This is a genomic window from Citrobacter sp. Cb028, assembly GCF_030336705.1.
Taxonomy (GTDB): Bacteria; Pseudomonadota; Gammaproteobacteria; order Enterobacterales; family Enterobacteriaceae; genus Citrobacter; species Citrobacter braakii.
Genome location: NZ_JAOWCZ010000013.1, coordinates 1 through 115,343 on the forward strand (window position 1 = coordinate 1; position 115,343 = coordinate 115,343).

Genomic DNA, 115,343 nt, shown 5'->3' on the forward strand with positions numbered 1-115,343 from the left:
TATCCAGCCCATACTGTTGTAACCGGTGTGTTGGCCTGAGAAGCGCAGCACACCAGGCTCTCCCGGCAGCACATTGCCTGTTACGCGAACGACGAATAGCATTCTCCTTTTTTCTTTACTGCACTAATCTACAGCAAGGAGCCGTGAAACTTTCTCAACTTGAGGATGCAGGCTCGACATTCGCATGATTCCTGGGTATCTTCAGCTATCTGGATGTCTAAACGTTTAAACGTATGTAGTGAGGTTATCAGGTTATGCCAATTCGCGTGCAGGACGAGCTACCCGCCGTCAATTTCTTGCGTGAGGAAAACGTCTTTGTGATGACGTCATCTCGCGCTTCCGGTCAGGAAATTCGTCCACTGAAGGTGCTCATCCTCAACCTGATGCCCAAGAAGATTGAAACGGAAAACCAGTTCCTGCGTTTACTCTCTAACTCACCGCTGCAGGTAGATGTTCAGCTATTGCGCATTGATGCCCGCGAGTCACGCAACACCCCTACGGAGCATCTGAATAACTTTTACTGTAATTTCGAGGATATCTGCGATCAGAACTTTGACGGACTGATCGTGACCGGCGCGCCGTTGGGTCTGGTTGAATTTAATGACGTGGCTTACTGGCCGCAGATTAAACAAGTGCTTGAATGGGCGAAAGATCATGTTACATCGACGCTCTTTGTCTGTTGGGCGGTGCAAGCCGCATTGAATATCCTGTACGGAATTCCCAAGCAAACCCGTACGGACAAACTCTCAGGCGTCTATGAGCACCATATTCTTCATCCTCATGCGCTGCTGACGCGTGGATTTGATGATGCGTTCCTGGCCCCGCATTCGCGCTATGCCGATTTTCCTGCTGCCCTTATCAGGGACTACACCGATCTCGAGATTTTTGCCGAAACAGAAGAGGGAGATGCCTACCTGTTTGCCAGCAAAGATAAACGTATCGCCTTCGTAACGGGCCATCCTGAATATGACGCCCATACACTCGGCAGTGAATATTTTCGTGACGTCGAAGCGGGCTTAACGCCGGAAGTGCCCTATAACTACTTCCCAAAAGATGACCCGCAAAATAAACCGCGGGCAACCTGGCGTAGCCACGGCAATCTGTTGTTTACCAACTGGCTCAACTATTACGTTTACCAGATCACGCCATATGATCTGCGTCACATGAATCCAACGCTGGATTAATCTTCTGTAACAGACGATCCTTAAGCGTTTCAGCATGTTGAATCAGGCACCTTCGGGTGCCTTTTTTATTTCCGAAACGCACCTCACTGTGTAATTAAATTTTATTTATATTGTTATCAATAGGTTAATTGATAATTAAATTAAAAATGGAAATTGTTTTTGATTTTGAAATTTAAATGAGTAGTCTTAGTTGTGCTGAACGAAAACCGCACAACGATCCTTCGTTCGCATTGGGGATGTGTTTGGATCAATGACGAGGAACTACGCAATGAATCAACAGGCAACGACAACCGATGAACTGATCTTCACCAGGCCGCGTGGCGAACAGGAACAGCAGATTCTGACCGCTGAAGCGGTGGAGTTTCTGACCGAGCTGGTGACAAGATTTACGCCAAAGCGGAATAAACTTCTGGCTGCACGTATCCAGCAGCAGCAGGATATTGATGACGGTAAGTTGCCTGACTTTATTTCGGAAACAGCTTCCATTCGAGAAGGTAACTGGAAAATTCGCGGTATTCCTGATGATTTACTGGATCGCCGTGTAGAGATTACCGGACCGGTTGAGCGCAAGATGGTTATCAACGCGCTGAACGCGAACGTCAAAGTCTTTATGGCTGATTTTGAAGATTCGCTGGCTCCTGAGTGGAGCAAAGTTATCGACGGGCAGATCAACTTGCGCGATGCAGTCAATGGCACCATTAGCTACACCAACGAAGCCGGTAAAATTTATCAACTCAAACCCAATCCGGCCCTGTTAGTGTGCCGCGTTCGCGGTCTGCACCTGCCGGAAAAACACGTCACCTGGCGTGGCGAATCGATCCCGGGCAGCCTGTTCGACTTTGCCCTCTATTTCTTCCACAACTACAAAACGTTGCTGGCAAAAGGCAGTGGCCCTTATTTCTATCTACCCAAAACGCAGGCCTGGCAAGAAGCGGCATGGTGGAGTGAAGTGTTCAGCTATGCAGAGGATCGCTTTAATCTGCCGCGCGGCACAATTAAAGCGACCCTGCTGATTGAAACGCTGCCAGCCGTTTTCCAGATGGACGAAATTCTGCACGCGCTGCGTGACCACATTGTGGGCCTGAACTGCGGTCGCTGGGACTACATTTTCAGCTATATCAAAACCCTGAAGAACCACCCGGATCGCGTGTTGCCGGACCGTCAGGTGGTGACGATGGATAAGCCATTCCTCAGTGCGTATTCGCGTCTGCTGATTAAAACCTGTCATAAACGCGGCGCGTTCGCGATGGGCGGCATGGCCGCGTTCATTCCCAGCAAAGATGCGGAACGTAACAACCAGGTTCTGACCAAGGTAAAAGCGGACAAAGCGCTGGAAGCCAATAACGGTCATGACGGCACATGGATTGCCCATCCAGGACTGGCAGATACCGCAATGGCGGTGTTCAACGACGTACTCGGTGAAAACAAAAATCAGCTGTTCGTGACCCGTGAAGAAGATGCGCCGATTACGGCAGAACAATTGCTGGCACCCTGTGAAGGTGAGCGTACTGAAGAAGGCATGCGTGCCAACATTCGTGTCGCGGTGCAGTACATCGAAGCGTGGATCTCCGGTAATGGCTGCGTACCGATTTATGGTCTGATGGAAGATGCGGCCACCGCCGAAATCTCTCGTACTTCCATCTGGCAGTGGATCCACCACCAGAAAACGCTCAGCAACGGCAAACCGGTTACCAAACCGTTGTTCCGCCAGATGCTGGCCGAAGAGATGTTGGTGATTCAGGACGAACTGGGGGAACACCGCTACAGCAGCGGGCGTTTTGACGATGCCGCGCGCCTGATGGAGCAAATCACCACTTCCGACGAGTTAATTGACTTCCTGACGTTACCGGGCTACCGCCTGTTGGCCTAATTTACCCACAATTTATCCTAATGGAGCATCTGCACATGAAAACCCGTACTCAACAAATCGAAGAATTACAGAAAGAATGGACTCAACCGCGCTGGGAAGGCATCACCCGCCCCTATAGCGCGGAGGAAGTGGTGAAATTACGTGGCTCGGTCAACCCGGAATGCACGCTGGCGCAGCTTGGCGCGGCGAAAATGTGGCGTCTGCTACACGGCGAATCGAAGAAAGGTTATATCAACAGCCTCGGTGCGCTGACTGGTGGTCAGGCGCTGCAGCAAGCGAAAGCTGGTATTGAAGCGGTCTACCTTTCAGGCTGGCAGGTGGCGGCAGATGCCAACCTGGCGTCCAGCATGTATCCGGATCAATCGTTGTATCCAGCGAACTCCGTTCCGGCGGTGGTGGACAGGATCAACAACACATTCCGTCGTGCCGATCAGATCCAATGGTCAACTGGTATTGAGCCGAACGATCCGCGCTATGTGGATTACTTCCTGCCGATCGTTGCCGATGCGGAAGCGGGTTTTGGCGGGGTACTGAACGCGTTTGAACTGATGAAATCGATGATTGAGGCTGGTGCAGCGGCCGTTCACTTCGAAGATCAGCTCGCATCGGTAAAAAAATGTGGTCACATGGGCGGCAAAGTCCTGGTGCCGACTCAGGAAGCTATCCAGAAACTGGTGGCAGCCCGTCTGGCTGCAGACGTTATGGGCGTTCCGACGCTGGTGATTGCGCGTACCGATGCTGACGCAGCCGATCTGATTACGTCTGATTGCGACCCATACGATAGCGAGTTCATCACTGGCGAGCGTACCAGCGAAGGGTTCTACCGTACGCATGCGGGCATTGAGCAGGCGATCAGCCGTGGTCTGGCTTACGCACCGTATGCGGATCTGGTGTGGTGTGAAACCTCCACGCCGGACCTCGAACTGGCGAAGCGCTTTGCCGATGCTATTCATGCGAAATTCCCAGGCAAACTGCTGGCCTACAACTGTTCGCCATCGTTTAACTGGCAGAAAAACCTGGATGACAAAACCATTGCCAGCTTCCAGCAACAGCTGTCCGATATGGGTTACAAATACCAGTTCATTACGCTGGCGGGTATTCACAGCATGTGGTTCAACATGTTCGACCTCGCGCATTCCTATGCGCAGGGTGAGGGCATGCGCCACTACGTTGAGAAGGTTCAGCAGCCGGAATTTGCGGCGGCTAAAGATGGTTACACCTTCGTGTCCCATCAGCAGGAAGTAGGGACAGGCTACTTCGACAAAGTAACCACCATCATTCAGGGCGGCACTTCTTCAGTGACCGCGCTGACCGGCTCGACTGAAGAATCGCAGTTTTGATCAATGCCCGGTGGCGCTGCGCTTACCGGGCCTACGAAGGGATGTAGGCCGGATAAGCGAATGCGCCATCCGGCATGACATTGTGCCGGATGGGAGAAATTGATGACGCGTGGCCTGGAATTACTGATTGCTCAGACGATTTTGCAAGGTTTCGACGCCCAGTACGGGCGTTTTCTGGAAGTGACCTCCGGCGCGCAGCAGCGTTTTGAACATGCCGACTGGCACGCGGTTCAGCAGGCGATGAAAAGCCGTATCCACCTTTACGATCATCATGTGGGTCTGGTGGTGGAGCAACTGCGCTGCATTACTGATGGCAAAAGTACCGACGCGGATTTTTTACTTCGCGTGAAAGAGCATTACACCCGGCTATTGCCAGATTATCCACGCTTCGAGATTGCGGAGAGTTTCTTTAACTCCGTCTATTGCCGGTTATTTGACCACCGCTCGCTGACTCCCGAGCGACTGTTTATTTTCAGCTCTCAGCCAGAGCGTCGTTTTCGCACGATCCCACGCCCGTTGGCGAAAGACTTTTTTCCCGATACCGGCTGGGAGTGGCTGCTTACGCGCGTCCTCAGCGATCTGCCCTTGCGTCTGCCGTGGCAGAACAGACATCGGGATATCCACTACATCATCGAACACCTGACCGAAACGCTGGGGGCGGATGTGTTGCAGCGCAGTCATTTGCAGGTGGCGAACGAACTGTTTTATCGCAACAAGGCCGCCTGGCTGGTCGGTAAGTTGATTACCCCTTCCGGGACGCTGCCGTTTTTACTGCCAATTCACCGTACTGACGAGGGCGAACTGTTTGTCGATACCTGCCTGACCACGACGGCGGAAGCCAGTATCGTGTTTGGCTTCGCCCGCTCGTATTTTATGGTTTACGCCCCGCTGCCCGCCGCGTTAGTGGAGTGGCTGCGCGAGATCCTGCCCGGTAAAACCACCGCTGAATTGTATATGGCGATTGGCTGTCAGAAACACGCGAAGACCGAAAGTTACCGCGAATATCTGCTCTATCTTGCCCATTGCGATGAGCAATTTATCGAAGCGCCGGGGATCCGCGGCATGGTGATGCTGGTATTTACCCTGCCAGGCTTCGACCGCGTCTTTAAAGTCATCAAAGACAAATTTGCGCCGCAAAAAGAGATGTCGGCCGCCCACGTCCGCGCCTGTTATCAACTGGTCAAGGAGCACGATCGTGTCGGGCGGATGGCTGATACTCAGGAGTTCGAGAACTTTGTGCTGGATAAACGGCAAATCGATCCGTCGCTGATGGCGCTGTTGCTACAGGAAGCCCCGGAAAAAATTACCGATCTCGGCGAGCAGATTGTCATTCGCCATTTGTATATCGAACGACGGATGGTGCCGCTGAATATCTGGCTGGAGCAGGTCGAAGGCCAGCAACTGCGCGATGCTATTGAAGAGTACGGCAATGCCATTCGTCAGCTGGCCGCCGCCAATATTTTCCCCGGCGATATGCTGTTTAAGAACTTCGGCGTGACTCGCCACGGGCGCGTGGTGTTCTACGACTACGATGAAATTTGCTACATGACGGAGGTGAATTTCCGTCATATCCCGCCGCCGCGTTACCCGGAAGATGAGATGAGCGCTGAACCGTGGTATAGCGTATCGCCGGGGGATGTCTTCCCGGAAGAGTTTCGTCACTGGCTATGCGCTGACCCGCGTATCGGGCCGCTATTTGAAGAGATGCATGCTGACCTGTTCAGTGCCGACTACTGGAGAGGTCTGCAAACGCGGATCCGTGAAGGACACGTGGAAGATGTTTACGCCTACCGGCGCAAACAGCGGTTTTGCATCAGATTTTCGGCTTGACGCCCGGCAACCCTTTCTTAACGAAATCCGCCGTATGCCAGCGTGACTTCTTTCGCCGCTTTGATCGCCATGGCGCCAAACTCGGTCACTCGATCGTCGGTAATGCGCGAAATGGGTCCGGAGATGGAAATAGCGGCAAACGGTTCGCGGTGTTCATCATAAATGCACGACGCCACGCAGCGCAGACCCAGCGCATGCTCCTCATCATCAAAGGAGTAGCCGCGCTTGCGCGTCTGGGCTAAATCCTCTTTCAGATGCACCGGCGACACCAGCGTGGCGTGGGTGTATGCGTGCAGCCCTTTACGGTGCAGCAGGCCAGTCACCTGTTCTTCACTCAGTTGGGATAAAAACGCCTTACCCGCACCGGAGGCGTGCATCGGCAGTTTGCCGCCGATAGGCGCGGACATGCGCATCAGCTGGGTACACTGCACCTGGTCGATAATAATGGCCTGATGGTCGCTTTGATCCAGCACGGCCAGGTTTACCGTCTCACCGGAGTCTTCCATCAGCTTGCGCAGGATCGGGTGGACAATCGCCAGCAAATTACGGCTTTGTAAAAAGCTGCTGCCGACGATAAACGCATGCGCACCCACGGCCCAGTGGCCTAATTCACCCACCTGACGGACAAATCCTTGCTGCTGCATGGTGGTCAACAAACGGTGAGTCGTGGAGTTTGGCAAGCCGGCCTGCTGTGCCAGCTCGGTTAGCGCCACGCTGCCGTTGGATTCTGCAATCCACTCCAGTAGCTTCAGGCCGCGGGTCAGAGACTGAACCTGCCCGGTTGCAGGCGTAGTAGCAGCGGCGGGTTTTCTACCGCGTTTCGCGGGGATTGTGGCAACCATGGCGGACTCCTTTTCTGTATCGTGGAAATCATTTTCGTTTTATTCAATTATAATGCAAGAATTCCTGTACTGATCGGATGAGTGAAGCTGAACATGTCTCATGTTGGCCGTTGTTCTCTTTTCCACCTCTCAGGTTTGTGCCAGTATGGTCTGTTGAGTTTTTTTCGGTCTGGTTGAGCGTTGTCGGGAGCGAGTGTGAGCAGCAAAGTTGAACAATTACGTCAGCAGTTAAATGAACGTATTCTGGTGCTGGACGGCGGTATGGGCACCATGATCCAGGGATATCGTCTGAGCGAAGAGGATTTCCGCGGTGAACGCTTTGCCGACTGGCCGTGCGATCTGAAAGGCAACAACGACCTGTTGGTGCTCAGCAAACCTGAGGTGATCGCCGCCATCCATAACGCCTATTTTGAGGCGGGCGCGGATATCATCGAAACCAACACCTTTAACTCCACGACGATCGCCATGGCGGATTACCAGATGGAATCCCTGTCGGCGGAAATCAACTTTGCAGCAGCCAAACTGGCGCGCGCAGCGGCAGACGAATGGACGGCACGCACACCGGAAAAACCGCGCTATGTCGCGGGTGTGCTTGGTCCAACCAACCGTACGGCGTCTATCTCGCCTGACGTCAACGACCCGGCTTACCGCAATATTACCTTTGATCAGCTGGTGGCCGCCTACCGTGAATCCACCAAAGCGCTGGTGGAAGGTGGCAGCGACCTGATCCTGATTGAAACCGTCTTCGATACCCTGAACGCCAAAGCCGCTATTTTCGCGGTTAAAACCGAGTTCGAAGCGCTGGGCGTTGAGTTGCCGATTATGCTCTCCGGCACTATCACCGATGCTTCCGGGCGTACGCTCTCCGGTCAGACAACCGAAGCGTTCTATAACTCACTGCGCCACGCCGATGCGCTGACCTTCGGTCTGAACTGCGCCTTAGGCCCGGACGAGTTGCGCCAGTACGTGCAGGAGCTGTCGCGCATTGCCGAATGCTACGTTACCGCGCACCCGAACGCCGGGTTGCCGAACGCCTTTGGCGAATACGATCTCGATGCCGACACCATGGCGGCGCAAATACGCGAGTGGGCGCAAGCGGGCTTCCTCAACGTGGTCGGCGGCTGCTGCGGCACCACGCCGGAACACATCGCCGCGATGAGCCGCGCAGTGGAAGGCTTGCCGCCGCGCCGCTTGCCGGAAATCCCGGTAGCCTGCCGTCTGTCTGGCCTTGAACCGTTGAATATTGGCGACGATAGCCTGTTTGTGAACGTCGGCGAGCGTACCAACGTCACCGGTTCGGCGAAATTTAAGCGACTGATCAAAGAAGAGAAATACAACGAAGCGCTGGATGTCGCCCGTCAGCAGGTGGAAAGCGGCGCACAGATTATCGATATCAACATGGATGAGGGGATGCTCGACGCCGAAGCGGCGATGGTGCGTTTTCTCAACCTTATCGCCGGTGAGCCGGATATCGCCCGCGTGCCGATTATGATCGACTCCTCGAAATGGGACGTCATCGAAAAAGGGCTGAAGTGCATTCAGGGTAAAGGCATCGTTAACTCCATCTCGATGAAAGAGGGGGTTGAGACCTTTATCCACCACGCGAAGTTGCTGCGACGCTACGGTGCCGCAGTGGTGGTGATGGCCTTTGACGAGCAGGGGCAGGCTGACACCCGCGCGCGTAAAATTGAGATTTGCCGTCGGGCGTACAACATTCTTACCGAAGAGGTAGGCTTCCCGCCGGAAGATATCATCTTCGACCCGAACATCTTTGCGGTCGCGACCGGGATTGATGAGCACAATAACTACGCCCAGGACTTTATCGGTGCCTGTGAGGACATCAAACGCGAACTACCGCACGCGCTGATCTCCGGCGGCGTCTCCAACGTGTCGTTCTCCTTCCGTGGTAACGACCCGGTTCGTGAAGCCATTCACGCGGTATTCCTTTACTACGCCATTCGCAACGGCATGGACATGGGGATCGTCAACGCCGGACAACTGGCGATCTACGACGACCTGCCCGCCGAGCTGCGCGATGCGGTTGAAGATGTGATCCTCAACCGTCGTGACGATGGCACCGAGCGTCTGCTGGAGCTGGCTGAGAAATATCGCGGTAGCAAAACTGATGACACTGCCAATGCCCAGATGGCGGAATGGCGCAGTTGGGACGTGAAAAAGCGCCTCGAATATTCGCTGGTGAAAGGTATTACCGAATTTATTGAGCAGGATACTGAAGAAGCTCGCCAGCAGGCCGCGCGTCCGATCGAGGTGATTGAAGGGCCGCTGATGGACGGGATGAACGTGGTTGGCGATCTGTTTGGCGAGGGCAAAATGTTCCTGCCGCAGGTGGTGAAATCCGCCCGCGTGATGAAGCAGGCGGTGGCCTACCTCGAACCGTACATTGAGGCCAGCAAAGAGAAAGGCTCCAGCAACGGCAAGATGGTCATTGCTACCGTGAAAGGCGATGTGCACGATATCGGCAAAAACATCGTTGGTGTGGTGCTGCAATGTAACAACTACGAAATCGTCGATCTTGGCGTGATGGTGCCAGCGGAGAAAATCCTCAGAACGGCACGTGAAGTGAATGCCGATCTGATTGGTCTTTCCGGGCTGATTACCCCGTCGCTGGACGAAATGGTCAACGTGGCGAAAGAGATGGAGCGTCAGGGGTTCACTATTCCATTGCTGATTGGCGGCGCGACCACCTCAAAAGCGCACACGGCGGTGAAAATCGAGCAGAACTACAGTGGCCCGACGGTTTATGTGCAGAACGCCTCGCGTACCGTTGGCGTAGTCGCCGCACTCCTCTCTGACACTCAGCGCGATGACTTTGTCGCCCGTACGCGTAAAGAGTACGAAACCGTGCGTATCCAGCATGCGCGTAAGAAACCGCGGACCCCACCAGTAACGTTACAGGCTGCCCGCGACAACGATCTGGCCTTCGACTGGGAAAACTATACGCCGCCGGTGGCGCACCGCCTCGGCGTACAGAGTGTTGAAGCCAGCATCGAAACGCTGCGCAACTACATCGACTGGACGCCGTTCTTTATGACCTGGTCGCTGGCCGGGAAATACCCGCGCATCCTCGAAGATGAGGTGGTGGGAGAAGAGGCGAAACGTCTGTTCAAAGACGCCAATGACATGCTGGATAAACTCAGCGCTGAGAAGACACTGAATCCGCGCGGCGTGGTGGGCTTGTTCCCGGCTAACCGCGTGGGGGACGACATCGAGATTTACCGTGACGAGACGCGTACGCACGTCATCAACGTCAGTCATCACCTGCGCCAGCAGACGGAAAAAGTCGGTTTCGCCAACTACTGCCTGTCTGACTTTGTTGCGCCGAAACTGAGTGGCAAAGCGGATTACATCGGTGCTTTCGCAGTTACCGGCGGTCTGGAGGAAGATGCACTGGCGGACGCCTTCGAAGCCCAGCATGACGACTACAACAAGATCATGGTGAAAGCGATTGCCGACCGCCTGGCGGAAGCGTTCGCGGAATATCTGCACGAGCGCGTGCGTAAAGTCTACTGGGGCTATGCGGCGAATGAGAACCTCAGTAACGAGGAGCTGATCCGCGAAAACTACCAGGGAATTCGCCCGGCGCCGGGCTATCCGGCGTGTCCGGAACACACCGAAAAGGCCACCATCTGGGAACTGCTGGATGTAGAAGTGCACACCGGGATGAAGCTCACCGAATCCTTCGCGATGTGGCCAGGTGCGTCGGTTTCCGGCTGGTATTTCAGTCATCCAGACAGCAAGTACTACGCCGTGGCGCAAATCCAGCGCGATCAGGTTGAAGATTACGCCTTCCGTAAAGGCATGAGCGTGGCGGAAGTCGAACGTTGGTTAGCGCCTAATCTGGGCTATGACGCTGACTGATTCACAAAACTGTCATCTTTATTTACAACAAACAAGGCACTCAATGAGTGCCTTGTCTCTTTATTACGTTTAAACCCTTATACTGAAAGAACGTTCATCGGTAGTGCTTGCCGGATGGCACATTTTTGTCGGCCTGATAAGCGTGGCGTCATCAGGTGTTATGTCATCACTATGAACCTCAGGAACATATAACGATAAGGAGAACCTGATTCCGTGCTAACTCTGTTACACCTGCTTTCTGCTGTCTCTATGCTGGTTTGGGGTACTCATATTGTGCGCACCGGCGTGATGCGCGTCTTCGGCGCCCGCTTGCGTACCGTACTCAGCCGTAGTGTTGAAAAGAAGCCGCTCGCCTTTTGTGCGGGTATCGGCGTGACGGCGCTGGTGCAAAGCAGCAACGCCACCACCATGCTGGTGACCTCGTTTGTCGCGCAGGACCTCGTCGCGCTCACCCCTGCGCTGGTGATTGTACTCGGCGCCGACGTCGGGACCGCGCTGATGGCGCGTATCCTGACCTTCGATCTCTCCTGGCTGTCGCCACTGCTGATTTTTATCGGCGTGATCTTCTTTCTCGGACGTAAGCAGTCCCGTGTGGGGCAACTGGGGCGGGTGGGTATTGGACTGGGGTTGATTTTACTGGCGCTGGAACTGATTGTGCAGGCGGTAACACCAATCACCCAGGCTAACGGCGTACAGGTTATTTTCGCCTCGCTCACCGGCGATATTATGCTGGATGCGCTGATCGGCGCTATGTTCGCGATTATCAGTTACTCCAGCCTTGCGGCGGTGCTGCTAACGGCAACGCTGACCGCGGCAGGCATTATCTCGTTCCCGGTGGCGTTGTGTCTGGTGATTGGCGCCAACCTCGGCTCTGGCCTGCTGGCGATGCTTAATAACAGCGCCGCTAACGCCGCCGCCCGCCGTGTGGCGCTCGGTAGCCTGCTGTTTAAGCTGGTGGGTAGCCTGATTATCCTGCCGTTTGTTCATCCGTTGGCAAATCTGATGGATGAACTGCCGCTGCCGAAATCTGAACTGGTTATTTACTTCCATGTCTTCTACAACCTGGTGCGCTGCGTGGCGATGGTGCCGTTTGCAGAACCGATGGCGCGTTTTTGTAAGCGCATCATCCGCGATGAGCCGGAGCTGGATGCGCATTTGAAGCCCAAGCATCTGGACGTCAGTGCGCTGGATACGCCGACGCTGGCCCTGGCCAATGCCGCTCGTGAAGCTCTGCGCATCGGCGACGCGATGGAGCAGATGATGGACGGGCTGAAGAAGGTGATGCACGGCGAGCCGCGTGAAGAGAAAGAGCTGCGCAGGATGGCGGACGACATTAACGTGCTATACACGGCAATCAAGCTCTATCTGGCGCGGATGCCAAAGGATGAACTGGCGGAAGAGGAATCACGCCGTTGGGCGGAGATTATCGAAATGTCGCTTAACCTCGAGCAGGCTTCCGATATTGTCGAACGTATGGGCAGTGAGATAGCGGATAAGTCGCTGGCTGCCCGTCGCGCATTCTCCGTGGAAGGATTGAAAGAGCTGGATGCGCTCTTCGATCAGCTGCTCAGCAATCTGCAGCTGGCGATGTCGGTGTTCTTCTCTGGTGACGTGACCAGCGCCCGACGTCTGCGCCGTAGCAAGCACCGTTTCCGTATTCTCAACCGTCGGTATTCGCATGCGCACGTTGACCGTCTGCATCAGCAGAACGTGCAGAGCATCGAGACCAGCTCCTTGCACCTGGCGCTGCTGGGCGATATGCAGCGTCTGAACTCGCTGTTTTGTTCCGTGGCCTATAGCGTGCTGGAACAGCCGGATGAGGACGATGAGCGCGACGATTATTGAGTGAGGTGGACCGGGTGGCCGGATAAGGCATTTATGCCGTTATCCGGCAACGTCGGTTAGAAGCAGTGACCTGCTTCGAGGGCAACCGCGTCTTCACCCGCTTTAAAGACGTAAGTGGTGTTCGGACCGCCAAGAACCGCCTGGCCGTTACTCACCTTAATCCAGTTTCCTTCCGGCAAACCAATTACCGTCAGCTCTGGTGCCACAACCAGCAGCTCGCGAATACGCTGTTCACGCGTTTCGCCTTTGTGGCCTTCCGGAAGCGCATTGGTGAAATGTGGGTTAATCTGCAGCGGGAACAGACCCAGGGCATCAAAACCTTTTGGATCGACAATCGGCATGTCGTTGGTGGTGCGGATGGTCTGGCAGGCGAGGTTAGAACCTGCGCTCCAGCCGATGTACAGCGCACCGCGTTTGACGACATCCACTATCGGCGCCAGCAGTCCGCGCTCGCGGCTCTCTTTCAGTAACTGGAAGGTGTTACCCCCGCCGACAATCACCAGCTCTGCGTTTTCAATGGCAGCGATCGGATCGGCAACGGTATGAATGCCAGTAACGTTGACGCCCATTGGCGCAAAGATGGCTGCCGTTTTCGCCGTGTATTCATCCCAGGTTTGCGTCACGCCAGCGAACGGAATAAACACCGCCGTACGGCGACCATTCAGCTGCTCAGCAATCAGTGGTAGCGCATGTTCCATCCAGCCTTTGCCCGGCAGCGTCGAGTTACTCAATAAAAGCAGTTCCATCATTTCTCCCTGTAATCAGAAAATTACAAACCGCGCTAATGCTACCACTATCAGCGTAACGCCTTACTGATATGGCTCACGATGTTGGAAGGGGGGAAAGCCGAACGGGTTAACCACAACCTCCTGTTGGAAAAGCCCGTTCAGACTTAACAACGATCAATCTATTGAAACAGCGTCCTTTTGCGTAGTGGCAAACGCCAGGCCTTCGTCCTCCCAGCCCTTAATACCACCAATCATTATTTTCACCGGTCGACCTAGCTGCGCCAACTTCAGCGCCGCGCGATCGGCCCCGTTACAGTGTGGGCCAGCGCAATAGACGACAAACAGTGTGTCCTGTGGCCATTTTTTCAAGGATTCCGTATTTATCTGTCGATGGGGAAGATGAATCGCGCCAGGGATATGACAACGGGAAAAACTCTCTGCACTCCCCACCACATGTAAAAGCACAAAATCTTTGTCGTCAGCAGCCATCGCGGAATGAACGTCAGAACAATCCGTCTCCATATTCAGACGTTGCTGGAAATGGGCGATAGCTTGTGCAGATGAAGCGGCTGGAATATCAGTTACGGTACTCATATTGTTGTTTTCTCTTGTGGTGAAATCAGCTGTTGTGTTACCTCTTATCTCATCAAAAAATTAACCTCGAAACACCCTCTGACCATGACAGATTCCGCCAGGATCATGACAACATCTTCTCGCCCGTTGGTCGTTGCACTCGCTTATGACGGGCTATGTACTTTCGAGTTTGGCGTCGCAGTGGAAGTTTTTGGGCTTCCGCGACCTGAGCTGGGAGAGGGCTGGTATCGTTTTGCCGTGGCTTCGGTTGATCAAGGTGAATTAAGGGCAACTGGCGGGGTTCGTATCGTGGTGGACGGTGGATATGAATTGCTGCAGGAAGCGGACACTATTGTCATTCCTGGCTGGCGTGACGTGAGCTCACCGGTCCCGGAAGCATTATGCGATGCGCTTCGTGAAGCACATCAACGCGGTTGTCGAGTCATCTCTATCTGTTCTGGTGTATTTGTTCTGGCTGCGGCAGGTTTGCTGGATGACCGTAAGGCGACGACGCACTGGCGTTACGTCAGTGAACTCCAGCGACGCTTTCCCGCCATCAACGTTGTGGAAGATGTCCTGTATGTCGGTGACCACGACGTGCTCACTTCGGCAGGTAGTGCGGCAGGGATTGATTTATGTTTGCATGTGGTGCGCACTGATTTTGGACTTGAGATTGCCAATAACGTGGCCCGTCGCCTGGTGCTGCAGCCCCACAGGGATGGCAGCCAGACTCAGCAACAATTGCGTCCTGTCGCCCGCAGTCGGGAAAGCCAGCGTTTTGGTCTTTTGCTTGACTGGTTACATAACAATATCGCGCAGAAGCATACTCTTGACGCTCTGGCCAGCCAGGTCGGTATGAGTCCCCGAACGTTGATGCGGCGATTTCAGGAGTCAACGGGGCTTACTCCCGCACGTTGGCTGATGAATGAACGGCTAAACCGTGCGCAGCAGGCGCTCAATACATCCCATATCAGTATTGAGCAGATCGCGCAGCAAACCGGGTTCGGCAGCGCAAACTCTTTGCGTTACCACTTTCAAAAACGATTTGGTATCAGCCCGCAGGCATTACGTAATCAGATGCGATAGCACATTTTCACGCTCTGCTTTTTTATCCCCCGCAAGGTAGGGTATATTTCGCTGTCAAAGGAGAAATTATGCTGCCCGACTCATCCATCCGATTAAATAAATACATCAGTGAAAGCGGAATCTGCTCGCGCCGCGAGGCGGATCGCTTTATCGAACAAGGGAATGTCTTCCTGAATGGTAAACGCGCCACCATTGGCGATCAGGTGATGCCTGGCGACGTCGTAAAAGTGAATGGTCGGTTGATTGAGCCGCGTGAAGCGGAAGATCTGGTTTTTATCGCGCTGAACAAGCCGGTAGGGATTGTCAGCACCACTGAAGACAGCGAACGCGACAACATTGTTGATTTCGTTAACCACAGCAAGCGCGTGTTCCCAATCGGTCGTCTGGACAAAGATTCCCAGGGACTTATCTTTCTGACTAACCACGGCGACCTGGTGAATAAAATCCTGCGTGCCGGTAACGATCACGAAAAAGAGTATCTGGTGACGGTAGATAAGCCGGTCACTGATGACTTTATCCGTGGGATGAGTGCCGGTGTGCCAATCCTTGGCACCGTCACCAAGAAATGTAAGGTCAAGAAAGAAGCGCCGTTTGTGTTTCGTATCACGCTGATTCAGGGGCTGAACCGCCAGATCCGTCGTATGTGCGAGCACTTTGGCTATGAAGTTACTAAGCTTGAGCGTACACGTATCATGAACGTTGGTCTGTCCGGCCTGCCGCTGGGTGAATGGCGTGACCTGACGGATGACGAACTGATCGACCTGTTCAAGCTGATTGAGAACTCGTCCTCAGAAGCCAAACCGAAGGCGAAAGCGAAGCCAAAAACCGCAGGCATTAAGCGCCCGGTGGTGAAAATCGAAAAATCGGCAGAGAAAGAGAAATCGCGCCCGGCGGCAAACGGGAAGCGTTTTACCTCGCCGGGGCGTAAGAAGAAAGGGCGTTAACGTCTGCCGCGCGTTGGCGTATTCGCTGACCAGGAAAATGATGCTTCCGCATCCGGTTTATAAGCCTGCTTTTTCTTCAACTGGCGGGCTTTTTTAGCTTCTGCTTCGCGCAAGGCCATCAGTTTATCGATGTACTCTTTCTTGATGCTGTTGGTCTCAGCGTTGGTCAGCAGTCGACCATGCGCAATGCGCGCGCGGTCGAGCAGCGTTTTCAGTTCACGCTGTTCGCGCTCGGTCATCTCTTTTTGGGTAATGCGGGGGAGTGCCATAAGGGTGCCCTCTGTTAGCCGATATCCGCAGTGTACGGCAAAGTGCAGAGGCTGGGTAGGCCGGATAAGGTGTTAGCCGCTATCCGGCCTGCCGCCGTCAATTAGCGGCGTTCTTTTTCTTTAATCGGTTTACCGGACCAGTAACCTGCCAGCAGCGAACCGGAAAGGTTATGCCAGACCGAGAACAACGCGCCGGGCAGCGCCGCAAGCGGGCCAAAGTAGATTTTGCCCAGCGCAGCGGCAAGCCCTGAATTCTGCATGCCCACTTCAATAGCCAACGTACGACAGGTTGACTCGTCGAAACCAAACAGTTTTCCGCCCCAGTAGCCGCCGAGCAAGCCAATGGTGTTATGCAGGATCACGGCGATAATCACCACAAAGCCGACAGACGCAATGTGCGAGGCGGAACCCGCTACGACGGCGCTGATGATCGCCAGGATGCACACCATCGAAAACGCCGGCAGATACGGTTCCACGGCTTTTACGACGCGTGGGAACAGATGGTGAATGACCAGCCCCAAAGCAATCGGAATGACCACGATCTGCAGAATACTCAGCAGCATACCCATCACATCCACCTGGATATGCGCGTCGACATACAGCCGTGTCAGCAGCGGCGTGGCGACAACGCCGACCAGCGTTGAAACCGATGAAATAGTCACGGAGAGCGCCACATCACCTTTTGCCAGATAGATCATGACGTTCGATGCGGTTCCGCTGGCGACGCTGCCGACCAGCACCATCCCTGCCGACAGTTCCGGCGGCATATTAAATGCCAGCGCCAAAATCCATGCGGCGAGCGGCATCACCAGATAGTGCAGGAAAATACCCGCCGCGACAGGTGCGGGGCGTGAGAGTACGCGTTTAAAGTCGTCCACCTTCAGGTGAACGCCCATGCCGAACATGATCAGCATCAGCAACGACGGCACGAATGGCCCGACAGGCGTAAAGGTGGAGGGGGTGTAATACGCAATAACAGAGAGCAGCAGCGCCCATAACGGGAACAGCCGCGTGAGAGTAGCGAGCATGTTATCTTCCTTGCGATTGAAATGTGTTGTGTTGTTATAAAAAAGCCGGGTTCGAGCCCGGCTATAGTTATTGTTTATCGCGTGATGAAATATTATTCAAACAAATTATGATGCAGCTTCTGTACCACCTGTTCGGCTTCGCTACCGGGCACCAGGAAGCACAGGTTATGGCTGGACGCGCCGTAGCAAATCATGCGGATGTTGAACGGCTCCAGTACACCAAACACCTCTTTACCCACGCCGCAGGCTTTGGACAGGTCGTTGCCAATCAACGCCACCAGCGCCAGGCCTTCTTCGACTTCAACCCGGCACAGGGCAGACAGTTCCATCAGCAGAGACTGCGTTAACAGCGTATCGCCGGTGGAGGTTGAACCGGTGGTATCCAGCGTCAGCGCTACGCTGACTTCAGATGTGGTAATTAAATCTACCGAGATATTGTGGCGTGCAAGGATGCCGAACACTTCTGCTAAAAAGCCGCGAGAGTGCAGCATATTCAGGCTATGCAGCGTCAGCAGCGTCTGCTTACGGCGTAGCGCCAGCGCACGGAACAGCGGTGGATTCGCGGTTTTATTGCAGACCAGCGTACCGCCTGCTTTTGGATCCTTGCTGGAGCCAACAAATACCGGGATATCGCTACGTACGGCCGGCAACAGGGTTGCCGGGTGCAGCACTTTCGCGCCAAAGGTCGCCATTTCCGCGGCCTCTTCAAAGGCGATTTCATCAATACGCTGCGCTGCAGGAACAACGCGCGGATCGGTAGTGTAAATGCCTGGAACATCGGTCCAGATATCGACGCGCGTTGCGTGCAGCGCTTCGGCCAGCAGGGCGGCTGTATAATCGCTACCGCCGCGCCCCAACGTGGTGGTGCGGCCTTTGCCTTCGCTGCCGATAAAACCCTGAGTGATTACCAGACCTTCGCTCAGACGCGGGGCCAACTGAAGCGTTGCCAGTTCAGCCAGCGCCGCGACGTCGGGTTCTGCGCGACCAAAACGATCGTTGGTGCGCATCACTTTACGCACGTCAAACCACTGCGCTTGCACGTTGCGTTCACGCAGGATTTCGACGAACAACAGGGTAGACATCAGTTCACCGTGGCTGACCAGTTCGTCGGTCAGGGCGGTTGAGGTCGCCAGTGACGCCGCTTCTGCCAGCGTGGTGATGTTTTCCAGCAGACGTTCAATCTCTTCACGAATTACGTTTGGATAACGCAGGCGTTCCAGAATATTGAACTGAATTTGACGAATGGCGTCGAGTTTTTCGAAGCGCTCGGTTGGCTCCAGCCCTTCAGCCAGTGCGACCAGCAGGTTGGTAATTCCAGCGGAAGCGGAAAGTACCACTACACGGACGTTAGCATCAGAAAGTACCACATCAGCGCTGCGATTCATGGCATCAAAATCCGCCACGCTGGTACCGCCAAACTTGGAGACAACTACATCAGTCATAACTACCTCGTGTCAGGGAATGAATAGAGCGACCATGGCACATAAGGCAGAACGAAAACCGGTGCAGGCGCAAATGCAAATACCGTATTTATAAATAAAATGTGTAGCTTGCACTGTCAACGCTGGGATTATGCGGATTTTTCATGCTGCGTTTCCGTTCAGTAACAGCGCTTATAACATCTATACTTTTTACCCTGGTTCGATGGATACAAGGGCGATGGCATTAAAACAATCACACTTTTCTGTGACTGGCGTTACAATCGATCTCAGTCACAATTCTCAAAATCAGAAGAGTATTGCTAATGAAAAACATCAATCCAACGCAGACCTCAGCCTGGCAGGCACTACAAAAACACTTTGAAGAGATGAAAGACGTTACTATCGCGGATCTGTTCGCGAAAGATAGCGATCGTTTCGCTAAATTTTCCGCGACGTTTGACGATCTGATGCTGGTGGATTTCTCCAAAAACCGCATCACTGAAGAGACGCTGGCTAAACTGCAGGATCTGGCGAAAGAGACCGATTTGGCAGGCGCCATCAAGTCCATGTTCTCCGGTGAGAAAATTAACCGCACTGAAGACCGTGCCGTGCTGCACGTGGCGTTGCGCAACCGTAGCAACACTCCAATCATCGTTGACGGCAAAGATGTGATGCCGGAAGTGAACGCGGTGCTTGAGAAGATGAAATCCTTCTCTGAAGCGATTATCTCCGGAAGCTGGAAAGGCTATACCGGTAAAGCCATTACTGATGTCGTGAACATCGGTATCGGCGGTTCAGACCTCGGCCCGTTCATGGTGACCGAAGCGCTGCGCCCGTACAAAAATCACCTGAACATGCACTTTGTGTCTAACGTCGATGGTACGCACATTGCCGAAGTGCTGAAGAAAGTGAATCCGGAGACTACGCTGTTCCTGGTCGCTTCCAAAACCTTCACCACTCAGGAAACCATGACTAACGCCCACAGCGCGCGCGACTGGTTCCTGGCGACCGCTGGCGACAACAAGCACGTTGCCAAGCACTTCGCAGCGCTCTCCACTAACGGTAAAGCGGTTGGCGAGTTCGGTATTGATACCGCCAATATGTTCGAGTTCTGGGACTGGGTTGGCGGTCGTTACTCCCTGTGGTCTGCAATCGGTCTGTCCATCATCCTTTCTGTGGGCTTCGACAACTTTGTTGAGCTGCTTTCTGGCGCGCACGCCATGGACAAACACTTCTCCACCACTCCGGCGGAGAAAAACTTGCCGGTGCTGCTGGCGCTGATCGGTATCTGGTACAACAATTTCTTCGGTGCTGAAACCGAAGCGATTCTGCCGTACGACCAGTATATGCACCGTTTCGCGGCCTACTTCCAGCAGGGCAATATGGAATCCAACGGTAAATACGTTGACCGTAACGGCAATGCGGTGGATTACCAGACTGGCCCAATCATCTGGGGTGAGCCGGGTACTAACGGTCAGCATGCGTTCTACCAGCTGATTCACCAGGGTACCAAAATGGTTCCGTGCGATTTCATCGCTCCGGCAATCACCCACAACCCGCTGTCGGATCACCATCCGAAACTGCTGTCTAACTTCTTCGCTCAGACCGAAGCGCTGGCTTTTGGTAAATCTCGTGAAGTGGTTGAGCAGGAATACCGCGACCAGGGTAAAGATCCGGCAACGCTTGACCACGTTGTGCCGTTCAAAGTGTTCGAAGGTAACCGTCCAACTAACTCCATCCTGCTGCGCGAAATCACACCGTTCAGCCTGGGTGCGCTGATTGCGCTGTACGAGCACAAAATCTTCACTCAGGGCGCGATCCTGAATATCTTCACCTTTGACCAGTGGGGCGTTGAGCTGGGCAAACAGCTGGCGAATCGCATTCTGCCAGAGCTGAATGATGATAAAGAAATCACCAGCCATGATTGCTCAACTAACGGTTTGATTAACCGTTATAAGTCCTGGCGTTAATCTGCTTCTTCCTTCGAGCCGCAGCGCTGTTGGCTGCGTTCGTTAACCCCGGTCACATAGCTATCTATGCTCCCGGGGATTAACGATCTTGCCGCCTTGTTGCAATTCGAATGAATTTGCAGATTACTTATAAAAAAAGCCGATATTAATATCGGCTTTTTTTATAATCTGGCTCCCGAATATCTACGCTTTTGCTTTACACCTTTATTGAGCTTAATCCTAAAATAATTCATTCAACGTTATCGTGTTTCTGGTTTTTTCAGAATTACCGGATGTTGTGTTTTTGTTTTTATATTTTAACTTAATGATTGTATTGATTTAATTATCTGCCGTTAATCATTTTATTTCTTGCTATCTAATTATCCTAAATTCCCGCCTGGCGTAATTTGCGCACTTTGGCTTGTGTATACTCGATCTCGCCCGAAATTCTTTTGGGTAAATCTCCATTCATACAATGAAGGGAATTTGTGATGAAAAAAGTTCTGTATGGCCTTTGGGCTATATCTGCGCTTGCGGCGACTTCTGTCTATGCTGCCCCCGTTCAGGTGGGTGAGGCTGCAGGGTCGGCTGCCGCGTCGGTTTCGGCAGGAAGTTCCTCCGCAACCAGCGTGAGCACCGTAAGTTCTGCGGTGGGGGTTGCTCTTGCGGCAACCGGTGGCGGCGATGGTTCTAACACCGGAACCACAACCACCACAACCACCAGTACCCAGTAATACCGGTACGTTTAATTCTAACCACACTTCGGTGTGGTTATTTTGCCGCTGCGGAGAAATGTCGTGAAGCGACCAGCGCTGATAATGGTTTGCCTGTTATTACAGGCGTGCTCAGCCACCACCGAAGGGCTGGGTCATTCGCTATGGGATAGCGTGTTTGGTACTCCCGGCGTACAGATGACGGACGATGAAATCAAAAACATGCCCTACGCCAGCCAGTACATGCAGCTCAACGGCGGCCCACAACTGTTTGTGGTACTCGCGTTCGCGGAAAACGGACAGCAGAAATGGGTGACTCAGGATCGGGCCATTCTCGTCACGCAGTCTGGGCGCATGGTGAAAACGCATCTCGGCGGGGACAACCTGATCGAGGTGAATAATCTGGCGGCAGATCCGCTCATCAAACCAAACCAGATAGTCGATGGGGCAACGTGGACCCGCACGATGGGCTGGACCGAGCATCAGCAGGTGCGCTATGCCACTGCCCGCTCGGTTTTCGAATGGGATGGCACTGACACCATTAAGGTGGGTAGCGAAGATACGCCAGTACGAATCCTTGACGAAGAAGTCACCACCGATCAAACGCGCTGGCATAACCGCTACTGGATCGACAGCGAAGGGCAGATTCGCCAATCGGAACAGTATCTTGGCGCACGTTACTTCCCGGTGAAAACCACGCTGATTAAGGCGGCAAAATCATGATGAAACGAGCCGTTGTGGCGCTGCTATTGAGCCTGAGCGCAGCGTCAGTTTTTGCTGCGGGTAGCGTTAAGGTCTTTACCTCCGCCAGCGAAGAGCCAAAAACGTTGACCGGGGCCGAACATCTGCTCGACCTGGTTGGGCAGCCGCGGTTGAGTAATAGCTGGTGGCCAGGAGCGGTTATCAGCGAAGAGCGGGCAACGACGGAGGCAGAGCGTCAGCAGCAGGCATTACTGGCTCGTTTGGCGATGCTCAGCGCTGAAGAAAGTGGTGACGATGCCGCAGCTATCAACGCATTACGCCAGCAAATTCAGGCGCTGAAGGTGACCGGCAGACAGAAGATTAATCTCGACCCGGATGTTGTGCGCGTCAGTGAGCGAGGCAACCCGCCGTTGCAGGGCAATTACACGCTGTGGGTCGGACCGCAGCCAACGGATATAACGCTGTTTGGCCTGCTAAGTCATCCGGGTAAACAACCGTTTATACCCGGGCGCGATATCGCCAGCTATCTCGATGGGCAACGTCGGCTCAGCGGCGCAGATCGTAGCTATGCCTGGGTCATCTATCCCGACGGACGCACGCAAAAAGTCCCGGTCGCATACTGGAACAAACGTCACGTTGAGCCGATGCCCGGCAGCATCATTTTTGTCGGACTCTCTGATGCTGTCTGGCGCAGCACCCCGGATGAAATCAATGCCGACATTCTTCGCACCCTGACCCAGCGGATACCCGAATAATGAGAAAAACTTATCTGCTCAGCTTACTGGCGCTGGGCGTAAGCGTTGCCTGCCACGGTGAAACCTGGCCCGCGCCCATTGGACCTTCCCAGTCGGATTTTGGTGGCGTGGGACTGCTGCAAACCCCAACCGCACGCATGGCGCGTGAAGGCGAAATGAGCCTTAACTACCGCGATAACGATCAATACCGTTACTACTCTGCGTCGGTACAACTCTTCCCCTGGCTGGAAACCACCCTGCGCTATACCGATGTGCGTACCAAAAAATACAGCGGCGTGGAGTCGTTTTCTGGCGATCAGACTTATAAAGATAAGGCTTTTGATCTCAAACTTCGCCTGTGGGAAGAGAGCTACTGGATGCCGCAGGTGGCGGTTGGCGCGCGGGATATCGGCGGAACCGGCCTGTTTGATGCGGAGTATGTGGTGGCGAACAAAGCCTGGGGCCCGTTTGATTTCTCTCTCGGCCTTGGTTGGGGATATCTCGGGACCAGCGGCAACGTTAGCAATCCGTTTTGCTCATACAGTGATAAATTCTGCCATCGCGATAACAGCTACAAGCAGGCCGGTTCTATTGACGGTAGCCAGATGTTCCACGGCCCGGCGTCGCTGTTTGGCGGCGTAGAGTATCAGACTCCCTGGCAGCCGCTGCGCCTGAAACTGGAGTATGAAGGTAATAATTACCAGCAGGATTATGCCGGCAAGTTGGATCAGAAGAGCAAGTTTAACGTCGGCGCTATTTATCGCGTCACCGATTGGGCCGACGTTAACCTCAGCTATGAGCGCGGGAACACCTTGATGTTTGGGGTCACGCTGCGGACTAACTTTAACGATCTGCGACCAAACTATAACGACAATACCCGCCCGAAATATCAACCACAGCCGCAGGATGCCATCCTGCAACATTCGGTGGTGGCGAATCAGTTAACGCTGCTGAAATATAATGCCGGGCTGGCGGATCCTAAAATTCAGGTGCAGGGCGATACGCTGTATGTGACGGGTGAACAGGTCAAATACCGTGATTCGCGCGAAGGGATCGAGCGTGCTAACCGGATCGTGATGAACGATCTTCCCGATGGGATCCGCACGATCCGCATTACGGAAAATCGCCTTAACTTGCCGCAGGTGACGACCGAAACGGAGGTTTCCAGCCTCAAGCGCCATCTGGAAGGCGAGCCGTTGGGCCATGAAACTCAACTGGCACAAAAACGCGTCGAACCCGAGATACCGAAAATGACCGAGCAGGGCTGGTATATTGATAAGTCACGCTTCAATTTCCACATCGATCCGGTGCTAAATCAGTCGGTGGGCGGCCCGGAAAACTTCTATATGTATCAGTTGGGCGTGATGGGAACGGCGGATTTGTGGGTTACCGATCATCTGCTGACCACCGGGAGTTTGTTCGCCAACCTCGCCAATAACTATGACAAGTTTAACTACACCAACCCGCCGCAGGATTCGCATTTACCACGCGTGCGTACCCATGTGCGTGAGTATGTGCAAAACGATGTCTACGTGAATAACCTGCAGGCCAACTACTTCCAGTCACTCGGAAATGGGTTCTACGGACAGGTTTACGGGGGCTATCTGGAAACTATGTACGGCGGAGCGGGGGCAGAAGTGCTGTATCGCCCGCTGGACAGCAACTGGGCGTTTGGTGTTGACGCCAACTACGTGAAACAGCGTGACTGGCGTAGCGCGCAGGACATGATGAAGTTCACCGACTACAGCGTGAAGACCGGGCATTTGACGGCTTACTGGAATCCTTCGTTCGCCCAGGATGTACTGGTGAAAGCCAGCGTGGGGCAGTATCTGGCGGGGGATAAGGGCGGAACGCTGGAAGTGGCGAAACGCTTTGACAGCGGCGTAGTGGTGGGGGGCTATGCGACCATCACCGACGCCTCGCCGGATGAGTACGGAGAGGGTGATTTTACCAAAGGGGTGTACGTTTCTGTGCCGCTGGATCTGTTCTCGTCAGGCCCAACCCGCAGTCGTGCGGCGATTGGCTGGACGCCGTTAACACGCGATGGCGGCCAGCAGCTTGGACGTAAGTTTGGTCTGTACGACATGACCAGCGACAGGAGTGAAAACTTCCGCTGATAGATGGCCGGATGGGACCTGCGCTTATCCGGCTCTATAAACGACGTAATAATTTTGCCGGATTTCCCGCATACACGCCTTTCTCGGTGATCGATTTGGTCACCACGCTCCCCGAGCCGACGACCACGCCATCACAGATAGTGACCGCCAGAATGGTCGCTCCGCTGCCGATCGAGACATCGTCGCCAATCGTAATACGTCCCCAACTGTTGCGGTCGGCATTGGGTTTTCCTTCGCGAAACATATCGTTGGCGAACATCACGCCGTGACCGATAAAACAGCGAGCGCCGAGGGTGACATATTCGCAGATGAAGGTGTGCGACTGAATTTTGCTGTCTGCGCCAATCTGCGTATTACCCTGGATTTCAACAAATGGTCCGACAAAAACGTTGTCACCCAATGTGCAGTCGTAGAGATTTGCGGGTTCATAGATCACCACGTTCTCACCGCAGGTAACGTTGCGAACAGCGGATTGTCTGAGCTGCATAATTCATCCTGTGAAATGTGTCGTGACACTCATCATTCCCTGCTGACCTTTCTTGCACAAAATATAAACAAAAAATGTAGATCTCTGTCACATTTTTGCGTTATACAGGAACCTTGCCACTGAGTAAGAGGTGCTGTTATGACGTCGCTATCTCGTCCGCGCGTGGAGTTTATCTCCACTATTTTACAGACCGTGTTGAATCTGGGGTTGCTGAGTCTGGGCCTGATCCTGGTCGTATTCCTCGGGAAAGAAACGCTGCATCTGGCGGATGTGCTGTTCGCGCCGGAACAAACCAGCAAGTATGAACTGGTGGAAGGGCTGGTGGTTTACTTTCTCTACTTTGAATTTATCGCGCTGATTGTGAAGTACTTTCAGTCAGGTTTTCACTTTCCGCTGCGCTACTTTGTCTATATCGGGATCACTGCGATTGTGCGGCTGATCATTGTCGATCATAAAGCGCCGATGGATGTGCTGATCTATTCTGCGGCGATCCTGCTGCTGGTGATCACCCTGTGGCTGTGTAATTCCAAACGGCTGAAGCGAGAGTAAAAGACAACACGCCGCAATTGGGCTGCGGCGTGTTTTGGGTAAGAATTACTGCGCAGAGGCCGGCTGGGTTTTCTCCGCCGCGGGTTCCCACAGTTCTTCAAATTTATCCACCGTCATGATCGCTAATACGGTAAAGCTTAGGTTGATAACGCCTGCGCCAAACTAATTCTGTTTAATTTTCGAATTTCAGGCGAAAAATTGATTTGCAGTGATGGGGGGCACGAAAGGAAATAATCGTAAGCGTAATGCAAAATAACATAAAAAAAGGGCGCTCCGTAGAGCGCCGAATAACAGTCACAGGTTGGGATAACATAAGTTGAGGGTTGCAGTGGCATTGCCCGTTGCCGGGCAGTTACTTCGGTAAAACTTAACCTTTCACACCACCCGCCGTCAGTCCGTTGACCAGCCAGCGCTGTGCCAGCAGGAACACCAGAGTGATCGGAATGGCTGAAAGTACAGCTGCGGCGGCAAAGTCGCCCCACAAATAGTTCTGTGGATTGAGGTACTGCTGCATACCTACCGCAAGGGTATAGCTGTTCACATCACGCAGCAGCAGTGATGCGACCGGTACTTCGGTAATTGCGGCAATGAAAGACAGAATAAACACGACCGCCAGAATCGGAACGGAAAGCGGCAGCAACACCAGGCGGAATGCCTGCCATGGCGTTGCGCCATCCAGCGCGGCCGCTTCTTCCAGCGAACCGTCGATGGTTTCGAAATAGCCCTTAATCGTCCACACATGCAGCGCAATACCGCCAAGATAGGCGAAGATCACGCCACCGTGAGTGTTCAGACCAATAAACGGAATGTACTGGCCCAGGCGGTCAAACAAAGCATACAACGCGACCAGAGACAGCACCGCCGGGAACATCTGGAATATCAGCATCCCTTTCAGCAGGGTTGCTTTGCCCGGGAAGCGCATACGGGCAAAGGCGTAAGCGCAGGTGGTGGAAAGCGTCACGATACCGATCGCGGTAATGGTGGCTACTTTCACCGAGTTCCACAGCCATAACAGCACCGGGAACGGCGGCGGCGTCACGCGGCCATCCGCATGCTCAACGCTAAAGCCCAACGCCAGTTTCCAGTGTTCCCAGGAGATGTTTTCCGGGATCAGGCTGCCGGTGGCAAAGTTACCTTCACGCAGCGAGATAGCGATAACCATCAGCAGCGGGAACATGATCGCTGCAATGAAAATCAGCAGCAGCAAGTGCGTTGTTAAGAGACGCAGTTTCTGAGATTTGGGTTGTACCATAGCCATGTTCGTTGTCTCCCTTAATCAAACTTCATACGCGTGGCTTTCAGGTTCACGATGGCCAGCGCACCGACCAGCAGGAAGATCAGCGTGGCAATCGCCGCCGCCAGACCGAAGTCCTGACCACCGCCACCTTCGAAGGCGATACGGTAGGTGTAGCTCACGAGCAGGTCGGTATAGCCTGCTGGCGTGGTGGTACCAAGACGGTCTGGACCACCGTTGGTCAACAGTTGAATCAGCACGAAGTTGTTAAAGTTAAAGGCGAAGCTGGCGATCATCAGCGGCGTCAGCGGCTTAATCAGCAGTGGCAACGTAATCTTAAAGAAGTTCTGGAACGGACCTGCACCATCCATCGCCGACGCTTCATACAGGTCGTCAGGGATCGCTTTAAGCAGACCCATGCACAGGATCATCATGTACGGGTAACCAAGCCAGGTGTTGACGATAATAATCATCGAACGCGCGGTGGTTGGGTCGCTGAACCAGGCCGGTTTGATGCCAAACAGCGCGCTCAGCATCATGTTGATTTCACCGAAGCTCTGGTTGAACAGCCCTTTGAAAATCAGAATCGAAATAAACGACGGTACGGCATACGGCAGAATCAGCAGGACACGGTAAATCGCTTTGCCTTTGAGAGACTCCCACTGTACGAGACAGGCCAGTACCATCCCCACGGCCACGGTGAGGATCACGGTCAGAACGGAGAAGACCACCGTCCAGACAAAGATGGCGAAGAACGGTTTCTGAATGCCTTCGTCGGTAAATACGCGGGCGAAGTTGTCCCAACCGATGGCAACGGTATAGCCTGGGCTGAGTTTTTCGTTACCCCAGCTACCGTCAGCGTTAATTGCCTGATAATAACCAATATCGTTGTTGGCGCGGTATTTTACGCCGCTTTGGCTGTTGGTGAGCGTGCCGTCATCAGCGAGCGTATAGAGTGGCTGCGTGCCGGAAAACTGGCGCAGTGAACTCATAATCACTTTGCTTTCATCTGGCAGGATGGCGGTGAGTTGGGTTAACGCCTGGCGATTTTGCGTGATAATACGCAGCGTCGCACGTTCGCCCGCTGGCAGCGCCTCGGCTTCTTTCAACTGCAGTTTCTGTTCGCCGCTAAATTTAAAGGCGTCGGAGAGATAATTCTTGCCAGTTTCACCGTCGGTGAGGGCCAGTTGCCACTCCGTACCCGCCGGATACAGGCCGAAGTTGTAGGTTTTCCCCGCCTGATAAGAACGGTCCATCAAGACTTCCTGGGCACGTTCAAAGGTCAGTTGGTTGGTGCTGCTGTAGTTGGTAAAGGCAATTGCGATAGTACAAATTAGCGGAAACAGGACAAACAGCCCCATCCCTGCAACGCCTGGGTAAACATAGCGCCAGGCGTAGGCTTTACGGTTAGCAAAAATATACAGGCCAGCAGAGCTTAAAATCAGCGTCATGATGGCAAACAGGTACTCCCCCTGAGCATACATCAAAACAACAAGGTAACCGACCAGCAGCCCAAGCAGACCCATCACTGACCATTTCAGTCGGTCGCTTTGCCACCAGTGTTTCTTTTTAATGACATCCATGGGGATCAATCCTCTTTACGCTTTATCCTTCGCACTACCTCTTTGTTGGCTGCGGAAGCTCACCCCAGTCACTTACTTATGTAAGCTCCTGGGGATTTGCCTCCTTGCCGCCTCGATGTAGCGCGAATGATTTCGCGTAACAACGTATTCAATAAACCTGATTCCCTAAGAAATAAGGGAAACCGTATTACTTGGTGATACGACCTTGTGCATCTTTCAGCGCGGCATCGACGGTCTGACGGCCGCTGGCTGCGTTGATCACTGCGGTACGAACGGCATACCAGAATGCGGACATCTGCGGGATGTTCGGCATGATCTCGCCTTTCTGGGCGTTATCCATGGTGGCCGCGATACGCGGGTCTTTCGCTAACTGATCCTGGAAGGATTTCAGTGCAACCGCGCCCAGCGGTTTGTCCTTATTCACTTCATCCAGACCCTGATCGGTCAGCAGGTAGTTTTCGAGGAACTCTTTTGCCAGTTCTTTGTTCGGGCTGGCAGCGTTGATACCTGCGCTCAGAACGCCCACGAACGGTTTGGACGGTTTACCCTTGAAGGTTGGCAGCAGGGCAACGCCGTAATTCACCTTGCTCTTATCGATGTTGGACCACGCCCACGGACCGTTGATGGTCATCGCGGTGTCACCTTTGTTAAAGGCCGCTTCGGCGATGGAGTAATCGGTATCCGCGTTCATGTGTTTGTTCTTGATCAGATCAACCAGGAAGGTCAGACCCGCTTTTGCGCCCGCGTTGTCCACGCCCACGTCTTTCACGTCGTACTTGCCGTTTTCAAACTTGAACGCGTAACCGCCGTCGGCGGCAATCAGCGGCCAGGTGAAGTACGGTTCTTGCAGGTTGAACATCAGCGCGGATTTCCCTTTCGCCTTCAGTTCTTTATCCAGCGCAGGAATTTCTTCCCAGGTTTTTGGCGGGTTCGGAACGAGGTCTTTGTTGTAAATCAGCGACAGCGCTTCAACCGCGATCGGGTAGGCAATCAGTTTGCCGTTATAGCGTACGGCATCCCAGGTGAACGGATAGAGTTTGTCCTGGAACGCTTTATCTGGGGTGATTTCAGCCAGCAGGCCAGACTGAGCGTAGCCGCCAAAACGGTCATGTGCCCAGAAGATGATGTCCGGGCCATCGCCAGTCGCGGCAACCTGTGGGAACTTCTCTTCCAGTTTGTCCGGGTGCTCAATGGTGACTTTGATACCGGTGTCTTTCTCGAATTTTTTGCCCACTTCAGCGAGGCCGTTATAGCCTTTGTCGCCGTTAATCCAGATAACCAGCTTACCTTCTTCAATCTTGGCGAGAGCCGAGGCGGAAAACATCATCGTCGTTAATGCAGACAATGCGAGGATGCGTGCGCCAGTTTTGATTTTCATAGTTCCCATCCTGTTTGGTGATTTTGCAGAGGTGGCTTAACGGTTACTAGTTTCTTTATACGACAACCTCTTTCCATCCTCCTTACCCCTACGCCCCACCCGCTCTTTATGTGATCTGTGTTACATAAATGTGAGTATTGCGTACTGGCGCACATAAAAACCCACTGATTTTTGCAGGCTGCATCACGAAATTCCTCCGCGGCGTACGGCCCGGGTCTCAGACGCTGTTCTCTCATCCTCCCGCCTCCTCCCCCATAAAAAAGCCGGGGGTGGAGGATTCACGCAGTCAAGGGATCACGCATAGTCAGCCCATCATGAATGTTGCTGTCGATGACAGGTTGTAACGAAGGGAGAAGGGCATGGCGAGCGTACAGCTGCGAAATGTAACGAAAGCCTGGGGTGACGTGGTGGTATCGAAAGATATCAATCTCGACATTCACGAAGGGGAATTCGTGGTGTTTGTCGGACCGTCAGGCTGCGGTAAGTCGACCTTGCTGCGTATGATCGCCGGACTTGAAACCATCACCAGTGGCGACCTGTTTATCGGGGAGACCCGGATGAACGACATTCCCCCCGCCGAACGCGGCGTAGGCATGGTCTTTCAGTCCTACGCGTTGTATCCCCATTTATCCGTCGCAGAAAATATGTCGTTTGGCCTCAAACTGGCTGGTGCAAAAAAAGAGGTGATGAATCAGCGCGTGAATCAGGTCGCGGAAGTTCTGCAACTGGCGCACCTGCTGGAGCGTAAACCGAAAGCGCTTTCCGGCGGACAACGTCAGCGTGTGGCGATTGGCCGAACGCTGGTTGCCGAGCCGCGCGTATTCCTGCTGGATGAACCGCTGTCGAACCTCGACGCCGCTCTGCGTGTGCAAATGCGTATTGAAATCTCCCGCCTGCATAAACGTCTTGGCCGCACGATGATTTACGTCACCCACGATCAGGTCGAAGCGATGACGCTGGCCGACAAAATTGTGGTGCTGGATGCTGGTCGCGTGGCGCAGGTCGGCAAACCGCTGGAGCTATACCACTATCCGGCTGACCGCTTTGTGGCGGGCTTTATTGGTTCGCCGAAGATGAACTTCCTGCCGGTGAAAGTCACCGGGACGGCCATCGATCAGGTGCAGGTTGAACTGCCCAACCGCCAACAAATATGGCTACCAGTGGACAGCCATGCGGTACAGGTTGGTGCCAACATGTCTTTAGGTATCCGCCCGGAACATCTGCTGCCCAGCGATATCGCCGATGTCACCCTCGAAGGTGAAGTGCAGGTGGTCGAGCAGCTTGGTCACGAAACTCAAATTCATATCCAGATCCCCGCCATCCGTCAAAACCTGGTTTACCGCCAGAACGACGTGGTGTTGGTAGAAGAGGGTGCCACATTCGCTATCGGCCTGCCGCCAGAGCGTTGCCATCTGTTCCGTGAGGATGGCACTGCATGTCGTCGGTTGCATCAAGAGCCGGGCGTTTAAGGTCCCCATAAAAAACGAAACGCAAAGCCATTCGAAGCTACATCGAGGCGGCAAGTAAATGAATCCCCGGGAGTGTACAAAGAGTACGCGACTGGGGTGAAAGAACGCAGCCAACAAAGAGGCAGCCCGAAGGGGGACGCGTTTAAAGAAAAGCAATGATCTCAGGAGATAGAACGATGATTACTCTGCGCAAACTCCCTCTGGCGGTTGCTGTAGCAGCAGGCATTATGTCTGTTCAGGCAATGGCTGTAGATTTCCACGGTTACGCTCGTTCCGGTATTGGCTGGACAGGGAGTGGCGGTGAACAACAGTGTTTCCAGGCAACCGGTGCACAAAGTAAATACCGTCTCGGTAACGAATGTGAAACCTATGCGGAAATCAAATTAGGTCAGGAAGTGTGGAAAGAAGGCGATAAGAGCTTCTACTTCGACACCAACGTTGCTTACTCCGTCGCACAGCAGAATGACTGGGAAGGCACAGACCCGGCATTCCGTGAAGCAAACGTGCAGGGTAAAAACCTGATCGAATGGCTGCCAGGCTCCACTATCTGGGCCGGTAAGCGCTTCTACCAGCGTCATGACGTACACATGATCGACTTCTACTACTGGGATATTTCAGGTCCTGGCGCCGGTATTGAAAACATCGATCTGGGCTTCGGTAAACTGTCTTTGGCAGCGAGCCGTTCACAGGAAGCGGGTGGTTCATACGCTTTCAGCAGCCAGAATATCTATGATCGTACCAAAGACACCGCGAACGATGTATTTGACGTTCGTTTAGCGCAGTTGGCAACTAACCCGGATGGGATGTTGGAACTGGGCGTTGACTATGGTCGCGCGAATACCACCGATGATTACAGGCTGGCGGACGGCGCATCTAAAGATGGTTGGATGTTCACCGCTGAACATACCCAGAGCATGCTGAAGGGCTACAACAAGTTTGTCGTTCAGTACGCCACAGATTCCATGACCACCCAGGGCAAAGGCCTGAACCAGGGTTCTTATGGTTCTTCCACTACGACCATTGAAGATCCCGTTACTGGCGTTAAAACCAACTATGCCAACAACGTTGTGAATAACAACGGTAGCCTGTTCCGCGTGCTGGACCACGGTGCAATCTCCCTGGGCGACAAGTGGGACCTGATGTACGTCGGTATGTACCAGAACCTCGACATGGATAACGACCTGGGGACCGAATGGTACACCGTTGGTATTCGCCCGATGTATAAATGGACGCCAATCATGAGCACCCTGCTGGAAGTCGGTTACGACAACGTCAAATCTCAGCAGACCAGCGATCGCAACAGCCAGTACAAAATCACCCTGGCCCAACAATGGCAGGCGGGTGACAGCATCTGGTCTCGTCCGGCAATCCGCGTCTTCGCAACCTATGCAAAATGGGATGAAGAGTGGGGTTACATCAAAAATGGTAACGACGTAACCAAATTCGCAGCGGCAACGAACTCTGGTCTCAGCACAACCAGCCGTGGCGACAACGATGAGTGGTCCTTCGGTGCCCAGATGGAAATCTGGTGGTAATTCAGCACTAACCTGACGTAAAGACCGAAAGAGGGGCGCAAGCCCCTCTTGATTACGGTTTAGCGCGCTATTGCCTGGCCACCGCTGAACCCATGCTATCTGAGGTGATAACAATGAAAATGAAGAAAAGTCTCGTTGCCCTTTGTTTATCTGCAGGGTTATTTGCCAGCGCTCCTGGCATCAGCCTGGCCGATGTGAATATTGTTCCGCAGAACACCACCGCGGCCCCATCTATTCCCACTGCGGCGCTGCAGCAGTTAACCTGGACGCCTGTTGATCAATCCAAAACCCAGTCTTCGCCGCTTGCGACAGCGGGTCAGCGTCTGGATGTCGCCGGTATTACCGGCCCGGTCGCTGCGTATAGCGTCCCGGCGAATATTGGCGAGCTCACCCTGACGCTGTCCAGTGAAGTGAATAAACAAACCAGCGTATTTGCGCCAAACGTATTAATTCTTGACCAAAACATGACGCCATCTGCGTTCTTCCCCAGCAGCTATTTTACTTACCAGGAGCCCGGCGTGATGAGTGCCGATCGTCTGGAAGGGGTAATGCGTCTGACGCCAGCGCTGGGTCAGCAAAAACTCTATGTTTTGGTCTTTACCACTGATAAAGATCTCCAGCAGACCACAACCCTGCTTGACCCGGCAAAAGCCTATGCCAAGGGCGTAGGTAACGCTATTCCGGATATTCCAGACCCGATCGCCCGTCATACCACCGACGGTTTACTGAAACTGAAAGTCAAAACCAGCTCCTCCTCCAGTGTTCTGGTCGGGCCGCTGTTTGGCTCATCCGGCCCTGGTCCTGTCACGGTGGGCAATACCGCCGCGCCTGCGGTGACCTATGCGGCTCCGGCAGCAGCCGTTGCTGCTCCAGCGCCACAACCGGTGAAGAAAAGTGAGCCGATGCTGAACGACACGGAAAGTTATTTTAACCAGGGCATTAAGGATGCCGTTGCGAAAGGCGATGTCGATAAAGCGCTGAAGCTGCTTGATGAAGCTGAGCGTCTGGGATCCAAATCTGCCCGATCCACCTTTATCAGCAGTGTAAAAGGCAAGGGGTAAACATCGCCCCGCATTGTTGATTTTGCAACAACTGGTGCGTCTCCTGGCGCACCTTTTTTTATCCTTCGGTGCTAATTGTTACACTTATGTTGCTCTGGCGATCACTTAATTGTGTTTGCTCACCCCGTAATGCATTTTCTGCGATACAATGCCTTCAAGTTATAAATCGGAGAGTAAGGCATGCCACACCCTGCGTTAACGCAACTGCGTGCGCTGCGTTATTTTGATGCGATCCCGGCGCTGGACGCCCAACTGCTCGACTGGTTGTTACTGGAAGATTCCATGACTAAACGTTTTGAGCAGCAGGGAAAACAGGTCACCGTAACGTTGATTCGCGAAGCATTCGTTGGGCAAAATGAGGTGCCTGAAGAGCTGCCGCTGCTGCCTAAAGAGTCCCGTTATTGGTTACGTGAGATCCTGTTATGCGCGGATGGTGAACCCTGGCTTGCCGGGCGGACCGTGGTGCCTGAATCAACCTTGTGCGGCCCTGAGCTGGCCTTACAAAATCTGGGAAAAACCCCGCTCGGACGTTACCTGTTTACATCATCGACATTGACCCGAGATTTTATTGAGATTGGCCGCGATGCAGCGCTGTGGGGGCGCCGTTCCCGCCTGCGGCTGAGCGGTAAGCCGCTGATGCTTACCGAGCTTTTTCTACCTGCATCGCCGTTGTACTGAGAGGAAGATAAAGATGGAGTGGAGTCTGACGCAGAATAAGCTGCTGGCATTTCACCGCTTGATGCGTACGGATAAGCCAATCGGTGCCTTACTGCTGCTCTGGCCTACGCTGTGGGCATTGTGGGTGGCAACCCCAGGCATGCCACAATTGTGGATCCTGGCGGTTTTTGTCGCTGGCGTTTGGTTAATGCGCGCTGCTGGCTGCGTGGTGAATGATTATGCCGACAGGAAATTTGACGGACACGTTAAACGCACCGCAAATCGACCGCTGCCAAGCGGGGCCGTCACTGAAAAAGAGGCCCGAACGCTGTTCGTCGTATTGGTACTGCTGGCCTTCCTGCTGGTTTTGACGCTCAACACGATGACCATTTTGTTGTCCGTTGCGGCGTTAGCGCTGGCGTGGGTTTACCCGTTCATGAAACGCTATACGCACCTGCCGCAGGTGGTGCTGGGGGCGGCGTTTGGCTGGTCGATCCCGATGGCGTTCGCCGCCGTGAGCGAGTCCGTACCGCTGAGCTGCTGGCTGATGTTCCTCGCCAATATTCTCTGGGCGGTGGCCTACGACACGCAGTATGCGATGGTTGACCGCGATGATGACCTGAAGATCGGCATTAAATCGACCGCGATTCTGTTCGGTCAAAACGACAAGCTGATCATTGGTATCCTGCAGGTGGGCGTACTGGTGCTGATGGCGCTGGTGGGTTGGCTAAATGGGCTGGGACTGGGTTATTACTGGTCTCTGCTGGTGGCTGGCGCGCTATTTGTATATCAGCAGAAACTGATCGTCAATCGCGAGCGTGATGCCTGTTTTAAAGCGTTTATGAACAATAACTACGTCGGTCTGGTGCTGTTCTTAGGGCTGGCGATGAGCTACTGGCAGCCTTAATTGCTTGTACTCATCATCATTTATGCTGCAAAAGCAGCGAAGAAGAGCCAACGTTGTAAAGAGATTTTGGCTCTTCTTTGCTTCTAATGATACCTTTCTCGTGATAGCTATCTTTTACTCACTATAAAACGTCATTTTTTTTGTCAATCAGCTTTACAGAGCTGAAATTTATTATTCATTAAATTTATATATTATTTAAATGTTTTATGATTATACATATTATTAATTTATTTAATTTTGATAAATAAATCAATAATCCGTTTTTTCAATGAGTTTGCATGTGATGAAAAACGGTGTTTATCACTATACTTTAAGAATTTGCTTATGTTTCCATTTGTTTCATTTTGTGTGTGTATGTATGTAGATTGACTGAATACTTTATTAAATTTATCTAATTTAATAAAGTAAATCCTTAATGGTAAGTTTTTATCTGTAATAAGGACTAGAGAGAAATATTACACTCAAATAGTTTTATTCATTCTTATCTAAGAATCACCTCTAATGATATTAAATTATCAGTTGGAGGGTGGCTAGGTATTATTATTGTAAAGGATTATATAAAATGTTCAAAAAAACACTATTAGCTGTAATCGCTGCTTCTGCTTTTTCTGGCGCTGTTTTCAATGCCTCTGCTGCTGACCAGGGCCACGGGAAAATTACGTTCCAGGGCATCGTTATTACCGCGCCTTGCTCTATCGTTCCAGGCGATGAAGATCAGACAATTAATCTGGGCCAGGTCGCTGATAAAGTCCTGAATGGCGATAGCAAATCAAGACCGGTTGACGTCAATATCCGTCTGCAAGATTGTGTTCTGACGACGGGTGGCACAACTATCGATAAAGTAAAAGTGACTTTCTCATCTGCTAATGCGGATAGCAGCACTAACCTGCTGAAAAACACTGAAGACGGTCTCTACGGCTCAGCGACGGGCGTGGGCGTTCGTCTCCTGACCCAGAGTGGTGCAAACGTAGTAATGGGCACTGAACAGCTCGTGAATTTTGTTGCGGACAACTCTAATCAGGTTCTGACTTTCAAAGCCCGTATGGAAGCTGTGGCAACGCCGGGTGCTGTAACCCCGGGTAACGTTAAATCCGACGTCAATTACGTTCTGGCTTACAACTAATCGCTTCGCGATTGATTATTCTGTAGTCAAAGTCGGTGAGGGAATCACCGACTTTTCAATGTTTTATTAAAAGAAACGAATTTTATGGAAAATAAAAAAAAGGTCGCTTTAAGCAAATTATTTGTTTTAATAAAACAGTCTCTGTACCCAGTGATCATCACTGCGGCAACACTTACACCTGCCTGGGCGGTTCAGTTCAATACTGGTATGCTCGATCTTGAAGATAAAGAAAATATTGACCTCAGCCAATTTGAAAAAAAAGGATTTATTCCGGCGGGGCAATATATTGCCAATGTTGATATCAATAAAAGGCGCTTCCCGAATACATGGTCATTTGAGTGGATCAAAGCCGATAACGAAAGTGGTTCGCTTCTTTGTCTGACCAATGAAGACTTAACAGCGTTTGGTTTCGCGGATGAATTCATCCAGCAGTTGCACCCCATCAACCCACAGGGGTGTTTAGATGTCGTCAACAAACCTGAACTTGTCGTCAGACTGGACAAAGCCGATATGGTCGTCACCCTTATTGCGCCCCAGGCGTGGATGAAATATCAGGCCAAAAACTGGACGCCACCGGAGTTTTGGGATGATGGTATTGCCGGACTCATACTGGATTACAACGTGTATGCCAGCCAGTATGATCCTGATGAGGGTGATAAGAGCCAGAGTCTCAGCTCCTATGGCACGCTGGGTTTTAACCTTGGCGCATGGCGTTTGCGCTCGGATTATCAGTACGACAAATCGTACGTAGATGGCCATTCAACCAGCAGCAATAGCGGAATGGATCGTACCTATCTGTTTCGTCCCATTCCCTCTATTGCCTCGAAACTGACTCTGGGTCAGTACGATCTGAATTCAGATTTATACGATACGTTCCATTTTACCGGTGCGTCGCTGGAAAGTGACGACAATATGCTGCCGCCTGACTTGCAGGGATACGCGCCGCAAATTACCGGTATTGCGCAGACTAACGCTAAAATTACCGTCACCCAGAACGGACGAATGGTTTACCAAACGACGGTTTCCCCAGGGCCGTTTAATATCACGGATATCGGTGATACTTTCCAGGGGCAGCTTGATGTGACCGTGGAAGAAGAGGATGGACGCAAAAATACCTTCCAGGTCGGCGCATCTTCAATCCCTTTCCTGACCCGTAAAGGTCAGGTACGTTACAAAGCTTCAACCGGTAAACCTACCTCTGTGGGTCATACCGATGTAAATAACCCCATGTTCTGGACCGGCGAATTTTCCTGGGGATGGGCGGGGAATACCTCACTTTATGGCGGGGCGTTACTGACAGCTGACGACTACCAGGCCGCCACCGCAGGTATGGGTTTTAACCTGAACAGCTTTGGCTCTCTCTCATTTGATGTGACGCGGGCGCAGGCAAATTTGCGCACCGGGAATAAGCAGGATGACGAGAAACAGCGTGGCTATAGCTACCGTATGAACTATGCCAAACGGTTTGAATCGACTGGCAGTCAAGTGACGTTTGCAGGCTATCGTTTCTCCGACAAAGAATACGTTACCATGAGTGAATACCTCACGGCACGAAGCGGTGACAACTCGAATTACAACGAGAAAGAGAGCTATGTCCTTTCTTTTAACCAGTATATTGATGCGTTAGCGGTTAATACCTATCTCAACCTGTCACGAAATACGTATTGGGATGAGTCTGCCAGCACTAACTATACGCTGTCTGTTAGCCGAAATTTTGATATTGGCAGCTTCAGGGGGATCTCCTCCTCAATGTCGATCGGTCGTTCGGAATGGGATGGCACAGAACAAACGCAATATTATCTGACGTTCTCAGTTCCACTGGAGCAAAACAAAAGACTTTCCTGGAGTATGCAGAAAAATGGTAGCGGCGGTATGTCCCATACGGCTTCTTACTATGATTCTTCCGACCTCAACAATTCATGGAACATTTCGGCAGCGGGCGACGAAAGTGATTTCCGCAAGGCAGAGCCTACCCTCCGTGCGGGCTACCAGCACTACTCGCCTTATGGACGTTTAAACGTAAACGGCAGCGTTCAGCCCAACGCTTATAACTCCATTATGGCGGGCTGGAACGGATCGTTCACTTCTACGCGTCATGGAATGGCGCTTCATGATAACAGCAACGGCAATAATGCCCGCATGATGGTCGACAGCGATGGTATTAGCGGTGTTCCGTTAAGTGATAAACGCACTGTGACCAACATGATGGGTATTGCTGTTACCAACTCGGTCAGTAATTACATGACTTCCTCTGTTCGTGTGGACAGCGATAAATTACCGGATGGCGTAGATATCAATAATTCAGTCATTAGCACGACGCTCACCGAAGGGGCAATTGGCTATGCGAAGCTGAATGCAACAAAAGGTAATCAGATATTCGGTGTTATCAGACAGGAAGATGGCCGCTATCCACCGCTGGGTGTGACCATCGTGGATATTACCAGCGGTAAAGATGTCGGTCTGGTTGCTGATGAGGGTTATGCCTATCTCAGTGGGCTTCAGGAAGACAGTAAATTACGTCTTCAGTGGGGAGATAATACCTGTGAAATCACGCCTCCAGACGAAAGTAATACTAGCGGTCAGGTACTAATTTTACCGTGTAAAAAAGTAAATTAATTCAGGATGAATAAAATGAAACCCACATACATTGTTAAAGGACTAATCGGTTTATTAAGCGTTTGCTCTGTTGCAAATGCCGCGGTCTCTCCGGACAGAACGCGCATTATCTTTAATGAGACGGATAAAAGCGTCTCTATCAGATTAACCAACCAGAGCAAAGCCTTGCCTTATTTGGCTCAGTCGTGGGTTGAAGATAAAGACAGTAAAAAAACGCGGCAGTTTATCTCACCTTTGCCGCCTCTGCTGCGTATTGAAGCCAATGAACAAAGCCAGGTGCGTCTGATGGGGCAACCCGCGTTGAAGCAACTCCCGGCAGACAGAGAATCCCTCTTTTACTACAACATACGAGAAATTCCGCCGCGTACAGAACAACAAAACGTCATGCAAATGGCCATGCAGAGTCGGCTGAAATTATTCTGGCGTCCCAAAGCTATCGTTCTGAAAGAGGGTCAGGCGGTACCCATGGAAAAGGTGGACGTCTCGCGCACGGTATCGGGAATTACCGTTAAAAATGGTACGCCTTACCACATGACCATCGGTTATATCGGTGTTGATGGTAAAACGCTTTTGCCGGGAACAAAGAGTTTTATGGTTAGTCCTTTTGATCAGGCCACTTCAGAGATCAAAAATCTGCCCGCTAAATTCCAGATTGGTTATATCGGTGACTATGGCGGTTTAAACATGTTTAGCGTGAACTGTACAGCGGTGCAACCTGTTTGTCATAGCGAACCCGTGCAGAGGGGGAAATAATGAAAACGATGATTAAGCTGTTTTGTGCATTGCTTTTCCTTGCCTCATCATCATCATGGGCGGTTGATTGCTATCAGGGGCAACGTGGCGGAAATACAAGCGCCACGGTTCGTTTGAATCCATTTAAAGTGCCTTCAAATGCAATACCGGGTAGTAAAATATGGGAAAGTTCGGACATCAACGTCACCGTGTATTGCGATAATTCGGTGGGGTGGACGGAGAATGATCCGACGGAAGAACTGTTCGCTTGGGTTAAATTATCAGCGAAAAATGACATGTCCGCCTTAGAGAGTGACTATTTTATCGTTGGCGTAAACTATAACGGTCAGGATTACGATGGGGTTGATGTACCAGTTCCCACCAATGCTTGTCTGGATAAAATCAGCCTCGAGAACGGTTATGTTGAATATCATTGGCCGTCTGCGTGTCCTGGTGCTGGGGGGGCCCCAGTGCAAAATACTACTTTTAACGCTCGCTTTCGTTTGTATGTGAAGTTAAAAGCCTTTCCTGCTGACCCTGATGCTGTCTATAACTTCGGCGCTATTAATGTGTTGCAGTTTGATGGTGATGGCGGTGCGAATTTACAGTCCAATGCGAAAAACTTTAATTTCAATATCACTGGGTTGGATAACATTGAGTTCCTGGACTGTAATGTCGATATCAAAGTTTTCCCGGAAAGCCAAATCGTCGATTTCGGGGCATTTACAATGGATGATTCTACTGTGGTCGAAAGGCCATTTTCGGTTTCAACGATCAGGGATGCGACTGCAGAATGCTCAGAAAAGTTTGATGTTACCCTAAGTTTCAATACTGACGATCTCTATGGCACGAGCCACGCGGATATGAAGAATGGTTTATTAATGCAAATAAGGGATGAAACTGAAGGAGAAGACCTTGAGTTGAATCGCTATTATCCCTTTGCGACTTACAATCCAGGTGATGCAAGTACGGTGACCCATAACTATAAAGCGAAGCTAACGAAAAATCCGCAGAGAGAGGTTGAATTCGGTCCTTTCAGCAAGGATTTGATCCTCAAGCTCAACTATGAGTAGCCAGAGCTAAAAAAGCGGGCCACATTATGTGGCCCGCTTTTTGTTTAGATGCTCGTTATACTTCAAACCATATCTGCCGCATATTTATTCGTCCTGAGCTGCACTTTCAATGGTCAGACGCACATCTGACGTGACCAGTTCGGCCAACATCTGATAGATCTTCATCGTCTCTTCCGGTTCGGCATCTCCGGTATCGCTGATGAATCCCTCGTCACGCAGCGTCAGCACCAGAGAGCTGAACACGGCTTTATCGAAGAATTCCGGCGCGTTAATGCCGTGCAGTACGGAGAGGCGTTGCGCTACGGTGCGGCTCTCTTTCTCCAGCGTGCCACGGTTGATAGACGGGTTCGCGCTCAGCAGCCAGAAGGTAATGGCGTAGCGTTGCAACGTCTCGCGAGCACCCGCCGCCAACAGCTGTAGCGTACGAGAGCGGGCCGGATTGATATGCAGTTCGTCATCATTCAGGGCGATCAGTCCCTGGCGCTGCATTTCGCTGGCCAGTTCGTCAATCACTCCGGCGAGTTCATCACGCTCCCAACGTAAGAACAGCTCTGCTTTCAGCATCGGGTACAGCGCATCAATATGCTGCTGTAGCGCGGCGCGAGAAATACGACGATGCTGAGTCACAATGGCTGCCATTAACGAAGGCAGAACCAGCATATGCGCAATGTTGTTGCGGTAATACGTCATCAATACCGCCTGCTCGCGCGGCAGAATGATGATGTCACCGATGGTGTCTTTCTCGACCTCAAACTTATTCATCTGTAAGGCATGGTCGATCAATTCACTGGCGCTCTGCGCAGGAACCGTAGCATCCGCCGCGTACGGCACGTTGCGCAGCAGACTCAGATAGCAGTCGAGCTGTTCAGTCAGTTGCTCACGGGTCAGAGAGCGCTGGCGGGAGGCCAACAGCGCGGTACAGCACAGGTTCATGGCATTGGCCGCGCCTGCGTTGTTAATGCGCACCATCAGATCGGCGGCAATGTTATTCACCGTCGGCGTCAGCCAGGCCGGGCGGATGGACTCGATAGGATCGATCGATTCACGCCACTCCGGTACATGCTGGTTGAGGTAAGTCATCAATGGCATCGGTTCGCCAAAGTTGACATAACCCTGGCCCAGATTACGCAGCTTGCTCAAGCCACGCAGCATTTGCGGCAAACTCTCTTTCTCTTTCGTCGCGCCACGCAGCTCTTTCGCGTACGTGCCTACTTCCATTACGTGCTCGTAGCCGATGTAGATGGGTACGAGGGTAATCGGACGCGTACCGCCGCGCAGCATCGCCTGAATGGTCATCGACAGCGTGCCGGTTTTCGGGTCGAGCAGACGCCCGGTACGTGAACGGCCTCCTTCGACAAAGTATTCAACCGAGTAGCCGCGGCTGAACAACTCGCCCAGGTATTCGCGGAAAACGGTGGAATAGAGCTTGTTGCCCTTGAAGGTACGACGAATAAAGAACGCGCCCAGACGACGGAAAATCGGACCTGCTGGCCAGAAGTTCAGGTTGATACCGGCAGCGATGTGCGGCGGAACCAGCCCCTGGTGGTACAGAACGTACGACAGCAGCATATAGTCCATATGGCTGCGGTGGCACGGAACATAGACGATTTCGTGCCCATCGTGCGCCAACTGACGTACACGCTCCGCATTGTGAACGTTAATCCCCTGATACAGACGGTTCCAGGTAAAGCCCAGAATACGGTCTGTCAGACGAATCATCTCGTAGGAGAAGTTGGCGGCAATCTCTTCCATCAGCGCAATGGCATTTTGCTGCGCTTTTTCGTGGGAGATTTTTTTACTGCGCGCTTCATCTTCTACCGCGCGAGCGATAGCTTTTGAGGCCAGCAGCTTATTAAACAGGTCCTGGCGGGCAGGGAGGCGCGGGCCGACTGCGGCCAGACGCTGACGAGCAAAGTGCATGCGCGCCACGCGAGCCAGCTTCTGAGCGATGATTTTATCTGTACCGTGTTCGTCCGCCATGCGACGCAGGGAGACCGACGGGGAGAAGCGGACAAAACTGTCGCGACCCAGCCAGGACACAGCAAAGAATTTCTGTACGCCGTTCAGCATGCGCAGCGGCGGATTGACCTCGCCTTTTTCACGCCCAGGCGCACGGCCAAACATCACCGAAACTGGCACCATTTGCACATCCAGGTCTGGATTGCTGCGGTGCAAGTCGAGATAGTTATGGAACAGCTTAATGGACTCTTCTTTCGGCGTGTAATAGGTGAACACGCGCGGGCCGCCGTGAATAAACACGTAGCGCGGCAGCAGAGTTCCGTCTATCTCCAGCGGTTCCAGGGGATCTGGGAGATCGTGCACCAGACATTGGGCACGCAGCGTCAGCAAGTCTGCTTTTGAATTGTACGGTAGGACGTACATAATGGGACGCGAAGTATCGAGCCCCAATTCCGGGGCAGGTTCTGCCGGAATAGACTTGCTTTTTACCAGGACGCTTAATGGTAAATTCAGTAATTTGTAGTAAATTCGTGGCCAGCCGGACATAAACGATGTAAAGCCTCTGGTTAATAATGCAAATGCGCTGCAAGGATATCAGAAAGTTTAGTGAATTTCTGGTGTATCCGGTCATACTTCGCGCTGCTTTGCCACACCCTGAAACAAACGGGGTAACGTTACAATGACATTGACGCTAATAATGTAAAAAGGTTCTTTTTGATGGCCAATAATACCACTGGATTCACCCGAATTATCAAAGCTGCAGGCTATTCCTGGAAAGGTTTTCGCGCCGCATGGATCAATGAGGCGGCATTCCGCCAGGAAAGCGTTGCCGTACTGTTGGGCGTAGCCATCGCCTGCTGGCTGGACGTCGACGCCATTACCCGCGTGCTGTTGATTGGTTCCGTGATGCTGGTGATGATCGTTGAAATCCTCAACAGTGCGATTGAGGCGGTGGTTGACCGTATTGGCTCTGAGTATCACGAACTTTCCGGTCGGGCGAAAGATATGGGCTCGGCAGCGGTATTGCTGTCTATTTTTGTCGCTCTGATCACCTGGGGCATCCTGTTGTGGTCGCATTTGCGATAAAGATTCCACAACTGCATAAATCTCCTTTTTTTTGTGCAGTTTGCGGTTCCAAAATCACCTTTAGCTGTATATACTCACAGCATAACTGTATATACACCCAGGGGGCGGAATGAAAGCGTTAACGGCCAGGCAGCAAGAGGTGTTTGATCTCATTAGGGATCACATCAGCCAGACAGGTATGCCACCGACGCGTGCGGAGATCGCGCAGCGTTTGGGGTTCCGTTCCCCAAACGCCGCTGAAGAACACCTGAAAGCGCTTGCGCGTAAAGGCGTCCTTGAAATTGTATCCGGCGCATCGCGCGGTATTCGACTGCTGCAGGAAGAAGAAGAAGGGTTACCGCTTGTCGGACGCGTAGCGGCAGGCGAGCCACTGCTGGCGCAGCAGCACATCGAAGGCCATTATCAGGTCGATCCTTCACTGTTCAAACCGAACGCCGATTTTCTGCTGCGCGTTAGCGGTATGTCGATGAAAGACATCGGTATTATGGACGGTGATTTACTGGCTGTGCATAAAACTCAGGATGTGCGTAACGGTCAGGTTGTTGTTGCCCGTATCGACGACGAAGTCACCGTTAAGCGCCTGAAAAAGCAGGGCAACAAGGTTGAGCTCCTGCCAGAAAACAGCGAATTTAAACCTATTGTTGTCGACCTGCGCGAGCAAAACTTCACTATTGAAGGGTTGGCGGTAGGCGTCATTCGTAACGGTGAATGGTTGTAATTTTCTGTTGATTCCCTGTAGGCCGGATAAGACGTTTATATCGCTATCCGGCAACTTGCCCGGTGGCGCTACGCTTACCGGGCCTACACTGCATCTTTTTTCAGTACATCTAACTTCTTCTCAGGCTCTCCTGTATGCCTTTCTTTACCTCTTCTGATAAAGCACTCTGGCACCTCGCCTTACCGATGATCTTCTCCAATATCACCGTTCCCCTGTTGGGACTGGTGGACACCGCGGTGATTGGTCATCTGGACAGTCCGGTCTATCTTGGCGGCGTTGCTGTTGGCGCCACGGCGACCAGCTTTCTCTTTATGCTGCTGCTTTTTTTGCGCATGAGTACCACCGGCCTTACCGCGCAGGCATTTGGCGCGAAAAATCCGCAGGCGCTGGCGCGCGCGTTGGTGCAGCCGCTATTGCTGGCGCTGGGCGCGGGGCTGCTTATCGCACTGTTTCGTACGCCGATTATCGATCTGGCTCTGCATATTGTCGGCGGAAGTGAGGCGGTACTGGAGCAGGCCCGACGCTTCCTGGAAATCCGCTGGTTAAGCGCACCTGCGTCGCTGGCGAATCTGGTGCTGCTCGGCTGGTTGCTTGGCGTTCAGTATGCGCGCGCGCCAGTTATCCTGTTGATTGTCGGCAATATTCTCAACATTGTGCTCGATTTATGGCTGGTAATGGGCTTGCATATGAACGTGCAGGGGGCGGCGTTGGCGACGGTGATTGCCGAATATGCCACGCTGCTGATTGGCCTGATGATGGTACGCAAAGTCCTGCATATGCGTGGAATTTCGCTGGCAATGTTGAAGCTAGCGTGGCGTGGCAACTTCCGTCGTTTGCTGGCGCTCAACCGCGACATCATGCTGCGTTCGCTGCTGCTACAGCTCTGCTTTGGGGCCATTACGGTTCTTGGCGCGCGTTTGGGAGGCGACATCATCGCGGTTAACGCCGTTCTGATGACTCTGCTGACGTTTACCGCCTACGCGCTGGATGGATTTGCCTATGCCGTGGAAGCGCATTCGGGTCAGGCCTATGGGGCGAGGGATGGCAGCCAGTTGCTTGATGTCTGGCGGGCGGCCTGTCGACAGTCCGGTATTGTGGCTATTCTGTTTTCGCTGGTTTATGCCCTGTTTGGCGAGCAGATTGTTGCGCTGCTGACCTCGCTGCCGCAAATCCAACTGTTGGCCGATCGCTATCTTTTTTGGCAGGTGGTTTTGCCGCTGGTGGGGGTATGGTGTTATCTGCTCGACGGTATGTTTATTGGAGCGACACGGGCTGCAGAAATGCGCAACAGTATGGCCGTTGCCGCAGCAGGATTCGCATTAACGCTACTGGCTTTACCGTTGCTGGGAAATCATGGTTTGTGGCTGGCGTTAACCGTTTTTCTCGCGCTGCGTGGGCTTTCCCTGGCCTTTATCTGGCGGCGTCACTGGCGTAATGGAACCTGGTTTGCCTGAGCGGATGGTTAAAAATTCCGAATAGTAAATAAAACCCAGAATCCCTGACTACACTTATTCTCACGTCCAGCAAAAACAGCATGTGTCTGGACATGGCACTCTCGCTATTCACAACCTAACGATGAGGACTTGATGATGAATAAAGACGAAGTCGGCGGTAACTGGAAGCAGTTTAAAGGTAAAGTGAAAGAGCAATGGGGCAAACTGACCGATGATGATATGACGGTCATTGAAGGTAAACGTGACCAACTGGTCGGTAAAGTCCAGGAGCGTTACGGTTACGCGAAAGATCAGGCGGAGAAAGAAGTGACCGATTGGGAAAAACGTAATGATTACCGCTGGTAATTAACCCTTCCCTCCTGAGAGTACAAGGATGTACGCTCTCCCACCCGCTTAACGCCCAACTTTCTTCTTCACCTGAATCGTATGGTCATGCTGGCATTCGCCAGGGTGACGACATGACTCAACCTCCACACAGGCCGGGCACAGTCCATGGGCTTCAATAACGTTATGTCGCAGGGCAAAACCCATTTTTGCTGCCAGCGTATGCATGATGTCTTCCACGCCTTCCGCGCACTCTTCTTTTACCACACCACAGCGGTCGCAAATGAACATTGCGGAACTGTGAGTTGGCTGATCGAACAGATGGCAAAGCACATAGCTGTTGGTGGATTCCACCTTGTGCACAAACCCTTGTTCCAGCAGAAAATCGAGCGCACGATACACGGTCGGCGGCTTGGCCTGCGGCTCGGTTTCTCGCAACAGGTCAAGTAGGTCGTAAGCGCTGATTGCGCCTTCCTGCAGGCTCATCAGGCGCAGCACTTCGAGGCGTTGTGGCGTAAGACGTACGTTGCGTTGCGCACAGAGTTTTTCAGCTTGAGTCAATAACTCCTGCGTGGTGGTTTTGTCCATTTGGCGCCTCGATTTGCGTGCAAGGTTAATCCCTTACTTTAACATGTTCTGTTTAAAACACCGAGATCCACCACGGTGTGCTATACCTGACCCATCGCAATACTGGAAAATAATCATGAAAAGACCCGATTGTATTCGTCACTGGCGTGAAGTTGAGGGGGCTGATGACTCCATCTATCCCGACAGCGATGAGCTGTTTTCCATAGGTGCGCCGCTTGCCCGCAAGCTGGGGTTAGGGCGACTCGGCATTCATCATGAGCGCCTGCCGCCGGGCCGACGCACCTCGTATCCGCACGCTGAAAGCGATGAGGAAGAGTTTATCTATGTGCTGGAAGGATATCCTGAGGCCTGGATTAACGGTTATTTATGGAAGCTGGAACCGGGCGACAGCGTCGGTTTCCCGGCGGGCACCGGCGTGTGTCACACCTTTATCAATAACACCAGTGAAGAGGTACGTCTGCTGGTCGTGGGTGAGGCGAACAAAAAATACAATCGTATTTATTATCCGCTTAATCCGGTTTATGCCGCCACGCGTGAGGATCGTTGGGTCGACCATCCGCCGCAGTTTTTTGGATCTCACGACGGAAAACCGGGGCGTAAATAGCGCTTGTCGGGGAGCAGGGAGGGGGAACCGCGAGGATGTGGCTCACTATCGTAACGGTCTATGCTATAGTAGCGCCCCTTTTTTAACCGGATGCTTGAATATTCGCCATGCTGCCTGAATCTCAGTCTACCGCTTTTCCCGCTCATCGTTTTTCTATCGCGCCGATGCTCGACTGGACGGACAGACATTGCCGCTACTTTTTGCGCTTACTGTCCAGCCAGACGCTGCTCTACACGGAGATGGTAACCACCGGCGCGATCATTCATGGTAAAGGCGATTATCTGGCGTATAGCGAAGAAGAACATCCGGTCGCTTTGCAACTGGGCGGGAGCGATCCGGCTGCGCTGGCGCAGTGCGCAAAGCTTGCTGAACAACGGGGCTATGACGAAATTAACCTCAACGTGGGTTGCCCTTCCGATCGTGTACAGAATGGAATGTTTGGTGCCTGTCTGATGGGGAATGCGCAACTGGTCGCTGATTGCGTCAAAGCGATGCGCGATGTGGTATCGATTCCGGTAACGGTGAAAACCCGTATCGGTATTGATGACCAGGACAGCTACGAATTCCTGTGCGATTTCATCAACACGGTCTCCGGTAACGGTGAATGTGAGATGTTTATCATCCACGCCCGCAAGGCCTGGTTGTCCGGGCTAAGCCCGAAAGAAAACCGCGAAATCCCACCGCTGGATTATGACCGTGTTTACCAGCTTAAGCGCGATTTTCCGCATCTGACGATGTCGATCAACGGTGGCATAAAATCGGTGGAAGAAGCGAAAATGCATCTGCAATATATGGATGGCGTGATGGTGGGGCGCGAAGCTTATCAAAACCCAGGCATTCTGGCGTCCGTTGACCGCGAGATTTTTGCTCTCACCAGCGAAGATGCCGATCCGGTCGCCGTAGTGCGTGCGATGTATCCGTATATTGAGCGTGAACTGAGTAAAGGAACCTATTTGGGGCATGTCACGCGCCATATGCTGGGACTGTTTCAGGGGATTCCTGGGGCACGGCAGTGGCGTCGCTATCTGAGCGAAAATGCGCATAAAGCCGGGGCAGATATTGAGGTCCTGGAACATGCGCTGAAGCTGGTGGCAGACAAACGTTAAGTTTTCGCCAAAAGTTAGTGAATTTCACCACGCCCTGCGCTTTGTCGCGGGGCGTTTGCTATATAAATCAATATATTAATTTTGGCATGTTTCTTGTAAAGCTGTGGAGAGTATTTCATTTCGGGAGAGAGCCATGCTGGAACTACTTTTTGTGATTGGATTTTTTATCATGTTGATGGTCACCGGCGTATCTTTGCTGGGAGTGCTGGCCGCATTGGTGGTAGCCACTGTGGTGATGTTTTTGGGCGGACTATTTGCGTTGATGATTAAACTGTTGCCCTGGCTGTTATTGGCCGTTGCCGTGGTGTGGGTTATCAAGGCGATAAAAGCGCCAAAAGTCCCACAGTATCAGCGCAATAACCGCCGATTTTACTAAGGTATTGAGCGGTGTGTCACAACCTGCAACATTGCCTTTAGAAGCAAATAGGAATTGATTATCAAATCTGTCACTATTGCCAGGTTAACGAATTCATCGAGCTGTACCCTACATACAGCCGAACTAAAAAAAGAAAGGGCTTCCTACGGGAAGCCCTAATTCTTTCTTCCCCCTTCATAATTCAAACCGCAGGTTTGTTGGCGGCTTGAATTATTTAGCGGAAATGAGGGCGTTACGGGATCAGCAAACTCGACCCCTGTGTGGCCCGGCTTTCCAGCACTTCATGAGCACGCTGCGCGTCGTGCAGTGCGAACGTCTGGCCCGGTGCGACATCCACTTTGATCACTCCGCTGGCAATCAGCGAGAAAAGCTCATTGCTGGCTTCGGTTAATTCATGGTGGTTGGTGATGTAACCCTGGAGTGAAGGGCGAGTCACGTACAGCGAACCTTTCTGATTCAGAATGCCTAAGTTAACGCCAGTCACCGGTCCGGAAGCATTACCAAAGCTGACCATGAGCCCCCGGCGCTGCAGGCAATCCAGTGAGGCTTCCCAGGTATCTTTCCCCACCGAGTCATACACCACCCGCACTTTTTTACCGCCAGTGATCTCTTTTACACGTTCTACAATGCTCTCTTCACGATAGTTAATGACCTGCCATGCGCCGGCCTGCAGCGCAATTTGCGCTTTTTGCGCATTACCGACAGTGCCAATCAGCTTCGCACCCAATGCTTTTGCCCACTGGCAGGCAATCATACCGACGCCGCCTGCTGCCGCATGGAATAAAAATGGTTCATCGGGCTGAATTTCATAGGTCTTACGCAACAGATAAAAAACGGTGAGCCCTTTAAGAAATGAGGCGGCAGCTTGTTCAAACGAGATAGCGTTGGGCAAAATAGCGGTTTTATCAGCCGGGACGTTATGCACTGAGCTGTAGGCGCCCAGGGGAGACTGAGCGTAAACCACGCGATCGCCGGCTTTAATGTGCGTCACTTTGCTACCGACTTTACTGACCACGCCTGCGGCTTCGGTACCCAGACCGCTGGGCAGAGAAGGCGGTGGATAAAGACCACTGCGGATATAGGTGTCGATATAGTTGATCCCAATCGCTTTGTTCTCGACCTGGATTTCATTTTCCGCCGGGTCTACAGGCGTAAACTCCACAGCCTTGAGTACATCAGGGCCACCATGCTTGTGAAATTCAATACGTGTTGCCATGCTTCCTCCAAAAGAAATGTGGTAATCTTTCGACCCAATCATTATCTCGGTAACTCCATTCACTATGGCAGGAAATAAACCCTTCAACAAACAACAGACTGATGCTCGTGAGCGCGATCCCCAGGTCGCCGGGCTGAAAGTACCGCCGCACTCGATTGAAGCGGAACAGTCGGTGTTGGGCGGTTTAATGCTGGATAACGAACGCTGGGACGATGTGGCCGAGCGTGTGGTGGCGGAAGATTTTTATACCCGACCGCACCGGCACATCTTCACCGAAATGCATCGCCTGCAGGAGATGGGAAAACCCATCGATCTGATCACGCTTGCAGAATCGCTGGAAGTTCAGGGGCAACTGGACAGCGTCGGCGGTTTTGCTTACCTGGCTGAGTTATCTAAAAATACGCCAAGTGCGGCGAACATTAGTGCCTATGCGGATATTGTCCGCGAACGTGCCGTTGTTCGTGACATGATTTCGGTGGCGAACGAGATCGCGGAAGCCGGGTTTGATCCGCAAGGCCGTTCCAGTGAAGATCTGCTGGACCTCGCGGAATCCCGCGTCTTTAAAATTGCTGAAAGTCGCGCCAATAAAGACGAAGGTCCGAAAAATATTACCGATGTGCTCGACGCTACCGTCGCGCGTATCGAACAGCTGTTCCAGCAGCCACACGATGGTGTCACCGGGGTCAACACCGGTTATGACGACCTCAATAAAAAGACTGCTGGTTTGCAGCCGTCAGACTTAATTATCGTCGCCGCGCGTCCGTCGATGGGTAAAACGACATTTGCAATGAACCTCGTCGAAAATGCGGCGATGCTGCAAGATAAGCCGGTTCTTATCTTTAGTCTTGAAATGCCCTCAGAACAGATCATGATGCGTTCCCTGGCCTCACTCTCACGTGTAGACCAAACCAAAATCCGTACCGGTCAACTGGATGATGAAGACTGGGCGCGAATTTCCGGAACAATGGGTATTTTGCTGGAGAAACGAAACATCTATATTGATGACTCCTCCGGCCTGACGCCAACGGAAGTGCGCTCACGTGCCCGTCGTATCGCCCGCGAACACGGTGGTATCGGACTTATCATGATCGACTACCTGCAGTTGATGCGCGTGCCGTCGCTCTCCGACAACCGTACGCTGGAAATTGCTGAAATTTCCCGCTCGCTGAAAGCGTTAGCGAAAGAACTGCATGTGCCGGTGGTGGCGCTGTCGCAGCTTAACCGCTCTCTGGAACAACGCGCCGATAAGCGTCCGGTCAACTCGGATCTGCGTGAGTCCGGCTCCATCGAGCAGGATGCCGACTTAATCATGTTTATCTATCGTGATGAGGTTTATCACGAAAACAGCGACTTGAAAGGCATCGCCGAGATCATTATCGGTAAACAGCGTAACGGCCCGATCGGTACGGTGCGCCTGACGTTTAACGGTCAGTGGTCGCGCTTCGATAACTATGCTGGCCCGCAGTACGACGACGAATAACAACACTGAATCAGGTTACTCAAGCAAATACTTATCAAGGAATACAAATGCAAGCGGCAACTGTAGTCATTAACCGCCGCGCTCTGCGACACAACCTGCAACGTCTGCGTGAACTGGCTCCAGCCAGTAAACTGGTTGCGGTCGTGAAAGCGAACGCTTACGGCCATGGTCTGTTAGAGACCGCGCGAACGCTCCCCGATGCGGACGCTTTTGGTGTCGCTCGTCTTGAAGAAGCCCTGCGGTTGCGAGCGGGAGGGATCACGCAGCCCATCCTGCTGCTGGAAGGATTTTTTGATGCTTCCGATCTGCCGACTATCTCCGCGCAGCGTCTGCATACTGCCGTCCACAACCAAGAGCAGCTTGAAGCTCTGGAAGCCGCGGTACTGGCTGAACCGGTCACCGTCTGGATGAAGCTCGACACGGGAATGCACCGCCTGGGCGTGCGTCCGGAGCAGGCCGAGGCGTTTTATCAGCGCTTGACGCAATGCGAAAACGTGCGCCAGCCGGTCAATATCGTCAGCCACTTTGCGCGCGCGGACGAGCCTGAGTGCGGCGCGACCGAAAAGCAGCTCGATATCTTCAATAGCTTTTGCGCAGGTAAACCGGGTCAGCGTTCGATCGCCGCGTCGGGTGGTATTCTGCTGTGGCCGCAGTCTCACTTCGACTGGGCGCGTCCGGGGCTGATTCTGTATGGCGTATCGCCGTTGGAAAACCACTCTATCGGTGCCGATTTTGGCTGCCAGCCGGTGATGTCGCTCACTTCCAGCCTGATTGCGGTGCGTGAACACAAAGCGGGAGAGCCGGTTGGCTATGGTGGAACCTGGCTGAGCGAGCGCGACACGCGTCTGGGCGTGGTGGCGATGGGCTATGGTGATGGTTATCCGCGCGCAGCGCCGTCTGGGACACCGGTACTGGTCAATGGCCGTGAAGTGCCGATCGTCGGTCGCGTCGCGATGGATATGATTTGCGTCGATTTAGGTCCCGAGGCGCAGGACAAAGCCGGCGATTCGGTTATCCTGTGGGGTGAAGGTCTGCCCGTTGAACGCATTGCTGAAATGACGAAAGTAAGTGCTTACGAACTTATCACGCGCCTGACCTCAAGGGTGGCAATGAAGTATATCGATTAAGTTCATGATGTGCCGGATAAGGCGGTTACGCCGCCATCCGGCAATATTCCTCTCAACATCCTCTCGATCTTCTCCCGCTTCCGGTTTATTGTGTTCTTAACCCCTGCCTGTAAACCTGGAGAACCACACGTGTTTCAAAAAGTTGACGCCTACGCCGGCGACCCGATTTTATCGCTCATGGAGCGTTTCAAAGAAGATTCACGTAGCGACAAAGTGAACCTCAGCATCGGTCTGTACTACAACGAAGACGGCATTATTCCTCAGCTTAAAGCGGTGGCAGAAGCGGAAGCCCGACTGAATGCCAAACCGCATGGCGCTTCGCTGTATCTGCCGATGGAAGGCCTGAACACTTATCGCCATACTATTGCGCCGCTGTTGTTTGGCGCAGATCATCCGGTTCTCCAGCAGCAGCGCGTCGCAACGATTCAGACGCTGGGCGGCTCCGGTGCGCTAAAGGTTGGCGCAGACTTCCTGAAACGCTATTTCCCTGATTCTGGCGTGTGGGTCAGCGATCCGACCTGGGAAAACCACATCGCGATTTTTGAAGGTGCTGGATTCGAAGTAAGTACTTACCCCTGGTATGACGACACCACCAATGGCGTGCGTGTCAACGACCTGCTGGCCACGCTGAACACCTTACCGGCGCGCAGCATCGTACTGTTGCATCCATGCTGCCATAACCCGACGGGTGCGGATTTAACCCCCGCGCAGTGGGATGGTGTCATTGAGATCCTGAAAGCTCGCGATCTGATCCCGTTCCTGGATATTGCTTACCAGGGTTTTGGCGGTGGAATGGAAGACGATGCCTATGCGATCCGCGCCATTGCCAGCGCCGGATTGCCTGCACTGGTCAGCAATTCATTCTCGAAGATTTTCTCTTTGTACGGCGAGCGTGTCGGCGGACTTTCAGTGGTCTGTGAAGACGCTGATGCCGCCAGCCGCGTTCTGGGGCAGCTAAAAGCGACGGTGCGTCGTAACTATTCCAGCCCGCCAAACTTTGGTGCGCAGGTTGTGGCCGCAGTGTTGGGTGATGACGCGCTGAAAGCCAGCTGGCTGGCGGAAGTCGAAGAGATGCGTACCCGTATTCTGGCGATGCGCCAGGCGCTGGTTAACGTATTGAATGCGGAGATCCCTGGTCGTAACTTTGATTACCTGCTGCAACAGCGCGGGATGTTCAGCTATACCGGACTCAGCGCTGCTCAGGTCGATCGCCTGCGCGATGAGTTCGGTGTGTACCTGATAGCCAGCGGTCGTATGTGCGTGGCCGGGTTAAATCACGGTAACGTGCAACGGGTGGCGAAGGCATTTGCCGCCGTCATGTAACCGGGTTTTTAGGCCTGATAAGCGTCGCGCCATCAGGCATTGTATTGCCGGATAGAGGTGTAATCACCTTATCCGGCCTACTTTCTTTCACCGTGCTATTGGTCTGTTTTCCAATGTGATCATGCTCTTTTTCCAGGACAAAACCAGAGAAAATCCTTCCTTTCCCTCCCCCTAAGGGGTAAGGTCAGATAGTTTTTTGACCAGTTGTTAATAAAAAAATGATAACTAACTGACTACTTAGGGAAAAAATATGCGCAAGTTTACGTTGGCACTGAGTGCCGTTTGTTTATTGTTCACGCTAAATCAGCCGGCCCAGGCGTTAGTTTCTTCTCCCTCTCAGCTTAATCCAGGCACCAACGTTGCAAAACTCGCTGAGCAGGCACCCATTCACTGGGTCTCCGTGGCACAAATTGAAAACAGCCTGACCGGACGCCCGCCGATGGCCGTCGGGTTTGATATCGATGACACCGTCCTCTTTTCCAGCCCAGGCTTCTGGCGCGGTCAAAAAACGTATTCTCCGAACAGTGAGGATTACCTGAAAAATCCGGCCTTCTGGGAAAAAATGAACAATGGCTGGGACGAATTCAGCATTCCGAAAGAAGTGGCGCGTCAGCTGATTGATATGCACGTGCGTCGCGGCGACAGCATCTTTTTCGTAACCGGGCGTAGCCAGACGAAGACCGAAACGGTGTCGAAAACGCTGTCCGATAACTTTCACATCCCGGCCGGCAATATGAACCCGGTCATTTTTGCCGGTGATAAGCCGGGCCAGAATACGAAAACGCAGTGGCTGCAGGATAAAAATATCCGTATGTTCTACGGCGACTCTGATAATGACATTACCGCCGCCCGAGATGTGGGTATTCGCGGCATTCGTATTTTACGCGCTTCTAACTCCACTTATAAACCGTTGCCACAGGCCGGCGCGTTTGGTGAAGAGGTGATCGTCAACTCGGAGTATTGAGGACGTTGCTTGCGGTTGTTGTTTTTTTAAACAAATTTGCGTTACCTGCTTTTACCTTTTGCGGACTTGCTGCACACTGAATAAAAGATGTTCTCATTAGGCAATATGCTGGTAAGGGGAATTAAGATGACGAATTCGGAGTTGCTGCAATACTGCATGGCAAAAATGGGCGCCGAGCAGAGCGTACACAGTGACTGGAAGGCCACACAAATCAAAGTCGAAGATGTGCTTTTTGCCATGGTAAAAGAGGTGGAAGAACGCCCGGCGGTGTCACTGAAAACCAGCCCGGAACTGGCAGAGTTGTTACGTCAGCAGCATAGCGATGTACGGCCAAGCCGGCATCTCAATAAGGCGCACTGGAGTACGGTGTATCTGGACGGCTCGCTGCCGGATTCACAAATCTACTACCTGGTAGACGCCTCTTATCAGCAGGCCGTAAACACGCTGCCGGAAGATAAACGCCGGATACTGGCGCAGTCCTGATCTGTTTTCCGAAATGAGGCGCTAGCGCCTTATCCGGCCTACAAGCAATTATGCATATTTTGTAGGCCTGATAAGCGTAGCGCCATCGGCATGATTACAACAGTGGTTTGAGGAAACGGGCCGTGTGTGAGGCTTCACACTCAGCGACCGTTTCTGGTGTGCCTGAAACCAGAATTTCCCCGCCGCCGCTGCCGCCTTCCGGACCGAGATCGACAATCCAGTCAGCGGTTTTTATCACGTCCAGATTGTGCTCAATCACTACGATGGTGTTGCCCTGATCCCGGAGCTGATGCAGCACGTCCAGCAGTTGCTGAATATCCGCAAAATGCAGACCGGTGGTCGGTTCATCGAGAATATACAGCGTTTGACCGGTACCGCGTTTGGACAGTTCACGCGCCAGCTTTACGCGCTGCGCTTCACCGCCCGAGAGCGTGGTGGCGGACTGACCCAGTCGGATGTACGTCAGACCCACGTCCATCAGCGTTTGCAGCTTACGCGCCAGCGCCGGAACGGCATCGAAGAACTCACGCGCCTCTTCAATCGTCATATCCAGCACTTCGTGGATAGTCTTGCCCTTGTACTTAATCTCCAGTGTTTCGCGGTTATAGCGCTTGCCTTTACACTGATCGCACGGCACGTAGATATCCGGTAAGAAGTGCATTTCGACTTTGATCACGCCGTCGCCCTGACAAGCTTCACAGCGTCCGCCGCGGACGTTAAAGCTGAAACGACCCGGAGTATAACCGCGCGCACGCGACTCCGGCACGCCGGCAAACAGTTCGCGCACTGGCGTAAACACGCCGGTGTAGGTTGCCGGGTTAGAGCGCGGCGTACGGCCAATCGGGCTTTGGTCAATGTCGATCACTTTGTCGAAATGTTCCAGGCCCTGAACATCACGATATGGCGCGGGTTCAGCCAGCGTGGCGCCGTTCAGCGCCGTCTGCGCAATCGGGAACAGCGTGTCGTTAATTAGCGTCGATTTACCCGAACCGGAAACACCGGTAATGCAGGTAAATAAACCAACCGGCAGCGTCAGCGTGACATCTTTCAGGTTGTTACCGCGCGCGCCGGTCAGCTTCAACACTTTTTCCGGGTCTGCCGCCACGCGCTGTTTCGGCACTTCAATCTTGCGCTTACCGCTCATGTACTGGCCGGTCAGCGACTCAGGCACGGCCATGATATCTTTTAGCGTACCTTCGGCAACCACCTGGCCGCCGTGAACGCCCGCGCCGGGGCCGATGTCGATGACGTGGTCAGCGGCGCGAATCGCGTCTTCATCGTGCTCAACCACAATGACGGTATTGCCCAGATTACGCAGGTGGATAAGCGTACCCAACAGACGCTCGTTATCGCGCTGATGCAGACCGATAGACGGTTCATCCAGCACGTACATTACGCCGACCAGACCTGCGCCGATCTGGCTTGCCAGACGAATACGCTGGGCTTCGCCGCCGGAGAGCGTTTCTGCTGAACGCGACAGCGTCAGATAGTTGAGGCCGACGTTGACCAGGAACTTCAGACGATCGCCAATCTCTTTGAGAATTTTCTCTGCAATCTTCGCTCGCTGACCCGCAAGCTTCAGGTTGTTGAAGAAATCCATGGCGTGACCGATGCTCATGTCGGAAATCGCGGGCAGCGGCGTATTTTCGACAAATACGTGGCGGGCTTCCCGGCGTAAACGCGTCCCCTCACAGCTGGCGCACGGTCGGTTGCTAATGAACTTGGCTAATTCTTCACGTACCGCGCTGGATTCCGTCTCTTTATAACGGCGCTCCATATTGTGCAATACGCCTTCGAACGGATGGCGGCGTACGGACGTATCGCCGCGATCGTTCATGTATTTAAATTCGATATTCTCTTTACCGGAACCGTACAGCACCACTTTATGCACGGCAGGGTTCAGGCTGGCCCATGGGGCTTCAACGTCGAATTTATAGTGTTCCGCCAGTGACTTAAGCATCTGGAAGTAATAGAAGTTACGGCGATCCCAGCCGCGGATAGCACCACCGGCCAGCGACAGTTCCGGATTTTGGATCACCCGGTCAGGATCGAAATACTGCTGCACGCCGAGACCGTCACAGGTCGGGCATGCACCCGCTGGGTTATTGAACGAGAACAGACGTGGTTCCAGCTCCCGCATGCTGTAGCCGCAGATCGGGCAGGCGAAGTTGGCGGAGAACAGCAACTCTTCCGCTTTCGGATCGTCCATATCGGCGACCACCGCCGTACCACCGGACAGTTCCAGCGCGGTTTCAAAGGATTCTGCCAGTCGCTGGGTGAGATCGTCGCGGACTTTAAAGCGGTCAATCACCACTTCAATAGTGTGTTTCTTTTGCAGTTCAAGCTTGGGCGGATCGGAAAGGTCGCACACTTCACCGTCGATACGGGCGCGGATATAGCCCTGGCCTGCCAGGTTTTCCAGCGTTTTAGTATGCTCGCCTTTACGCTCCTTAATCACCGGCGCCAGCAGCATCAGACGTTTGCCTTCCGGCTGCGACAGAACGTTGTCCACCATCTGGCTAACGGTCTGGGCCGCCAGGGGAACGTCGTGATCCGGGCAGCGCGGTTCGCCAACGCGGGCAAACAGCAGACGCAGATAGTCGTGAATTTCGGTAATCGTACCTACCGTGGATCGCGGGTTGTGGGATGTCGATTTTTGTTCAATTGAGATGGCGGGAGACAGCCCCTCAATGTGGTCGACATCCGGCTTTTCCATCAGCGACAGAAACTGACGCGCGTACGCGGAAAGGGATTCAACGTAACGACGCTGCCCTTCGGCATACAAGGTGTCGAAAGCGAGCGAAGATTTGCCTGAGCCCGAAAGCCCGGTGACGACAATCAGCTTGTCGCGCGGGATGACGAGGTTGATGTTTTTGAGATTATGGGTGCGGGCGCCCCGAACTTCGATCTTATCCATTCATCTTTCCCGGATTAAACGCTTTTTTGCCTGGCTGCATGGTGCTACCGGCGATCACAAACGGTTAATTATGACACAACCTGACCTGAATGGATATACAGTATTGGAATGCAAAACGCAGATGCCTGTGCAACAATGTCTGTCTGGGGTTGTTTACTGGAATCGATCTCGCAACGTAGTAAAAGCGCTATTGGAAATGCTACAATCCCGCGCTTACACTTATTCAGTAACGTTTTTCAGGAGACACGATCATGGCCAGCAGAGGCGTAAACAAGGTGATTCTCGTCGGTAATCTGGGCCAGGACCCGGAAGTACGCTATATGCCGAATGGTGGCGCAGTTGCCAACATTACGCTGGCTACTTCCGAATCCTGGCGTGATAAAGCGACCGGCGAAATGAAAGAGCAGACTGAATGGCACCGTGTGGTGCTGTTCGGCAAACTGGCGGAAGTTGCCAGCGAATATCTGCGTAAAGGTTCCCAGGTCTATATCGAAGGTCAGCTGCGTACCCGCAAATGGACCGATCAATCCGGCGTAGAAAAGTACACCACTGAAGTTGTGGTTAACGTTGGCGGCACCATGCAAATGCTGGGCGGTCGTCAGGGTGGTGGTGCTCCGGCAGGTGGCGGCCAGCAGCAGGGTGGTTGGGGTCAGCCTCAGCAGCCGCAAGGTGGCAATCAGTTCAGCGGCGGCGCGCAGTCTCGCCCGCAGCAGCAGTCGGCTCCGGCAGCGCCGTCTAATGAGCCGCCGATGGATTTCGACGACGATATTCCGTTCTAATCCTTCTGCTTTTCGCTGAAAATTATGGCTACCTCAGAACTGGGGTAGCCATATGCAATTCTGTTATCAGTTCAACACCATCGGCCAGTCTGGCGGTGTATGGCTCATCACTTCAACCATTACGGTTTCAATGTTCTTCCAGATTGCGGACATATCCACCAGGGTTATGCCGAGTAATCCGGTCGCAAACCAGCAGGCAAAAACCAGCCCTAAACCGCTGCTAATGACGGCCAGGCCAATATAATCTGATTTACGAAAACGGATATTGAGCGTACTGGCTAAAAACATCAGCACTGCACTGAGTAATTGCCACCGCAGAAGAACCACGCCAGTTGTTATCGTTGCCATGAAAAACGTCCTCAGAAAGTCTGGATGCCCAGGACAGCGCGGGGGTGTTCACCGAGGGTGTAGTACTCTGGCTATCGACGGGCAATAACATGAATGAAACATCGTTTCTGTTACATGATTTTTGTGAACTATATCACACATGCTCGTTTGTTCACCAGTGTTGGGCGTATTTTTTGCAGGATGATAACCATGTTAAATATGTGGTTATATTTAAGGAAGCAATGATACTAAATAATCAATCTTAAAGATGCATTTTTGTTACCTGTTTTATTTATCCTAAATTCATCGTTAAAAAAATCTAATGAATTTCTTAAATAAAGCCAGGATAGTGCTTATAAAAAATTACTCCTTGGGGATAATAACGTTATGAAATAAGCATAACTTTAAGTTTGCCTTACGGAAAAATAATATCATCATCAACTATTATCAGACTTTTACATAGAGAAGTCTGTTGCTAATACTGATAGATTCATGCAACTTAATCAGTCGGTGTTTATAGCATCTTGCCTTAATGGGTTCTGGCATATACGAAACAGGGAAACAGGGCTGACATGAATCACAGTGCGCGACGCAAGATACTGAAGTTCCTCGGAACATTCATGGTGGTATTGCTCCCCGTGGTGCTGGCGTTATGGTTTGCTCAAATCCGGGCAATGTCCGAAACCCGTAATCAACTTCGCTCTTTTGCGCAACTGGTGTTAAATAAAACTGAATTGGTGATCCAACAAGCCGATTTAGCGCGAGATATGGCCCTGTTGTATCAAGGTAAGATGTGTACCCCGGCACATCAGAAAAATATGCTAGATATTATTCGTGGTCGTTTATATATCAGCGAGCTAATTTATGCGCAGGGCGATCATTTTTTGTGCTCTGCGTCGATGGCGCCGCCAGTCGCCTATATTATGCCGACCGCCGACTATAAACGTACGCCGGACATCTCCATCTATTACTATCGCGATACCCCCTTTTTCGCTGGCTACAGAATGACGTATATGCAACGTGGAAACTACGTTGTCGTCATCAACCCATTATCTTACAGCGAAGTTATGTCAGATGACCCGGACCTGTCCTGGGGCGTGTATGACACGGTAACGGGTACTTTTTTCTCTGCCAGCGAAGGGGCGCCTATTGCGCAGTTATTGCCGTTGGTGCACGGTGAAGCCTCAACCTTCCAGTTGGACGATCGCTTCTACACCAAAGTGCATTCAGAAAAACGCCCGATTGCGATTATTGTGTCGACCTCGGATAAACGCATACATTCGATTTTCTATCATGAGGCTGCCTTAACGATTCCTTTCGGGATTATCTGCAGCATCCTGATGCTGTTAATGTGGTGGCGCACGCGTCAGGAATACTTATCTCCCCGCCGCTTGTTAAAACGCGCAATCAAAAAACGTCAACTGTGTCTGCACTACCAGCCGATCATTGATATCGAAAACGGTCAGTGCGTAGGGGCTGAGGCTCTGCTGCGCTGGCCGGGCTGTGATGGTGAAGTAATGAGCCCAACCGAGTTTATTCCGCTGGCTGAAAAAGAGGGAATGATTGAGCGGATCACGGATTACGTGATTGAAGAGGTATTCAACGATTTAGGATATTTTCTTTCGGCGCATCCTCAGCTTTATATCTCGATAAACCTCTCTGCTTCTGACTTTCATTCATCCCGACTTATTGCCCTGATTACCGACAAAAACCGTGAGTACTCTGTGGCGGCCCAGCAAATTAAAGTCGAGGTGACCGAGCGCGGGTTTATTGATGTAGATAAAATGACCGCGGTAATCCAGGCGTTTCGTCAGGCGGGTTATGAAGTGGCGTTTGATGATTTTGGGACGGGATATTCCAATCTACACAATTTATCCGCGTTGAATATCGATATCCTGAAGATCGACAAATCATTTATTAGTACGTTGTCCACCAACAGCACCAGTCACCTGATTGCCGAACATATCATCGAAATGGCGCAAAGCTTACACCTGAAGATGATTGCGGAAGGGGTAGAGACGGTTGAGCAAATCGAGTGGCTGCGCGAACGTGGCGTACAGTATTGTCAGGGCTGGTATTTTGCGAAGGCGCTGCCGCCACAGGAGTTCATGCACTGGATACAACGGTCGCCCGCCATACTGACGCAGAGCGGGCAATAATCTTACAGGCGGTGGCGGTAATCGCTGGGGGTACGATCAAACTCGCGGCGAAACACGCGTGAGAAGGTTTGTTGTGATACATAACCAAGATCCATCGCGATATCGAAAATAGGTCGCTCGGTCGTCCGCAGTTCAACAGCAGCCAGCAGGAGTCGACGCTGGCGGATATAGTCACCCAACGTCTGGCGCATCACCGTGCGGAACATTCTCTGTAAATACCACTTCGAGTAACCTGATTTTTTCGCCACCGCCTCAATGTTCAGCGGCTGATCGATATGGTCGTCAATCCATTCAATAAGGGTCTGAATAATCTGCTGATGGGACATAGGGCTGCCTCTTTTTCAGTATTCGATTCGTCGTTTTGTCTGTGGGCGAGTATAATTCCTCAAGTTAACTTGAGGTAAAGCGATTTATGGAAAAGAAATTACCCCGAATAAAAGCGCTGCTCACGCCAGGTGAAGTTGCAAAGCGTAGCGGCGTGGCGGTATCAACCCTGCATTTCTATGAAAGCAAAGGGTTAATCAGCAGTATGCGCAACAGCGGCAATCAGCGCCGATACAGACGTGATGTGTTACGTTACGTGGCGATTATCAAGATTGCTCAACGCATCGGGATCCCGTTGGCAACGATTGGTGACGCGCTCGGCGTATTACCTGAAGGACATTCGCTCAGTGCTAAAGAGTGGAAGCAGCTCTCTTCGCAATGGCGTGAAGAGCTGGATCGACGCATTCATACTTTAGTGGCGCTACGCGATGAACTGGATGGGTGTATTGGTTGCGGTTGTTTGTCGCGCAGCGATTGCCCGTTGCGTAACCCAGGCGATCAGCTTGGCGAGAAGGGGACCGGGGCGCGTCTGCTGGAAGATGATTGATGTGAAATATCTGATGGATTGACGGATATAAAACTAAAGCGCCACAGAGGGCGCTTTAGTTTGGTTCCGGTCTTTGTCTTTCACTCTATCCCGCTGGTTCACGGGAGGGTTTCCCCCGACATCAACACCCCTCAGTCGAGCACATTAGGTGAGGTTCCGGTCTGTGTTGATAATGTAATTGTAAGCCACCTCTCTCCATTTACCAGTGAAATGGTGATTTTTTAGCCAAAAAATTTTCCGCATCTTCACCGGTTTTCTTGCGCAAGTTTGCGTGAAAAAGGCACACCGATGTTGTAATAACTCCGCAAAATTTGTTGCGAGACTGCGCATTGACGATAACGTTTGCGCATCGACTGATTATTTATTGCGCGTTATAAGAAGAAATGAGTAAAAAGCGGCAAAGTTCAGTTGAAAACCAGCGTATGATCGCTGGATAATCGGTTGCTTTTTTTTACCACCCGTTTTTTATGCGCGGAGCTAAACGTTTGCTTTTTTGCGACACCCCTATTGACGCAAACCTGGCACATGGAGAAAACGTTTAGCAGGCAGTGGATTGTCCAGCACGCATAATGACGAAAAAATAAACTCTCAGGGGATGTTTTCTATGTCTACGCCTTCAGCGCGTACCGGCGGTTCACTCGACGCCTGGTTTAAAATTTCGCTCCGCGGCAGTACCGTTCGTCAGGAAGTCGTTGCCGGATTAACGACGTTCCTGGCCATGGTCTACTCCGTTATCGTGGTTCCGGGGATGCTGGGTAAAGCCGGATTCCCGCCTGCCGCTGTATTTGTGGCAACCTGTCTGGTCGCGGGCGTCGGTTCTATTGTGATGGGCCTGTGGGCAAACCTGCCGCTGGCGATTGGTTGCGCCATTTCTTTGACGGCGTTTACCGCATTCAGCCTGGTACTGGGACAACATATCAGCGTGCCTGTTGCGCTGGGTGCGGTGTTCCTGATGGGTGTCCTGTTTACCATCATTTCCGCGACCGGTATTCGTAGCTGGATCCTGCGCAATCTACCGCAGGGTGTTGCGCACGGTACGGGGATTGGTATCGGCCTGTTCCTGCTGCTGATTGCGGCAAACGGCGTGGGTCTGGTTATTAAAAACCCGCTGGACGGCCTGCCGGTTGCGCTGGGCGATTTCGATACCTTCCCGGTGATTATGTCGCTGGTAGGTCTGGCGGTGATTATTGGCCTCGAAAAACTGAAAGTACCGGGCGGCATCCTGCTGACTATTATCGGTATTTCCGTAGTGGGTCTGATTTTCGACCCGGCCGTACATTTCTCCGGTATTTTTGCCATGCCGTCTCTGAGCGACGAAAACGGCAACTCGCTGATCGGTAGCCTGGATATTATGGGCGCACTAAACCCAATCGTACTGCCGAGCGTGCTGGCGCTGGTCATGACCGCTGTCTTCGATGCGACCGGAACCATCCGTGCGGTAGCCGGACAGGCGAATCTGCTGGATAAAGACGGACAGATTATTGACGGCGGCAAAGCGCTGACCACCGACTCCCTGAGCAGCGTGTTCTCTGGCCTGGTGGGCGCTGCACCGGCGGCGGTTTATATTGAATCCGCAGCGGGTACGGCGGCAGGCGGCAAAACCGGCCTGACGGCGATCACCGTTGGCGTACTGTTCCTGCTGATCCTGTTCCTCTCTCCGCTCTCTTATCTTGTACCAGTATATGCAACGGCACCTGCGCTGATGTATGTGGGCCTGCTGATGTTGAGCAACGTAGCGAAAATCGACTTTGCTGACTTTGTCGACGCTATGGCGGGGCTGGTAACGGCCGTATTTATCGTGCTGACCTGTAACATCGTGACCGGCATTATGATTGGCTTTGCTACCCTGGTGATTGGCCGTATCGTCTCTGGCGAATGGCGCAAACTGAACATCGGCACAGTGGTCATCGCCATCGCGCTGGTGGCCTTCTACGCTGGTGGTTGGGCTATCTAATCCTCATTTGATGAAGATTCTGAAAACGGGTGGCTTTGGCCGCCCGTTTTTATTTTCACAACACTCTCGTTGTCTTTTGCGTTACTCTCAAGTAGATAGAATTGAGGCACGACGCCTCTCATCACTGATCATAAGAAACATCGCAAACAGGGAACGCATGGAAATCTTTTTCACCATACTCATCATGACCCTTGTGGTCTCGCTGTCGGGGGTTTTTACTCGCGTATTGCCATTCCAACTCCCTTTACCCCTTATGCAGATCGCCATCGGCGCCTTGCTGGCGTGGCCGACGTTTGGTTTGCATGTGGAATTCGATCCTGAGCTTTTTCTGGTTCTGTTCATCCCGCCGCTGCTCTTCGCTGATGGCTGGAAGACGCCAACCCGTGAGTTTCTGGAGCACGGGCGAGAGATCTTCGGCCTTGCGCTGGCGCTGGTTCTGGTCACGGTGGTCGGGATTGGCTTTATGATTTACTGGCTGGTGCCGGGGATCCCTCTCATCCCAGCCTTTGCGCTGGCCGCTGTCCTGTCGCCAACCGATGCCGTTGCGCTTTCCGGCATAGTGGGCGAGGGACGCATACCGAAGAAAATCATGGGTATCCTGCAGGGCGAAGCGTTGATGAACGACGCCTCCGGTCTGGTATCACTGAAATTTGCCGTCGCCGTGGCGATGGGCACGATGGTGTTTACGGTTGGTGGCGCAACGCTTGAATTCTTCAAGGTAGCGATTGGCGGTATCCTGGCCGGTTTTGTCGTCAGTTGGCTGTACGGGCGCTCCCTGCGTTTTCTCAGCCGCTGGGGTGGTGATGAACCGGCAACGCAAATCGTTCTGCTGTTCCTGCTGCCGTTTGCGTCTTACCTGATTGCGGAACACATCGGTGTTTCCGGCATCCTCGCGGCGGTCGCAGCCGGGATGACGATCACCCGTTCCGGGGTAATGCGCCGGGCGCCGCTGGCGATGCGTTTACGTGCTAACAGTACCTGGGCGATGCTGGAGTTTGTGTTTAACGGCATGGTTTTCTTGCTGTTAGGACTGCAGTTGCCGGGGATTCTGGAGTCTTCTTTGGCGGCGGCAGAAGCCGATCCGAATGTTGAAATCTGGATGCTGTTTACCGATATCGTGCTGATTTACGTGGCGCTGATGCTGGTACGTTTTGGCTGGCTGTGGACGATGAAGAAGTTTAGCCTGCGTTTTCTGAAGAAAAAACCGATGGAGTTTGGTTCCTGGACGACGCGTGAAATCATGATCGCCTCCTTTGCGGGCGTGCGTGGGGCCATTACTCTTGCCGGTGTGCTCTCTATTCCGTTGCTGTTACCGGATGGTAGCGGCTTCCCGGCGCGATATGAGCTGATCTTCCTTGCCGCGGGCGTGATTCTGTTCTCGCTGTTTGTTGGCGTGGTGATGCTGCCGCTTCTGCTGCAACACCTGGAAGTGGCAGACCACTCGCAGCAGCAGAAAGAGGAACGAATTGCCCGCGCTGCCACGGCGGAAGTGGCGATTGTCGCCATCCAGAAAATGGAGGAGCGTCTGGCCGCAGATACCGAAGAGAACATCGACAATCAGTTGCTCACCGAGGTGAGTTCACGCGTCATCGGTAACCTGCGTCGACGCGCCGACGGACGCAACGACGTGGAAAGCTCGATGCAGGAAGAAAACCTCGAGCGGCGTTTCCGTCTGGCGGCCCTGCGCTCCGAGCGCGCGGAACTTTATCACCTGCGCGCCACGCGGGAAATCAGCAATGAGACGCTGCAAAAACTGCTGCACGATCTGGATTTGCTGGAAGCGCTGTTGATCGAGAACGAATAAACGGTTGTGCCTGATGGCGCTACGCTTATCAGGCCTACGGAATCCAATTGTAGGTCTGATAAGCGTTAAGCCGCATCCGGCATGTTACGACTCTTGCGTTAGCCAGAACCCTTCACAGCATTTGAGCCACGCCTGGGCGCTGTGCGACAGATACACACCTTCGCGCCAAATCATGCCCAACTGCCAGCGTAAATCACTCTCCAAAGGGATCCAGCGCAGCGTCTGCTTATCCAACCGCTGGCAAATCGGCTCCGGTAAAATGGCGATCCCGACTCCGGCTTGCACCATCGCCGCCAGAAAATCCCACTGCCCACTGCGTACCGCGATGCGGGGTTTGACGTTGTGCTGGTTAAACAGCTCAAGCAGCTGACGGCTCAACGCGAAATCTTCGTTATAGATAAGCAGGGGATGCTCCGCTAACGCCTCGGGGGAAATGGATTCACACGTTGTCCACTGACCGGAACGAGGGACCAGCACGCAGAGCGGATGGCTAAAAAGCGGTAAGGTCGCCAGGCCGCTCTCTTCTTCAACCGGCAGCGCCGTCATCGCGACATCCAGCTCGCCATTCATCACCGCCTGCTGGACGGTTAAGCCTCCAAATTCAGATACCTTCAGCTCCACGCCGGGATAGCGCTGGCGAAACAGGCTGATAGGCCCGGCCATCAACATACCGACCATGGGCGGGATGCCGAGGCGCAGCACTCCCTTGTTGAGGTGATTAATGTCGCTGAGTTCTGCTTCGAGCTGGCGAAACTCGGCGAGGATCGCCAGGCCGCGTTCGAAAACAACCTGTCCGGTGTCGGTTAACAGCAGTCGCCGACCGTCGCGGATTAACAGCGTGCAGTTAAGCTCGTCTTCAAGGTTCTTCAACATCTTGCTGATGGTGGGCTGGGTGACAAAAAGCTTCTCCGCTGCGCGGGTAAAGCTCTGCTGACGAACCACCTCAACAAAATAGCGCAGCGTTCTGATATCCATGATTATTCCTTAAGACTATGCCTGCAATGAGTTTAATTCATTTCAGTCCTGGACGGGGGCTCTCTATACTGGCGCTCTCTATTTTTTAAGGACATACCCTCATGGCTGTGGCGATAAGCCGCGTGACGCCTGCCGTTATTCATCGACTCCAGATCCCCGTTCAGGTTCTGTTGTACGCAGGTCTATTTGTATTTGCTCAATATCTTGTCTCCTGGCTGCATCTGCCGCTTCCTGCCAACCTGGTTGGGATGGTGCTGATGTTGGCGCTGATTGTCTGCCGGGTTATCCCGTTGAACTGGATTCGCGCAGGCGCTCGCTGGTTACTGGCTGAAATGCTGCTGTTTTTTGTTCCGGCGGTGGTGGCTGTAGTCAACTATACGCAGCTGTTGTTGGTCGATGGTTGGCGCATATTTGCTGTCATTGCGCTAAGTACGTTGATGGTGCTTGGCGCAACGGCGTGGGTCGTGGATAAAGTGTATCGCTATGAAATGAGCAGGCTAAACCGTGAGTAATTTCCAGCTAAGCGTGCTGTGTCTGGTGATTACGCTGGGCATCTATTTTGCCAACAAGCGCCTGTATCGCCGTTTTCGTAAATTACCGCTGATGCCGTTAGTGTTCACTCCGGCGCTGCTGGTCCTGATGCTGGTCTTCGGGCATATCTCCTGGCAAAACTATATTGGTGAATCGCACTGGTTGCTGTGGCTGTTAGGCCCTGCGACCATCGCTTTTGCCGTTCCGGTTTATGACAACCTTGCCGTGATTAAGCGGCACTGGATGTCACTGACGGCGGGCGTGGTGACGGCAACGCTGGTGGCCGTTACCAGTTCCGTGTGGCTGGCGCGTCTGTTTATGTTGCCTGATGAAATCCAGCGTAGCCTGGCGGTGCGCTCCGTCACCACGCCGTTTGCGCTGGCAGCAGCAGAGCCGTTGGGTGGGCAACCAGACCTGGTGGCATTGTTCGTGGTAGTGACCGGTGTATTTGGTATGGCGGTTGGCGATGTACTGTTTTTACGGCTTTCTATTCGGGAAGGGATGGCGAAAGGCGCAGGATTTGGCGCAGCCTCGCATGGTGCGGGCACGGCGCGCTCTTATGAGCTCGGCCAGCAGGAGGGCGTGGTCGCCAGCCTGGTGATGATGCTTTCAGGCGTGGTGATGGTGCTGGTAGCGCCGCTGGTCGCGATGGTGATGTTCTGAAAAAATGCCCCGGTCGTTCAGACCGGGGATGAGGAGGAGTGGTTAGTGCGCGCGACCTTGTTCTACGCCGTACCCGGTCTGGGAACGGATGAACTGGGCACGGAACTGCTCGCGTTCGCGATTACCTTCTTCTGAGTTATCGGTAGCAGAGAAGAACCAGATCCCGAGGAACGCTACGCTGATGGAGAACAGCGCCGGATATTCATACGGGAAAATGGCTTTTTCGTGACCAAGGATCTGGACCCAAATCGTCGGGCCAAGCACCATCAGCACCACCGCCGTCAGCAGACCTAACCAGCCGCCCAACATCGCGCCACGCGTGGTCAGTCTTGACCAGTACATGGAGAGCAGAATGATCGGGAAGTTGCAGCTGGCTGCGATAGCAAACGCCAGACCTACCATGAAGGCGATATTCTGGTTCTCAAACAGCACGCCGAGCAGGATGGCAATCACCCCCAGCACCAGTACGGTGATTTTCGACACCTTCAGTTCTTCACGTTCGGTTGCGCCTTTACGGAACACGTTGGCATACAGGTCGTGAGAAACGGCCGATGCGCCCGCCAGCGTCAGGCCTGCAACCACCGCCAGGATGGTGGCAAACGCCACGGCTGAGATGAAGCCCAGGAACAGGTTGCCGCCCACTGCATTCGCCAGGTGAACCGCCGCCATGTTGTTACCGCCGATCAGCGCGCCAGCAGCGTCTTTATACGCCGGATTAGCGCCCACCAGCATGATCGCACCAAAGCCGATGATAAAGGTCAGGATGTAGAAATAACCCATAAAACCGGTGGCATAGAACACGCTCTTACGCGCTTCGCGGGCATCGCTGACCGTGAAGAAGCGCATCAGGATGTGCGGCAAGCCTGCCGTACCAAACATCAGGCCGAGACCTAACGACAGGGCGGAGATCGGATCTTTTACCAGTCCGCCCGGGCTCATAATGGCTGAACCTTTCGGGTGTACCGCCATTGCTTCGGTGAACAGGTTGTTGAAGCTAAAGCCGACGTGCTTCATCACCATAAAGGCCATAAAGCTGGCGCCGAACAGCAGCAGAACGGCTTTGATGATCTGTACCCAGGTGGTCGCCAGCATGCCGCCAAACAGGACGTACATCATCATCAGCACGCCAACCAGTACGACGGCGATGTGATAGTTCAGACCAAACAACAGCTCAATCAGCTTACCTGCGCCGACCATCTGGGCGATCAGATACAGCGCGACCACCACCAGAGAACCACAGGCCGACAGAATACGGATTGGTCCTTGCTTCAGACGATAAGAAGCAACATCTGCAAAGGTGTAACGACCCAGGTTACGCAGACGCTCAGCAATCAGGAACAGGATAATTGGCCAGCCGACCAGGAAGCCGAGTGAATAGATCAGCCCGTCATAACCGGAGGTAAACACCAGCGCGGAAATCCCGAGAAACGATGCCGCCGACATATAGTCGCCCGCAATCGCCAGCCCGTTCTGGAAACCAGTGATGTTACCGCCGGCGGTGTAGTAGTCATTACGCGAACGTACGCGCTTAGACGCCCAGTAAGTAATACCGAGCGTAAAGATGACGAAAATCAGGAACATGACAATCGCCTGCCAGTTGGTTGGCTGGCGTTGGACTGCACCGCTAATAGCATCCGCCGCGTTTGCGGCGAAGGGCAGCGTGGCGGCAAGCGCCGTCAGGACTCTCTTCATGATGCTTTAACCTCGTGCAGAACCGCATTGTTCAGGCGGTCGAATTCACCGTTTGCCCGCCAGATATAGATCCCGGTCAGGATGAAGGAGATGAGGATCACACCGACCCCAATCGGAATACCCCGGGTGACGCTGGTTCCCGCGTGTAGCGGCGTACCCAGCCAGCCAGGCGCAAAGGCAATCAGTAAAATAAAGCTGATGTAAACTGCCAGCATGATGATGGACAGAATGGTGGCAAACCGTTGCCTTTTTTCAACTAACTCCCTGAAACGCGCACTGTCTTCTATCCGCTGATAAATAGAGTCATTCATCACAGAGTTCTCCAGAGGCCCCCTTCGTCTTTCACGTTGCAAGTGTGTTGGCCGCACTCGCCCACCTCAGTCACATAGTGAACTATGCTCCTGGGGATGCGCTCGCTTGCCGCCTTCCTGCAACGCGAAATCCTTTGGGGTGGGTTATTATATTTTCCCTCCCGGTCAGGGGAGGGGTAGGGGTAGGATTTGTAGGCCCGATAAGCCGCGCACCATCGGGCATTTCACGGTTATGGTTATGATGGCATCGCGATGGCCTGCTTCTCTTCGAGCAGTTTCTCTACCACGCCAGGATCGGCGAGGGTCGAGGTATCGCCCAGATTGCTGGTATCGCCCGCCGCGATTTTACGCAGAATACGGCGCATGATTTTGCCGGAGCGGGTTTTCGGCAGTGAGTCGGTCCAGTGCAGCACGTCTGGCGTTGCCAGCGGACCAATTTCTTTACGTACCCAGTTGCGCACTTCGGCGTACAGCTCAGGTGATGGCTCTTCGCCGTGATTCAGCGTGACGTAGGCGTAGATCGCCTGGCCTTTAATATTATGCGGAATACCCACCACCGCGGCCTCGGCAATCTTCGGATGTGACACCAGCGCCGATTCGATTTCTGCCGTTCCCAGACGGTGGCCAGAGACGTTCAGCACATCGTCCACACGACCGGTGATCCAGTAATAGCCATCTTCGTCACGACGCGCGCCGTCGCCGCTGAAGTACATATTCTTGAAGGTAGAAAAGTAGGTCTGCTCAAAGCGTTCGTGATCGCCAAACAGCGTTCTCGCCTGGCCCGGCCACGAGTCGGTAATCACCAGGTTGCCTTCGGTCGCGCCTTCCAGCGGATTACCCTCGTTATCGACAATCGCAGGCTGTACGCCAAAGAACGGACGGGTTGCGGAACCCGCTTTCAGCTCGGTGGCGCCCGGCAGCGGGGTGATCATGAATCCACCGGTTTCGGTCTGCCACCAGGTATCGACGACCGGGCATTTTTCGTTGCCGATCTTCTTCCAGTACCACTCCCATGCTTCCGGGTTAATCGGCTCGCCAACGGAACCCAGGATACGCAGCGAGGAGCGGTCAGTGCCTTCAATCGCTTTATCACCTTCTGCCATCAGGGCGCGGATGGCGGTCGGCGCGGTATACAGAATATTGACCTGGTGCTTGTCCACAACCTGCGACATACGCGCCGGGGTTGGCCAGTTTGGCACGCCTTCGAACATCAGCGTGGTTGCGCCGCAGGCCAGCGGACCATACAGCAGGTAGCTGTGCCCGGTTACCCAACCCACGTCAGCGGTACACCAATAAATATCGCCCTGATGGTAGTCAAACACGTACTTAAAGGTGGTTGCGGCATAGACCAGATATCCGCCGGTGGTATGCAGTACGCCTTTTGGCTTGCCGGTTGAACCGGAGGTATAGAGGATAAACAGCGGATCTTCCGCGTTCATTTCTTCTGGCTGATGTTCTGGGCTGGCTTTCTCGATAAGATCGGACCACCACAGGTCACGGCCTTCCTGCCATTCCGTTTTTCCACCGGTACGTTTGAGGACGACCACATGTTCCACGGTTTTCACGTTCGGGTTTTTCAGCGCATCATCGACGTTCTTTTTCAGCGGGATGGCGCGGCCGGCGCGCACGCCTTCGTCGGCGGTGATCACCAGACGTGAATTGGAGTCGATGATACGTCCGGCGACCGCCTCTGGTGAAAAACCACCGAAGATGACCGAATGCACCGCGCCAATGCGGGCGCAAGCCAGCATAGCAACCGCCGCTTCCGGCACCATCGGCATATAAATGGCCACCACGTCGCCTTTTTTAATGCCTAAATCCAGTAGCGTATTGGCGAAACGGCAAACATCGCGATGCAGTTCGCGATAAGTAATGTTTTTGCTTTGGGTGGCGTCATCGCCTTCCCAGATGATGGCGGTGCGATCGCCATTTGCCTGTAAATGACGGTCAAGGCAGTTTGCGGCCAGGTTCAGGGTGCCGTCTTCGTACCATTTAATCGACACGTTGCCTGGTGCGAAGGAGGTGTTCTTCACCTGGCTGTACGGCTTGATCCAATCAAGTATCTTTCCCTGCTCGCCCCAAAATGTGTCGGGTTCGTTAACGGATTGCTGGTATTTCTCTTCGTACTGCTCCGGGTTTATCAGGCAACGATCCGCAATGTTTGCGGGAATAGCGTGTTTATGTATTTGGCTCATGGCTTTTGTTCTCCTTGTAGGATGTTAATAATATGTCTCATAAACGTTAAATGTAGGGGCTTTGAGAGTTTTGTTTAGTATTTGCGCGGCAGATCACGCAATAAACGAATTGTGCAAATTAGCGGCAAACTTAATTTTGAAGGGAGCTAGCAAAAATTGATTAAATCTCGCGATAACATGTAGTTATCTAAAGGATTATTGAAAAGGTGATCTATCTCTGAATTAGACAAAAGAGTGAGGAGTTAGAGGGGGGTTATAACTCTAAAGTGGTATTTTACATACACTTACAATTGATTAAAGACAACATTTTCAGTGTGGTTTCTTGTTACAAATAGGGTGGAGCAATGTCATGACAGTATTCGTGTGGTTGCTGTTATGGAAAACAATAAAAGAACCGCCATTGCAGATAATGGCGTCATCTGGATGAGACCCCTATGGCAAGGATAAAATCACGCGTACGCCGTTTCTTCAGCCTGTTATTACCTTTATTATTTATTTCTGTTGTTCACGCTGAACAAACTCCTGTACCCGCAAAAACCGTCACCGTTGAAGCGAAGAATGAAACCTTCGCTCCTCAGCATCCCGATCAATATCTCTCCTGGAAAGCCACGTCTGAGCAATCAGCCCGTGAAGATGCGCTGGCAGAAGATCCGCGTCTGGTGATCCTGTGGGCGGGATATCCATTCTCGCGCGATTACAACAAACCGCGTGGACACGCCTATGCCGTGACCGATGTACGTGAAACCTTACGTACCGGCGCACCAAAAACGGCTGAAGACGGCCCGCTGCCGATGGCCTGCTGGAGCTGTAAAAGCCCGGACGTAGCGCGTCTGATCCAGAAAGACGGTGAAGATGGCTACTTCCACGGTAAATGGGCGCGCGGCGGTCCGGAAATTGTTAACAATCTCGGCTGTGCAGATTGCCATAACACTGCGTCACCAGACTTCGCCAAAGGCAAGCCAGAGCTGACGCTGTCGCGTCCTTATGCAGAACGCGCGATGGAAGCAATCGGCAAACCGTTTGAGAAAGCCGGTCGCTTTGATCAGCAATCCATGGTCTGCGGTCAGTGCCACGTGGAATACTACTTCGACGGTAAAAACAAAGCCGTTAAGTTCCCGTGGGACGAGGGCATGAAAGTCGAGAACATGGAGAAATACTACGACACCATCGCCTTCTCTGACTGGACCAACTCCCTGTCGAAAACGCCGATGCTGAAAGCGCAGCACCCGGAATATGAAACCTGGAGCGCGGGCATTCACGGCAAGAACAACGTGACCTGTATCGACTGTCACATGCCGAAAGTGCAAAACGCGGAAGGCAAGATCTACACCGACCATAAAATTGGTAACCCGTTCGATAACTTTGCTCAGACCTGTGCGAACTGCCACACCCAGGATAAAGCGTCCCTGCAAAAAGTGGTCGCCGAGCGTAAACAGGCTATTCATGACCTGAAAATCAAGGTCGAAGATCAGCTGGTTCATGCGCACTTCGAAGCGAAAGCCGCATGGGATGCGGGTGCGACTGAAGCGGAAATGAAGCCGATTCTGGATGATATCCGTCACGCACAATGGCGCTGGGACCTGTCTATCGCCTCACACGGTATTCACATGCACGCTCCGGAAGAGGGTCTGCGGATGCTGGGTAGCGCGATGGATAAAGCCGCCGATGCGCGTACCAAACTGGTCCGTCTGCTGGCGACTAAAGGCATCACCCATGAAATCCCGTTACCGGATATCTCTACCAAAGAGAAAGCCCAGGCGGCGATTGGTCTGAACATGCAGCAAATCAATGCTGAGAAGCAGGACTTCATCAAAACGGTGATTCCGCAGTGGGAAGATCAGGCGCGTAAAAACGGTCTGTTAAGCCAATAACCCCATTTCGCCCCGTCAGGGGCGGATAACTCAACGGAGTGAATATGAGCGTATTACGTTCGTTATTAACTGCTGGGGTGCTGGCGTCAGGCTTGTTCTGGAGCCTGAGTGGAATCACTGCCACGCCAACGCCGCAGGAGTCGGATCAACGCTGGACGGTTACCCAACAGCGTAATCCGGATGCCGCCTGTCTGGATTGTCACAAGCCAGATACCGAAGGCATGCATGGTAAGCATGCAGAAGTCATCAACCCGAATAACAAACTGCCGGTCACCTGCACCAACTGTCACGGCCAGCCGTCACCGAACCACCGTGAAGGGGTGAAGGATGTGATGCGCTTTAACGAGCCGATGTACAACGTTGAACAGCAGAACAGCGTCTGTATGTCCTGCCACCTGCCTGAGCAGCTACAAAAAGCGTTCTGGCCACACGATGTTCACGTAACCAAAGTGGCGTGTGCCAGCTGTCACTCACTGCATCCGAAGCAAGACACGATGCAGACGCTAAGTGATAAAGGACGGATCAAGATTTGCGTCGATTGCCACAGCGATCAGCGTAACAATCCGAACTTTAACCCGGCGTCGGTTCCGTTGCTTAAGGAGCATCCATGAGTTGCTCTCGTCGCCAGTTTATCACCCGCGTCGGCGCGCTGGTGGCAGTGAGCGGGACGGCGGGACGCGTTGTGGCGAAGACGCTGAACATCAACGGCGTACGTTACGGTATGGTACATGATGAGTCACTATGCATCGGCTGTACGGCCTGCATGGATGCTTGTCGGGAAGTAAACAACGTGCCGGAAGGGGTATCGCGTCTGACGATTATTCGCAGCGAGCCGCAGGGGACGTTTCCTGATGTGAAGTATCGCTTCTTCCGTCATTCGTGCCAGCATTGCGACCATGCCCCCTGCGTTGACGTCTGCCCGACGGGGGCATCGTATCGCGATGCCGCCAGCGGTATTGTGGATGTGAACCCGGACCTTTGCGTTGGCTGCCAGTACTGTATCGCCGCGTGTCCTTATCGCGTGCGCTTTATTCATCCGGTTAGCAAAACGGCGGATAAATGCGATTTCTGTCGGAAAACCAATCTGAAAGCGGGCAAGCAGCCCGCCTGCGTTGAGTCGTGTCCGACGAAGGCGCTGACGTTTGGTAATCTGGACGATCCCAACAGCGATATCTCCCGCTTGTTGCTGCAGAAAACCACCTACCGTTACAAGCTGGCGTTGGGCACAAAACCGAAGGTCTACCGCGTTCCCTTTAAATTTGGGGAGGTGAGCCAATGACATCCGCTTCTGCATTTCATTTTGAATCACTGGTGTGGGACTGGCCCATTGCCATTTATCTGTTCCTGATTGGCATCTCCGCCGGACTGGTCACGCTGGCGATTCTGCTGCGTCGTTTCCATCCGGAGGCGGGCGGTTCTGACAGCACGCTGCTACGCACTACGCTGGTGTTAGGGCCGGGGGCGATTATCTTCGGTCTGCTGATTCTGGTGTTCCACCTGACGCGTCCATGGACCTTCTGGAAACTGATGTTCCACTACAGCTTCACTTCGGTGATGTCGATGGGAGTCATGTTGTTCCAGTTGTACATGGTGGTGCTGGTGCTGTGGCTGGCAAAAATCTTTGAAAAAGAGGTGATTGCTCTGCAACAGAGCTGGCTGCCGCGATTAGGGATCGTACAGAAAATGCTGACGTTGATTGCGCCGTTTCATCGCGCGCTGGAGACGTTAATGCTGGTGCTGGCGGTCCTGCTCGGGGCGTACACCGGCTTTCTGCTGTCGGCGCTGAAATCCTACCCGTTCCTGAATAACCCGATCCTGCCGGTGCTGTTTCTGTTCTCCGGGATCTCCTCCGGCGCGGCGGTGGCGCTGATCGCCATGGCGTTACGTCATCGTAGCAATCCGCACAGTACCGAAGCGCACTTTGTGCATCGCATGGAAGTCCCGGTGGTATGGCTGGAGATCTTCCTGCTGGCGGCGTTTTTCGTCGGCCTGGCGCTGGGCGATGACGGCAAAATGCGCGCGCTGGCGGCGGCACTGGGCGGTGGATTCTGGACCTGGTGGTTCTGGCTGGGCGTGGCCGGGCTTGGGCTGATACTGCCGATGCTGCTAAAACCTTGGGCCAACCGCAGTTCGACGTTTCATGGCGTGCTGGCAGTGTGCGGCGCCAGCCTGACCGGCGTACTGCTGCTGCGCTTTTTTATTCTCTATGCGGGTCAGCTAACCGTTGCGTAAGGTGATATCTGGACGTTCTCCTTCCTGAAGCCGGTTTTCTGGCACTGTTGTTAAGCCTCGGGGTCAACGTGTTGACCCCGCTTGCCGTGTTGGTGGGTGTCCGCCAGCGCTGGCAAGGCGTAATGCGCCTGGCAAGCGTGGGCATGTGGACGCAATTTTCGCTGCTGCTGCTGGCCTTTGCCATTCTGATATTCTGCTTTCTCACCAGCGACTTTTCGGTGGTTTACGTTGCTCAGCATAGCTACAGCCTGCTGCCGTGGGGATTAAAACTGGCGGCGGTGTGGGGCGGGCATGAAGGATCGCTGCTGCTGTGGGTGCTGTTTCTTTCCGGCTGGAGCGCGCTGTTCGCCTTGCGCTATCGGCGTGATTCCGACCTGTTGTTTCCGTTAACGCTCAGCGTCCTCGCTCTGATAACGGCCCTGCTGCTGCTGTTTGTGGTGGTATGGTCCGATCCGTTCGTGCGTATCTTCCCGCCAGCCATTGAAGGGCGCGACCTTAACCCGATGCTGCAACATCTCGGGTTAATCCTCCATCCGCCGCTGCTGTACCTGGGTTACGGTGGCTTGATGGTGGCGGCAGGCGTGGCGCTGGCCTCGCTGCTGCGCGGTGACTTTAATGCGCAGAGCGCCGGGGTGTGCTGGCGCTGGGCGCTGCCTGGCTGGTGTGCGCTGACGCTGGGGATTATCCTCGGCTCCTGGTGGGCCTACTGCGAGCTGGGCTGGGGCGGCTGGTGGTTCTGGGACCCGGTAGAAAATGCCTCCTTATTACCCTGGCTTTCCGCCAGTGCGCTGCTGCATAGTCTGTTCATCACGCGCCAACGTGGGATCTTCCGCCACTGGTCGCTGCTGCTGGCGATCGTCACGCTGATTTTATCGCTGCTGGGGACGCTGATTGTGCGTTCCGGCATTCTCGTTTCCGTGCACGCTTTTGCGCTGGATAACGTCCGCGCCACGCCGCTGTTCGCGCTGTTTACCGTATTGAGCCTGGCATCGCTCGGGCTGTACGCCTGGCGGGGACAGCAAGTCCGCCAGAATGCGCGTTTTGGCGGCTGGTCGCGCGAGATGCTGATTCTGGTCGCGCTATTACTTTTTTGCGCGGTGCTGCTGATTGTGCTGATTGGCACCCTTTACCCGATGATTTACGGGTTGTTCGGCTGGGGGCGGCTCTCCGTGGGCGCACCGTACTTTAACCGTGCTACGCTGCCCTTTGGCCTGCTGATGCTGCTGGTTATCGTGCTGGCGACGATCAGAAGCCGCAAAGTGCCTGTGCGTTGCCAGCTTCCGGCACTGCTGGCGCATGCCGGGGTGCTGGTGTTTGCGGCTGGGATCGTCTTTTCCAGCGGTAGTCGTCAGGAGATAAGCCTGAATCTCAGCCCCGGGCAGCAGGTGGAACTGGCGGGCTATATTTTCCGTTTTGAGCGTCTCGACCTGGAAGCAAAAGGTAACTACACCAGTGAAAAAGCGCAGATCACGCTGTGGCAAAATGAGAAACGCATTGGCAGCCTGCAGCCTGAAAGACGCTTCTATGCCGCGCGCCGTCAACAGATGATGGAGCCGGGGATCCGCTGGAATCTGATGCATGACTGGTATGCGGTAATCGGCGAAAAAACCGGACCGGACCGTTATGCCATGCGCTTGTACGTGCAGACCGGCGTGCGCTGGATTTGGGGCGGGGGACTGTTAATGGTCTGTGGTGCGCTGCTGAGCGGATGGCGAGGGAGAAAGCGCGATGCATAAACTAATCAACGCGTTGCCGGATGGCGGCGAACGGGGTGTGAAAACGGTAGGTCGGATAAGCGCAGCGCCATCCGGCAGAACATGTTTACTGTTAGCTATCATTTTGTTTTTCATCGCCTTCGCGACACATGCCCAGGTTGTGGACACATGGGCTTTTGCCAACCCGCAACAACAGGAAAAAGCGTTGTCTATTGCCAGCCAACTGCGCTGTCCACAGTGTCAAAACCAAAACTTGCTGGAATCTAATGCGCCGGTAGCGGTCAGTATGCGCCACCAGGTTTATAGCATGGTGGCGGAAGGGAAAAGTGAAGCCGAGATAACGACGTGGATGACCGATCGCTACGGTGATTTTGTGCGCTACAACCCGCCGTTGAATGAGCAAACGCTGCTGCTGTGGGCGTTGCCGTGCCTGCTGTTATTACTGGTGGGCGTGGTGGTCTGGCGGGTGAGACGGCGTCAGCGCGTAGAGGAGGATGTGCAATGAGCCAGTCCAACCATTCCCCTGCGCCGTTACGCCCACTCCCCGTGAAGTGGCTGACCGCTGCGACGGTGCTGATGGTTGTGGCCTGCATCGGAGGTTACCTGTTGACGCCAAAATGGCAGGCGGTGCGTCAGGAACAGACGCGGTTGGCGGACCCATTACATGCGTTCGCCGATGAAAATATTCAGGAAAAACAGCTGCTTTTGCTGCAATCGCAAATTCGTGCTAATCCACAGGACGGTGTGAAATGGGCGCAACTCGGTGAGTACTATCTTTGGCAAAACGCGTATCATAATGCGCTGCTGGCCTACGAGCAGGCGCTGCGTGTAGGGGGTGAAAATGCTGAGATCTATTCAGCGCTGGCAACGGTATTGTATTACCAGGCCGGGCAGCATATGACACCGCCCACTCGCGAGATGATTGATAAGGCTCTGGCGCTGGATCCGACAGAGGTCACTGCGCTGATGCTGTTAGCCTCAGATGCGTTTATGCAGGCAGACTACGCCCAGGCCATTTCAGTGTGGCAAAAAGTTATGGATTTAAACTCGCCGAGGGTGAACCGGGCACAGCTCATTGACTCTATTAATATGGCGAAGTTGTTGCAGAATCGGCAAAAATAAATTTGTTTCTTTTGTGATTTGTATCATTTGGCCTGTTTAAAAAACAGGCGAACGAACAAATGAGCAAAAAAAACTCACGCCATGACTTCTTCATTTTTGAACATATTAAAATTCTTTTATAACAAAAAGTTATTCATCAATACCCCGATAAAATTGCATTTTTATGCATAAATTCAGCTGAAGGCTCTGTTCCTGGAGGGTTGCGCGAGACAGTACGCAAATGATAATGATAATAAGCGTTAAAAAACTCCATAAACGAACGCAACACAATTCATACCCTTTCAGTATGTACTATTACCACACACCGCATGTGGAATAGCGCTCCATCGAGGAAGTCCGTTGTTATGAAAAATTTGAAAGTCAGCCTGGCATGGCAGATTCTGATCGCTATGGTGCTGGGCATTCTGCTGGGGAGTTACCTGCATTACCATAGTGACAGCCGTGAATGGCTGGTTGTAAACCTGCTGTCACCGGCGGGCGATATCTTTATCCATCTGATCAAAATGATCGTGGTGCCCATTGTTATCTCTACGCTGGTTGTCGGTATCGCCGGGGTCGGTGATGCAAAACAGCTGGGCCGTATTGGCGCCAAAACTATTATCTATTTCGAAGTAATCACCACCGTGGCGATTATCCTGGGTATCACGCTGGCGAATGTGTTCCAGCCAGGCACCGGGGTGGATATGTCGCAACTGGCGACCGTGGATATTTCGAAATATCAAAGCACGACCGCAGAAGTACAGAGCCACGCGCATGGCCTGATGGGGACAATTTTGTCACTGGTGCCAACCAACATCGTCGCATCGATGGCAAAAGGCGATATGCTGCCGATTATCTTCTTCTCGGTGCTGTTCGGTTTAGGTCTGTCTTCCCTGCCGGCAACTCACCGCGAGCCGTTGGTTACCGTATTCCGCTCTATTTCCGAAACCATGTTTAAAGTCACTCACATGGTTATGCGCTACGCGCCAGTCGGTGTTTTCGCGCTGATTGCCGTTACCGTCGCGAACTTCGGTTTTGCCTCCTTGTGGCCGCTGGCGAAGCTGGTGCTGTTGGTGCATTTCGCCATTCTGTTCTTCGCGCTGGTGGTGCTGGGGATCGTGGCGCGCATCTGCGGTTTGAGCATCTGGATCCTGATCCGCATTCTGAAAGACGAGCTGATTCTGGCCTACTCTACCGCCAGCTCCGAGAGCGTGCTGCCGCGCATTATTGAGAAGATGGAAGCCTATGGCGCGCCAGCTTCAATCACCAGCTTTGTGGTGCCGACCGGCTACTCATTCAACCTTGATGGTTCAACTCTGTACCAGAGTATCGCCGCTATCTTTATCGCGCAGCTGTACGGTATCGACCTGTCGCTGTGGCAGGAAATCGTGCTGGTGCTGACGCTGATGGTGACCTCGAAAGGGATTGCGGGTGTGCCGGGCGTATCATTCGTGGTGCTGCTGGCTACGCTGGGCAGCGTGGGGATCCCACTGGAAGGCCTGGCGTTTATCGCCGGTGTTGACCGTATCCTCGACATGGCGCGTACCGCGCTGAACGTGGTGGGTAATGCGCTGGCGGTACTGGTTATCGCCAAGTGGGAACACAAATTTGACCGCAAGAAAGCGCTGGCCTATGAGCGCGACGTGCTGGGTAGATTTGATAAGACCGCTAATCAGTAATTCATGACAGCTTGCCGGATAAGCGTAGCGCTATCCGGCAATGCAAATCATTACCCGTTTGTTAACTTATCAAACTCTTCGCAGCCGGTATCGAATCCTTCCATACAGCTCAGATTCAGCCAGTGCAGCGCCTTCTGTTTATTCTTCACGATAAAACCCTGTTCACCGTTTAAGAACATCATCCCTGCCCAGTATTCGGAATAACCGGTGCGGGAAATGGCTGAGCTTCGTTTGAAATACCATGTCGCTTTCTCATCGTCAGCGGGAATGCCCACGCCGTTGGCGTAAATCAGGCCGAGCAGCATTTGCGCGTCGACGGCGGAGTCATTTTCCAGATCTTCGGAGGCGTTTTGCAGCAAGGTAATGGCTTTAGGGTAATCGGTACGTCCAGCCTGGGTGTTGACCAGAATCCGCGCCAGGGTAAGTTCTCCCGCTTTACTGCCTGCTTTGGCTGCTTTTTCCGCCAGCGTTTTAGCCTGGGGGTAATCCAGACTGACCGGATTCGTAATTTTGATTTGCGCCAGTAGCGCACAGGCGTCGGCATCGCCGTTGTCGGCGGCTTTTTGCGCCCAATACTCGGCTTTGCTCAAATCGCCCGAACTGAACCAGGTATCGGCAAGAAAGTACTGTGCGCGACGATCCCCTGCCTCAGCGGCCTGTAAGTACTGGCTTCCTGGCTCAGTATCACTGGCATGGGCAAAGAATGTCATAAAGAACATCAATGCAATGAGTTGTTTCATTTTGAGTTTTATTTAGGGTACGGAATGAACAGTATAAAGAGATCGTATGGATAAAAAAACAGCCTCCGGGCGGAGGCTGTTGCAGAACAGTTACGTAAACGGACTAACCCATCGCGCTTTCGCGCAGGCTGGCTTTCAGCTTGGTGTACTCATCAATGACATACTGCTCGGCAGCGCGCTGATCGGCAATGCGTTCAACGTTAACGGCACAGTACTTGTACTCCGGCGTTTTGGTAATCGGGCTTAAGTTCTCGGTTACCAGCTCATTACATGCGCCAATCCACCACTGGTAGGTCATGTAAATCGCACCTTTGTTTGGACGATCGCTGACTGCTGCACGGGTAATGACCCGGCCTTTACGCGAGTTAACCCACACCAGCTCTTCATCCTGGATGCCCAGGCGTGCTGCGTCGGCGGTGTTGATCTGGGCATAGCCCGGCTCATCCGCCAGCGCGGCCAGCGCCGCACAGTTACCGGTCATCGAACGGCAAGAGTAGTGGCCGACTTCACGCACCGTAGACAGCACCATCGGGTACTCCTCAGTGAGTTTGTCGATTGGCGCTACCCAGTCGCAGGTAAAGAACTGCGCCAGGCCGTTCGGGGTATCGAACTTCTCTTTGAAGAGATAAGACGTACCCTGGTCGGCTTCTGAGGTGTCGCGGCAAGGCCACTGGATATAACCCAGTTCGCCCATTTTCTCGTAAGTGGCACCGTAGAAATCCGGGCACAGATGACGCAACTCATCCCAGATTTCCTGGGTGTTGTTGTAGTGCATCGGGTAGCCCATACGGGTGGCGATTTCACTGATAATCTGCCAGTCCGTTTTCAGATCCCACTTCGGCTCAACGGCTTTAAAGAAGCGCTGGAAGCCACGGTCAGCCGCGGAGAAGACGCCTTCATGCTCGCCCCATGACGTAGACGGTAAAATAACGTCTGCGGCAGCGGCAGTTTTGGTCATGAAGATATCCTGCACGATGACCAGTTCCAGATCCTCAAAGCCTTTGCGCACTGCGGAGAGTTCAGCGTCGGTCTGTAATGGATCTTCACCCATAATGTATGCCGCGCGGACTTCGCCATGCGCCGCACGGTGCGGCAGTTCACTGATGCGATAGCCGGTATGTGCAGGCAGACTTTCCACGCCCCAGGCTTTAGCGAACTTCTCGCGGTTAGCCGGATCTTTCACATACTGATAGCCCGGATAAGTATCCGGTAGCGCGCCCATGTCGCATGCGCCCTGAACGTTGTTCTGGCCACGAACCGGGTTAACGCCCACGCTTGGCTTACCGAGGTTGCCGGTCAGCATTGCGAGGCTGGTCAGTGAACGCACGGTTTCCACACCCTGATAGAACTGGGTAACACCCATGCCCCACAGGATGGCCGCGCTTTTTGCCGTGGCGTACATACGAGCAGCCTGACGAATATCCTGTGCGCTAACGCCAGTGACATCTTCGACGGACTCCGGCGTGTAGCCTTCGACAATCTTGCTGTACTCTTCGAATCCTTCTGTACGGGAGGCGACGAACGCCTGGTCGTACAGTTTTTCTTCGATGATGACATGACCCATGGCGTTGAGCAGCGCGATGTTCGAGCCGTTTTTCAACGCGATGTGCATATCGGCAATACGCGCGGTTTCAATTTTGCGCGGATCGCAGACGATAATTTTCGCCCCGTTACGTTTAGCGTTAATCACGTGATTCGCCACGATCGGGTGGGAATCCGCCGGGTTGTACCCGAAGATGAACACTAAATCTGTGTTATCAATTTCATTGATAGCATTACTCATTGCGCCGTTACCGACCGATTGGTGCAGACCTGCAACCGAAGGGCCGTGTCAGACGCGAGCGCAGCAGTCAACGTTATTGGTACCAATAACGGCGCGCGCGAATTTTTGCATTACATAGTTGGTTTCGTTACCCGTACCGCGAGATGAACCGGTCGTCTGAATAGCGTCCGGGCCATACTTCGCTTTGATGGCGCTCAGACGAGTGGCGACGTAATCAAGCGCTTCATCCCAGGAAACGGATTCCAGTTTGCCGCCACGCTGGCGACGGATCATTGGGGTTTTCAGACGAGGGGTCAGGATCTGGGTATCATTGATAAAATCCCAGCCATAGTAGCCCTTCAGACACAAGGTACCCTGGTTGGTTTTCCCCTGCGCCGCTTCAGCCCGGACGATTTTGCCGTTATCGACCACCAGGTTGATTTTGCAACCTGATGCGCAATATGGGCAAACCGTGACGACTTTTTTCATCGGTCTCGCTCCAGTTAATCAAATCACGCATACGCGCTTGTCGCTTGAGTTATGCATCTTTTATGCCATGTTTTTATCAGGGGCATTAGTCGATATTACGGGCGAATTTTGCGCAAAACCCTGACGAAAAACAGGCTGTCGTCATATTTGACGTGACGAATCTCCAATACGTGACGGCCCGGCAGTGTGACCGAGGTTATGTTTCCCACACATCCTTGTGCCTTATCGCTGTCACTCTGTGCAGAATCAATCACACTCATTTAAGTTGGCCATAAATGGGGAAAAACAATGAAGCCAGCCATACTGGTTGTGGATGATGACATCGCTGTCTGCACGCTTTTACAGGATGTGCTGAGCGAACACGTCTTTGCAGTGACCGCATGTCACACCGGGCAGGAGGCGCTGCGCTGCATTGAGACTCAGCCGGAAATCGCTCTGGTATTGCTGGACATGATGTTGCCTGATATTAACGGTCTGATGGTGCTGCAGCAGGTGCAAAAGATGAGACCCGGACTACCGGTGGTGATGCTGACCGGGCTTGGCAGCGAGTCGGATGTGGTTGTCGGGTTGGAAATGGGCGCTGACGACTACATCGGTAAACCGTTCAATGCGCGGGTGCTGGTGGCGCGGGTAAAGGCGGTACTCAGACGCGTCGGCGTGTTAACGGCAGAAAGCGGCAGCCCGCAAACCACGGGGCTTTCTTTTAACGGTTGGCATCTCGATACCGCCGGTTGCCAGTTACATAATCCTCAGCAACTGAAGGTGGAGTTGACGCAGGGGGAATACAGCCTGCTGCTGGCGTTGGCCCAAAACGCCCGCCGGGTACTTAGCCGAGAACAGTTGCTGGAACTGACGCGCAGCGACAGCGTTGAGGTGTTTGACCGCACCATTGACGTGCTAATCATGCGGTTACGGCGAAAAATAGAGAACAACCCGCATCAGCCGATGCTGATCAAAACCCTGCGCGGGCTGGGCTATGTGTTTGCCGCCGACGTTCAGCATCATGATAAGGCGGCGTAAACGTCTTACCCGGCCTACAAGGACGCTATATCGGCTTTTAGCTCTGCCAACGTTTTCGCGCCGTCTATCGCGTTGGCGCACAGCAAACTGGCCCGTGCGCAGGCGTGTGCCAGCCTGACGCTATCCGTCAGCGACCAGCGTTCATGACAGCCATACAAAAATCCGGCGCAAAACGCATCTCCCGCCCCGACGCTGCCAACGATCTCCTCCGGCGCCAGGTACTGTGACGGGATCCAGACGCCCGGCAGATCCGGCGCTTCACCCCAGGCGCCTTCCGGACAGTGGATAACCACCCGCTGGCGAACGCCCGCATTCAGCAGTTCGCGCGCAGCGGTGGCGATGTGCGCAATATGCAGCTCCCCGTTGGGCTGGCGGATCTCCAGCCCGCTGAATTCCCCGGCTTCCAGCTCGTTTATTACCAGATAGTCGAGATGGCGCAGGGCTGGCATCACCAGCGGCTGATAGCGCGGGTCGCCCTTGCGTGAAACCAGATCCAGTGATGTTTCAAAGCCGTTGTCGCGCATTTGCGCCAGCAGCCGTGCGCTACGCGTGCCGTACTCCTCATCCGGCATGTCCAGACTGTCGAGCAGCAGCAGATAGCCAAGATGGAAGATTTTCATCGAGGTATCCAGTTGCTCAAAAGCGGGTAGATCCAGCAGCCGGTTGGCGCCGGGGGAGTGGAAAAAGGTGCGCTGACCGCTGGGATCGGTCATCACCTGTGACATCGACGTGGGGGCGAAAGTCGTGCGCTGCACATGTTGGCGATTAACATGATACTGCTCCAGCATCGCCATGATGTAGTCGCCGTCGCTATCCTGACCGATTAACCCCACCGCCTGCAGCGGCAGTCCGGTGTGCATTTTCGCCAGCGTCAGCAGTACGTTCAGCGGCGCACCGCCCGTCGCGCGTTCGCTACGGATGATTTCCGCCAGCCAGCCGCGTTCCGGCCACTGCACAATTTGATGCACATGATCGACCAGCATGTTGCCTGCGGCGATAACGCCTCTGCGTTCCATCAGACCCGTCCCGCGCTGCCAAAAATACGCATCTGTTCTGAAACGGTATCGGTAATGGCCTCTTCAATGGCGAGCAGCAGTTCGGCGAATTCGTCGTACAGGGGCTGACGATTCGCTATTCTTGTCTCTACCGCTGACAGCGCCGCCTGCGACATGCCGGTATAGAAGTTGATTTTGTGAATGCCGAGTTCAATTGCGCGCTTGAAATCGTCGTTGCTAATGCCGGAACCGCCGTGCAGTACCAGCGGGATCGCCGCCTGCTGGCGAAGGGCGTCCAGACGCGGAAAGTCGAGCACCGGTTCGCCTTTATATTTGCCGTGTGCATTACCAATGGCGACCGCCAGCGCGTCAATCCCGGTTCTGTCGACGAAATCACGCGCCATCATCGGGTCGGTAAATAGCGACTCGTCGGCATGACCATACAACGCGCCGCCCTCATCGCCTCCCACCGCGCCCAGTTCGGCTTCCACCGATACGCCGACGGCGTGACACATCTTCACCACTTCGCGGGTTTGACGAATATTTTCTTCATACTCCAGCGTGGAGCCATCAAACATCACTGAACTGAAACCTAAGCGCAGTGCCCGAACCACCGACTCAAAGTGCAGGCCGTGGTCAAGGTTCAGCACTACCGGAATGTCATGCCGCGCGGCTTCGAACTTGACCGCTTCGACCAGAGAATCCAACGAGATATACTTAAAATGCACCTCGGCGATGTTGATGATAAACGGCGAACGTTCCTGCTTTGCCGCGGCAAACAGCGCGCGCAGGAAGTGTGAGTCCAGAACGTTAAACGCCCCTAAGGCATAGCGGTGCTCGCGGGCATGGGCAAGGCCATCGGCGAGAGATATCAACGGCATAATGCGCTCCTTGGTTAGCGGAACAGACGATACTCATTACACAGCACCAGCTGCGCCGGTTCGTCTTCTTCAATGTCGTTATAGCGGGCGATCGGTTGCAGAAAGTGGTTATCGTGGTCGTCGTCATTAACAGAAGAAACCTCGCCGACCAGTACGTCGCCAAAACCTTCTTCCGCCCAGAAGCTGTGATACAGGCCCGGTGGCAGGCAGATGCTTTCACCCGGCGTCAGGCGCAGTTGACTGCCTGCCGCATGGGTTTGCCGACAGCCGTCAATCACCACGCTCACGTCGCTGTCCTCCGTTTGTTCTCGGAGCCCCGCATTCCACAGTTCCACAATTAAATTACCGCCGCCGCGATTGATAATGTCTTCGCGTTTGCGCCAGTGAAAATGCATCGGCGTGACCTGTGCATCGCGAACATGCATGATTTTCTCGGCGTAGCATTTCTCGTAAGGCATTCCTTTCGGCGAGCCATTACGCAGGGTAAACAGCGTTAACCCTTGCGCGGCGAAATTGTTGCCGCCAAACGCGGTGACATCCCAACCGAGCTTAAGGTCGAAAACTTCGCTCCAGGCGGCGGGATCAAGCTTGCGCCATTGGGTCGGCGGGAAACTGGCGAAAGGGGGGAGATGCACGTCGTGCTGAGAGAAAAACTGGCGCGTGTGGCCCAGTATCTCGTTGATAGCGGAACGTTTCATCGGCAGAATCCTCCTTAATATCATGCCGGATGGCGCTGCGCTTATCCGGCCTACAAAATCATACCGATCTTGTAGGTCGGATAAGGCATTTTTGCCGCCATCCGGCGTTGTTGTGGCGGGTTATTTCACCGTCCAACCCTTATAGCTACCGACGTTGTTTTTATCGATCATCGTCACCGGGATCAGTACGGGCTCTTTCGGGGCGGGTTTCCCCTGCAATATGTCATAGCCGATTTCGACCGCTTTGGCAGCCATCACCTGCGGATCTTGTGCAGGCGTCGCCACAAATAGTGAGTTTTCCCGCTTCAACGCTTCTTCAGCGTCTGGCGATCCGTCTACGCCGACAATAAAGAATTCGCTACGTTGTGCCTGTTTTGCTGCCAGATCGGCACCGATCGCTGTAGGATCGTTAATGGCGAATACGCCGTCGATCTTCGGATTCGCCGCCAGCAGCGCGGTCATGATCTCCAGCCCGCCTTCGCGACTGCCTTTAGCGTTTTGGTTATACGACAGCACTTTGATATCCGGGTGACGTTTAAACTCGGTCTGGCAGCCTTCCACGCGGTTCTGGACGGCGGAAACCGGCGGCCCGTTGATAATGACGACGTTGCCTTTCCCTTTCAGACGGTCGGTAATGTATTTACAGGCCATTTCACCCGCCTGGGTGTTATCGGAGGTAATGGTCGCATCTGCGCCTTCCGCCGCTACGTCAACGGCAACCACCACAATCCCTGCGTCTTTCGCGCGTTTTACCGCTGGGCCGATGCCTTTGGAGTCGGCGGCGTTAAGAATAATCATGTCGACCTTGGCGGCAATAAAGTTGTCGATTTGCGACACCTGTTGTCCCAGATCGTAGCCGCTGGAAACCAGCGTCACTTTAACGCTATCACCCGCCAGTTTGCGTGCTTCCAGCTCCGCGCCTTTGGTGATCTGCACGAAGAACGGGTTGGCCAGATCGCCCACCGTAACGCCGATCGATTTCAGTTCTTTTGCCTGCACAAACGGAGCTGCAGCAAGCAGTGCGCCAGCACAGAGCGCGGTGACTAAGGGCTTCAATCTCATGCTGTATTCCTCGAAGTAAGATGTTGTTGTTATGCACTTTGATGGTGTCGGGTACGGTATTTGTCGATCAGTACCGCTATGATGATCACCGCCCCTTTGATCACCAGTTGCCAGAAATAGGAGACGCCCATCAGCGTCATGCCGTTATTGAGCGTGGCGATAATCAACGCTCCTACCAGCGTGCCGGTGATGGTGCCGATCCCCCCAACAAAGCTGGTACCGCCGAGGATCACCGCCGCGATGGCGTCCAGCTCGTAACCCATGCCTAAGTTGCCGTTGGCGCTGTATAGCCGCGAGGCGCTCATCACCCCGCCAAGGCCTGAGAGCACACCGCTCATGCCGTAGACGAACAGCAGCACCAGCCACACTTTGATACCGGTTAAACGAGCGGCCTGCATATTGCCGCCGACCGCATAAATATGAACGCCGAGTGTGGTGCGCCTAAGAATGAACCAGCACATCACCACCACCGCCAGCGCAATGACCACTAGCCACGGAACCGGACCAAGATAGTTGTTACCGATCCACTCAAAGCTGATATTGGAATTGATCACCGTCGTGCCGTCGGCCAGCAGATAGGCCGCGCCGCGCAGCGCCGTATACGTTCCAAGCGTGACAATAAACGGTGGCAGTCCGGCAAAAGCAACCAGCGCGCCGTTAAACAACCCCAGCACCAGACCGAGCATCAGCGCCGCCGGAATCGACAGCATGGCAAATTCAGGGATCAGCGAAACGACCATGGCCGCGACGGCGGTGGTGCCGAGAATCGAGCCAACCGAGAGGTCGATCCCGCCGGTCAAAATAATGAAGGTCATGCCAGCCGCCAGCACGATGTTGATCGACGCCTGGCGGGTTATATTCAACAGGTTGCTTTCGGTAAAAAAGTTTGGCGCGATAAAGCCAAACACCGCCACTATCAAGATGAGAATCGGCAAGATGCCGACCGTTTGCATCAGATCGCTCATCAGCAATTTTTTCGCGGAGGCGGATTTCGCCACCTGCTGGGGAGTGGTTGGATTATTCATGGGACACCGCCTGGTGATGGGAGTCGTTCACGCCGGTTGCCAGCGTCATAATATTTTCCTGGGTAATACTTTGCCCGTTCAGCTCACCGGCAATGCTGCCTTCCCGCATGACGTACACGCGATCGCTCATACCGACAACTTCCGGCAATTCGCTGGAGATCATCAGGATCGCCACGCCTTTGCGCGCCATGTCGTTCATGATCCGGTAGATCTCGCTTTTGGCGCCAACGTCTACGCCGCGCGTGGGTTCATCGAGGATCAAAATGCGTGGGCCGATCGCGACCCAGCGAGAAATCAGCAGCTTTTGCTGATTACCGCCGGACAGCCCGCCCGCGCGTACCTGGGCGTGCGGAACGCGGATGTTGAGCAATTGGATGGCGTCATCGGAAATAGCCTGCGCCTTTTTGCGATCGAGCATGCCCCAGTTGGCGTCACGTTCCAGCGTCGCCATGGTGATGTTCTCTGCTGCCGCCAGCTCTAAAAACAATCCCTGCTCTTTGCGGTTTTCCGTCAGAAAGCCAATGCCGTGGTCAATCGCCTCGCGAGGGGAGTGGATCACCACCGGTTCACCGTCTACTTCAATCATGCCGCCGATGGCTTTACGCACGCCAAAAATCAGTTGAGCCAGTTCAGAACGCCCGGCGCCGACTAACCCGGCAAGTCCGACGATCTCCCCGGAGCGCACCAGCAAACTGCACGGCTGGACTTTATGGCCGTCGGTCAGGTGGTGGACGTTGAGGCGCGCTTTACCTAAGGGAATATCGCGCTCTTTGTTGAACAAATCGCTTAACGGTCGGCCCACCATCATGCGCACCAGCTCAGAGGCGTTGAGTTTGTCGCGGGTCAGGCTGCCAACATATTGCCCGTCGCGCAGGACGCTGACGCGGTCCGAGAGTTCATACACCTCCGCCATGCGGTGGCTAATGTAGATAATCGCCATCCCCTCATCGCGCAGGCGCATGATCAGTTCAAACAAGCGGTGGGTTTCACGTGAGGAGAGGGCGGCAGTGGGTTCATCCATCACCAGAATGCGGCTGTTACGGTGCAGGGCGCGGGCGATTTCCACCTGCTGCTGTTCGGCGATGGTCAACGTCATCACGCGATCGCTGGCCTTAAACTGGGCGCCGAGTCGGTCGATGACTTTCTGCGACTGCATCACCATCTCTTTACGCTGGACCAGACCGCCGCGCGACAGCTCGCTGCCAAGAAAGATATTTTCCGCCACCGTCAGGTTCGGCGCGAGCTGCATCTCCTGGTAAATCAGCGTGATGCCTGCGCTGAGCGCGTCTTTTGGCCCGCGAATGTGAAACGGCTGACCGTCGATCAGGATCTCACCGCTGGTGGCGGTATACGCGCCCGCGAGGATCTTCATCAGGGTGCTTTTCCCCGCGCCGTTCTCACCCATCAGGGCATGAATCTCACCCGGCCAGACCGTTAAATCGACCCCTTTCAGCGCGTAAAATTTACCAAACGCTTTGGCAATGTTGCGCATCTCCAGAACCGGTGTCCTGCTCATAGCGGATCTCCTGTGGGGTGGCCGATATCAGCAGTCCATCACAGGAATGTAAATGCAAAATGTCAGAAGCCGTTCATATTTGTCATATTGCGATTTTTCTTCACGGAGCGTGATATGCCGCAACCAGGACGTCACTTTTTCGCCAGTGCGCGCGGACGATTGCTGTTCTTCAATCTGCTGGTGGTGACGGTCACGCTGATGGTAAGCGGTGTGGCGGTGCTGGGGTTTCAGCATGCCAGTCAGATCCAGGAACAGGTGCAGCAGCAAACCGTTGACGACATGACCGGCAGCATGAACCTGGCGCGGGATACGGCGAACGTGGCGACCGCGGCGGTGCGGCTGTCGCAGGTGGTCGGCGCGCTGGAATACAAAGGTGAAGCGGAGCGGCTGCAGGAGACGCAACGGGCGCTGAAGCATTCGCTGGAACAGTTGGCCACCGCGCCGTTGGCGCAGCAGGAGCCGGCGCTGGTCGAGCGTATTATCCAGCGCAGCCAGGAGCTACAAAGCAGTGTGGAAGGTATGCTGCAGCGCGGGCAACGGCGACATCTGGAACGTAACGCCCTGCTCAGTTCGCTGTATCAGAATCAAAGTTATTTACGTCATCTGCAAAAGCTGATCGGCGCGCAGGATGACGTGCTGCTGGGGCAGATAGACCGCTTAATTGTTGCCGCCATTGAAACACCCACGCCGCGTTCGGTGGTGAAACAACTGGACGGCGTGATGCCCGCGCTGCCTGTGCAAAATAGCAATCCGCTGATTACCAACATCCTCACCGACTTCAACCAGGAGTTGCATAAGCTGGAGCCACTCTCTTCTGCGCTTGAGCAGAGTGATTTGGCGATCAACTGGTATATGTTTCATATCAAAGCGCTGGTGGCGATCCTCAACAGCGATATCAACCGGTATGCTTCGCAGGTGGCGCTGATCTCCGAACAGCGGGTGGCGCAAAGCCATCAGGAACTGCAATCCGGCGCGTTGTTTATTTTGGTGTTTGCGCTGTTGGCGGTGGTGATCACCGGTTTTGCCGGCTGGTATATCTACCGTAACCTCGGTTCTAACCTGACGGCCATTTCGCGGGCGATGACCCGGCTGGCGCACGGTGAATCGGACGTTAGCGTCCCGGCCCTACAGCGGCGCGATGAGCTGGGCGAACTGGCCCGCGCCTTTAGCGTCTTCGCCCGTAATACGGCATCGCTGGAGCACACCACCCGATTGCTAAAAGAAAAAACCAGCCAGATGGAAATCGACCGCACCGAGCGCCAGGGGCTGGAGGAAGCGCTGTTGCACAGTCAGAAACTGAAGGCGGTAGGGCAACTGACGGGCGGATTAGCGCATGATTTCAATAACCTGCTGGCGGTCATTATTGGCAGCCTGGATCTGGTGAACCCAGACTCTCCTGACGCGCCACGGGTCAATCGGGCGCTAAAAGCCGCCGAGCGCGGGGCGCTCCTTACCCAGCGGCTGCTGGCCTTTTCGCGCAAACAGTCGTTGCATCCCCATGCGGTGGAGCTGAAAACGCTGCTGGAAAATTTGGGCGAACTGATGCGCCACTCTCTTCCGGCTACGTTGACGCTGGATATTGAAGCCCAGTCTCCCGCCTGGCCCGCGTGGATTGATGTCAGCCAACTGGAAAACGCCATTATCAATCTGGTGATGAATGCCCGTGACGCCATGGACGGGCAGGCGGGCACGATTAAAATCCGTACCTGGAATCAGCGGGTCACGCGCAGCGATGGGCGTAAGCAGGATATGGTGATGCTGGAAGTTGCCGACCAGGGAAGCGGGATGTCGCAGGAGGTGAAAGCTCAGGTCTTCGAGCCGTTTTTCACCACCAAACAGACCGGCAGCGGCAGCGGGCTGGGGCTGTCTATGGTCTACGGTTTTGTGCGCCAGTCCGGTGGCCGCGTGGAGATTGAAAGCGCCCCTGGGCAGGGAACGACGGTCAGATTGCAGCTTCCTCGCGCGGTTGTGCCGGTGCAGACACCGGTGGAGCCAATCGCACAGCACACCCCGACTCGCGGTGAAAAACTGGTGCTGGTTCTCGAAGATGAAGCCGATGTGCGCCAGACGTTATGTGAGCAATTACACCTGCTGGGCTACCTGACGTTAGAGGCCGCCAACGGCGAACAGGCTATGCATATGCTGGCGGCTTCATCCGAGATTGATATTTTTATCAGCGACTTAATGCTGCCCGGTGGTTTAAGCGGTGTGGATGTGGTTAATCATGCGCTGGCACATTATCCACAACTGAACATCCTGCTGATTAGCGGCCAGGATTTACGTCCGGCGCATAACCCGGCGCTGCCGGATGTGGCGTTATTGCGTAAGCCCTTCACTCGGGGAGAACTGGCGCAGGCGCTGCGGCATTCGCGTAATTGAGATTCCTCCGCTACCCCCGCAAATACGCTTTGATTACCGTGGGGCGAGTTTCTTGATGAGGCTGGTTTTATGCAACGCTCCGCGACATTCTTACTTTTCACTGTGCTGGTGATGACCACCGTATCGGCGCAGGCGGATATTATCGATGACGCCATCGGTAATATTCAGCAGGCGATTAACGATGCCTACAAACCGGACAGCGGGCGGGATTATGACGACTCTCGTGATGAAAGCTGGCAGCGACAGATGAGTGACGATCGTCGCAGGCAGTATGATAATCGCCGCCGCCAGTTTGAAGACCGCCGCCGCCAACTGGATGACCGCCAGCGCCAGCTCGATCAGGAACGGCGTCAGTTAGAAGACGAAGAGCGCAGAATGGAAGAAGATTATGATCGTTAGCGCAATCTTTCGCTGGCAAGGTTATAGGGAGCAGAGACCTGTTAACAAGTGTTTTAGTGCGATGTAAACCTACCTCAGCACAATCTCCATTCCGTCATACCCGGCTTCAAGCCCTGTCGGTAGCGGATTCTCCATCATCCACAAATCAAACTGATGACTGATATGCGTCAGGATCACCCGTGGGCAGCGGATAACCTCGTTCAAGGCGATAACGGTATTTACATCGCTGTGATTGCGCGGCGGCTCGGCGCGCGGGGCGTGACTGCAGTCGATGATAATCACCTGAGGCTGGTTATTGTGGAGAAACTTCAGCGTCTTGTCGGGAAGTCCGGCGGTATCGGAGAGCCACGCCACGCGGCTGTGCGCGGTCTCCAGCAGATAGCCAAACGTCAGCTTTGAATGGTTGAGCGGGAGTGGCGTCACCTGCAACCCTTGCAGATTAAACACCACGAATGGCGCGACGGTATGGCTAAAATCGAGGATGCCAGGGTGCTTAAACAGATCGTCGCATCCCTGTTCATCCGGCGGACCGTACACCGGGATAGTCGCCCCCACGCCCCAGCGCAGCGGAAACAGCCCCTGCACGTGATCCATATGGTAGTGGGTGAGCAGAAACTGCTGGAAGCTGCCTGCTGGCCAGTCGTCCATCAGATGCGGGATCCCCGCGTCCAGCAGCGTCACCGCATTGTTAAATTTGACCACCCCGCTACAAGGGCGTCGACGGTATTGCGCCTGTAAGCGTGCTCGTTGGCAGGCCGCACAGTCACAGCCAAATGCCGGCACCAGTTGCGCGCCGCCGGTTCCCGTCAGCGTAATGGTCAGACTCATGGCTCCCCCTACAACGGTTTGGTGAAGCGAAAATGGCTCATGGTATAGCCTTCGCGCTGGTAAAAGCGGTGCGCGTCAAGGCGTTGGGTACTGGTAGAAAGCTCGGTTATTTCTGCGCCCGCTTCGCGCGCGGTGGCTTCGGCCCAGGTCAGTAACTGACTACCCACTTTTAGTCCTCGTGCCTGTGGCATCACCACCAGTTCCTGGATCTCGCCAATCCAGTTGGCGTGGTGCAGATGAAACTGCAGGTGCAGACCGATCAAGCCGACGACCTGTCCGTCGAGCAGCGCCAGCTGGTAGTGCATATTGGGATCTTGCAGATTTGCGGCGTAGCCGGCGCTAAAGGCCTGCAGGTCGAATTGGCCCTGTTTCAACTCACAGATAAGCGCGTAAACCGCATCGGTATCGTATAGCGTGGCGCGGCGTAATTCACAGACAGACATGTTTCTTCTCCTTGCGTCCCATCAGTGTGAGCAGTGTATCGACAGACTGTAGCAAACTTCCATCATTGTTCAGGACGTGGCAGTCATACGGCGTGTAGCGTGCCGCGCGTTCAAGGCGGGCAGCGATTTCCGTTTCGCTCTCCCGCCCACGTGCCTGCAGGCGCTGGCGTAGAATGGCCGGGGAAACCTGTAAGCAAATGGGAAGTAAAGAAGCGCCGTAACGGGCCTGCGACTGGGGCAGATGCGCGCGCGAGCCATTGACCACCACATCAAAACCGGCGTGCAGCCAGAGGTCAATCTCTACGCCGACGCCGTAATAGAAGCCGTTGGCATGCCAGCTCAGCGCCAGCAGGTTCTGCCCGGCGCGGGTAAAAAACTCTGGTTCGCTGAGGGCAATATGGTTTTCATTCCCTGCGTTGGCGGCGCGGGTGATGTAACGGTGCGCCACCAGCAGTTGCGCAGGTTCCTGCTGGCGAAGTTCTGCCAGTAGACTGTCCTTACCGGAGCCGGACGGCCCCATCAGCCAGATCAGTTTCCCCATAGTCAGAATACCCTTTTGCCCTGACGCCAGACGTGGTCGATATGGATGTGATCGCCTTTGCGATGCGCCAGCACCAGATCCGCGCGTTTACCTTCGGCTACAACGCCACGATCGTCGAGATTTAATGCCCGCGCCGGATTGCGGGTCACCAGACGAATGGCCTGCGGCAGCGTAAAGCGGTTGGCGTCATCGTCTGCCACGCGAAATGCCGCATCGAGCAGGCTGGCGGGGTAGTAGTCGGAGGAGAGAATATCCAGCAGCCCCAGCTCAGCCAGCTTATGCGCCGCCACGTTGCCGGAGTGAGAACCGCCGCGCACGATGTTGGGCGCGCCCATCAGTACGTTCATACCATGCTGGCGCGAGGCCTCTGCGGCGGCAAAGGTAGTAGGAAATTCGGCAATCACGCTGCCAAGTTGATGCGATTCCAGCACATGATCGCAGGTGGCATCGTCATGGCTCGCCAGCGCTATCTGGCGCTCACGACACATCTGAGCAATCGCTGTGCGGTTGGGTTGCGACCAACGAGCAGCCAGAGCTAACTGTTCTTCTTCGTAGCGGGCCATTTGCTCGTCGGTAAGTGAATACTTGCCCTGATAGTACTCGCGGTACTTCTCGCGATTGGCGAACTGACGCTGGCCGGGGGAGTGGTCCATCAGCGATACCAGCGTCACCGGCTCACGACTGACCAGTTTTTCAAACAGCGGTAGGGTGGTGTGATGCGGCAGCTCGCAGCGCAAATGCAGGCGGTGCTCGGCGCGATTGACCCCGCGCTTTTGCGTCTCTTCCACCGCGTTGATCATCTTCTCCAGATTTTCCAGACGGTCACCGCCGTCGCGCACATCGCCAATCGCCACCGCGTCCAGCACGGTGGTAATGCCGCTGGCGACCATCAGCGCGTCGTGGCTGCTCATCGCCGAGTGGGCGGGCCAGTCTACCTTCGGGCGCGGGGTGAAAAACTTGTCGAGATTGTCGGTATGCAGCTCGATAAGCCCTGGCAGCAGCCAGCCGCCTTCTCCGTCCATCGCTTGGGCCAATTGGCTCTGACTTTCGGCAAAGGCGCGGATCGTTCCGCCCTCAATTTCCAGCGATCCTTGCACCACTTCATCTTCCAGCACCAGCTTTACATTATTGATAATCATGCTGTTGTTCCCATCAGGTGCAGGCGATCCGCGACGCGGTCGCGCACGGTTTGATCGTGAAAAATGCCGACAATTGCCGCGCCGCGGGCTTTCGCTTCTTCAATCAATGCGACGACGGCGGCGCTGTTTTTGGCGTCCAGCGAGGCGGTGGGCTCATCGAGGAGTAGAATCGGGTAATCGACGATAAACCCTCGGGCGATATTGACGCGCTGCTGTTCGCCCCCGGAAAACGTCGACGGCGCCAGATACCACAGCCGCTCCGGCACATTCAGGCGGGTAAGCAGGTTAGCCGCTTTGGCTGCGCACTCCTCGCGTGACACGCCGAGATCCAGCAGCGGCTGCATCACCACATCCAGCGCAGAAATCCTTGGGATCACGCGCAAGAACTGGCTTACCCAGCCGATGGTTGAACGGCGAACTTCCAGCACTTTACGCGCCGGAGCCTGCACCAGATCGACCCATTCGTCGCTGTGGCGGATGTGGATGTGTCCTTCATCCGGCAGGTAGTTGGCGTACAGCGAACGCAGCAACGTGGATTTGCCGCTGCCAGAGTGACCGTGCAGCACCACGCATTCGCCGTTTTTAACTTCCAGCGTGGCGTCTTGCAGCACCGGCAGACGCACGCCGTTTTGCTGATGCAGTACAAAGGTTTTACTGACGTTTTCAACGCGAATCGCGTTCATTTTTAGCCTCTTTAAGCATTTTTGCGTTCGATTGCCTGATGGCGCTTCGCTTATCAGGCCTACAACCGATGCCGATCCGTAGGCCGGGTCGCGAAGCGCCACCCGGCAAGACAAAATCAGTTTTGCAAAACAGATGACACCAGCAACTGGGTATACGGATGATGCGGATCGTCGAGTACGCGGTCGGTTAACCCACTTTCCACCACCTGACCCTGCTTCATCACCAGCAAACGGTTGGCCAGCAGGCGCGCTACGCCCAGATCGTGGGTGACAATAACCACTGCCAGATCCAGTTCCACCACCAGGCCGCGCAGCAGGTCCAGCAGTTTGGCCTGTACGGAAACGTCCAGACCGCCGGTGGGCTCGTCCATAAACACCAGTTTGGGATGGGTGACGAGGTTGCGGGCGATCTGCAGTCGCTGCTGCATGCCGCCGGAAAAGGTGGTTGGCAGGTCGTCGATACGCGAGGCCGGGATCTCCACTTCCTCCAGCCAACGCTGCGCGGTGGCACGAATGTCGCCGTAGTGGCGCGCCCCGGTGGCCATCAGGCGTTCGCCGATATTGCCGCCAGCGGAGACCTGACGGCGCAGGCCATCCAGCGGATGCTGATGCACCACGCCCCATTCGGTGCGTAGCAGACGGCGACGGTCGGCCTCGTTCATGCTGTACAGCGAACGGTTCTGATACAAAATCTCACCGCTCTGCGGCGTCAGCCGTGAAGAGATCGATTTCAGCAGCGTGGTTTTGCCGGAACCGGACTCGCCGACGATACCCAGCACTTCGCCAGGCCACAGGTCAAAAGAGACATCGCTGAAGCCCTTGCCCGGCGCGTAGAGATGGGTCAGGTTGTTGACTGAAAGCAGCGGTTGCGTCATTTGCTGAGGGCCTCACTCTGTTGGCGGCAGTAGTCGGTGTCGGAGCAGACAAACATGCGTTTGCCGGTGTCATCGAGCACCACTTCATCGAGATAGCTGTGGGTTGAGCCACAGATGGCGCAAGGCTCATCCCAGCTCTGCACGGTAAACGGGTGATCGTCGAAATCGAGGCTTTCCACGCGGGTGTAAGGTGGAACGGCATAGATGCGTTTTTCGCGGCCTGCGCCAAACAGTTGCAGGGCCGGCATCATGTCCATCTTCGGATTGTCGAATTTTGGAATTGGCGACGGGTCCATGACGTAGCGGTCGTTGACCTTCACCGGATAGGCGTAAGTGGTGGCGATATGGCCGAAGCGGGCGATATCTTCATACAGTTTCACCTGCATGATGCCGTACTCTTCCAGCGCGTGCATGGTGCGGGTTTCCGTTTCGCGCGGCTCGATAAAGCGCAACGGCTCGGGGATCGGGACCTGGAAGATAATGATCTGGTCTTCCACCAGCGGCGTTTCCGGGATGCGGTGGCGGGTCTGGATCAGCGTCGCGTCTTCCGTGCGCTCGGTGGTGTTCACCCCGGTTACGCGTTTGAAGAAGTTGCGAATCGACACGGCGTTAGTGGTGTCATCTGCGCCCTGGTCAATTACCTTCAGCACGTCCGGTTCGCCAATCACGCTGGCGGTGAGCTGAATACCGCCGGTTCCCCAGCCGTAGGGCATCGGCATTTCACGTCCGCCAAACGGTACTTGGTAACCGGGGATCGCCACCGCTTTCAGAATCGCGCGGCGGATCATGCGTTTGGTCTGCTCATCAAGATACGCAAAGTTGTAGCCGGAGAGGTTAGTGGTCACGGGTGGCCTCCTGTTGCAGGCGTTTGAGCAGTTCCAGCTCGGCCTGGAAATCGACGTAATGGGGAAGTTTGAGGTGCGAAACAAAACCCGCCGCCTCGACGTTATCCGCATGCGCCAGCACGAATTCTTCGTCCTGCGCCGGTCCCGTGACCGATTCATCGTATTCGGCTGCCTGTAGGGCGCGGTCCACCAGCGCCATCGCCATCGCTTTACGTTCGCTCATGCCGAACACCAGCCCGTAGCCGCGGGTAAAATGGGGGGATTCGTTTTCTGGCGCGACAAAACCGTTGACCATTTCACATTCGGTCATCAGCAGTTCACCGACGTTCACCGCAAATCCCAGCTCTTCCGGTACGGTTTCCAGTGCCACATAGCCGCTGCGAATTTCGGCGGCAAACGGGTGATTGCGCCCGTAGCCGCGTTGGGTGGAGTAGGCCAGCGCCAGCAGATATCCCTCATCGCCGCGCATCAGTTGTTGCAGACGTGAAGCGCGTGAACAGGGGTAAACCGGTGGCGTGCGGGTAATGTCGTCGGGCGTGGCGCCATTATCCTCTTCACGCTTTGCCAGTCCCTGGTTGGCCAGCAGGGAAAAGACGTGCGGAGAGGCGTCCTGCGCGTCGTCTGCGCTGCGCAGGGGGGGCGTTTCGCCATTGGCCAGCAGGGTAAAATCCAGCAGGCGATGGGTGTAGTCATAAGTGGGACCTAACAACTGCCCGCCGGGAATATCCTTGTAGACCGCAGAGATTCGGCGCTCAAGGCGCATTTCTGCACTGTTAACCGGTTCGCTGACCGCCACCTTTGCCAGCGTGGTGCGGTAGGCGCGGAGCAAAAAGATGGCTTCGACGTTATCGCCGCTGGCCTGCTTCAGTGCCAGCGCGGCCAGTTCGCGGTCGGCGATGCCGCCTTCGGTCATCACCCGGTCGACGGCCAGGTTCATCTGTTGTTCGATTTGCGCCACGCTCAGTTCAGCAATGGTCTCATCGCCCCGGCGTCGGTTTTCCTGCAGGGCGTGGGCGTTGGCTATCGCCTTTTCGCCCCCTTTGACGGCGACGTACATCAGCACACCTCCACATGGGTAGTTCGCGGAATAGCCAGCAGGCGTTCGCCGCAGGTGAGGATCAGGTCGACCCCCAGCGGGAACGGATGCGGGCGTTCGGTGAGTTCGTGAATCAGGCATTCCGGTAGCTGTGGCGCGATCATGCGCTCTTCAGCGATACCGGCGCCGGTCAGACGCAGCATGCGTCCACCGCTTAAGCCAGAGACCTGCACAATCAGCGTGGCGCTGGTTTCTGGCGCGACGGCGGAACCGGCGGAGAGGGCGTTAAGCTGTTCGCTACTGATGCGTTCGTCGGCGACGGCAAAGGCCGCCAACTGCGGCTGATCCACCAGCGGCGCGTTGGTGTGAAAACGCAGATTCTGCCGGGCGATATCGTTATCCATCGACGGCGCAAGCCAGACCGGCGTGTCGCCATCGACCAGGGTCAGTAGCACGCTGGTGGTTGCCAGGCCCAGTGGCTGCCAGCCGTGTTTCAGTTGATGCAGGGCGACGATCACGCCCGGCTCACTCATGGCCTTCAGCAGGCGACGGAAGCTCTGCTGAGCATCCTGAACGGGTAAATTAAAAGCGGTTTGTAAGGTCATGCGTTATCTCCGCGTACCAGCGTGAAGAAGTCGACCCGGCTGGCGTTGATTTCGGCACGGCGTGCGCTAATCAGCGCATCGCGTTCCGCTTCCAGCGGGGCAATTAAGGTTTCCATTAGGCTCTGGAAATGCGTTTGTTCCTGCAGCAGTGCGTCAATGACCGCACACTGCTCGGCGTGTTGTTTGTTGCGGCCCAGCAGGTAGCTGTAGCCCAGCGTGCCGCTCTTCAGGCGTACCACTGCGCGGGTAAGCGTGGTATCACCGGCAAAGAAGCGGTTGCCGGTGCCGCCCATGCGAGCCTGGAGCTGCATCAGTCCGCTTTCCGGTGCGCGGATAAGTTCATAGTCTGGCGTCAGTTTGAGCGCGTGGATGCGGGCGTTCAGGGCATCGGCATTGCTGTAAGCCAGCGCACGCATCCAGCGCTGGCGGGTCGCGGTATCGAAATGCATTCAGTGCTCCATAGTGAATTCGATCATGTCGGCGCGGGTCAGGCTGACGGAGTATTCCGCCGCGTGTTCTTCGCCTTCACGGTGGTTCAGGGTGCGCACGCACAGCAGCGGCGCCATATTGGGGATTTCCAGCACTTTGCTCTCTTTAGCCTGTGCGCGGCGGGCGCTGATGCGCGTTTGTGTGCGCAGGAGCGTCAGACCGGACTGTTCGCGCAGGTAGTCGTGCAGTGAGCCGTTGTTAAAGCCCTGCAGCAGCGGCCATAGCGTGAGGTCGGAAAAATAGTGGTCGATCTGGCACAGTGCGATACCGTTTACCCGGCGCAGGGTGCGCAGATGAATCACGTTATCGCCCTCGTTAATGCTGAGCGCATCGGCAATGTGACTGGAGGCCGGGCGCAGCACCGCCAGCAGTTTTTCGCTGGTGGGGTGGCTGCCCTGGTCCAGCAGGTTCTGGCTAAAGCGCGCCTGGGCATTAAGCGGGTAATCGAATGGGCGCATCAGTACCAGTACGCCAACGCCCTGGCGACGCTGGACCCAACCACGCTCAACCAACTGGTCAATAGCGCGGCGCAGGGTGTGGCGGTTTACCTCGTAGCGCGCGGCAAGCTGATGCTCGGCGGGCAGATAGTCACCGCAGCGATAATGATGACGAAGCTCCTGCTCAAGTCTCGCGGCAATTTCCTGATAACGCGTTGGATAACTGGTCGGATGTGTAGACAAGTGCATAGCAATCAATGCCTCGCTAATCAGATAAAGTGCTTACGCAAACGCTGGGAAAGGAAATCCAGCAGGCTGACGGTGACGATGATTAACACCATCAGGGCGCAGGTTTGCTGGAACTGAAAGCCGCGAATCGCCTCCCATAAAGTCACGCCAATACCGCCCGCCCCCACCATTCCGACCACCGTGGCCGAGCGGACGTTGGATTCAAAGCGATATAGCGAGTAGGAGATAAGCAGCGGCATGACCTGTGGCAGAACGCCGTACAGAATCTCTTCAATTTTGTTGGCCCCAGTGGCGCGAATGCCTTCTACTGGACCTGGCTCAATGGCTTCTACCGCTTCCGAAAGCAGCTTGGAGAGCACCCCGGTGGTGTGGATAAACAGCGCCATTACCCCGGCGAACGGACCTAAACCCACGGCGACCACGAACAGCATGGCGAAGACCATTTCATTGATGGCGCGGCAGGCGTCCATCAGGCGACGCATCGGCTGGTAAATCCACCACGGTACGAGGTTATCGGCGCACATCAGGCCAAAGGGAATCGACAGCACAACGGCGAGGGCGGTACCCCAGACGGCAATTTGCAGGGTGACGGCCATTTCACCGAGATAGTCCTGCCACTGACTGAAGTCTGGCGGAAAGAAGTCGGCGGCGAAGGTCGCCATATTGCCGGAATCCTGGATCAGCGTGAGCGGAGCCATTTCGGCACCTTTCCACGAGATCACCAGCACGGCGAGAAGAATGGCCCAGCTCAGTAGTGAGAACCAGCTACGTTTGGGCGGGGCGACGGTGATGGTTTGCATGTTTAGCTCCGTGCGTAGGTTTATCGCCGGATGGCAGCGCTTGCGCCTTATCCGGCCTACAGAACATCGTCTGCCCGGTAAGCGAAACGCTACCGGGCATCAGGTTTACTGCACCGCTTTAGTCACGCTGGTCATGGCGCCCAGGGCGGCGGTCAAACGGTCAAGGTCGTCGAGCTGCGCTTTCAGCGCCGAGGTTTTGCTGGTTTTCTCTTCCTCGTTCAACCCTTTGTTGCCCTTCACGCCCTGCATCTCTTTAAACAGCGCCAGTTGGCGAATCGGTACCAGTTGCAGGTCGCTGGAGGCACGGAACGGTGCCCATCCCAGGCGTTCCAGTACGGTTTTCTGTTCCGGCGTTTTGCCGTAATTCATAAAGAAGTCGTACACCTTGTCCTTGGTGGTTTCGGAGAGGTTTTTGCGCCAGACGATCGGATCGCCCGGGATCAGCGGTGACTTCCAGATAACCTTCAGCTCTTTCAGTTTTTCCGGCGCGGAGGTTTTCAGCTTGTCGAGGTTTTCGGTGTTGTTGGTGGCGACATCGACCTGTTTGTTGGCGACGGCCAGCGCGTTGGTTTCGTGTCCGGCGTTAACGGTGCGTTTGAAGTCGCTGGCGGAGATGTTATTTTTGGCGAAGACGTAGTAACCGGGGACGAGGAAGCCTGACGTTGAGTTGGGATCGCCGTTGCCGAATGTCAGATCCTTACGTTTGGCGATCAGATCGTTCAGGTTGTTGATCGGACTGTCTTTGTTAACGATCAACACGCTCCAGTATCCCGGGGAGCCGTCGGCAGCGACGGTTTGGGCAAACACTTGTCCGTTAGCGCGATCCACCGCTTCCATTGCCGAGAGGTTGCCGTACCAGGCGATATCAACTTTGTTAAAACGCATTCCCTGAATGATCCCGGCGTAGTCCGGGGCGAAGAAGGCGTTCACTTTCACGCCCAACGATTTTTCCATGTCCTTCAGGAACGGTTCCCACTGTGGCTTCAGGTTTTGCTGTGATTCGGTCGAAATAATGCCAAAGTTCAGCGCTTTTTCTTGCTCTTCGGCCTGCGCCGGGCTGAACAAGGTGCTGATGCTGAACATGCTGGTAAAGGCCAGCGCGGCAACGGTCTTATAGCTCATGTTGTTTCCTTAATTAGTCTTTGTTCCAGGCTATTTCACTTGCCAGCCTGGCTGCGCCAATAACGCCTGGTTTTTTAGAACTATGCAGCCTGCGCGTTCTGTTCGACGCGGTTCATGCTGCGGTAGAGATGGTCAAAACGATCGTTATCAAAATGCTGGCTGTTGCCATCAAAGAAGACGTTGCCCTGACGAAGCGCGACAATGCGTTCGCAGTAGCGCAGGGCGTAATCCACCTGATGCAGCGTGACGACCACGGTGATGCCGTCGGTCTGGTTAATGTCGCGTAGGGTGTCCATCACGATGCGTGCGGATTCCGGGTCCAGCGAGGCTATCGGCTCGTCGGCAAGGATCACTTTGGCTTGCTGCATCAGCGCGCGGGCAATCGCCACGCGCTGCTGTTGCCCGCCCGAAAGCGTGGAAACGCGCTGGTATGCAAAGTGCGCCATGCCAACGCGGGTCAGCGCCTGTAATGCACGCTGTTTCTGTTCCTGGCTAAACCAGCTAAAACAGGTGCGCCAAAACGGCGTGCTGCCGAGTGCACCAATAAGGACGTTTTCCAGTACCGTCAGGCGGTTAACCAGATTGAACTGCTGGAAGATGTAGCCGGTGTGGGCGCGGCTTTTGCGGATATCGCGCGCCAGGCGGCCTTCATGTTGAACGGTACGACCCAGCAGTTCGACGTGGCTACCCGGGGATTTATCACCGACGATCAAACCGCTTAAATGACGTAAAAGGGTGGATTTGCCGGAGCCAGACGGCCCAAGCAGAGCCACCATCTCACCGGAACAGATGTTCAGATCAACCGCATTGAGCGCCTGATGTTGATTGAAGGACTTGGAGAGTTTTTCGACGCGAATAATCGTTTGCATGATGCGGCCTCCCTTAAAAAGTGGCCCCATCGTGGCGGATTAATGTGACGTTTTCGTTAAGGGATGGTTACTTGGTGATGAAGAGTTGAGCGATTTTTGATGACAGTACGGGAGGGCTGGCCTCCCGTTGGATTACTCTGTAGGTTGCTGCTGTTTGACGACGTTGATCATCCACGGCACGCCATACCGATCGCTCACTTTACCGAAACCATGAGCCCAGAAGGTTTCCTGCCAGTCCATTTCGATTTTTCCGTTTGCTGCCAGGTTATCAAACCAGCGTTTGCCTTCGTCGACGTTTTGCGTGTCGAGTACCAGCGTAAAGCCAGAGTAGTGGGCATTTCCGTCGGGGGCGCTATCGCTCATCATGATGTCGCTGCCCGCAACGCGCAGGTTGGCGTGGGCAATGGCGGTATCGGGGAATTTCATGCCTGAAGGGCAACCCTCTTCGCTGTTCTGTGCCGGTTTGGGCATTTCACCGAAGTTGATTTTGTAGAGTAGCTCAGCGCCTAATGTTTTTTGGTAGTAGGCGATAGCATCAGCGCAGTTGCCTGCGAAGGAGATATAGGGACTTAACGGCATAATCTTTACCTCAGGTAAAAGAAACCAGTTAAGTGTAGTTATCGTCTGCAAAAATAAGCCAGGCGGGAAGTATGAGCTTCCCGCCTGGCAGATGAGCTGACATCGGCCTGATTGACGTAGCGCCATCAGGCAATTTGCATCAGTTCTTTTTCACAAATTCAGATTTCAGCTTCATTGGGCCAAAGCCATCGATTTTGCAATCGATGTTGTGGTCGCCTTCAACCAGACGGATGTTCTTCACTTTGGTCCCGATCTTCAACATGGAAGAGCTACCTTTTACCTTCAGGTCTTTCACTACGGTAACGCTGTCGCCGTCAGCCAGCAGGTTGCCGTTGGCATCTTTAACGATCAGTTCGTCGCTGTCCTGAGCCGGTTCAGCATCGTTCCATTCGTGAGCGCATTCCGGGCAGATGAACATGCCGTTATCTTCGTAAGTGTATTCGGAGTTGCATTGTGGGCAGTGTGGTAATGACATGTGGATTTCCTCAAAAGTCAGCAGGGGCAAATGCGCCCAAAAATGGCAGATTGCCGAAAAAGGCCGCAATTATACATAAAATCCCTGCTTTTGTCGGGACTACTGCGCGATTATGCAAAATGATCTGCTGTAAAGACCCTTTGCTTTTACCTCAATGAAAGTATGGCGGAATATTTTTTAAGGGAAATTGCTACGCTTAGGTATTTAAGATAAGGTGAGGCGAAATATCTGATATTCATAGGTAACGTTGCTTACGGATGCCTAAGCCATTGTGATTGAATATCATTGACCCCCTTAATTTTAGTAGGGGGATTACGCGGGTATTTTTTAAAACTGAACTACGCTGTTTATCTTTCTTACTTATTACATAAGTGAGAGGCATCCGGCCAGCGGTTATACGCCAAATTTATTTTAATAATATCAGTTGGTTGTTTTGATTTTAATTATTTCTACACGTAATTATAAAAGCCAAAAAATCTATAAATAAAACGATTGGGCTAAATAAAAGTAATGCCATTTGCGTTAAGGAAGAATTTTCCATGCACACACAGACAATATATGAATTAAGTCAGGAAGCGGAACGCTTGCTGATGCTCTCGCTTGAACATCTCAGGCAATTGCAAAAATTGCCTATGACGTCGTTGGATGATGTCGCGCTAAAACAAGGAGAGCATAGCAGACAGGTGGTTCAGCCTCTGCATTTCAGCGCGCGTGGCATGGATGTCCAGCAGGCAACGCTCAATAATGAACTGCGTAAGATTACGCGTCTGGAAATGGTGCTGGCAATTGTCGGTACCATGAAAGCGGGAAAATCGACGACGATTAACGCGATTGTAGGGACCGAAGTTTTACCTAATCGTAATCGTCCCATGACGGCGCTACCAACGCTAATTCGCCATACGCCGGGGCAGAAAGAGCCGGTGTTGCATTTTTCACATGTCACGCCTATCGATGCCTTAATGAAGGTTTTACAGCAGCGCGTGCGCGAGTGCGATCGCCAGCGTCTTACGCAGACCCTGGAAATTGATAAGGATATGAATGTCCTGCTGCAGCATATTGAAAACGGCGTGGCATTTGAGCGGTATTATCTTGGCGCACAGCCTATTTTCCATTGCCTTAAAAGTCTGAATGACCTGGTGCGTTTGTCAAAAGCACTGGAAGTGGATTTTCCTTTTGCCGCCTATGCCGCGATTGAGCATATTCCGGTTATCGAGGTTGAATTTGTCCATTTGGCCGGTCAGGCGAGCTATCCTGGGCAATTAACCCTGCTGGATACGCCGGGGCCGAATGAGGCCGGGCAACCGCATCTACAAAAGATGCTGAATGAACAGCTGGCGCGGGCTTCTGCGGTACTGGTGGTGATGGATTACACCCAACTGAAATCGATTTCCGATGAAGAAGTGCGCCACGCTGTCATGGCGGTCGGCAAGTCAGTGCCGCTGTATGCGCTGGTGAACAAATTCGATCAGAAAGACCGCAACAGTGACGATGAAGAGCAGGTGCGGGCGTTAATTTCCGGAACGCTGATGCAAGGCGGGATTGCCCCGGAGCGAATCTATCCGGTTTCTTCGATGTGGGGGTATCTGGCGAACAGGGCGCGTCATGAGCTGATGACTCGCGGGCGGCTGCCGGATCACCAGGTGCAACGTTGGGTACAGGATTTTGCCGAAGCGGCGCTTGGCCGACGCTGGTGCACCAACGATCTTGAGGATACGGAGCACATCCGCCATGCAGCCGATCTGTTGTGGGAGGATTCGCTGTTTGAGCAGCCGATCCAGAAAGTGATTCATGCCGCTTACGCCAATGCTTCGCTGTATGCGCTACGCTCAGCGTCGCATAAGTTATTGAACTATGCGCAAAGCGCGCACGAATATCTGGAGTTTCGCGCCCATGGGTTAACGGTTGCCTATGAAAAACTGCGGCTGAACATCACGCATATTGAAGAGGATATGCAGCAGTTAGAAGTGAGTCAGGGGCGGGTGAGTGATGAAGTCAGTCATGAGGTCGAGCTGGCGCTGGAGGCTGCCGCGGCCTATCTCAATGAGCAACAGACTGAGATTCTGTGCGGCATCAACACGTTCTTTATCAAAGAAAATGTCCTGATGATGTCACAACATGGCCAGGGGGCTGGCGTTTCCTCGGCAGAAATGGCCGGAGAAATGCTGGTGTTGCACGATGAAGGTCAGGCGAAAATCGTGCTGGATAAAATGCGCTCGTCCTGTGAAGTTGTCTTGCTGGCAGCGCAGGAAAGCATCAGCCGGGATTTAGCTCTGCGCTTTGAACAGCTTGAGTCGACGCTGTCCCGGGCGCTAAATGACGCCATGCGCCCCATTGAGCAGCGGGTGAAAGAGGAGCTGAACCACGCTGGTTTTCGTGCGCGGATCCGTTTTCCGGCGTTTCATGCGGCGATGTTTAACTTCAACACCCGCCAGTTGTTTAACGAGGCCATTGAGCAGGATATTCCGGCGGAAAATGCGCCGTCAACTGGCGGTGTGGTGCGTGATACCTTCTCTCGCTGGTTGAATCAGCCCAACTGGGGATGGAATGAGTACGTCGAAACAAAAACGCGTTATCTCATTGATATGGGCGCACTGCATAAGAACCTTGTGCACTATGTCACCCAGTTTTGCCAACAAATTCGTAAAGCTTTAGCTGCGCAGGTCGATATTTCCGTTACGGCAGGCATGGCCACGTTTTTTGCTGATTTTTCACTGTGTTTGACGCAATTACAGGCGAGCCTGCGTGAGAGTCTGACCCTGCGCCAGCAAAATGAATCTGCGGTGAATGCCTTGAACGAACAACTGCAGCATCGCATTACGACTGCGGCATGGCTTTATGAAGATTCCCGCTTGCTGCGCGACGATATCAATACCCTTTTTGCAACCGAGCACACATGACTAACGTGTTACTGGAAGGCCCCGGGCGGACGCTGGAGTGTGTCTACCCGAAGTTTATGGTCGATCTGGTTCAGGGAGATGAAACCAAACGTTCCGGCGGTTTTCTGCAACAACAGCAGCGGCTGCGTGCGCGTCTGACGCAGGAGGTGCTATCCCAGACGCAACTGCGAGCATGGGTGTTGGCAGGCGTGTCCAGCGAGCATCTGGTGATGCGTCTAAAACTGGTGGAAAAACTGGCGGGCATGATCGATCCGGGCCATCTGGCGCTGGTACGGATCGCCGAAGGGTTGATGTTTTTACAACAAACCGAACACCCGCGTGGACTCTCCACGCCCGGTCTTCTGCAGCAGATAAATTCACTCGCTGACTGGTTTACCCAGCGCGGCGCTTATAAAGAGAAGGCAGTAACGCAACGCGGCCTGACGGTGCAAGCGGGCGAACATAGCGAGCAAATTTTTACCCGCTGGCGGGCTGGCGCGTATGACGGCTGGTCGTTACCTGGACGCTGTTTTGTGGCGTTAGAGGAGCTGCGTTGGGGAGCCTTTGGTGACGCCTGCCGGTTAGCAAATGCCGATGTGGTATCAATGCTAAAAGACAACCTGCGAACGATGGCTGCTCAGGCGCTGGCGGACAGCGTGAATGCGGCCCCCGCCACGCGTCATTACTATCATCATTGGCTCAGTACGCCGGTGGTTGGCGGCTCGGGTGAGCACAACGATATGTTGAGCTGGCTCGGGGACTGGTGCGATGCGCAGCGTCATCCGGTGAGCTGGTCGGTGACGCAGCGTTGGCAAAATGTGGCGTTGGGCATGCCGAGATTGTGTTCGGCGAAGCGGCTGGTTGATGCGATGGTTGAGGAGATTTTTGCACCGTCCCCGCTCATCAATTGAGCAGGAACGGTGAGTGGGATAAAGGCAGGTTTAGTGGTGCAGGGAGTCTGCCGGGGTAGCCGCCGTCTCATTGACGACCGGGTTTTTATTAAAACGTTTGGCATACAGCGCGGTGATAATCGGCACCAGAATCGCGGTGACTATCACGCTGGCGGCAACCAGCGCCGTAGCGGATGCGGCAACCGGTTCAAATGCCGGGTTAATCTGGGCGATAATCACCGGGTTTGCCACTGCAGCGCCGGCTGCAGAAGAGGCTGCTACGCCTGCCGTACCGTTCCCGCCACCAATAACGCGGTCAGCAATAATCAGCGGAATACCGGTGATGACGATAACCGCGACGCCCAGCAGGATGCCCAGCAGACCCGTATCAACGATGACGCTCAGGTTAATTGTGTTGCCCAGCGCGAAGCCGAAGAACGGGATCAGCACCGGCGTGGCTTTGCTGAAGAAGGAACGCAGATCGTGATCCAGGTTACCCAACGCAAAACCAATCAGGAACGGTAATACCGCGCCGACAAAATGGTGTGGTTCGAAGGACGCCAGACCCGCGGAGCCGAGGATCACCATGGTCATTAACGGACCGGATTCCAGAGACATCAACACAAATGCGCCAGACTCTTCTTTGGTTCCGTACTGGTTCATCAGGCTGGCGTACAAACCGCCGTTGGTCATGTCCATCGCTGAAACAATTGCCAGTACCGAAAGACCGGCAAAGAACCCGGTTTGAATACCGGTATCAGGAATAAATGAAGCAGCAATCATTGCCACTACCCATGCCACGGCTATTTTAGTTAATACCAGTGTGCCGGATTTGCGTAATACCGTGCCGGTTGCTCGTAAATCAATCGATGCACCGATACAAAAAAACCACACTGCCAGAATCGGCACCGTTCCGCTGATCATTCCTTTGGTAAACGAACCGAAATACGCGCCGGTATCCGGAGCTAACGTATTTAACACTGCGCCTAATAACAGAGGAATCAACATCATTCCGCCAGGGATGCGTTCAATCGTGGCTTTAATTTTCATAAGCGTCCTCATCTCTTGTCGCAGGTAATACACGCGCAAGGAAATAAAAATTAATAAATTCAAGTAGTTACTGATGTTTCTTAACAAAGAAAACAGCTATCTCTTTGTTTTATAAAATCTAACGCGGCATACGTTGAGCGTGTTGCTGCTCCCAGGGATATTGCGTCTGGAATTAGTTTGCATTCATGGGAACATTGATTCAATCAAAATAAAACGATGTTTTAGTTATCTTCATCACATATTCCGAGCAAAAGTTCCTGAGTGCTCTGATTATTAAAAAAGCTGTGATCTTTTTGTGAAGAGATTAGGTGGGTTTTTGGCTAGCAGAATAATAGTGACTGTTGTGATTGTTGGTGCAACAAAGCGATTTATTCTTGTATTTAATTGCCAGAAAATCGCAAGCATTACATGTTAAAAAGTTGACTAAGAATGACCTGATTTACGCATGTTGACGAAATGGAAATCTATATGTGAAGTTGATCACAAATTTAAACACTGTTAGGGTAAAGAGGTCATTAACCGCCCAATCAGGCGTCAACAGGTTCGGTTGTACTGCTCGTTTCTCGTCAGTGTAAGTAAACCTGCTACGCTTGTTACAGGGAATGCGTCTGTGCATTCCCCGCTCGGTGATGACCTTGACGCAGGGGCGTTGAGGGACTCGATCTGTAGCGTGACAGGGCTAAGTCTATGAGGACGAGTATGCTAAAAAGGAAAAAAATAAAACCAATTACGCTGCGCGACGTTACCATCATTGATGACGGTAAACTGCGAAAAGCCATTACCGCGGCGTCGTTAGGTAATGCGATGGAGTGGTTTGATTTTGGTGTTTATGGGTTTGTTGCTTACGCATTAGGTAAAGTGTTCTTCCCGGGGGCTGACCCCAGCGTACAGATGGTTGCTGCACTTGCCACCTTCTCTGTTCCCTTTCTGATTCGACCGCTTGGCGGATTGTTCTTCGGTATGCTTGGCGATAAATACGGTCGTCAGAAGATCCTCGCTATCACCATTGTGATTATGTCGATAAGTACCTTCTGTATCGGTCTTATTCCCTCGTATGCCTCGATTGGTATCTGGGCGCCGATTCTGCTGTTGCTGTGTAAAATGGCGCAGGGGTTCTCAGTCGGCGGAGAGTATACCGGGGCGTCGATTTTTGTCGCAGAGTACTCGCCAGACCGTAAGCGCGGATTTATGGGCAGCTGGCTGGACTTCGGCTCGATTGCCGGGTTTGTGCTGGGTGCGGGCGTGGTAGTCCTGATCTCAACTATCGTCGGCGAAGAAAACTTCCTTGAGTGGGGCTGGCGTATTCCGTTCTTCCTGGCGCTACCGTTAGGGCTTATTGGCCTGTACCTGCGTCATGCACTGGAAGAGACTCCGGCGTTCCAGCAGCACGTGGATAAACTGGAGCAGGGCGATCGTCAGGGACTGCAGGACGGTCCGAAGGTGTCGTTTAAAGAGATTGCGACCAGGCACTGGCGCAGCCTGCTGGCATGTATTGGTCTGGTGATTGCCACCAACGTCACCTATTACATGCTGCTCACCTATATGCCGAGCTACCTGTCGCATAACCTGCATTACTCTGAAGACCACGGCGTGCTGATTATTATCGCCATCATGATTGGTATGCTGTTTGTGCAGCCGGTGATGGGTCTGCTCAGCGACCGCTTCGGGCGCCGTCCGTTTGTGATTATGGGTAGTATTGCGCTGTTTGTGCTGGCTATTCCGGCATTTATTCTGATTAACAGTAACGTCATCGGCCTGATTTTCGCCGGGTTGCTGATGCTGGCGGTGATCCTCAACTGCTTTACCGGGGTGATGGCGTCAACGTTACCAGCGATGTTCCCGACGCATATTCGCTACAGTGCCCTGGCCGCAGCGTTTAATATCTCGGTATTGGTCGCCGGTCTGACACCGACGTTGGCCGCATGGCTGGTGGAAAGCTCGCAGAATCTGATGATGCCTGCTTATTATCTGATGGTGATTGCGGTGATAGGTTTAATTACCGGCGTGACCATGAAAGAGACGGCTAATCAGCCGCTGAAGGGGGCTACGCCTGCCGCTTCGGATATTCATGAAGCGAAAGAGCTCCTCGGCGAGCACTACGATAATATTGAGCATAAAATCGAAGATATCGATCAGGAAATTGCTGAGCTGCAGCTTAAGCGTACGCGCCTGGTGCAGCAGCATCCGCGGATTGATGAGTAATCATGTGATTTATCATATCCACTTAAGGTTGGCTTAATCTGTGTCAGGCAAACTCTCCTCCAGAGTATCGGAGGAGAGTGTCATGAAAAACCGCATTTATGAAAGTTTGACCACCGTGTGCAGCGTGCTGATCGTCAGCAGCTTTTTGTACGTTTGGGTGAGTTCTTACTGACCTTTCGCTAATTCCACCCAAGCGCGAGTGCCGGTGGTTCCCTGACGATTTTGCAAATAGAAATGCCCGTGATGTAACTGGGTGATACGACTGACAATGCTCAGCCCCAGCCCAATCCCGCCAAAACGGCTGTCCATACGCACAAACGCTTTACTCAGCTCCCCGCATTTACTCTCATCAATGCCAGGGCCTTCATCTTCGACGGCGATAACGGCATCATGCTCTGTATTCAGGCTAATCGTAATATGGGTGCCTTCCGGGCTGTAACGATGCGCGTTCTCCACCAGATTTCGCAGCAGCATTCGTAATAGCGTCGCATCGCCACGTACGACAACGTCCGCCGTGCTTTGCGGTAGGAGCAGCGTCTGCTGACGCTGGTCCAGCATGGTGCTGAGTTCATCGTAGGAGGGCAAAATCACGTCCTCCAGCAGTTTGACGTGCTGGTAGCTCCCGGCCGAGAACGACTGTCCAACGCGGGCGAGTTGCAGCAGTTGCGACACGCTGTCCATCATTTGGTCAAGGCGGGCAATTAACGGTGAAACGTCGACCTTATGGGTTTTGGACAGTAATTCCAGATGCAGGCGAACGCCTGACAGTGGGGTGCGCAGTTCGTGGGCGACATCGGCGGTAAATAAGCGTTCGTTTTCAATGGTGCTCGTCAGCCGCGTCACCAGCTCGTTGAGCGCTGAGACGACCGCCTGGATCTCAATGGTTGAACTGTGAACTTCAATTGGAGTCAGGTTATCGGCTGCCCGCGTTTCTAACTCTTTTTGCAGATCCGCCAGCGGGCGAGTAATACGCCGCACTGCCTGGTAGCAAATCAGCAGCGTCAGGCTGACCATAAAAATACCGGGGACGATCAGACTGGCGATGGCCTCGCGGATTTCATGCAGGATGTGGCGATCGTTGTTACGATTTTCGCGTAACGCCTGTTCGAATAGCTGTATTTGTTCGGTGCTTTCGTGCCACAACCAGAAGGTGCTAATCAACTGGAAGACCAGCAGAATAAGACCGATGGTCAGCATCAGGCGATGACGAAGCGGGAGCGGTTTTTTTAGATATTGCAGTAGCTTCACTTAGCTTTCCTCAGTGGCAACCAGCATATAGCCAAATCCCCTGACTGTGCGGAT

102 protein-coding genes and 1 pseudogene (1 of these 103 running past the window's edge) are annotated in these 115,343 nt (G+C 53.8%); 56 read left to right on the forward strand and 47 right to left on the reverse strand.

Going from position 1 to position 115,343, the window contains the following annotated elements; translation table 11 throughout:
• Positions 1-254: 254 nt before the first annotated feature.
• The 4 genes from metA (at position 255) to aceK (ending at position 6,224) form a co-directional block, all read left to right on the forward strand.
• A complete protein-coding gene (metA, locus tag OGV75_RS00075) occupies positions 255-1,184 on the forward strand; it encodes a homoserine O-acetyltransferase MetA (RefSeq protein WP_016155321.1) in 930 nt (309 codons plus the stop codon).
• A 268-nt stretch (positions 1,185-1,452) separates the two neighbouring features.
• Positions 1,453-3,054: a malate synthase A gene (gene aceB, locus OGV75_RS00080; RefSeq protein WP_016155322.1), complete on the forward strand. Its 1,602-nt coding sequence runs from the start codon at positions 1,453-1,455 to the stop codon at positions 3,052-3,054.
• A 35-nt stretch (positions 3,055-3,089) separates the two neighbouring features.
• Complete coding sequence (gene aceA, locus OGV75_RS00085; protein WP_016155323.1) at positions 3,090-4,394, forward strand: isocitrate lyase; 1,305 nt, start codon at positions 3,090-3,092, stop codon at positions 4,392-4,394.
• Between the two features lie 102 nt (positions 4,395-4,496).
• On the forward strand, positions 4,497-6,224 hold the full coding sequence (gene aceK, locus OGV75_RS00090; protein WP_047357749.1) for a bifunctional isocitrate dehydrogenase kinase/phosphatase: 1,728 nt from the start codon (positions 4,497-4,499) through the stop codon (positions 6,222-6,224).
• 17 nt (positions 6,225-6,241) lie between these two features.
• Here aceK and iclR read toward each other — a convergent pair whose 3' ends face one another.
• Positions 6,242-7,066: a glyoxylate bypass operon transcriptional repressor IclR gene (gene iclR, locus OGV75_RS00095; RefSeq protein ID WP_047357748.1), complete on the reverse strand. Its 825-nt coding sequence runs from the start codon at positions 7,064-7,066 to the stop codon at positions 6,242-6,244.
• Positions 7,067-7,261: 195 nt separating this feature from the next.
• Here iclR and metH point away from each other — a divergent pair, with 195 nt between their 5' ends.
• Positions 7,262-10,945 (forward strand): methionine synthase, encoded by a 3,684-nt coding sequence (gene metH, locus OGV75_RS00100; RefSeq protein ID WP_286480237.1) that lies wholly within the window; start codon positions 7,262-7,264, stop codon positions 10,943-10,945.
• Positions 10,946-11,158: 213 nt separating this feature from the next.
• On the forward strand, positions 11,159-12,790 hold the full coding sequence (locus OGV75_RS00105; RefSeq protein WP_016155327.1) for a Na/Pi cotransporter family protein: 1,632 nt from the start codon (positions 11,159-11,161) through the stop codon (positions 12,788-12,790).
• 56 nt (positions 12,791-12,846) lie between these two features.
• Here OGV75_RS00105 and pepE read toward each other — a convergent pair whose 3' ends face one another.
• The gene (gene pepE / locus OGV75_RS00110; RefSeq protein ID WP_016155430.1) at positions 12,847-13,536 is read right to left on the reverse strand and encodes a dipeptidase PepE; all 690 of its coding nucleotides are present in this window, start codon (positions 13,534-13,536) and stop codon (positions 12,847-12,849) included.
• Between the two features lie 156 nt (positions 13,537-13,692).
• Positions 13,693-14,112: a rhodanese-like domain-containing protein gene (locus OGV75_RS00115; RefSeq protein ID WP_016155329.1), complete on the reverse strand. Its 420-nt coding sequence runs from the start codon at positions 14,110-14,112 to the stop codon at positions 13,693-13,695.
• A gap of 84 nt (positions 14,113-14,196) precedes the next feature.
• On the opposite strand from OGV75_RS00115, the gene ftrA reads away from it, so the two are divergent.
• Together ftrA and rluF are read left to right on the forward strand one after the other, a co-directional pair.
• Entirely contained in the window at positions 14,197-15,177 is a 981-nt protein-coding gene (ftrA, locus tag OGV75_RS00120; protein ID WP_181546841.1) for a transcriptional regulator FtrA, read from the forward strand.
• A gap of 68 nt (positions 15,178-15,245) precedes the next feature.
• On the forward strand, positions 15,246-16,121 hold the full coding sequence (gene rluF / locus OGV75_RS00125; protein ID WP_016155331.1) for a 23S rRNA pseudouridine(2604) synthase RluF: 876 nt from the start codon (positions 15,246-15,248) through the stop codon (positions 16,119-16,121).
• Here rluF and OGV75_RS00130 read toward each other — a convergent pair.
• From OGV75_RS00130 to lysC, 3 genes are all read right to left on the reverse strand, one after another.
• Positions 16,118-16,390 carry a YjbD family protein gene (locus OGV75_RS00130; RefSeq protein ID WP_003826541.1) on the reverse strand — a complete coding sequence of 91 codons (273 nt, stop codon included), beginning with the start codon at positions 16,388-16,390 and terminating at the stop codon, positions 16,118-16,120. The genes rluF and OGV75_RS00130 overlap by 4 nt on opposite strands.
• A 101-nt stretch (positions 16,391-16,491) precedes the next feature.
• A complete protein-coding gene (gene panS / locus OGV75_RS00135; RefSeq protein WP_047499534.1) occupies positions 16,492-17,418 on the reverse strand; it encodes a ketopantoate/pantoate/pantothenate transporter PanS in 927 nt (308 codons plus the stop codon).
• A gap of 92 nt (positions 17,419-17,510) precedes the next feature.
• Positions 17,511-18,860: a lysine-sensitive aspartokinase 3 gene (gene lysC / locus OGV75_RS00140; RefSeq protein ID WP_016155333.1), complete on the reverse strand. Its 1,350-nt coding sequence runs from the start codon at positions 18,858-18,860 to the stop codon at positions 17,511-17,513.
• Between the two features lie 302 nt (positions 18,861-19,162).
• Between lysC and pgi the strand changes: the two genes are divergently transcribed.
• The 5 genes from pgi (at position 19,163) to OGV75_RS00165 (ending at position 25,054) form a co-directional block, all read left to right on the forward strand.
• Entirely contained in the window at positions 19,163-20,809 is a 1,647-nt protein-coding gene (gene pgi / locus OGV75_RS00145) for a glucose-6-phosphate isomerase (RefSeq protein WP_016155434.1), read from the forward strand.
• Positions 20,810-21,279: 470 nt separating this feature from the next.
• Entirely contained in the window at positions 21,280-21,522 is a 243-nt protein-coding gene (gene yjbE / locus OGV75_RS00150) for an exopolysaccharide production protein YjbE (protein ID WP_003826562.1), read from the forward strand.
• A 63-nt stretch (positions 21,523-21,585) separates the two neighbouring features.
• Positions 21,586-22,224 (forward strand): YjbF family lipoprotein, encoded by a 639-nt coding sequence (locus OGV75_RS00155; protein ID WP_046275310.1) that lies wholly within the window; start codon positions 21,586-21,588, stop codon positions 22,222-22,224.
• Complete coding sequence (locus tag OGV75_RS00160; protein ID WP_141876094.1) at positions 22,221-22,958, forward strand: capsule biosynthesis GfcC family protein; 738 nt, start codon at positions 22,221-22,223, stop codon at positions 22,956-22,958. Before OGV75_RS00155 ends, OGV75_RS00160 begins: the two co-directional genes overlap by 4 nt.
• Positions 22,958-25,054, forward strand: a complete 2,097-nt coding sequence (locus OGV75_RS00165; protein ID WP_286480238.1) for a YjbH domain-containing protein — start codon at positions 22,958-22,960, stop codon at positions 25,052-25,054. The genes OGV75_RS00160 and OGV75_RS00165 overlap by 1 nt, the downstream gene beginning before the upstream one ends.
• A 34-nt stretch (positions 25,055-25,088) precedes the next feature.
• Here OGV75_RS00165 and OGV75_RS00170 read toward each other — a convergent pair whose 3' ends face one another.
• On the reverse strand, positions 25,089-25,541 hold the full coding sequence (locus tag OGV75_RS00170) for an acyltransferase (RefSeq protein WP_502873963.1): 453 nt from the start codon (positions 25,539-25,541) through the stop codon (positions 25,089-25,091).
• 138 nt (positions 25,542-25,679) lie between these two features.
• Between OGV75_RS00170 and psiE the strand changes: the two genes are divergently transcribed.
• Positions 25,680-26,090 carry a phosphate-starvation-inducible protein PsiE gene (gene psiE / locus OGV75_RS00175; RefSeq protein ID WP_003031674.1) on the forward strand — a complete coding sequence of 137 codons (411 nt, stop codon included), beginning with the start codon at positions 25,680-25,682 and terminating at the stop codon, positions 26,088-26,090.
• Between the two features lie 367 nt (positions 26,091-26,457).
• On the opposite strand, the gene malG is transcribed toward psiE, so the two are convergent.
• The 3 genes from malG to malE all read right to left on the reverse strand — a co-directional run bounded on the left by malG (position 26,458) and on the right by malE (position 30,285).
• Complete coding sequence (malG, locus tag OGV75_RS00180; protein WP_016155340.1) at positions 26,458-27,348, reverse strand: maltose ABC transporter permease MalG; 891 nt, start codon at positions 27,346-27,348, stop codon at positions 26,458-26,460.
• Positions 27,349-27,362: 14 nt separating this feature from the next.
• Positions 27,363-28,907, reverse strand: coding sequence for a maltose ABC transporter permease MalF (malF, locus tag OGV75_RS00185; RefSeq protein ID WP_286480239.1), 1,545 nt, complete (start codon positions 28,905-28,907; stop codon positions 27,363-27,365).
• Positions 28,908-29,094: 187 nt separating this feature from the next.
• Positions 29,095-30,285, reverse strand: a complete 1,191-nt coding sequence (gene malE / locus OGV75_RS00190; protein WP_016155342.1) for a maltose/maltodextrin ABC transporter substrate-binding protein MalE — start codon at positions 30,283-30,285, stop codon at positions 29,095-29,097.
• A gap of 359 nt (positions 30,286-30,644) precedes the next feature.
• Between malE and malK the strand changes: the two genes are divergently transcribed.
• The 9 genes from malK to OGV75_RS00235 all read left to right on the forward strand — a co-directional run bounded on the left by malK (position 30,645) and on the right by OGV75_RS00235 (position 41,458).
• The gene (malK, locus tag OGV75_RS00195) at positions 30,645-31,754 is read left to right on the forward strand and encodes a maltose/maltodextrin ABC transporter ATP-binding protein MalK (RefSeq protein WP_016155343.1); all 1,110 of its coding nucleotides are present in this window, start codon (positions 30,645-30,647) and stop codon (positions 31,752-31,754) included.
• 176 nt (positions 31,755-31,930) lie between these two features.
• Positions 31,931-33,289: a maltoporin gene (locus tag OGV75_RS00200; RefSeq protein WP_016155344.1), complete on the forward strand. Its 1,359-nt coding sequence runs from the start codon at positions 31,931-31,933 to the stop codon at positions 33,287-33,289.
• Positions 33,290-33,402: 113 nt separating this feature from the next.
• Entirely contained in the window at positions 33,403-34,350 is a 948-nt protein-coding gene (gene malM, locus OGV75_RS00205) for a maltose operon protein MalM (RefSeq protein WP_016155345.1), read from the forward strand.
• Positions 34,351-34,530: 180 nt separating this feature from the next.
• Positions 34,531-35,028 carry a chorismate lyase gene (gene ubiC / locus OGV75_RS00210; RefSeq protein ID WP_016155346.1) on the forward strand — a complete coding sequence of 166 codons (498 nt, stop codon included), beginning with the start codon at positions 34,531-34,533 and terminating at the stop codon, positions 35,026-35,028.
• Positions 35,029-35,041: 13 nt separating this feature from the next.
• On the forward strand, positions 35,042-35,914 hold the full coding sequence (gene ubiA, locus OGV75_RS00215; protein WP_053389642.1) for a 4-hydroxybenzoate octaprenyltransferase: 873 nt from the start codon (positions 35,042-35,044) through the stop codon (positions 35,912-35,914).
• A 562-nt stretch (positions 35,915-36,476) separates the two neighbouring features.
• Positions 36,477-37,037 carry a fimbrial-like protein gene (locus tag OGV75_RS00220; RefSeq protein WP_286480240.1) on the forward strand — a complete coding sequence of 187 codons (561 nt, stop codon included), beginning with the start codon at positions 36,477-36,479 and terminating at the stop codon, positions 37,035-37,037.
• An 84-nt stretch (positions 37,038-37,121) separates the two neighbouring features.
• Positions 37,122-39,653 carry a fimbria/pilus outer membrane usher protein gene (locus tag OGV75_RS00225; RefSeq protein WP_047357734.1) on the forward strand — a complete coding sequence of 844 codons (2,532 nt, stop codon included), beginning with the start codon at positions 37,122-37,124 and terminating at the stop codon, positions 39,651-39,653.
• Positions 39,654-39,668: 15 nt separating this feature from the next.
• Positions 39,669-40,406: a fimbrial biogenesis chaperone gene (locus tag OGV75_RS00230; protein WP_047357733.1), complete on the forward strand. Its 738-nt coding sequence runs from the start codon at positions 39,669-39,671 to the stop codon at positions 40,404-40,406.
• A complete protein-coding gene (locus OGV75_RS00235; protein WP_046275044.1) occupies positions 40,406-41,458 on the forward strand; it encodes a hypothetical protein in 1,053 nt (350 codons plus the stop codon). Before OGV75_RS00230 ends, OGV75_RS00235 begins: the two co-directional genes overlap by 1 nt.
• Positions 41,459-41,542: 84 nt before the next feature.
• Here the strand turns inward: OGV75_RS00235 and plsB are convergent, their stop codons facing one another.
• A complete protein-coding gene (plsB, locus tag OGV75_RS00240) occupies positions 41,543-43,963 on the reverse strand; it encodes a glycerol-3-phosphate 1-O-acyltransferase PlsB (protein ID WP_046275043.1) in 2,421 nt (806 codons plus the stop codon).
• A gap of 171 nt (positions 43,964-44,134) precedes the next feature.
• Here plsB and OGV75_RS00245 point away from each other — a divergent pair, with 171 nt between their 5' ends.
• The 4 genes from OGV75_RS00245 to OGV75_RS00260 all read left to right on the forward strand — a co-directional run bounded on the left by OGV75_RS00245 (position 44,135) and on the right by OGV75_RS00260 (position 47,020).
• Positions 44,135-44,503: a diacylglycerol kinase gene (locus OGV75_RS00245; RefSeq protein ID WP_003826594.1), complete on the forward strand. Its 369-nt coding sequence runs from the start codon at positions 44,135-44,137 to the stop codon at positions 44,501-44,503.
• Between the two features lie 109 nt (positions 44,504-44,612).
• Complete coding sequence (gene lexA, locus OGV75_RS00250) at positions 44,613-45,221, forward strand: transcriptional repressor LexA (protein WP_003826596.1); 609 nt, start codon at positions 44,613-44,615, stop codon at positions 45,219-45,221.
• Positions 45,222-45,355: 134 nt separating this feature from the next.
• On the forward strand, positions 45,356-46,675 hold the full coding sequence (gene dinF / locus OGV75_RS00255) for an MATE family efflux transporter DinF (protein WP_049041229.1): 1,320 nt from the start codon (positions 45,356-45,358) through the stop codon (positions 46,673-46,675).
• A 135-nt stretch (positions 46,676-46,810) separates the two neighbouring features.
• Positions 46,811-47,020, forward strand: a complete 210-nt coding sequence (locus tag OGV75_RS00260) for a CsbD family protein (protein ID WP_019077869.1) — start codon at positions 46,811-46,813, stop codon at positions 47,018-47,020.
• Positions 47,021-47,068: 48 nt separating this feature from the next.
• Here the strand turns inward: OGV75_RS00260 and zur are convergent, their stop codons facing one another.
• Positions 47,069-47,587, reverse strand: coding sequence for a zinc uptake transcriptional repressor Zur (gene zur / locus OGV75_RS00265; protein WP_046275041.1), 519 nt, complete (start codon positions 47,585-47,587; stop codon positions 47,069-47,071).
• Positions 47,588-47,702: 115 nt separating this feature from the next.
• Between zur and OGV75_RS00270 the strand changes: the two genes are divergently transcribed.
• The 3 genes from OGV75_RS00270 (at position 47,703) to pspG (ending at position 49,673) form a co-directional block, all read left to right on the forward strand.
• A complete protein-coding gene (locus OGV75_RS00270) occupies positions 47,703-48,191 on the forward strand; it encodes a cupin domain-containing protein (RefSeq protein WP_286480242.1) in 489 nt (162 codons plus the stop codon).
• A 107-nt stretch (positions 48,192-48,298) separates the two neighbouring features.
• Positions 48,299-49,297 carry a tRNA dihydrouridine(20/20a) synthase DusA gene (dusA, locus tag OGV75_RS00275; protein ID WP_286480243.1) on the forward strand — a complete coding sequence of 333 codons (999 nt, stop codon included), beginning with the start codon at positions 48,299-48,301 and terminating at the stop codon, positions 49,295-49,297.
• A gap of 133 nt (positions 49,298-49,430) precedes the next feature.
• Positions 49,431-49,673 carry an envelope stress response protein PspG gene (gene pspG, locus OGV75_RS00280; RefSeq protein WP_016155352.1) on the forward strand — a complete coding sequence of 81 codons (243 nt, stop codon included), beginning with the start codon at positions 49,431-49,433 and terminating at the stop codon, positions 49,671-49,673.
• A gap of 232 nt (positions 49,674-49,905) precedes the next feature.
• Here the strand turns inward: pspG and OGV75_RS00285 are convergent, their stop codons facing one another.
• The gene (locus tag OGV75_RS00285) at positions 49,906-50,889 is read right to left on the reverse strand and encodes a quinone oxidoreductase (RefSeq protein ID WP_016155445.1); all 984 of its coding nucleotides are present in this window, start codon (positions 50,887-50,889) and stop codon (positions 49,906-49,908) included.
• A 64-nt stretch (positions 50,890-50,953) separates the two neighbouring features.
• On the opposite strand from OGV75_RS00285, the gene dnaB reads away from it, so the two are divergent.
• From dnaB to OGV75_RS00310, 5 genes are all read left to right on the forward strand, one after another.
• Positions 50,954-52,369 (forward strand): replicative DNA helicase, encoded by a 1,416-nt coding sequence (gene dnaB, locus OGV75_RS00290; RefSeq protein ID WP_003826610.1) that lies wholly within the window; start codon positions 50,954-50,956, stop codon positions 52,367-52,369.
• Between the two features lie 47 nt (positions 52,370-52,416).
• Positions 52,417-53,496 carry an alanine racemase gene (gene alr, locus OGV75_RS00295; RefSeq protein ID WP_016155354.1) on the forward strand — a complete coding sequence of 360 codons (1,080 nt, stop codon included), beginning with the start codon at positions 52,417-52,419 and terminating at the stop codon, positions 53,494-53,496.
• A 129-nt stretch (positions 53,497-53,625) separates the two neighbouring features.
• A complete protein-coding gene (tyrB, locus tag OGV75_RS00300) occupies positions 53,626-54,819 on the forward strand; it encodes an aromatic amino acid transaminase (RefSeq protein WP_047357730.1) in 1,194 nt (397 codons plus the stop codon).
• A 250-nt stretch (positions 54,820-55,069) separates the two neighbouring features.
• Positions 55,070-55,783 carry an acid phosphatase AphA gene (gene aphA, locus OGV75_RS00305; RefSeq protein ID WP_181598660.1) on the forward strand — a complete coding sequence of 238 codons (714 nt, stop codon included), beginning with the start codon at positions 55,070-55,072 and terminating at the stop codon, positions 55,781-55,783.
• Between the two features lie 126 nt (positions 55,784-55,909).
• Positions 55,910-56,266 (forward strand): MmcQ/YjbR family DNA-binding protein, encoded by a 357-nt coding sequence (locus OGV75_RS00310; RefSeq protein WP_016155357.1) that lies wholly within the window; start codon positions 55,910-55,912, stop codon positions 56,264-56,266.
• A 94-nt stretch (positions 56,267-56,360) separates the two neighbouring features.
• On the opposite strand, the gene uvrA is transcribed toward OGV75_RS00310, so the two are convergent.
• On the reverse strand, positions 56,361-59,183 hold the full coding sequence (gene uvrA, locus OGV75_RS00315; RefSeq protein WP_016155358.1) for an excinuclease ABC subunit UvrA: 2,823 nt from the start codon (positions 59,181-59,183) through the stop codon (positions 56,361-56,363).
• A 251-nt stretch (positions 59,184-59,434) separates the two neighbouring features.
• Here uvrA and ssb1 point away from each other — a divergent pair, with 251 nt between their 5' ends.
• On the forward strand, positions 59,435-59,962 hold the full coding sequence (gene ssb1, locus OGV75_RS00320; RefSeq protein WP_016155359.1) for a single-stranded DNA-binding protein SSB1: 528 nt from the start codon (positions 59,435-59,437) through the stop codon (positions 59,960-59,962).
• 66 nt (positions 59,963-60,028) lie between these two features.
• On the opposite strand, the gene OGV75_RS00325 is transcribed toward ssb1, so the two are convergent.
• Positions 60,029-60,310 carry a YjcB family protein gene (locus OGV75_RS00325; protein ID WP_016155360.1) on the reverse strand — a complete coding sequence of 94 codons (282 nt, stop codon included), beginning with the start codon at positions 60,308-60,310 and terminating at the stop codon, positions 60,029-60,031.
• Positions 60,311-60,861: 551 nt separating this feature from the next.
• On the opposite strand from OGV75_RS00325, the gene pdeC reads away from it, so the two are divergent.
• A complete protein-coding gene (pdeC, locus tag OGV75_RS00330) occupies positions 60,862-62,448 on the forward strand; it encodes a cyclic di-3',5'-guanosine monophosphate phosphodiesterase PdeC (RefSeq protein WP_053389612.1) in 1,587 nt (528 codons plus the stop codon).
• Between the two features lie 2 nt (positions 62,449-62,450).
• Here pdeC and soxS read toward each other — a convergent pair whose 3' ends face one another.
• A complete protein-coding gene (gene soxS / locus OGV75_RS00335) occupies positions 62,451-62,774 on the reverse strand; it encodes a superoxide response transcriptional regulator SoxS (protein WP_016155362.1) in 324 nt (107 codons plus the stop codon).
• Between the two features lie 86 nt (positions 62,775-62,860).
• Between soxS and soxR the strand changes: the two genes are divergently transcribed.
• The 3 genes from soxR to OGV75_RS00350 all read left to right on the forward strand — a co-directional run bounded on the left by soxR (position 62,861) and on the right by OGV75_RS00350 (position 67,077).
• On the forward strand, positions 62,861-63,319 hold the full coding sequence (gene soxR, locus OGV75_RS00340; RefSeq protein WP_016155363.1) for a redox-sensitive transcriptional activator SoxR: 459 nt from the start codon (positions 62,861-62,863) through the stop codon (positions 63,317-63,319).
• Between the two features lie 604 nt (positions 63,320-63,923).
• The gene (ghxP, locus tag OGV75_RS00345; protein WP_016155449.1) at positions 63,924-65,273 is read left to right on the forward strand and encodes a guanine/hypoxanthine transporter GhxP; all 1,350 of its coding nucleotides are present in this window, start codon (positions 63,924-63,926) and stop codon (positions 65,271-65,273) included.
• 157 nt (positions 65,274-65,430) lie between these two features.
• On the forward strand, positions 65,431-67,077 hold the full coding sequence (locus tag OGV75_RS00350; protein WP_016155450.1) for a Na+/H+ antiporter: 1,647 nt from the start codon (positions 65,431-65,433) through the stop codon (positions 67,075-67,077).
• Positions 67,078-67,161: 84 nt separating this feature from the next.
• Here OGV75_RS00350 and OGV75_RS00355 read toward each other — a convergent pair whose 3' ends face one another.
• Entirely contained in the window at positions 67,162-68,052 is an 891-nt protein-coding gene (locus OGV75_RS00355; RefSeq protein ID WP_047357727.1) for a LysR family transcriptional regulator, read from the reverse strand.
• Positions 68,053-68,153: 101 nt separating this feature from the next.
• Between OGV75_RS00355 and OGV75_RS00360 the strand changes: the two genes are divergently transcribed.
• Positions 68,154-68,564 (forward strand): CidA/LrgA family protein, encoded by a 411-nt coding sequence (locus OGV75_RS00360; protein WP_016155367.1) that lies wholly within the window; start codon positions 68,154-68,156, stop codon positions 68,562-68,564.
• Complete coding sequence (locus OGV75_RS00365; protein WP_016155368.1) at positions 68,557-69,246, forward strand: LrgB family protein; 690 nt, start codon at positions 68,557-68,559, stop codon at positions 69,244-69,246. The genes OGV75_RS00360 and OGV75_RS00365 overlap by 8 nt, the downstream gene beginning before the upstream one ends.
• 42 nt (positions 69,247-69,288) lie before the next feature.
• On the opposite strand, the gene actP is transcribed toward OGV75_RS00365, so the two are convergent.
• The 3 genes from actP to acs all read right to left on the reverse strand — a co-directional run bounded on the left by actP (position 69,289) and on the right by acs (position 73,444).
• Positions 69,289-70,938: a cation/acetate symporter ActP gene (gene actP / locus OGV75_RS00370; RefSeq protein ID WP_016155369.1), complete on the reverse strand. Its 1,650-nt coding sequence runs from the start codon at positions 70,936-70,938 to the stop codon at positions 69,289-69,291.
• Positions 70,935-71,249: a DUF485 domain-containing protein gene (locus OGV75_RS00375; protein WP_016155370.1), complete on the reverse strand. Its 315-nt coding sequence runs from the start codon at positions 71,247-71,249 to the stop codon at positions 70,935-70,937. The genes actP and OGV75_RS00375 overlap by 4 nt, the downstream gene beginning before the upstream one ends.
• A gap of 236 nt (positions 71,250-71,485) precedes the next feature.
• The gene (gene acs / locus OGV75_RS00380) at positions 71,486-73,444 is read right to left on the reverse strand and encodes an acetate--CoA ligase (protein ID WP_016155371.1); all 1,959 of its coding nucleotides are present in this window, start codon (positions 73,442-73,444) and stop codon (positions 71,486-71,488) included.
• Between the two features lie 434 nt (positions 73,445-73,878).
• Between acs and nrfA the strand changes: the two genes are divergently transcribed.
• From nrfA to gltP, 7 genes and pseudogenes are all read left to right on the forward strand, one after another.
• On the forward strand, positions 73,879-75,315 hold the full coding sequence (gene nrfA / locus OGV75_RS00385) for an ammonia-forming nitrite reductase cytochrome c552 subunit (RefSeq protein ID WP_286480245.1): 1,437 nt from the start codon (positions 73,879-73,881) through the stop codon (positions 75,313-75,315).
• Positions 75,316-75,359: 44 nt separating this feature from the next.
• Complete coding sequence (gene nrfB / locus OGV75_RS00390) at positions 75,360-75,926, forward strand: cytochrome c nitrite reductase pentaheme subunit (RefSeq protein WP_005132587.1); 567 nt, start codon at positions 75,360-75,362, stop codon at positions 75,924-75,926.
• Positions 75,923-76,594, forward strand: a complete 672-nt coding sequence (gene nrfC / locus OGV75_RS00395) for a cytochrome c nitrite reductase Fe-S protein (protein WP_016155373.1) — start codon at positions 75,923-75,925, stop codon at positions 76,592-76,594. The genes nrfB and nrfC overlap by 4 nt, the downstream gene beginning before the upstream one ends.
• Positions 76,591-77,547 (forward strand): cytochrome c nitrite reductase subunit NrfD, encoded by a 957-nt coding sequence (nrfD, locus tag OGV75_RS00400; RefSeq protein ID WP_053389708.1) that lies wholly within the window; start codon positions 76,591-76,593, stop codon positions 77,545-77,547. The genes nrfC and nrfD overlap by 4 nt, the downstream gene beginning before the upstream one ends.
• Positions 77,548-77,555: 8 nt before the next feature.
• Positions 77,556-79,767, forward strand: a pseudogene (gene nrfF, locus OGV75_RS00405) (heme lyase NrfEFG subunit NrfF).
• Positions 79,764-80,384, forward strand: coding sequence for a heme lyase NrfEFG subunit NrfG (gene nrfG, locus OGV75_RS00410; protein WP_016155455.1), 621 nt, complete (start codon positions 79,764-79,766; stop codon positions 80,382-80,384). The pseudogene nrfF and the gene nrfG overlap by 4 nt, the downstream one beginning before the upstream one ends.
• 344 nt (positions 80,385-80,728) lie before the next feature.
• Positions 80,729-82,042 (forward strand): glutamate/aspartate:proton symporter GltP, encoded by a 1,314-nt coding sequence (gltP, locus tag OGV75_RS00415; RefSeq protein ID WP_016155378.1) that lies wholly within the window; start codon positions 80,729-80,731, stop codon positions 82,040-82,042.
• 50 nt (positions 82,043-82,092) lie between these two features.
• Here the strand turns inward: gltP and yjcO are convergent, their stop codons facing one another.
• Both yjcO and fdhF read right to left on the reverse strand, forming a co-directional pair.
• The gene (gene yjcO / locus OGV75_RS00420; RefSeq protein ID WP_016155379.1) at positions 82,093-82,782 is read right to left on the reverse strand and encodes a Sel1 family TPR-like repeat protein YjcO; all 690 of its coding nucleotides are present in this window, start codon (positions 82,780-82,782) and stop codon (positions 82,093-82,095) included.
• A 103-nt stretch (positions 82,783-82,885) separates the two neighbouring features.
• Complete coding sequence (gene fdhF, locus OGV75_RS00425; protein ID WP_082201324.1) at positions 82,886-85,033, reverse strand: formate dehydrogenase subunit alpha; 2,148 nt, start codon at positions 85,031-85,033, stop codon at positions 82,886-82,888.
• A gap of 288 nt (positions 85,034-85,321) precedes the next feature.
• Here fdhF and OGV75_RS00430 point away from each other — a divergent pair, with 288 nt between their 5' ends.
• Positions 85,322-86,053, forward strand: coding sequence for a response regulator (locus OGV75_RS00430; protein WP_019077857.1), 732 nt, complete (start codon positions 85,322-85,324; stop codon positions 86,051-86,053).
• Positions 86,054-86,067: 14 nt separating this feature from the next.
• Here OGV75_RS00430 and OGV75_RS00435 read toward each other — a convergent pair whose 3' ends face one another.
• The 6 genes from OGV75_RS00435 to OGV75_RS00460 all read right to left on the reverse strand — a co-directional run bounded on the left by OGV75_RS00435 (position 86,068) and on the right by OGV75_RS00460 (position 92,230).
• Complete coding sequence (locus OGV75_RS00435; RefSeq protein ID WP_087121875.1) at positions 86,068-87,072, reverse strand: carbohydrate kinase family protein; 1,005 nt, start codon at positions 87,070-87,072, stop codon at positions 86,068-86,070.
• Entirely contained in the window at positions 87,069-87,929 is an 861-nt protein-coding gene (locus OGV75_RS00440; protein ID WP_016155383.1) for a ketose 1,6-bisphosphate aldolase, read from the reverse strand. Before OGV75_RS00440 ends, OGV75_RS00435 begins: the two co-directional genes overlap by 4 nt.
• Positions 87,930-87,943: 14 nt before the next feature.
• On the reverse strand, positions 87,944-88,627 hold the full coding sequence (locus OGV75_RS00445; protein ID WP_080860334.1) for a D-lyxose/D-mannose isomerase: 684 nt from the start codon (positions 88,625-88,627) through the stop codon (positions 87,944-87,946).
• A gap of 120 nt (positions 88,628-88,747) precedes the next feature.
• Positions 88,748-89,689, reverse strand: a complete 942-nt coding sequence (locus OGV75_RS00450) for an ABC transporter substrate-binding protein (RefSeq protein WP_019077849.1) — start codon at positions 89,687-89,689, stop codon at positions 88,748-88,750.
• A 29-nt stretch (positions 89,690-89,718) separates the two neighbouring features.
• The gene (locus OGV75_RS00455; RefSeq protein ID WP_016155386.1) at positions 89,719-90,714 is read right to left on the reverse strand and encodes an ABC transporter permease subunit; all 996 of its coding nucleotides are present in this window, start codon (positions 90,712-90,714) and stop codon (positions 89,719-89,721) included.
• Positions 90,707-92,230 carry a sugar ABC transporter ATP-binding protein gene (locus OGV75_RS00460; protein WP_016155468.1) on the reverse strand — a complete coding sequence of 508 codons (1,524 nt, stop codon included), beginning with the start codon at positions 92,228-92,230 and terminating at the stop codon, positions 90,707-90,709. The genes OGV75_RS00455 and OGV75_RS00460 overlap by 8 nt, the downstream gene beginning before the upstream one ends.
• A 114-nt stretch (positions 92,231-92,344) precedes the next feature.
• Here OGV75_RS00460 and OGV75_RS00465 point away from each other — a divergent pair, with 114 nt between their 5' ends.
• The gene (locus OGV75_RS00465; RefSeq protein WP_286480247.1) at positions 92,345-94,609 is read left to right on the forward strand and encodes a hybrid sensor histidine kinase/response regulator; all 2,265 of its coding nucleotides are present in this window, start codon (positions 92,345-92,347) and stop codon (positions 94,607-94,609) included.
• Between the two features lie 69 nt (positions 94,610-94,678).
• The gene (yjdP, locus tag OGV75_RS00470) at positions 94,679-95,008 is read left to right on the forward strand and encodes a DDRRRQL repeat protein YjdP (RefSeq protein WP_049040674.1); all 330 of its coding nucleotides are present in this window, start codon (positions 94,679-94,681) and stop codon (positions 95,006-95,008) included.
• Positions 95,009-95,077: 69 nt separating this feature from the next.
• Here the strand turns inward: yjdP and phnP are convergent, their stop codons facing one another.
• The 16 genes from phnP to OGV75_RS00550 form a co-directional block, all read right to left on the reverse strand.
• Positions 95,078-95,836 carry a phosphonate metabolism protein PhnP gene (gene phnP / locus OGV75_RS00475; RefSeq protein WP_016155390.1) on the reverse strand — a complete coding sequence of 253 codons (759 nt, stop codon included), beginning with the start codon at positions 95,834-95,836 and terminating at the stop codon, positions 95,078-95,080.
• An 8-nt stretch (positions 95,837-95,844) separates the two neighbouring features.
• Entirely contained in the window at positions 95,845-96,279 is a 435-nt protein-coding gene (gene phnO, locus OGV75_RS00480; protein ID WP_016155472.1) for an aminoalkylphosphonate N-acetyltransferase, read from the reverse strand.
• Positions 96,266-96,820 (reverse strand): ribose 1,5-bisphosphokinase, encoded by a 555-nt coding sequence (gene phnN / locus OGV75_RS00485; protein WP_286480248.1) that lies wholly within the window; start codon positions 96,818-96,820, stop codon positions 96,266-96,268. Before phnN ends, phnO begins: the two co-directional genes overlap by 14 nt.
• A 2-nt stretch (positions 96,821-96,822) precedes the next feature.
• Positions 96,823-97,959 (reverse strand): alpha-D-ribose 1-methylphosphonate 5-triphosphate diphosphatase, encoded by a 1,137-nt coding sequence (gene phnM / locus OGV75_RS00490; protein ID WP_016155393.1) that lies wholly within the window; start codon positions 97,957-97,959, stop codon positions 96,823-96,825.
• Entirely contained in the window at positions 97,956-98,642 is a 687-nt protein-coding gene (gene phnL, locus OGV75_RS00495) for a phosphonate C-P lyase system protein PhnL (RefSeq protein WP_019077845.1), read from the reverse strand. The genes phnM and phnL overlap by 4 nt, the downstream gene beginning before the upstream one ends.
• Before the next feature lie 116 nt (positions 98,643-98,758).
• Positions 98,759-99,517: a phosphonate C-P lyase system protein PhnK gene (phnK, locus tag OGV75_RS00500; RefSeq protein WP_286480249.1), complete on the reverse strand. Its 759-nt coding sequence runs from the start codon at positions 99,515-99,517 to the stop codon at positions 98,759-98,761.
• On the reverse strand, positions 99,514-100,305 hold the full coding sequence (gene phnJ / locus OGV75_RS00505; protein WP_049259807.1) for an alpha-D-ribose 1-methylphosphonate 5-phosphate C-P-lyase PhnJ: 792 nt from the start codon (positions 100,303-100,305) through the stop codon (positions 99,514-99,516). The genes phnK and phnJ overlap by 4 nt, the downstream gene beginning before the upstream one ends.
• A gap of 46 nt (positions 100,306-100,351) precedes the next feature.
• Positions 100,352-101,419, reverse strand: coding sequence for a carbon-phosphorus lyase complex subunit (locus OGV75_RS00510; protein WP_101700878.1), 1,068 nt, complete (start codon positions 101,417-101,419; stop codon positions 100,352-100,354).
• Positions 101,419-102,003, reverse strand: a complete 585-nt coding sequence (phnH, locus tag OGV75_RS00515; RefSeq protein ID WP_003031824.1) for a phosphonate C-P lyase system protein PhnH — start codon at positions 102,001-102,003, stop codon at positions 101,419-101,421. Before phnH ends, OGV75_RS00510 begins: the two co-directional genes overlap by 1 nt.
• The gene (phnG, locus tag OGV75_RS00520) at positions 102,000-102,452 is read right to left on the reverse strand and encodes a phosphonate C-P lyase system protein PhnG (protein ID WP_095715476.1); all 453 of its coding nucleotides are present in this window, start codon (positions 102,450-102,452) and stop codon (positions 102,000-102,002) included. Before phnG ends, phnH begins: the two co-directional genes overlap by 4 nt.
• Positions 102,453-103,178, reverse strand: coding sequence for a phosphonate metabolism transcriptional regulator PhnF (phnF, locus tag OGV75_RS00525; protein ID WP_016155477.1), 726 nt, complete (start codon positions 103,176-103,178; stop codon positions 102,453-102,455).
• Between the two features lie 20 nt (positions 103,179-103,198).
• Positions 103,199-103,978 (reverse strand): phosphonate ABC transporter, permease protein PhnE, encoded by a 780-nt coding sequence (gene phnE / locus OGV75_RS00530; protein WP_057068415.1) that lies wholly within the window; start codon positions 103,976-103,978, stop codon positions 103,199-103,201.
• Between the two features lie 105 nt (positions 103,979-104,083).
• Positions 104,084-105,100 carry a phosphonate ABC transporter substrate-binding protein gene (phnD, locus tag OGV75_RS00535; RefSeq protein WP_016155399.1) on the reverse strand — a complete coding sequence of 339 codons (1,017 nt, stop codon included), beginning with the start codon at positions 105,098-105,100 and terminating at the stop codon, positions 104,084-104,086.
• An 80-nt stretch (positions 105,101-105,180) separates the two neighbouring features.
• Positions 105,181-105,969: a phosphonate ABC transporter ATP-binding protein gene (gene phnC, locus OGV75_RS00540; protein WP_286480250.1), complete on the reverse strand. Its 789-nt coding sequence runs from the start codon at positions 105,967-105,969 to the stop codon at positions 105,181-105,183.
• A gap of 132 nt (positions 105,970-106,101) precedes the next feature.
• Positions 106,102-106,548, reverse strand: a complete 447-nt coding sequence (yjdN, locus tag OGV75_RS00545; RefSeq protein WP_016155401.1) for a VOC family metalloprotein YjdN — start codon at positions 106,546-106,548, stop codon at positions 106,102-106,104.
• Between the two features lie 139 nt (positions 106,549-106,687).
• Positions 106,688-107,023 (reverse strand): zinc ribbon domain-containing protein YjdM, encoded by a 336-nt coding sequence (locus tag OGV75_RS00550; RefSeq protein WP_003031835.1) that lies wholly within the window; start codon positions 107,021-107,023, stop codon positions 106,688-106,690.
• Between the two features lie 539 nt (positions 107,024-107,562).
• Here OGV75_RS00550 and crfC point away from each other — a divergent pair.
• Both crfC and OGV75_RS00560 read left to right on the forward strand, forming a co-directional pair.
• The gene (gene crfC / locus OGV75_RS00555; RefSeq protein ID WP_286478704.1) at positions 107,563-109,920 is read left to right on the forward strand and encodes a clamp-binding protein CrfC; all 2,358 of its coding nucleotides are present in this window, start codon (positions 107,563-107,565) and stop codon (positions 109,918-109,920) included.
• Entirely contained in the window at positions 109,917-110,810 is an 894-nt protein-coding gene (locus OGV75_RS00560) for a diguanylate cyclase regulator RdcB family protein (protein ID WP_016155403.1), read from the forward strand. The genes crfC and OGV75_RS00560 overlap by 4 nt, the downstream gene beginning before the upstream one ends.
• Before the next feature lie 30 nt (positions 110,811-110,840).
• Here OGV75_RS00560 and kdgT read toward each other — a convergent pair whose 3' ends face one another.
• Positions 110,841-111,839 carry a 2-keto-3-deoxygluconate transporter gene (kdgT, locus tag OGV75_RS00565; RefSeq protein ID WP_016155482.1) on the reverse strand — a complete coding sequence of 333 codons (999 nt, stop codon included), beginning with the start codon at positions 111,837-111,839 and terminating at the stop codon, positions 110,841-110,843.
• Between the two features lie 699 nt (positions 111,840-112,538).
• Between kdgT and proP the strand changes: the two genes are divergently transcribed.
• Positions 112,539-114,041 carry a glycine betaine/L-proline transporter ProP gene (gene proP / locus OGV75_RS00570; protein WP_016155405.1) on the forward strand — a complete coding sequence of 501 codons (1,503 nt, stop codon included), beginning with the start codon at positions 112,539-112,541 and terminating at the stop codon, positions 114,039-114,041.
• Positions 114,042-114,123: 82 nt separating this feature from the next.
• Positions 114,124-114,213, forward strand: coding sequence for an LpxT activity modulator PmrR (pmrR, locus tag OGV75_RS00575; RefSeq protein WP_016155406.1), 90 nt, complete (start codon positions 114,124-114,126; stop codon positions 114,211-114,213).
• On the opposite strand, the gene pmrB is transcribed toward pmrR, so the two are convergent.
• Positions 114,207-115,289, reverse strand: coding sequence for a two-component system sensor histidine kinase PmrB (gene pmrB, locus OGV75_RS00580; protein WP_204552586.1), 1,083 nt, complete (start codon positions 115,287-115,289; stop codon positions 114,207-114,209). The genes pmrR and pmrB overlap by 7 nt on opposite strands.
• Positions 115,290-115,343: the final stretch of a two-component system response regulator PmrA gene (pmrA, locus tag OGV75_RS00585; protein WP_016155408.1), read on the reverse strand. Its footprint extends 615 nt past the window's final position; the window shows 54 of its 669 coding nt (coding positions 616-669); its start codon lies beyond the right edge, outside the window; the stop codon is at positions 115,290-115,292.

Coding starts and splice junctions, on each gene's coding strand:
- ssb1 (WP_016155359.1), top strand. CDS start 59,435: ATGGCCAGCAGAGGCGTAAACAAGGTGATTCTCGTCGGTAATCTGGGC.
- OGV75_RS00325 (WP_016155360.1), bottom strand. CDS start 60,310: ATGGCAACGATAACAACTGGCGTGGTTCTTCTGCGGTGGCAATTACTC.
- malG (WP_016155340.1), bottom strand. CDS start 27,348: ATGGCTATGGTACAACCCAAATCTCAGAAACTGCGTCTCTTAACAACG.
- OGV75_RS00115 (WP_016155329.1), bottom strand. CDS start 14,112: ATGAGTACCGTAACTGATATTCCAGCCGCTTCATCTGCACAAGCTATC.
- panS (WP_047499534.1), bottom strand. CDS start 17,418: ATGCTCGCTACTCTCACGCGGCTGTTCCCGTTATGGGCGCTGCTGCTC.
- plsB (WP_046275043.1), bottom strand. CDS start 43,963: ATGTCCGGCTGGCCACGAATTTACTACAAATTACTGAATTTACCATTA.
- zur (WP_046275041.1), bottom strand. CDS start 47,587: ATGGACAAAACCACCACGCAGGAGTTATTGACTCAAGCTGAAAAACTC.
- phnG (WP_095715476.1), bottom strand. CDS start 102,452: ATGCATTTCGATACCGCGACCCGCCAGCGCTGGATGCGTGCGCTGGCT.
- OGV75_RS00285 (WP_016155445.1), bottom strand. CDS start 50,889: ATGGCAACACGTATTGAATTTCACAAGCATGGTGGCCCTGATGTACTC.
- yjdN (WP_016155401.1), bottom strand. CDS start 106,548: ATGCCGTTAAGTCCCTATATCTCCTTCGCAGGCAACTGCGCTGATGCT.
- OGV75_RS00445 (WP_080860334.1), bottom strand. CDS start 88,627: ATGAAACGTTCCGCTATCAACGAGATACTGGGCCACACGCGCCAGTTT.
- nrfD (WP_053389708.1), top strand. CDS start 76,591: ATGACATCCGCTTCTGCATTTCATTTTGAATCACTGGTGTGGGACTGG.
- phnL (WP_019077845.1), bottom strand. CDS start 98,642: ATGAACGCGATTCGCGTTGAAAACGTCAGTAAAACCTTTGTACTGCAT.
- phnC (WP_286480250.1), bottom strand. CDS start 105,969: ATGCAAACGATTATTCGCGTCGAAAAACTCTCCAAGTCCTTCAATCAA.
- OGV75_RS00165 (WP_286480238.1), top strand. CDS start 22,958: ATGAGAAAAACTTATCTGCTCAGCTTACTGGCGCTGGGCGTAAGCGTT.
- OGV75_RS00430 (WP_019077857.1), top strand. CDS start 85,322: ATGAAGCCAGCCATACTGGTTGTGGATGATGACATCGCTGTCTGCACG.
- OGV75_RS00245 (WP_003826594.1), top strand. CDS start 44,135: ATGGCCAATAATACCACTGGATTCACCCGAATTATCAAAGCTGCAGGC.
- OGV75_RS00550 (WP_003031835.1), bottom strand. CDS start 107,023: ATGTCATTACCACACTGCCCACAATGCAACTCCGAATACACTTACGAA.
- soxR (WP_016155363.1), top strand. CDS start 62,861: ATGGAAAAGAAATTACCCCGAATAAAAGCGCTGCTCACGCCAGGTGAA.
- OGV75_RS00170 (WP_502873963.1), bottom strand. CDS start 25,541: ATGCAGCTCAGACAATCCGCTGTTCGCAACGTTACCTGCGGTGAGAAC.
- OGV75_RS00200 (WP_016155344.1), top strand. CDS start 31,931: ATGATTACTCTGCGCAAACTCCCTCTGGCGGTTGCTGTAGCAGCAGGC.
- OGV75_RS00230 (WP_047357733.1), top strand. CDS start 39,669: ATGAAACCCACATACATTGTTAAAGGACTAATCGGTTTATTAAGCGTT.
- malF (WP_286480239.1), bottom strand. CDS start 28,907: ATGGATGTCATTAAAAAGAAACACTGGTGGCAAAGCGACCGACTGAAA.
- OGV75_RS00360 (WP_016155367.1), top strand. CDS start 68,154: ATGGCTGTGGCGATAAGCCGCGTGACGCCTGCCGTTATTCATCGACTC.
- phnD (WP_016155399.1), bottom strand. CDS start 105,100: ATGAGCTATAAGACCGTTGCCGCGCTGGCCTTTACCAGCATGTTCAGC.
- actP (WP_016155369.1), bottom strand. CDS start 70,938: ATGAAGAGAGTCCTGACGGCGCTTGCCGCCACGCTGCCCTTCGCCGCA.
- nrfG (WP_016155455.1), top strand. CDS start 79,764: ATGAGCCAGTCCAACCATTCCCCTGCGCCGTTACGCCCACTCCCCGTG.
- pmrR (WP_016155406.1), top strand. CDS start 114,124: ATGAAAAACCGCATTTATGAAAGTTTGACCACCGTGTGCAGCGTGCTG.
- kdgT (WP_016155482.1), bottom strand. CDS start 111,839: ATGAAAATTAAAGCCACGATTGAACGCATCCCTGGCGGAATGATGTTG.
- OGV75_RS00220 (WP_286480240.1), top strand. CDS start 36,477: ATGTTCAAAAAAACACTATTAGCTGTAATCGCTGCTTCTGCTTTTTCT.
- OGV75_RS00355 (WP_047357727.1), bottom strand. CDS start 68,052: ATGGATATCAGAACGCTGCGCTATTTTGTTGAGGTGGTTCGTCAGCAG.
- pgi (WP_016155434.1), top strand. CDS start 19,163: ATGAAAAACATCAATCCAACGCAGACCTCAGCCTGGCAGGCACTACAA.
- phnN (WP_286480248.1), bottom strand. CDS start 96,820: ATGGGGAAACTGATCTGGCTGATGGGGCCGTCCGGCTCCGGTAAGGAC.
- nrfC (WP_016155373.1), top strand. CDS start 75,923: ATGAGTTGCTCTCGTCGCCAGTTTATCACCCGCGTCGGCGCGCTGGTG.
- OGV75_RS00455 (WP_016155386.1), bottom strand. CDS start 90,714: ATGAATAATCCAACCACTCCCCAGCAGGTGGCGAAATCCGCCTCCGCG.
- yjdP (WP_049040674.1), top strand. CDS start 94,679: ATGCAACGCTCCGCGACATTCTTACTTTTCACTGTGCTGGTGATGACC.
- aphA (WP_181598660.1), top strand. CDS start 55,070: ATGCGCAAGTTTACGTTGGCACTGAGTGCCGTTTGTTTATTGTTCACG.
- OGV75_RS00260 (WP_019077869.1), top strand. CDS start 46,811: ATGAATAAAGACGAAGTCGGCGGTAACTGGAAGCAGTTTAAAGGTAAA.
- uvrA (WP_016155358.1), bottom strand. CDS start 59,183: ATGGATAAGATCGAAGTTCGGGGCGCCCGCACCCATAATCTCAAAAAC.
- OGV75_RS00350 (WP_016155450.1), top strand. CDS start 65,431: ATGGAAATCTTTTTCACCATACTCATCATGACCCTTGTGGTCTCGCTG.
- malM (WP_016155345.1), top strand. CDS start 33,403: ATGAAAATGAAGAAAAGTCTCGTTGCCCTTTGTTTATCTGCAGGGTTA.
- aceA (WP_016155323.1), top strand. CDS start 3,090: ATGAAAACCCGTACTCAACAAATCGAAGAATTACAGAAAGAATGGACT.
- OGV75_RS00160 (WP_141876094.1), top strand. CDS start 22,221: ATGATGAAACGAGCCGTTGTGGCGCTGCTATTGAGCCTGAGCGCAGCG.
- aceB (WP_016155322.1), top strand. CDS start 1,453: ATGAATCAACAGGCAACGACAACCGATGAACTGATCTTCACCAGGCCG.
- OGV75_RS00510 (WP_101700878.1), bottom strand. CDS start 101,419: ATGTACGTCGCCGTCAAAGGGGGCGAAAAGGCGATAGCCAACGCCCAC.
- lexA (WP_003826596.1), top strand. CDS start 44,613: ATGAAAGCGTTAACGGCCAGGCAGCAAGAGGTGTTTGATCTCATTAGG.
- acs (WP_016155371.1), bottom strand. CDS start 73,444: ATGAGCCAAATACATAAACACGCTATTCCCGCAAACATTGCGGATCGT.
- OGV75_RS00375 (WP_016155370.1), bottom strand. CDS start 71,249: ATGAATGACTCTATTTATCAGCGGATAGAAGACAGTGCGCGTTTCAGG.
- OGV75_RS00460 (WP_016155468.1), bottom strand. CDS start 92,230: ATGAGCAGGACACCGGTTCTGGAGATGCGCAACATTGCCAAAGCGTTT.
- phnJ (WP_049259807.1), bottom strand. CDS start 100,305: ATGATCCGCCGCGCGATTCTGAAAGCGGTGGCGATCCCCGGTTACCAA.
- psiE (WP_003031674.1), top strand. CDS start 25,680: ATGACGTCGCTATCTCGTCCGCGCGTGGAGTTTATCTCCACTATTTTA.
- OGV75_RS00440 (WP_016155383.1), bottom strand. CDS start 87,929: ATGCCGTTGATATCTCTCGCCGATGGCCTTGCCCATGCCCGCGAGCAC.
- phnP (WP_016155390.1), bottom strand. CDS start 95,836: ATGAGTCTGACCATTACGCTGACGGGAACCGGCGGCGCGCAACTGGTG.
- aceK (WP_047357749.1), top strand. CDS start 4,497: ATGACGCGTGGCCTGGAATTACTGATTGCTCAGACGATTTTGCAAGGT.
- phnH (WP_003031824.1), bottom strand. CDS start 102,003: ATGACCTTACAAACCGCTTTTAATTTACCCGTTCAGGATGCTCAGCAG.
- malK (WP_016155343.1), top strand. CDS start 30,645: ATGGCGAGCGTACAGCTGCGAAATGTAACGAAAGCCTGGGGTGACGTG.
- phnF (WP_016155477.1), bottom strand. CDS start 103,178: ATGCACTTGTCTACACATCCGACCAGTTATCCAACGCGTTATCAGGAA.
- phnM (WP_016155393.1), bottom strand. CDS start 97,959: ATGATTATCAATAATGTAAAGCTGGTGCTGGAAGATGAAGTGGTGCAA.
- pspG (WP_016155352.1), top strand. CDS start 49,431: ATGCTGGAACTACTTTTTGTGATTGGATTTTTTATCATGTTGATGGTC.
- OGV75_RS00560 (WP_016155403.1), top strand. CDS start 109,917: ATGACTAACGTGTTACTGGAAGGCCCCGGGCGGACGCTGGAGTGTGTC.
- ubiA (WP_053389642.1), top strand. CDS start 35,042: ATGGAGTGGAGTCTGACGCAGAATAAGCTGCTGGCATTTCACCGCTTG.
- ftrA (WP_181546841.1), top strand. CDS start 14,197: ATGACAGATTCCGCCAGGATCATGACAACATCTTCTCGCCCGTTGGTC.
- lysC (WP_016155333.1), bottom strand. CDS start 18,860: ATGACTGATGTAGTTGTCTCCAAGTTTGGCGGTACCAGCGTGGCGGAT.
- iclR (WP_047357748.1), bottom strand. CDS start 7,066: ATGGTTGCCACAATCCCCGCGAAACGCGGTAGAAAACCCGCCGCTGCT.
- dinF (WP_049041229.1), top strand. CDS start 45,356: ATGCCTTTCTTTACCTCTTCTGATAAAGCACTCTGGCACCTCGCCTTA.
- proP (WP_016155405.1), top strand. CDS start 112,539: ATGCTAAAAAGGAAAAAAATAAAACCAATTACGCTGCGCGACGTTACC.
- rluF (WP_016155331.1), top strand. CDS start 15,246: ATGCTGCCCGACTCATCCATCCGATTAAATAAATACATCAGTGAAAGC.
- OGV75_RS00225 (WP_047357734.1), top strand. CDS start 37,122: ATGGAAAATAAAAAAAAGGTCGCTTTAAGCAAATTATTTGTTTTAATA.
- phnK (WP_286480249.1), bottom strand. CDS start 99,517: ATGACGCAACCGCTGCTTTCAGTCAACAACCTGACCCATCTCTACGCG.
- soxS (WP_016155362.1), bottom strand. CDS start 62,774: ATGTCCCATCAGCAGATTATTCAGACCCTTATTGAATGGATTGACGAC.
- malE (WP_016155342.1), bottom strand. CDS start 30,285: ATGAAAATCAAAACTGGCGCACGCATCCTCGCATTGTCTGCATTAACG.
- pepE (WP_016155430.1), bottom strand. CDS start 13,536: ATGGAACTGCTTTTATTGAGTAACTCGACGCTGCCGGGCAAAGGCTGG.
- OGV75_RS00450 (WP_019077849.1), bottom strand. CDS start 89,689: ATGAGATTGAAGCCCTTAGTCACCGCGCTCTGTGCTGGCGCACTGCTT.
- nrfA (WP_286480245.1), top strand. CDS start 73,879: ATGGCAAGGATAAAATCACGCGTACGCCGTTTCTTCAGCCTGTTATTA.
- ubiC (WP_016155346.1), top strand. CDS start 34,531: ATGCCACACCCTGCGTTAACGCAACTGCGTGCGCTGCGTTATTTTGAT.
- metA (WP_016155321.1), top strand. CDS start 255: ATGCCAATTCGCGTGCAGGACGAGCTACCCGCCGTCAATTTCTTGCGT.
- dusA (WP_286480243.1), top strand. CDS start 48,299: ATGCTGCCTGAATCTCAGTCTACCGCTTTTCCCGCTCATCGTTTTTCT.
- OGV75_RS00235 (WP_046275044.1), top strand. CDS start 40,406: ATGAAAACGATGATTAAGCTGTTTTGTGCATTGCTTTTCCTTGCCTCA.
- yjbE (WP_003826562.1), top strand. CDS start 21,280: ATGAAAAAAGTTCTGTATGGCCTTTGGGCTATATCTGCGCTTGCGGCG.
- OGV75_RS00270 (WP_286480242.1), top strand. CDS start 47,703: ATGAAAAGACCCGATTGTATTCGTCACTGGCGTGAAGTTGAGGGGGCT.
- phnE (WP_057068415.1), bottom strand. CDS start 103,978: ATGCAAACCATCACCGTCGCCCCGCCCAAACGTAGCTGGTTCTCACTA.
- ghxP (WP_016155449.1), top strand. CDS start 63,924: ATGTCTACGCCTTCAGCGCGTACCGGCGGTTCACTCGACGCCTGGTTT.
- nrfB (WP_005132587.1), top strand. CDS start 75,360: ATGAGCGTATTACGTTCGTTATTAACTGCTGGGGTGCTGGCGTCAGGC.
- OGV75_RS00310 (WP_016155357.1), top strand. CDS start 55,910: ATGACGAATTCGGAGTTGCTGCAATACTGCATGGCAAAAATGGGCGCC.
- OGV75_RS00130 (WP_003826541.1), bottom strand. CDS start 16,390: ATGGCACTCCCCCGCATTACCCAAAAAGAGATGACCGAGCGCGAACAG.
- dnaB (WP_003826610.1), top strand. CDS start 50,954: ATGGCAGGAAATAAACCCTTCAACAAACAACAGACTGATGCTCGTGAG.
- yjcO (WP_016155379.1), bottom strand. CDS start 82,782: ATGAAACAACTCATTGCATTGATGTTCTTTATGACATTCTTTGCCCAT.
- alr (WP_016155354.1), top strand. CDS start 52,417: ATGCAAGCGGCAACTGTAGTCATTAACCGCCGCGCTCTGCGACACAAC.
- pdeC (WP_053389612.1), top strand. CDS start 60,862: ATGAATCACAGTGCGCGACGCAAGATACTGAAGTTCCTCGGAACATTC.
- gltP (WP_016155378.1), top strand. CDS start 80,729: ATGAAAAATTTGAAAGTCAGCCTGGCATGGCAGATTCTGATCGCTATG.
- crfC (WP_286478704.1), top strand. CDS start 107,563: ATGCACACACAGACAATATATGAATTAAGTCAGGAAGCGGAACGCTTG.
- phnO (WP_016155472.1), bottom strand. CDS start 96,279: ATGTCTGTCTGTGAATTACGCCGCGCCACGCTATACGATACCGATGCG.
- OGV75_RS00465 (WP_286480247.1), top strand. CDS start 92,345: ATGCCGCAACCAGGACGTCACTTTTTCGCCAGTGCGCGCGGACGATTG.